At 69.0% G+C, this 94,151-nt stretch carries 92 protein-coding genes and 5 pseudogenes; 52 read left to right on the top strand and 45 right to left on the bottom strand.

All coding sequences use genetic code 11. The features are described from left to right. Window positions 1-114: 114 nt before the first annotated feature. Window positions 115-660: a GNAT family N-acetyltransferase gene (locus tag ASE76_RS07240; RefSeq protein ID WP_055836992.1), complete on the bottom strand. Its 546-nt coding sequence runs from the start codon at window positions 658-660 to the stop codon at window positions 115-117. 99 nt (window positions 661-759) lie between these two features. Beyond that, on the bottom strand, window positions 760-2,001 hold the full coding sequence (locus ASE76_RS07235) for a PQQ-dependent sugar dehydrogenase (RefSeq protein ID WP_201781845.1): 1,242 nt from the start codon (window positions 1,999-2,001) through the stop codon (window positions 760-762). Between the two features lie 52 nt (window positions 2,002-2,053). On the opposite strand from ASE76_RS07235, the gene ASE76_RS07230 reads away from it, so the two are divergent. The 7 genes and pseudogenes from ASE76_RS07230 to ASE76_RS19940 form a co-directional block, all read left to right on the top strand. Further along, window positions 2,054-2,509, top strand: a complete 456-nt coding sequence (locus ASE76_RS07230) for a hypothetical protein (RefSeq protein WP_055836986.1) — start codon at window positions 2,054-2,056, stop codon at window positions 2,507-2,509. Between the two features lie 168 nt (window positions 2,510-2,677). Beyond that, a complete protein-coding gene (locus ASE76_RS20955) occupies window positions 2,678-3,268 on the top strand; it encodes a leucine zipper domain-containing protein (RefSeq protein ID WP_201781844.1) in 591 nt (196 codons plus the stop codon). Window positions 3,269-3,576: 308 nt separating this feature from the next. Then, window positions 3,577-3,759 (top strand): annotated as a pseudogene (locus tag ASE76_RS21135) (IS5/IS1182 family transposase); the annotation flags it as partial. A gap of 124 nt (window positions 3,760-3,883) precedes the next feature. After that, window positions 3,884-4,966, top strand: a complete 1,083-nt coding sequence (locus tag ASE76_RS20500; RefSeq protein ID WP_156362576.1) for a hypothetical protein — start codon at window positions 3,884-3,886, stop codon at window positions 4,964-4,966. 1 nt (window position 4,967) lies between these two features. Beyond that, window positions 4,968-5,240, top strand: coding sequence for a hypothetical protein (locus ASE76_RS20495; RefSeq protein WP_156362574.1), 273 nt, complete (start codon window positions 4,968-4,970; stop codon window positions 5,238-5,240). Then, window positions 5,237-5,851, top strand: coding sequence for a hypothetical protein (locus tag ASE76_RS20490; RefSeq protein WP_156362572.1), 615 nt, complete (start codon window positions 5,237-5,239; stop codon window positions 5,849-5,851). Before ASE76_RS20495 ends, ASE76_RS20490 begins: the two co-directional genes overlap by 4 nt. A gap of 232 nt (window positions 5,852-6,083) precedes the next feature. Further along, window positions 6,084-6,502: pseudogene (locus ASE76_RS19940) on the top strand (transposase); the annotation flags it as partial. A gap of 100 nt (window positions 6,503-6,602) precedes the next feature. On the opposite strand, the gene ASE76_RS07220 reads toward ASE76_RS19940, so the two are convergent. After that, window positions 6,603-7,793, bottom strand: coding sequence for an MFS transporter (locus ASE76_RS07220; RefSeq protein ID WP_055836983.1), 1,191 nt, complete (start codon window positions 7,791-7,793; stop codon window positions 6,603-6,605). 102 nt (window positions 7,794-7,895) lie between these two features. Here ASE76_RS07220 and ASE76_RS07215 point away from each other — a divergent pair, with 102 nt between their 5' ends. Further along, window positions 7,896-8,834 carry a LysR family transcriptional regulator gene (locus ASE76_RS07215; protein WP_055836980.1) on the top strand — a complete coding sequence of 313 codons (939 nt, stop codon included), beginning with the start codon at window positions 7,896-7,898 and terminating at the stop codon, window positions 8,832-8,834. Window positions 8,835-8,840: 6 nt separating this feature from the next. On the opposite strand, the gene ASE76_RS07210 is transcribed toward ASE76_RS07215, so the two are convergent. Then, the gene (locus ASE76_RS07210; protein ID WP_055836977.1) at window positions 8,841-10,265 is read right to left on the bottom strand and encodes an esterase-like activity of phytase family protein; all 1,425 of its coding nucleotides are present in this window, start codon (window positions 10,263-10,265) and stop codon (window positions 8,841-8,843) included. A gap of 198 nt (window positions 10,266-10,463) precedes the next feature. Between ASE76_RS07210 and ASE76_RS20485 the strand changes: the two genes are divergently transcribed. After that, window positions 10,464-10,634 carry a hypothetical protein gene (locus ASE76_RS20485; RefSeq protein WP_156362570.1) on the top strand — a complete coding sequence of 57 codons (171 nt, stop codon included), beginning with the start codon at window positions 10,464-10,466 and terminating at the stop codon, window positions 10,632-10,634. Between the two features lie 147 nt (window positions 10,635-10,781). After that, complete coding sequence (locus tag ASE76_RS07205) at window positions 10,782-12,467, top strand: IPTL-CTERM sorting domain-containing protein (RefSeq protein WP_156362568.1); 1,686 nt, start codon at window positions 10,782-10,784, stop codon at window positions 12,465-12,467. 96 nt (window positions 12,468-12,563) lie between these two features. On the opposite strand, the gene ASE76_RS07200 is transcribed toward ASE76_RS07205, so the two are convergent. After that, the gene (locus ASE76_RS07200) at window positions 12,564-12,986 is read right to left on the bottom strand and encodes a hotdog fold thioesterase (protein WP_055836971.1); all 423 of its coding nucleotides are present in this window, start codon (window positions 12,984-12,986) and stop codon (window positions 12,564-12,566) included. A 308-nt stretch (window positions 12,987-13,294) separates the two neighbouring features. Here ASE76_RS07200 and ASE76_RS07195 point away from each other — a divergent pair, with 308 nt between their 5' ends. The 3 genes from ASE76_RS07195 (at window position 13,295) to ASE76_RS07185 (ending at window position 17,124) form a co-directional block, all read left to right on the top strand. Continuing rightward, the gene (locus ASE76_RS07195; RefSeq protein WP_055836968.1) at window positions 13,295-14,335 is read left to right on the top strand and encodes a tripartite tricarboxylate transporter substrate binding protein; all 1,041 of its coding nucleotides are present in this window, start codon (window positions 13,295-13,297) and stop codon (window positions 14,333-14,335) included. A gap of 109 nt (window positions 14,336-14,444) precedes the next feature. Then, window positions 14,445-15,365, top strand: a complete 921-nt coding sequence (locus ASE76_RS07190) for a LysR family transcriptional regulator (protein ID WP_055836963.1) — start codon at window positions 14,445-14,447, stop codon at window positions 15,363-15,365. Between the two features lie 103 nt (window positions 15,366-15,468). After that, window positions 15,469-17,124: a methyl-accepting chemotaxis protein gene (locus ASE76_RS07185; protein WP_055836960.1), complete on the top strand. Its 1,656-nt coding sequence runs from the start codon at window positions 15,469-15,471 to the stop codon at window positions 17,122-17,124. Between the two features lie 135 nt (window positions 17,125-17,259). Here ASE76_RS07185 and ASE76_RS07180 read toward each other — a convergent pair whose 3' ends face one another. Further along, window positions 17,260-17,721 carry a GNAT family N-acetyltransferase gene (locus tag ASE76_RS07180; protein ID WP_055836957.1) on the bottom strand — a complete coding sequence of 154 codons (462 nt, stop codon included), beginning with the start codon at window positions 17,719-17,721 and terminating at the stop codon, window positions 17,260-17,262. A 92-nt stretch (window positions 17,722-17,813) separates the two neighbouring features. Beyond that, the gene (locus tag ASE76_RS07175; RefSeq protein ID WP_055836954.1) at window positions 17,814-18,554 is read right to left on the bottom strand and encodes an SDR family NAD(P)-dependent oxidoreductase; all 741 of its coding nucleotides are present in this window, start codon (window positions 18,552-18,554) and stop codon (window positions 17,814-17,816) included. 134 nt (window positions 18,555-18,688) lie between these two features. On the opposite strand from ASE76_RS07175, the gene ASE76_RS07170 reads away from it, so the two are divergent. Further along, window positions 18,689-19,582 (top strand): LysR family transcriptional regulator, encoded by an 894-nt coding sequence (locus ASE76_RS07170; protein ID WP_055836951.1) that lies wholly within the window; start codon window positions 18,689-18,691, stop codon window positions 19,580-19,582. A 9-nt stretch (window positions 19,583-19,591) separates the two neighbouring features. Here the strand turns inward: ASE76_RS07170 and ASE76_RS07165 are convergent, their stop codons facing one another. From ASE76_RS07165 to ASE76_RS07155, 3 genes are all read right to left on the bottom strand, one after another. Continuing rightward, on the bottom strand, window positions 19,592-20,677 hold the full coding sequence (locus tag ASE76_RS07165; protein WP_055837016.1) for a porin: 1,086 nt from the start codon (window positions 20,675-20,677) through the stop codon (window positions 19,592-19,594). 344 nt (window positions 20,678-21,021) lie between these two features. Further along, window positions 21,022-22,182: a mandelate racemase/muconate lactonizing enzyme family protein gene (locus ASE76_RS07160; protein ID WP_369793387.1), complete on the bottom strand. Its 1,161-nt coding sequence runs from the start codon at window positions 22,180-22,182 to the stop codon at window positions 21,022-21,024. Window positions 22,183-22,217: 35 nt separating this feature from the next. After that, window positions 22,218-23,180 carry a tripartite tricarboxylate transporter substrate binding protein gene (locus tag ASE76_RS07155; protein ID WP_055836948.1) on the bottom strand — a complete coding sequence of 321 codons (963 nt, stop codon included), beginning with the start codon at window positions 23,178-23,180 and terminating at the stop codon, window positions 22,218-22,220. A 217-nt stretch (window positions 23,181-23,397) separates the two neighbouring features. Between ASE76_RS07155 and ASE76_RS07150 the strand changes: the two genes are divergently transcribed. Next, window positions 23,398-24,399, top strand: a complete 1,002-nt coding sequence (locus tag ASE76_RS07150) for a LacI family DNA-binding transcriptional regulator (RefSeq protein WP_055836945.1) — start codon at window positions 23,398-23,400, stop codon at window positions 24,397-24,399. 15 nt (window positions 24,400-24,414) lie between these two features. Here the strand turns inward: ASE76_RS07150 and ASE76_RS07145 are convergent, their stop codons facing one another. Further along, a complete protein-coding gene (locus ASE76_RS07145) occupies window positions 24,415-25,116 on the bottom strand; it encodes a pirin family protein (RefSeq protein WP_055836942.1) in 702 nt (233 codons plus the stop codon). Between the two features lie 195 nt (window positions 25,117-25,311). Here ASE76_RS07145 and ASE76_RS07140 point away from each other — a divergent pair, with 195 nt between their 5' ends. The 10 genes from ASE76_RS07140 (at window position 25,312) to ASE76_RS20480 (ending at window position 33,246) form a co-directional block, all read left to right on the top strand. Continuing rightward, window positions 25,312-25,839: a MarR family transcriptional regulator gene (locus ASE76_RS07140; protein WP_156362566.1), complete on the top strand. Its 528-nt coding sequence runs from the start codon at window positions 25,312-25,314 to the stop codon at window positions 25,837-25,839. Window positions 25,840-25,846: 7 nt separating this feature from the next. Beyond that, window positions 25,847-26,533 (top strand): hypothetical protein, encoded by a 687-nt coding sequence (locus ASE76_RS07135; RefSeq protein ID WP_055836936.1) that lies wholly within the window; start codon window positions 25,847-25,849, stop codon window positions 26,531-26,533. Between the two features lie 91 nt (window positions 26,534-26,624). Further along, window positions 26,625-27,551 carry a LysR family transcriptional regulator gene (locus ASE76_RS07130; protein WP_055836934.1) on the top strand — a complete coding sequence of 309 codons (927 nt, stop codon included), beginning with the start codon at window positions 26,625-26,627 and terminating at the stop codon, window positions 27,549-27,551. A gap of 89 nt (window positions 27,552-27,640) precedes the next feature. Continuing rightward, window positions 27,641-29,329, top strand: a complete 1,689-nt coding sequence (gene mdcA, locus ASE76_RS07125) for a malonate decarboxylase subunit alpha (protein ID WP_055837010.1) — start codon at window positions 27,641-27,643, stop codon at window positions 29,327-29,329. Window positions 29,330-29,343: 14 nt separating this feature from the next. Further along, complete coding sequence (gene mdcC, locus ASE76_RS07120) at window positions 29,344-29,685, top strand: malonate decarboxylase acyl carrier protein (RefSeq protein ID WP_055836931.1); 342 nt, start codon at window positions 29,344-29,346, stop codon at window positions 29,683-29,685. A gap of 61 nt (window positions 29,686-29,746) precedes the next feature. Beyond that, on the top strand, window positions 29,747-30,661 hold the full coding sequence (locus ASE76_RS07115; RefSeq protein WP_055836928.1) for a biotin-independent malonate decarboxylase subunit beta: 915 nt from the start codon (window positions 29,747-29,749) through the stop codon (window positions 30,659-30,661). Between the two features lie 16 nt (window positions 30,662-30,677). Next, the gene (locus tag ASE76_RS07110; RefSeq protein ID WP_055836925.1) at window positions 30,678-31,379 is read left to right on the top strand and encodes a biotin-independent malonate decarboxylase subunit gamma; all 702 of its coding nucleotides are present in this window, start codon (window positions 30,678-30,680) and stop codon (window positions 31,377-31,379) included. Window positions 31,380-31,392: 13 nt separating this feature from the next. Next, the gene (gene mdcG / locus ASE76_RS07105) at window positions 31,393-32,172 is read left to right on the top strand and encodes a malonate decarboxylase holo-[acyl-carrier-protein] synthase (protein WP_082448135.1); all 780 of its coding nucleotides are present in this window, start codon (window positions 31,393-31,395) and stop codon (window positions 32,170-32,172) included. Then, the gene (locus ASE76_RS07100; RefSeq protein WP_082448133.1) at window positions 32,169-33,062 is read left to right on the top strand and encodes a triphosphoribosyl-dephospho-CoA synthase; all 894 of its coding nucleotides are present in this window, start codon (window positions 32,169-32,171) and stop codon (window positions 33,060-33,062) included. Before mdcG ends, ASE76_RS07100 begins: the two co-directional genes overlap by 4 nt. A 31-nt stretch (window positions 33,063-33,093) precedes the next feature. Continuing rightward, the gene (locus ASE76_RS20480; RefSeq protein ID WP_156362564.1) at window positions 33,094-33,246 is read left to right on the top strand and encodes a hypothetical protein; all 153 of its coding nucleotides are present in this window, start codon (window positions 33,094-33,096) and stop codon (window positions 33,244-33,246) included. 155 nt (window positions 33,247-33,401) lie between these two features. Here ASE76_RS20480 and ASE76_RS20950 read toward each other — a convergent pair whose 3' ends face one another. After that, complete coding sequence (locus ASE76_RS20950; RefSeq protein ID WP_255357268.1) at window positions 33,402-34,151, bottom strand: aspartate/glutamate racemase family protein; 750 nt, start codon at window positions 34,149-34,151, stop codon at window positions 33,402-33,404. A gap of 65 nt (window positions 34,152-34,216) precedes the next feature. After that, window positions 34,217-35,107, bottom strand: a complete 891-nt coding sequence (locus ASE76_RS20945; RefSeq protein WP_055836919.1) for a transporter substrate-binding domain-containing protein — start codon at window positions 35,105-35,107, stop codon at window positions 34,217-34,219. A 324-nt stretch (window positions 35,108-35,431) separates the two neighbouring features. Between ASE76_RS20945 and ASE76_RS07085 the strand changes: the two genes are divergently transcribed. Further along, the gene (locus ASE76_RS07085; RefSeq protein ID WP_055836916.1) at window positions 35,432-36,655 is read left to right on the top strand and encodes a D-amino acid dehydrogenase; all 1,224 of its coding nucleotides are present in this window, start codon (window positions 35,432-35,434) and stop codon (window positions 36,653-36,655) included. Between the two features lie 108 nt (window positions 36,656-36,763). Here the strand turns inward: ASE76_RS07085 and ASE76_RS07080 are convergent, their stop codons facing one another. Next, on the bottom strand, window positions 36,764-37,663 hold the full coding sequence (locus ASE76_RS07080) for a LysR family transcriptional regulator (protein ID WP_055836912.1): 900 nt from the start codon (window positions 37,661-37,663) through the stop codon (window positions 36,764-36,766). 128 nt (window positions 37,664-37,791) lie between these two features. Then, window positions 37,792-38,361, bottom strand: a complete 570-nt coding sequence (locus ASE76_RS07075; RefSeq protein ID WP_055836909.1) for a cob(I)yrinic acid a,c-diamide adenosyltransferase — start codon at window positions 38,359-38,361, stop codon at window positions 37,792-37,794. Between the two features lie 140 nt (window positions 38,362-38,501). On the opposite strand from ASE76_RS07075, the gene ASE76_RS07070 reads away from it, so the two are divergent. After that, entirely contained in the window at window positions 38,502-39,743 is a 1,242-nt protein-coding gene (locus ASE76_RS07070; protein WP_055836906.1) for an acyltransferase, read from the top strand. A 76-nt stretch (window positions 39,744-39,819) separates the two neighbouring features. After that, entirely contained in the window at window positions 39,820-40,332 is a 513-nt protein-coding gene (locus ASE76_RS07065; RefSeq protein ID WP_055836903.1) for a hypothetical protein, read from the top strand. On the opposite strand, the gene ASE76_RS07060 is transcribed toward ASE76_RS07065, so the two are convergent. From ASE76_RS07060 to ASE76_RS07050, 3 genes are all read right to left on the bottom strand, one after another. Further along, window positions 40,329-41,333, bottom strand: a complete 1,005-nt coding sequence (locus ASE76_RS07060; RefSeq protein WP_055836900.1) for a Bug family tripartite tricarboxylate transporter substrate binding protein — start codon at window positions 41,331-41,333, stop codon at window positions 40,329-40,331. The two genes, ASE76_RS07065 and ASE76_RS07060, sit on opposite strands and share 4 nt — an antisense overlap. A gap of 71 nt (window positions 41,334-41,404) precedes the next feature. Further along, window positions 41,405-43,165: a dihydroxy-acid dehydratase gene (locus ASE76_RS07055; protein WP_055836897.1), complete on the bottom strand. Its 1,761-nt coding sequence runs from the start codon at window positions 43,163-43,165 to the stop codon at window positions 41,405-41,407. Between the two features lie 132 nt (window positions 43,166-43,297). Beyond that, window positions 43,298-44,122 (bottom strand): SDR family NAD(P)-dependent oxidoreductase, encoded by an 825-nt coding sequence (locus ASE76_RS07050; RefSeq protein WP_082448129.1) that lies wholly within the window; start codon window positions 44,120-44,122, stop codon window positions 43,298-43,300. A gap of 166 nt (window positions 44,123-44,288) precedes the next feature. On the opposite strand from ASE76_RS07050, the gene radA reads away from it, so the two are divergent. The 4 genes from radA to ASE76_RS07030 all read left to right on the top strand — a co-directional run bounded on the left by radA (window position 44,289) and on the right by ASE76_RS07030 (window position 50,807). Further along, window positions 44,289-45,704, top strand: a complete 1,416-nt coding sequence (gene radA / locus ASE76_RS07045) for a DNA repair protein RadA (protein ID WP_055836894.1) — start codon at window positions 44,289-44,291, stop codon at window positions 45,702-45,704. A 633-nt stretch (window positions 45,705-46,337) separates the two neighbouring features. Next, on the top strand, window positions 46,338-47,843 hold the full coding sequence (locus ASE76_RS07040) for a BCCT family transporter (protein WP_055836892.1): 1,506 nt from the start codon (window positions 46,338-46,340) through the stop codon (window positions 47,841-47,843). Window positions 47,844-48,085: 242 nt separating this feature from the next. Beyond that, the gene (locus tag ASE76_RS07035) at window positions 48,086-50,239 is read left to right on the top strand and encodes a TonB-dependent siderophore receptor (protein WP_055836889.1); all 2,154 of its coding nucleotides are present in this window, start codon (window positions 48,086-48,088) and stop codon (window positions 50,237-50,239) included. 73 nt (window positions 50,240-50,312) lie between these two features. Then, window positions 50,313-50,807 (top strand): glutathione peroxidase, encoded by a 495-nt coding sequence (locus ASE76_RS07030; protein WP_055837001.1) that lies wholly within the window; start codon window positions 50,313-50,315, stop codon window positions 50,805-50,807. 25 nt (window positions 50,808-50,832) lie between these two features. On the opposite strand, the gene ASE76_RS07025 is transcribed toward ASE76_RS07030, so the two are convergent. Then, window positions 50,833-51,243 (bottom strand): hypothetical protein, encoded by a 411-nt coding sequence (locus tag ASE76_RS07025; RefSeq protein WP_055836888.1) that lies wholly within the window; start codon window positions 51,241-51,243, stop codon window positions 50,833-50,835. Window positions 51,244-51,560: 317 nt separating this feature from the next. On the opposite strand from ASE76_RS07025, the gene ASE76_RS07020 reads away from it, so the two are divergent. Both ASE76_RS07020 and ASE76_RS07015 read left to right on the top strand, forming a co-directional pair. Further along, on the top strand, window positions 51,561-51,869 hold the full coding sequence (locus ASE76_RS07020; RefSeq protein ID WP_055836885.1) for a hypothetical protein: 309 nt from the start codon (window positions 51,561-51,563) through the stop codon (window positions 51,867-51,869). Window positions 51,870-52,000: 131 nt separating this feature from the next. Then, window positions 52,001-52,621, top strand: coding sequence for a 3'-5' exonuclease (locus tag ASE76_RS07015; protein WP_055836881.1), 621 nt, complete (start codon window positions 52,001-52,003; stop codon window positions 52,619-52,621). Between the two features lie 91 nt (window positions 52,622-52,712). Here the strand turns inward: ASE76_RS07015 and ASE76_RS07010 are convergent, their stop codons facing one another. The 3 genes from ASE76_RS07010 to ASE76_RS07000 all read right to left on the bottom strand — a co-directional run bounded on the left by ASE76_RS07010 (window position 52,713) and on the right by ASE76_RS07000 (window position 55,513). Then, window positions 52,713-53,444: a YafY family protein gene (locus tag ASE76_RS07010; RefSeq protein ID WP_055836878.1), complete on the bottom strand. Its 732-nt coding sequence runs from the start codon at window positions 53,442-53,444 to the stop codon at window positions 52,713-52,715. Between the two features lie 67 nt (window positions 53,445-53,511). Beyond that, window positions 53,512-53,913 carry a VOC family protein gene (locus ASE76_RS07005; RefSeq protein ID WP_055836876.1) on the bottom strand — a complete coding sequence of 134 codons (402 nt, stop codon included), beginning with the start codon at window positions 53,911-53,913 and terminating at the stop codon, window positions 53,512-53,514. An 85-nt stretch (window positions 53,914-53,998) separates the two neighbouring features. Then, window positions 53,999-55,513 carry a CoA-acylating methylmalonate-semialdehyde dehydrogenase gene (locus ASE76_RS07000; protein WP_055836873.1) on the bottom strand — a complete coding sequence of 505 codons (1,515 nt, stop codon included), beginning with the start codon at window positions 55,511-55,513 and terminating at the stop codon, window positions 53,999-54,001. A 162-nt stretch (window positions 55,514-55,675) separates the two neighbouring features. Between ASE76_RS07000 and ASE76_RS06995 the strand changes: the two genes are divergently transcribed. Genes ASE76_RS06995 through ASE76_RS06985 form a run of 3 tightly spaced genes read left to right on the top strand, consistent with a single transcriptional unit; the run spans window position 55,676 to window position 57,429 of the window. Next, the gene (locus ASE76_RS06995) at window positions 55,676-56,653 is read left to right on the top strand and encodes a LysR family transcriptional regulator (protein WP_055836999.1); all 978 of its coding nucleotides are present in this window, start codon (window positions 55,676-55,678) and stop codon (window positions 56,651-56,653) included. Between the two features lie 51 nt (window positions 56,654-56,704). Beyond that, the gene (locus tag ASE76_RS06990) at window positions 56,705-56,989 is read left to right on the top strand and encodes a type II toxin-antitoxin system HigB family toxin (RefSeq protein WP_055836870.1); all 285 of its coding nucleotides are present in this window, start codon (window positions 56,705-56,707) and stop codon (window positions 56,987-56,989) included. Continuing rightward, window positions 56,986-57,429 (top strand): type II toxin-antitoxin system HigA family antitoxin, encoded by a 444-nt coding sequence (locus ASE76_RS06985; protein ID WP_055836867.1) that lies wholly within the window; start codon window positions 56,986-56,988, stop codon window positions 57,427-57,429. The genes ASE76_RS06990 and ASE76_RS06985 overlap by 4 nt, the downstream gene beginning before the upstream one ends. Before the next feature lie 38 nt (window positions 57,430-57,467). Here ASE76_RS06985 and ASE76_RS06980 read toward each other — a convergent pair whose 3' ends face one another. The 4 genes from ASE76_RS06980 to ASE76_RS06965 form a co-directional block, all read right to left on the bottom strand. Next, entirely contained in the window at window positions 57,468-57,746 is a 279-nt protein-coding gene (locus ASE76_RS06980) for a DUF3297 family protein (protein WP_055836864.1), read from the bottom strand. A gap of 62 nt (window positions 57,747-57,808) precedes the next feature. Further along, window positions 57,809-60,028 carry an ATP-dependent DNA helicase DinG gene (gene dinG, locus ASE76_RS06975; RefSeq protein ID WP_055836860.1) on the bottom strand — a complete coding sequence of 740 codons (2,220 nt, stop codon included), beginning with the start codon at window positions 60,026-60,028 and terminating at the stop codon, window positions 57,809-57,811. Window positions 60,029-60,295: 267 nt separating this feature from the next. Then, window positions 60,296-61,084, bottom strand: coding sequence for a hypothetical protein (locus ASE76_RS06970; protein ID WP_055836857.1), 789 nt, complete (start codon window positions 61,082-61,084; stop codon window positions 60,296-60,298). Window positions 61,085-61,168: 84 nt separating this feature from the next. Beyond that, window positions 61,169-61,615, bottom strand: a complete 447-nt coding sequence (locus ASE76_RS06965; protein ID WP_055836853.1) for a PACE efflux transporter — start codon at window positions 61,613-61,615, stop codon at window positions 61,169-61,171. A 116-nt stretch (window positions 61,616-61,731) separates the two neighbouring features. On the opposite strand from ASE76_RS06965, the gene ASE76_RS06960 reads away from it, so the two are divergent. From ASE76_RS06960 to nadS, 3 genes are all read left to right on the top strand, one after another. After that, window positions 61,732-62,652, top strand: a complete 921-nt coding sequence (locus ASE76_RS06960; protein ID WP_055836850.1) for a LysR family transcriptional regulator — start codon at window positions 61,732-61,734, stop codon at window positions 62,650-62,652. Between the two features lie 125 nt (window positions 62,653-62,777). Further along, on the top strand, window positions 62,778-63,089 hold the full coding sequence (locus ASE76_RS06955) for a type II toxin-antitoxin system RelE/ParE family toxin (RefSeq protein ID WP_055836847.1): 312 nt from the start codon (window positions 62,778-62,780) through the stop codon (window positions 63,087-63,089). Window positions 63,090-63,091: 2 nt separating this feature from the next. After that, a complete protein-coding gene (gene nadS / locus ASE76_RS06950) occupies window positions 63,092-63,382 on the top strand; it encodes a NadS family protein (protein WP_055836844.1) in 291 nt (96 codons plus the stop codon). A 172-nt stretch (window positions 63,383-63,554) separates the two neighbouring features. On the opposite strand, the gene ASE76_RS06945 is transcribed toward nadS, so the two are convergent. The 5 genes from ASE76_RS06945 to ASE76_RS06925 are packed head-to-tail and all read right to left on the bottom strand — an operon-like array spanning window position 63,555 to window position 69,169. Beyond that, complete coding sequence (locus ASE76_RS06945; protein ID WP_055836841.1) at window positions 63,555-64,568, bottom strand: spore coat U domain-containing protein; 1,014 nt, start codon at window positions 64,566-64,568, stop codon at window positions 63,555-63,557. Then, window positions 64,565-67,024: a fimbria/pilus outer membrane usher protein gene (locus ASE76_RS06940; protein ID WP_236698368.1), complete on the bottom strand. Its 2,460-nt coding sequence runs from the start codon at window positions 67,022-67,024 to the stop codon at window positions 64,565-64,567. The genes ASE76_RS06945 and ASE76_RS06940 overlap by 4 nt, the downstream gene beginning before the upstream one ends. Window positions 67,025-67,034: 10 nt before the next feature. Then, window positions 67,035-67,910, bottom strand: coding sequence for a molecular chaperone (locus ASE76_RS06935; protein WP_055836837.1), 876 nt, complete (start codon window positions 67,908-67,910; stop codon window positions 67,035-67,037). A gap of 7 nt (window positions 67,911-67,917) precedes the next feature. After that, window positions 67,918-68,508 carry a spore coat U domain-containing protein gene (locus ASE76_RS06930; RefSeq protein ID WP_055836834.1) on the bottom strand — a complete coding sequence of 197 codons (591 nt, stop codon included), beginning with the start codon at window positions 68,506-68,508 and terminating at the stop codon, window positions 67,918-67,920. A 52-nt stretch (window positions 68,509-68,560) separates the two neighbouring features. Continuing rightward, a complete protein-coding gene (locus tag ASE76_RS06925; protein WP_055836832.1) occupies window positions 68,561-69,169 on the bottom strand; it encodes a spore coat U domain-containing protein in 609 nt (202 codons plus the stop codon). Window positions 69,170-69,481: 312 nt separating this feature from the next. Between ASE76_RS06925 and ASE76_RS06920 the strand changes: the two genes are divergently transcribed. From ASE76_RS06920 to ASE76_RS06910, 3 genes are all read left to right on the top strand, one after another. After that, entirely contained in the window at window positions 69,482-70,786 is a 1,305-nt protein-coding gene (locus ASE76_RS06920) for an MFS transporter (RefSeq protein ID WP_055836829.1), read from the top strand. Between the two features lie 232 nt (window positions 70,787-71,018). After that, window positions 71,019-71,741 (top strand): MarC family protein, encoded by a 723-nt coding sequence (locus tag ASE76_RS06915; RefSeq protein ID WP_055836826.1) that lies wholly within the window; start codon window positions 71,019-71,021, stop codon window positions 71,739-71,741. Between the two features lie 209 nt (window positions 71,742-71,950). Beyond that, window positions 71,951-72,934: a TerC family protein gene (locus ASE76_RS06910; RefSeq protein ID WP_055836823.1), complete on the top strand. Its 984-nt coding sequence runs from the start codon at window positions 71,951-71,953 to the stop codon at window positions 72,932-72,934. A gap of 42 nt (window positions 72,935-72,976) precedes the next feature. Here ASE76_RS06910 and recX read toward each other — a convergent pair whose 3' ends face one another. Next, window positions 72,977-73,465 (bottom strand): recombination regulator RecX, encoded by a 489-nt coding sequence (gene recX / locus ASE76_RS06905; RefSeq protein WP_055836820.1) that lies wholly within the window; start codon window positions 73,463-73,465, stop codon window positions 72,977-72,979. Between the two features lie 123 nt (window positions 73,466-73,588). Then, window positions 73,589-74,659: a recombinase RecA gene (recA, locus tag ASE76_RS06900; protein WP_055836817.1), complete on the bottom strand. Its 1,071-nt coding sequence runs from the start codon at window positions 74,657-74,659 to the stop codon at window positions 73,589-73,591. 141 nt (window positions 74,660-74,800) lie between these two features. Between recA and ASE76_RS06895 the strand changes: the two genes are divergently transcribed. The 7 genes from ASE76_RS06895 (at window position 74,801) to ASE76_RS06865 (ending at window position 82,101) form a co-directional block, all read left to right on the top strand. Continuing rightward, window positions 74,801-75,295: a MarR family winged helix-turn-helix transcriptional regulator gene (locus ASE76_RS06895; RefSeq protein WP_055836814.1), complete on the top strand. Its 495-nt coding sequence runs from the start codon at window positions 74,801-74,803 to the stop codon at window positions 75,293-75,295. Window positions 75,296-75,377: 82 nt separating this feature from the next. Continuing rightward, on the top strand, window positions 75,378-76,775 hold the full coding sequence (locus ASE76_RS06890; protein WP_168389228.1) for a diguanylate cyclase: 1,398 nt from the start codon (window positions 75,378-75,380) through the stop codon (window positions 76,773-76,775). Window positions 76,776-76,808: 33 nt separating this feature from the next. Further along, complete coding sequence (locus tag ASE76_RS06885; RefSeq protein WP_055836807.1) at window positions 76,809-77,669, top strand: ABC transporter substrate-binding protein; 861 nt, start codon at window positions 76,809-76,811, stop codon at window positions 77,667-77,669. A gap of 67 nt (window positions 77,670-77,736) precedes the next feature. Further along, complete coding sequence (locus tag ASE76_RS06880; RefSeq protein WP_055836804.1) at window positions 77,737-78,405, top strand: response regulator transcription factor; 669 nt, start codon at window positions 77,737-77,739, stop codon at window positions 78,403-78,405. A 52-nt stretch (window positions 78,406-78,457) separates the two neighbouring features. Beyond that, window positions 78,458-79,867: a sensor histidine kinase gene (locus ASE76_RS06875; RefSeq protein WP_055836997.1), complete on the top strand. Its 1,410-nt coding sequence runs from the start codon at window positions 78,458-78,460 to the stop codon at window positions 79,865-79,867. A 183-nt stretch (window positions 79,868-80,050) separates the two neighbouring features. Further along, window positions 80,051-81,166 (top strand): catalase family protein, encoded by a 1,116-nt coding sequence (locus ASE76_RS06870; protein WP_055836801.1) that lies wholly within the window; start codon window positions 80,051-80,053, stop codon window positions 81,164-81,166. 59 nt (window positions 81,167-81,225) lie between these two features. Further along, window positions 81,226-82,101 carry a gamma-glutamyl-gamma-aminobutyrate hydrolase family protein gene (locus ASE76_RS06865; protein ID WP_369793385.1) on the top strand — a complete coding sequence of 292 codons (876 nt, stop codon included), beginning with the start codon at window positions 81,226-81,228 and terminating at the stop codon, window positions 82,099-82,101. Window positions 82,102-82,117: 16 nt separating this feature from the next. Here the strand turns inward: ASE76_RS06865 and ASE76_RS06860 are convergent, their stop codons facing one another. Continuing rightward, a complete protein-coding gene (locus tag ASE76_RS06860) occupies window positions 82,118-83,065 on the bottom strand; it encodes a ProQ/FINO family protein (protein WP_082448123.1) in 948 nt (315 codons plus the stop codon). Window positions 83,066-83,183: 118 nt separating this feature from the next. On the opposite strand from ASE76_RS06860, the gene ASE76_RS06855 reads away from it, so the two are divergent. Both ASE76_RS06855 and ASE76_RS06850 read left to right on the top strand, forming a co-directional pair. Continuing rightward, entirely contained in the window at window positions 83,184-83,549 is a 366-nt protein-coding gene (locus ASE76_RS06855) for a glyoxalase superfamily protein (RefSeq protein ID WP_055836798.1), read from the top strand. Window positions 83,550-83,622: 73 nt separating this feature from the next. Beyond that, the gene (locus ASE76_RS06850; RefSeq protein WP_201781843.1) at window positions 83,623-85,536 is read left to right on the top strand and encodes a potassium transporter Kup; all 1,914 of its coding nucleotides are present in this window, start codon (window positions 83,623-83,625) and stop codon (window positions 85,534-85,536) included. Window positions 85,537-85,572: 36 nt separating this feature from the next. Here ASE76_RS06850 and ASE76_RS06845 read toward each other — a convergent pair whose 3' ends face one another. The 11 genes and pseudogenes from ASE76_RS06845 to ASE76_RS19920 form a co-directional block, all read right to left on the bottom strand. Further along, window positions 85,573-86,394 carry a YoaK family protein gene (locus ASE76_RS06845; RefSeq protein ID WP_156362560.1) on the bottom strand — a complete coding sequence of 274 codons (822 nt, stop codon included), beginning with the start codon at window positions 86,392-86,394 and terminating at the stop codon, window positions 85,573-85,575. 218 nt (window positions 86,395-86,612) lie between these two features. After that, on the bottom strand, window positions 86,613-88,136 hold the full coding sequence (amt, locus tag ASE76_RS06840; RefSeq protein ID WP_055836796.1) for an ammonium transporter: 1,524 nt from the start codon (window positions 88,134-88,136) through the stop codon (window positions 86,613-86,615). A 33-nt stretch (window positions 88,137-88,169) separates the two neighbouring features. Continuing rightward, window positions 88,170-88,508: a P-II family nitrogen regulator gene (gene glnK, locus ASE76_RS06835; protein ID WP_055836791.1), complete on the bottom strand. Its 339-nt coding sequence runs from the start codon at window positions 88,506-88,508 to the stop codon at window positions 88,170-88,172. A gap of 31 nt (window positions 88,509-88,539) precedes the next feature. Continuing rightward, window positions 88,540-89,277 (bottom strand): TorF family putative porin, encoded by a 738-nt coding sequence (locus ASE76_RS06830; RefSeq protein WP_055836788.1) that lies wholly within the window; start codon window positions 89,275-89,277, stop codon window positions 88,540-88,542. A gap of 662 nt (window positions 89,278-89,939) precedes the next feature. Next, window positions 89,940-90,319 (bottom strand): annotated as a pseudogene (locus ASE76_RS21460) (hypothetical protein); the annotation flags it as partial. Window positions 90,320-90,679: 360 nt separating this feature from the next. Then, window positions 90,680-91,057 (bottom strand): hypothetical protein, encoded by a 378-nt coding sequence (locus ASE76_RS20470; protein ID WP_156362558.1) that lies wholly within the window; start codon window positions 91,055-91,057, stop codon window positions 90,680-90,682. A 242-nt stretch (window positions 91,058-91,299) separates the two neighbouring features. After that, window positions 91,300-91,760, bottom strand: a pseudogene (locus ASE76_RS19935) (RHS repeat-associated core domain-containing protein); the annotation flags it as partial. A 1-nt stretch (window position 91,761) separates the two neighbouring features. Then, window positions 91,762-91,923: RHS repeat domain-containing protein (locus ASE76_RS21455; RefSeq protein WP_369793388.1), on the bottom strand; the 162-nt coding region annotated here is incomplete at its 3' end. A gap of 105 nt (window positions 91,924-92,028) precedes the next feature. Further along, window positions 92,029-92,472 carry an RHS repeat domain-containing protein gene (locus ASE76_RS06815; RefSeq protein ID WP_055836779.1) on the bottom strand — a complete coding sequence of 148 codons (444 nt, stop codon included), beginning with the start codon at window positions 92,470-92,472 and terminating at the stop codon, window positions 92,029-92,031. A 17-nt stretch (window positions 92,473-92,489) separates the two neighbouring features. Further along, a pseudogene (locus ASE76_RS21450) lies at window positions 92,490-92,744 on the bottom strand (hypothetical protein); the annotation flags it as partial. 727 nt (window positions 92,745-93,471) lie between these two features. Then, window positions 93,472-94,151 (bottom strand): RHS repeat-associated core domain-containing protein (locus tag ASE76_RS19920; protein WP_168389227.1); only part of this gene is annotated, 680 nt, incomplete at its 5' end.

The following is a 94,151-nucleotide window of genomic DNA, read 5'->3' as shown; positions in this document are numbered from 1 at the left end:
TTGCAAGAAAACAGGTACTGGCAAAACCATATCTTGCAAATCCCGCGCCCATCAACCCGAAGAACTACGAACCAGATCAACGGCTTGCGGGTTGTTCAGGGCGGACTTGTTAAGTTACGGGTGCTTGTAGAAAAACGTAGTGCCGCACAACATTCCATCCGGCATCAGCGCGTAATCCGGCACCGTTCCCGCCCGCGTCCACCCAGCCCGCTGGTACAAGCGCTCGGCATCTCCTCCCGTCGCGGTATCCAGCACCAGAACGGTTTTCCCTGACGCACGCGCAGCATCTTCCACCGCCGCCAGCAACCGCTGCGCCATACCCTGACGCCGCACCTTTCGATGCACCAGCATCTTCGCTACCTCGCCCCGATGCGGCTGGTTCTCCGGCATGTCGGTGATGAGTTGGGCCGTGCCCACGATGGCGCCACCAGCATCCTCTGTTACCAGCAAAACCCTCTCGCTACGACCCACGCTGTCTGCCACGCCTCGCCAAAAAGCCATGGCCTTGGCGCGCGGCAAAGGCAACATGAAACTCACCGACGCACCGCCCTCCACGCAATCGATCAGAACCTCGGCCAACGCATCGATAGAAGCCGCGGCCTCCTCGGGGTTTAAACGTCGGATGGTGAATAACGGCGGAGCCAAAACAGGGTCGGTCATGGTTTTCTCAGGTGTTGGGGCCCAGAAACGGGCGAAGCGATCTTGGCATGAGGCGGCGACGCAGTAAGTCCAGACCCGACCCGCCGCGCATCCCCATGCTCAAGCCCCGCCGTCCCGCGGCACCACCCGCAGCACCCGCCCCTCTTTGTCATCCGTCAGCAGATACAGCGCCCCGTCCGGCCCGGCCCGCACATCGCGCATCCGCTGGCCCAGCTCGGTGAACAGCAGTTCCTGCGAGCCCGGCACGTCGCCCGCCATCGGCACCCGCCGCACCGATTTCTCCTTCAGCGCTGCGACGAACAGGCTGCCCTTCCATGCGGGGAAGCGGTCTCCGCCGTAGTACGCCATGCCGGCCGGCGCGATGGAGGGCGTCCACTCCAGCAGCGGCGGCGTGATGCCGGGCAGGGTGCGGTAGGGGGTGATGCGGGCGCCGGTGTAGTCGATGCCGCCGGTGGTCAGGGGCCAGCCGTAGTTGGCGCCGGGGACGATGCGGTTCAGTTCGTCGCCGCCCTTGGAGCCGTGCTCGTGCAGGTAGAGCCGGCCCGCTGGGTGGTTGCTGGGGTTGTGGTCGCTGCCGTTGCCGCCCTGCGCCGCGGCGGCGACGAAGACGAGGCCCTGCGGGTTGCGGTGGCCGCTGCTGTAGATCTCGGGCAGCGCGTCCTGGCGGCCGACGTAAGGGTTGTCGGCGGGCACGCTGCCGTCGCGGTTGATGCGGAGGGTCTTGCCCCGGTGCGTGTTCAGGCGCTGGGCCTCGGTGCGCTCCAGGTTGCCGTCGCCCATGGTGACGACCAGGGTGCCATCGCCCAGGAATGCCATGCGCGCGCCGAAGTGCTGGGCGTGGGTCTTGGCGGGCCGGGTGGTGAAGATGGGCTGCACCGCGTGCAGCCGGGTGCCGTCGAAGCGGGCGCGCACCACCCGCAGGTGGTTGGCCTGGGGCGTGCCGTGGGCGAAGGAGAGATAAATCCAGCCGTTCTTGGCAAAGTCCGGGTCGACCAGCACGTCGAACAGCCCCGCCTGGCCCTGCGCCAGCACCGGCGGCACACCCTCGACCGGCGCGGCGCGCAGCACGGCGGCGCCGGCGGCACCGCGCTCGATCAGCCGCAGCCGGCCAGCGCGCTCGGTCACCAGCATGCGGCCGTCGGGCAGGAAGGCGAGCGACCAGGGGAACTCCAGGCCCTGGGCGACCGGTTCGATGCGGTAACTAGGCGCGGCTGCGGCAGAGGTGTCGGCTCGGGCCGGCAGGTGCGCGGCCCATGCGGCGCAGGCCACCATGACCGCCAGCGCCAGGGCCGGCCGCCGGCGCATCGAAAGCCCCTGCGCGGGCGGCGGGGCAAGGTTCACGGATGGGCAGGGCGTGTGCATCATCGGGGCAGTATCGCCAACACCCACCGCCATGTCCGCATCAAAACCCCTCACTGCACTTTGGCGCCAACGCCTGCTGGCCTTCGGCGCGGCGCTGCTGCTGGCCACCGCCTGGGGCACGCTGGTGCAGACCCAGATCAACCTGACCGCGTTGACCTCGCTGGGCGTGGAGGTGCCGCTGTCGGTGCGCGCCCGCACCTCGGCGCAGGACCTGGCGGGCTTCGGGCCGGTGTATGCGGGGATCGTGCTGGCCGCGTGGCTGCCGGCCTTCGGCATGGCCGCATGGCTGGCGCGGGGCAATGCCGCACGGCGCGGCTGGCTCTACCCGCTGGCGGCCGGCGTGGGCCTAGTGGTGGCGATCCGGGTGGCCGATGCGGTGGCGCCGATGCCGGTGCTGATCGACGCCACCCGCAGCACCGCCGGCCTGCTGGCGATGGCGCTGGGGGCGGTGCTGGGCGGGGGTCTGTTCGTGCGGTTGACGCGGTAGGGCGGCAGTGCAGGCGCGGCTCTACCTGTGAAGGCCCAATAGGTTATTGCGGATGTTCACCCGGAGAGGTTTTGAGAGACTGGAAATTGTCAAAACCCAGTCCACTCAAATTCCAAGCCGGATGAACACTCATAAGAACGCCCGATTGACTTACCTTCGTCATTGGAGGTGGTCCACCACATCACTGAGCGTGGCGCAAGCGCAGCAGATGCGGCGCTTAAACATGGCGTCAGCGCAGTCACTGCGCGCAAGTGGCTGGTGCGCTATTTCGCCGATGGCGCCGCAGGCCTTCTGGACAAATTCTTGCGTCCCCGAGAAGTCTCCGCGGAGCATCGACCCACAGGCACTGGCCATCGTCGAGCTGCGACGCAAGCTCATCCTGTCAGCGCGCATCGCGTCGTACATGGGCGTGTCCCGGGCCACCGTCAGCCGGGTACTGCGTCGAGCCGGCCTCTCGCGACTGAGCGACCTGCGCCAGAACGAGCCGGTCCAGCGCTACGAACGCGAATGCTCCGGCGAGTTGCTGCGCATCGACATCAAGAAGCTCGGACGCTTCAACAAGGTCGGCCACCGCATCACCGGAGACCGCACCCAGCGAGCGCGAAATATCGGCTGAGACTTCGTCTTCGTGGCTGTGGACCACCACAGTCGCATGGCGTTCACGTAGCTCTACCCGGACGATACCCGGCACAGCACAGAAGCGTTCCTGCGGGCGGCCGTAGGCTACTTCGAATGTCAGCGCGCCCATCCAGCGAATGATGAGCAATAACGGCATGGCCTTCCGGTCTCCGTTGTTCGACGCGTCCTCCCTGGAACTAGGCATCACCCCAAAGTTCACCGGGACCTATCGGCGGGAGACCGGCGTAAGTCACAACGCTTCATCCATTAGGCGCTGCGCTAGTGGGCCTATGGGCAGGCATATGCCAACTCAGAACAGCGTCGCGCAGCACTGCCCGTGTGGAATTACTTCTAAAACTGACGTAAACCACGCCATGGCATCAACCTTGTGCCTCCCATGTCGTTTCTCTCGATGTCTTGAAAGAACTTTTTGACCTCCACAGATAGTACGCAATCCGCTCACGAGTGCGCTGGGCGACGCGCTGCATGCGGTGATGTACGGCGACGGGCACAACCTGCGTCGGATCCTGGCCGCGCTGCGACTTTTTTGCGCCCGCTTTGGGCTATCGATGCAGGCGGTCATTGCCGCGTTGATCGATGCCCCAATCCGGCAATGGCCTACCTGCAGCTAAAAGCCGAACTTTTCAGAGCAGACTAATCAATATTTACCCGTTGAAATTAACTTGACACTTATTTACGTAAGATTAATTTATTAGACTAATTTTTTACATTTTACAATCGCTCAATTATTGAATTATGAAAAAATTCATATTTGCATTATTTATCGCGATGACAGCTCAGTCGAGTTGGGCAATAGGATACCTCGATACTTGGACGACGTATGAGCGTTATGTTGGATGGTCATGCGTTCCAAATTCAGACGAAATTGTCGGTATTCATATTTACGCCAGCGGCGTCTATATCGGCGGAGGAAATGCTGCTCTTACTAGGGAGTTTGCAGTTGCACAAGCATGCAATAGTTCACACTCCAACCACGGATTTGATATTCCAGTTAATGTGCCCGCCAATTTTCGCGATGGCACGATGAGAGATGTAGTTGTCTATTCTATTCATTCAAATGGAACAAGCGCGCCACTCACTAACGTCCCAATGCGGATTCGATTTGATGCGCTCCCAGGACGAGCACGGCCGCAAAATCTTGGAGACATTGTCGGACGGGATTTTGGATATGGCTGGGCTCCGCTTGATTACTTTGGGCACATTGGAATCTGGGACGGAAACAGTGTGATTGAAGCTATTGGTTCCGCTGATGGTGCCGACACCTTAAAAATTACAGCTTGGGAGAATTTTTCCAACTCTAGCAACGGCTGGCCAGTGAAAGTCCCTGTGGTAAAAGATTTTGCGCAAGAATATTGCTCTAGTACGACATGTCCTCTTGGAAACAGCACCACATTCTGGCCTTGGATTGCACCTGGTAGTAGACATGTAGGCCCAGAAAGGGAAATCGCGGCAAAGCGAGCATATGTTTCCTATTTGATTGGCGCATCCTATACGCGACTAGGCAGCTTTACACCAACTCAGCAAGGGACTGGAAGATATGCTATTGAAACATGCAATCCCTTTAAGAAAGACCAATGCCGCCCTCCTTTCATCCAAACAAAGCCAGCAAGGGGAACTTACCGCTGTGAAACATTCGTAATGCATAGTTATGCTGCTAGCGCAATTGGCACGGGGTACGCAACGCCCGAACAAAAAATAGCTTCTTGGAATCCAAACCGCCCACCTGAGTGGGATCGCCAAATGCAGTGGATGATGTCACCTGCGAGACTCCGGACGCCACGCACTATGTACGATAACTTTGGAACATGGAATTACTGATATGAATAAACGCCATACAATTGCAGGGTTTACTGTGTTACTGATTTTTGGTGTATTGGCAGTATTTAACGATTCCAGCCCGTTTCATTATTCGAAATACACCTCGAGTTCTGATTCTCGCGCTCAGGCTGAAAAAAACAGTACATATCCTGCAAATGTGTCTGGCGTTTTCCGCGCATCAGAGTCAAAAAGTCTTGCGTACTCGAATAAAATTGATATTTTTTCGGCCCCTGAGTATGCAAATTATTCAGAATCAGAAAAAATCGAGATTTGAGCAGAGCACAATTATTTGAAACCTCCAGAAGCACAAACGACCGGCAACTTAAAGAGATCCAAAAAAAAGCTCACAGCGACGGCCTCATAAGCCAAAATGAGTATTTTGGCGAACTAGCTCATATGTTGTCTGCAAGCTCACCAGAAAGCTTAGAAATATTTAAGGAAATTTCAAAATCAGAAAATTCTTATGGCATTGAGGTTATGTTTGCTTCGCTAGCAAACAATGACATATGGCTTAAAACACTTTCGAATGCTGAGCGGTCAAGCGTTTTAGCTCAACTCGAGGAACTGAAGCCAAAGTTCTCTGGGGATATGTCAGCACTGGGCATGTCTGATGTCTATAGGTACGATCATTGGGTAAAATCGATTGAAAAAACATATGGCAATGCAAACTTCGAAGATTTCCTTGCAAAGAATATTTTCGAAAAAGCTGCGGAGCCAAGGGAATTTTTAGCTCTTATCCATGGTGGTTACGTAGATCGACTTAAAGCTGGTAACTTTCCGGTGGTTAACTTCGTTGATCGAGTAGTGGCCGATTACCATCGCAGCTATCCAAATAACGATTCAGCAAATATTATTTTAAATAAAAAAAATACCGATCGAAATTGACTGCATGCCTTTTACAATCTAAGTAGCGCATTATGAATTTATGAAAAATCTGTTACGGGACAAGCACTTACGATAATTTCATGGCTTACGAAAAAGTTTAAATAACCTATGCACATCAGCGGGCCAGGGGAAATTTCATAACACGCTCCAGTTCGGTTGATTGATGGACGCAGCGTTTGCAAGGTATGGTTTTGCCAGTACCTTTTTCTTGCAAATTTCTCCAAGGAGTCCGGTGGGTCCGAAGCCTTCGCAGCCGCAAACGGCCGAACTGTTCCGTCTATGGCTGGACGAACAGATCAACATGAAGCACCCGCTGGTCCGGTTGGCCGCGCGGATTGACTGAATCGAGATTAGGCGCACGTTCGCGGCATCGTTCACGTCCGGCCGTGGCCGGCCAGCACTGCCGCCGCCGCTGATCGCCGGGCTGCGGTACCTTCAGCACACCTTCGATGCTTCCGACGAGGCCTTAGTTAATACTTGTGTGGAAAACCCATACTGGCAGTTCATCTGCGGCGAGACCAACCTGCAGACCGAACTGCTCATTGACCCGTTAGGCCTGACGCGTTAGAGAAGGTGCATTGGGAAGAAGGCGTGGAAATACTGCTGGCGACCAGAATCGACACCACCCGGCGTGGAGGCGTGACCAGGCGAGTGTGCAGTTCAGAGCGGACTGAGAAGTCCTTTATAGGTGCAGCTCTTCGAAGAAAAGTGGCCACGGCCGGCGCTGCTTGCCGATCACCAGCTATTACTTTTATAGCGACCGGGCGGCTATGGGCGCTGCACCCCGCCCCCCGCGGCGGTCCAGCCCTGCGCTGACCACCGCCAGCGCCAGGCCGCCGGCCGTCAGCAGCGCCGCCACCCAGCCCAGGGCCCCCAGGCCCGGGCCATGGTCGATCACCAGGCCGCCGGTGGCCGCGCCCAGGGCGTTGCCCAGGTTGAAGGCGGCGATGTTCAGGCTCGACGCCAGGTTCTGCCCGGCGCCGGCCGCCTTCTCCAGCACCCGCATCTGCAGCGGCGCCACGGTGGCGAACGCGGCCACGCCCAGCACCACGAAGTACACGCCGGCCGGCGCCGGGCCGTGCAGCGCCAGCGGCATCGCGGCCAGCACCAGGGCCAGCACCGCCAGCGATCCCAGCACCGCGCGCAGCGCGCCCCGGTCGGCCCAGCGGCCGCCCAGCAGGTTGCCCGCGGCCATGCCGGCACCGAAGAGCAGCAGCACCACCGACACCCCGCCCTCTGGCACGCCGGCCATCCGGGTCAGCAGCGGCTGCACGTAGGTGTAGAGGGCGAACACGCCGGCATAGCCCAGCACCGTCATGCCCAGGCCCAGCAGCACCTGCGGCTGCAGCACCGCGGCCAGCTCGTCGCGCAGGGCGGTCAGCGGGCCGGGTGCGTCGCCGTCGCGCGGCACGAAGCGGACCAGCACCACGAAGGCCAGCACGCCGATCGCGGCCACCGCCCAGAAGGTGGCGCGCCAGCCGTAATGCAGCCCCAGCCACGCGCCGGCCGGCACGCCCAGCAGCGTGGCGGCGGTCAGGCCGGTGAACATGATCGCGATGGCCGACGCGCGCCTGTCGGCCGGCACCAGGCCGGTCGCCACCACCGCGCCCACGCCGAAGAAGGTGCCGTGCGCCAGCGAGGTGACCACCCGCGCCGCCATCAGCGTGGCGTAGTCGGGCGCCAGCGCGCAGGCGATGTTGCCGAGGGTGAAGACGGCCATCAGTGCCAGCAGCACCGTTTTGCGCGGCAGCCGCCGGGTGGCGATGGTGAGCACCGGCGCGCCGACGGCCACCCCGAGCGCGTAGCCCGAGATCAGCAGCCCGGCGGCGGTGAGCGACACCTGCAGGTCGGCCGAGACCTGCAGCAGCAGGCCCATGATGACGAATTCGGTGGTGCCGATGCCGAAGGCACCGGCGGTGAGGGCGAGTAGGGCGATGGGCATGGTGGAGCGATGGTCCGGGGAAACCCTGCAGGTGACTAGCCGGCCCGCAGGACGTAGATTCGTGAATCCGATTCACAGACCGATCCAGCAGAAGGCACCCGCATGGCCCGCCCCGATGTCAACCGCTCCGGCGAGATGGAAGTCTTCGTGCAGATCGTCGAGCGCGGCGGCTTCTCGGCCGCGGGCCGCGCGCTGGAGATGACGCCGTCTGCCGTCAGCAAGCTGGTCGCCCGGCTGGAGGCGCGGCTGGGGACCCAGCTGGTGCACCGCTCCACCCGCCGGCTGCAGCTGACGCCCGAAGGCCGCCAGTTCCACGACCGGGCGGTGCAGGTGCTGGCCGACCTGGACGAGGCCGAGCGCTGCGTCGCCTCGGCCGCCGCGCCGCGCGGGCGAGTGAGCCTCAACACCAGCGTCTCCTTCGGCCACCGGGTGCTGCTGCCTTTGCTGCCGCGCTTCCTGGCGCGCTACCCGCAGGTGACGCTGGACATCGCCCTGACCGACCGGGTGGTCGATCTGATGGAGGCCCGCGCCGACGTGGCGGTGCGCTGGGGCGCGCTGCCCACCTCCGACCTGGTGGCGCGCCGGCTGGGCGAGACGGCGCAGATGATCCTGGCGTCGCCCGGCTACCTGGCCCGCCACGGCACGCCGCGGGTGCCCGACGACCTGCGGGCCCACAACCGGCTGTGGTGGAGCTACCGCCGCGCCGCGCCCGACTGGCCGCTGCGGGTGGGCGGCCGCATCGTGGAGATCCCGGTGGCCGGCACGGTGCGCGCCGAAGACGGCGAAACCCTGCGCCGGCTGGCCATCGCCGGCGTGGGCCTGGCGCGCCTGTCGCGCTACCACGTGCAGCACGACCTGGACGCGGGCCGGCTGGTGCCGGTGCTGGAGGCCTTCAACCCCGGCGACCGCCAGCCGATCCACGCGGTCTACCTGGGCAAGCCGGGCCGCCTGCCGGCACGGGTGCGGGCGGTGCTCGACTTCCTGGCCGAGGAGGTGACGCAGGCGGTGCTGGATGCCGGGGGCGATCCCGCCCCCGGCTGATGCCGCTTACGGCTTGCTGCGGTCGAACAGCGCCTGGTCGAAGCGCAGGGTGACCATCTCGGTGTCGTCGGGCTGGCCCGCGCGGCGGCCGTCCTCGGTGGGGTAGTTGGTGTCGATCGCCACCGCCAGGGTGTAGGCATCGACCACCTCGACGCTCTCGATCGAATCGAACGGCATGGTGAAGCGGCCGGCCGGTGCGCCGGATGCGCCGCCGCCGATGTTTTTCGGGTCGGAGATCTGCAGCAGGTCGACCAGCAGCGTCTTGCGCAGCGCGCCGTCGGTGTCCTTCACGTTCAGGTCGACCAGGTAGAGGCGCTTGACCACCGCCTTGGCGCCCCACTGGGCATCGCGCTCGATCAGCACGTAGCGGCTGCCGCCGACGTTGGTCATGTCGCCGATGACGATCGCGTTGTCCTTGGCGGTGCCGTCCTTCTTGTAGACCAGGGTGGCGCCGGTGTAGCGCGACGCGGCGGGGTCGAACTCGAAGAAGTTCAGGTAGCGTTCGTCGTCGGCCACCGGGCGCAGCGTGGCGACCGAGGGCGCCGCCTCGGGCACGGCCCAGAGGCGCGAGCGGTCGGCGTTGAAGGCCAGGCTCTCGAAGCCGCGGCTGGCGAGAGATGTGGCCGTCGCGCGCCCGGCCAGCACGTCGGGGTGCGACGGGCTGCGCAGCGTCGGGTGGGGCACCGGGTCGGCCATCAGCGTGCCGGCGGCGTCGAAGTGCAGGATGTACGGGCCGAACTCCTCGCCGACGAAGTAGGTGCCGTCCGGTGCGCGGGCGATCGACTCGACGTCGAAGTCGAAGCCGGTCAGCAGCCGGCCACTGCGGATGCGGGCATCGACCGGGCGGGCGCTCTCGACCACCTTGTTGTCGGTGACGGTGGGGTAGTTGGCGTAGTCGGCCACGATGCGCAGGTCGACGCCCTTGCCGTCCTTCAGGAACCCCCTGGCGTCGTTGAAGCCGACGAAGCGGTTGAGCCTGACCGGGCCGGGCGTGGCGGTGCCGTTGCCGGCGGTGCGGAAATCGACGCCGATGTTGTAGAAGCCCAGCAGGTAGTCGGGCGAGTTGGCCTTGCTGCCGTAGCCGTTGTCGGGCAAGGCCGTCCATGTGCCGTCGGCGTTCTTCAGCAGGCCCGAGAAGCCGGGGATCGGCTGCGCATCGACGAAGGGCGGCGTGACGCCCAGCGACGCGGTGATGAACTGCCCGGTGGTCGGACCCGGCCAGCGCGCCGCGGCCGGCAGCGCGGCCCAGCCGGTCAATTGGTGCGGCAGGCCGGCCTCGGGCGTGGGCGACGGGGTGAAGTCGGGGCCGTTGCCGTCGCTGCCGCCGCCACAGGCGGTGAGCGCCGCGGCGCAGAGCAGGGTGAGCGGCAGGCCGCGGGAGAAGGTGCGGGCGAGCAAGCGGGAAGCGCGGGGCCGGGCGGCGAAAGGCATGGAAGCTCCAGAGGACGGGTACCGCGGATGTTGGGCGATGCGCATGACGGGGGCATGACGCTGCCCCGCCGTGCTTCGCATCCGGCCGGCATCGCCCCCCGGACGGCAGCCGATCGGCCTCGCGCCTCCGCGGCGGGTTCCTACAGCGCCCGCCGGGCGTGCGGCCTATGCTGGTCTCCACCAAACAGGAGCTTTCCCATGACCGATTCGCAGAACACCACCCCCACCACTTCCGAAGAAGAGACCGCGCAGATGCTGGAACAGGCCCGCACCGAAGCCCAGGTTCGCGTCGCCGAGCTGCATGTCGAAGAAGGCACCGTCCGCTCGGAAGAGGGCCAGAACTCGCCGAGTCCGGAAGACCACGACTGATTGCACTGACATCCGAGAAGCGGTGAAAGCCGGGGGCCATCACAACAAAAATTAGCCGAATTCGAATGTATGCAATTGAAACCCTGTGTTTCAATACGCACCCGAGCAGATTTTGCGCCGGTTGATCAACACACATTCGGAGTCGTGATGTCCAAACTTCTGACCCACACGCGCCGGCTTGGGCGCATCGCCTTGCGCGTACTGCCCCTAGCCGCCCTGCTCGGTGCCGGTAGCGCATCCGCACTGCAGATCAACGAGTTCCGTGTGCGCGGCCCCAACGGCGCCAACGACGAATACATCCAGGTCATCAACGAGACGGCGGTGGCGGTCACGGTCGCTGCGTCGGGCGGCACCGGTTTCGCGATCGCCGCGTCCGATGGTGTGGTCCGGTGCACCATCCCCGACGGCACGGTCATTCCGGCGCGTGGTGCCTATCTCTGCGCCAACAGCGTGGGCTACAGCATCTCCGGCAATCCCACCGGCGCAGCGGACGCCACCTACACCACCGACATTCCGGACAATGCCGGCATCGCACTGTTCAACAACAACCTGGGCGGCGGTTCCTTCACGCTGGCCAACCGCATCGACGCGGTCGGTTCGACCAGCGAAGCCAACACGCTGTACAGGGAAGGCGCGGGCTATCCCGCCCTCACGCCGTTCTCTATCGACTATGCGTTCACCCGCGACCGCTGCGGCAAGGGCGGGTCGATCGCGAATTTCGCGGCCTGCAGCGGATCGGGCGTGCCGCTGGACACCAACAACAATTCCGCCGACTTCGTGTTCGTGGACACGAACGGCACCTCCGCCGGCGCAGGCCAGCGTCTGGGCGCGCCCGGTCCGTCGAACCTGGCGGGCCCTGTCGGGGGTACGGTGATCACCAATGCGGTTTTCGACAACTGCGCAGCGACCACCGCAGGACCGAACACGGTGTACGACGGCACGAGCGTGCCGGCCCAGAATTCGACCTTCGGCACGATCGACATCCGCCGCACCTTCACCAACACCTCCGGCTTGCCGCTGACCAGCCTGCGGTTCCGCGTCGTCGATATCACGACCTTCCCTGCGCCTTCGGGTGTGGCCGACCTGCGGCCCCGTACGTCCACGAATCTCGCGGTTACCGTGGACCGTACGCCGTGTGGTGCGACCACGAGCAGCGTGACCGTGGCCGGCACCACACTGGACCAGCCACCATCGCAGCCCAATGGGGGCGGGTTCAACTCCACGCTGTCGGTTCCGGCCGTGTCGCCGGGCACGCCACTGGCGGCCGGCGCATCGATCGATGTGCGTTTCCTGCTGGGCATCCAGCAAACGGGCTCGTCGCGCTTCGCTGTTCTTGCGGAGGGATTGCCGGTCGGAGGCACCCTGTTCCAGTTCAGCGGTTGCGCCGGAGTCACCTGTCCGACGGTGTCGTCGATCGTCAGGGCGTCACCCTCGCCATCGGCCGCCAACACGGTCACCTACACGGTCACCTTCAACCAAAGCGTCACGGGTGTCGACCCCAGCGATTTCGCACTCGCGGCGACCGGGGTGGCCGGCGCGGCGATCACCACGGTCACCGGTGCCGGAACGACCTACACGGTCACCGTGAACACCGGCACCGGCAACGGCACCATCGGCCTGAACCTTGTAGATGACGACAGCGTCGTCTCCGGCGGTGTTGCGCTGGGCGGCGCCGGAGCAGGTAACGGCAACTTCACCGGCGAGGTCTACACGATCACCCGCGCTGTCGTGAGCGGCACCACGTCCATCCCTACGCTGAGCGAATGGGGCTTGATCCTCATGTCGCTGTTGATGGGTCTGATGGCATGGCGATTTCAACGCAATCGCGGTTGAAGCCGGCTCGACACCCATCCCCGGAAAGCCCGCGCAACGCGGGCTTTTTTTTGGCGCGCCATGGTCTAAGGTAAGAAAGTGCCTGGCTGCCCGCCCTCAGCGCGGCGCCAGGATCGCCACCGTGATCCGCGACACACAGGTCAGTTCGCCCGCATCGTTGTGCAGGTCGATCTGCCAGACCTGGGTCGTGCGGCCCAGGTGCACCGGGCGCGCGGTACCGGTCACATGGCCCTCGGCGGCGGCGCGCAGGTGGTTGGCGTTGATGTCGAGGCCCACCGCGCGGTGGCCGGGCGTGCAGCTGTAGGCCGCGCCGCAGGAGCCGAGCGTCTCGGCCAGCACCACCGACACGCCGCCGTGCAGGATGCCGTAGGGCTGGCGGGTGCGGCGGTCCACCGGGATCCGGGCGCGCAGGAAATCCGGGCCCACCTCCAGGAATTCGACGCCCAGCGTCTCGTTGACGGTGCCGGCGCTCAGGGCGTCGAGGATCTCGACCGATACGGGGGTCTTCCAGATGGACATGGTGGCTTCTCGGGATGCGGGGACGAGGGGTTCGAGCGAAAAGCGGCCAGGACGCGCACTGCGCCGCGGCTACTTGCTATGAAAATAGAAGCACGCGACCCCGGGGCGATGCCTGGGCCGCGACAGGCGGCCTATTTTGCCCCGAGCGAATGTCGCGGCCGTGGCACCGGCGGCCGGTGCCTCGTCTACCGTCCAGGCCGCCCGTGCCCGAGAAGGGTATGTCTGTATGGGCATGCGAACGGATCGCACCAGAATCGGCCGATGCATCTGCACCCGGATGCAACCTGCGCCCCATAAGGAGACAAACCATGGCGTTCCCGAGGATTTCCGTTGGCCGCGGCGGCGGCTCCCTGCCCGGACGGCGGCCCGTGCCGGCCGCCTGGGCCGCGCTCGCGGCCGGCTGCCTGGCCGCGGCGCTGCCGCTGGCCGCACAGGCGCAGGCCGAGGCGTGGCCGGCCAAGCCGGTGACCATCGTCGTGCCCTTCCCGGCCGGCGGCGGCACCGACGTGTTCGCCCGGCCGCTCAGCGCGGCGCTGACCAAGCAGTTCGGCAGGCAGTTCATCATCGACAACCGCGGCGGAGCCGGCGGCACGCTGGGCGCCGGGGTGGCCTCGCGGGCGGCGCCCGACGGCTACACCTGGTTCCTGGGCGGCGCGCACCATGCGATCGCGCCCTCGATGTACCCGAAGCTCGACTACAACCTGGAGAAGGACTTCATCCCGGTGGCGCTCGTCTCCAGCGTGCCGCAGGTGATCGTGGTCAACGGCCAGAAGCTGCCGGCCGCGACCGATCTCAAGTCGCTCATCGCCTACCTGAAGGCCAACCCCGGCAAGGTGAACTACGGCTCGGCCGGCAACGGCTCGGCCCACCACCTGGCGGGCGAGCTGTTCAAGATGCAGACCCAGACCGACATCTCGCACGTGCCCTACCGCGGCGCAGGCCCGGCGCTGGCCGACCTGGTGGCCGGGCAGATCGACATGATGTTCGACGGGCTGGGATCGTCCTCGGGCTACATCAAGTCCAACCGGCTCAAGGGCCTGGCCGTGGCCAGCGAAAAGCGCGCGCCCGGCTTCGACGCCCTGCCCACCACCGCCGAGAGCGGCCTGCCCGAGTACCGGGTCTCGACCTGGTACGGCATGTGGGTGCCGAAGAACACGCCGAAGGACGCGGTCGAGAAAGTGACCGCTGCCCTGCGCCAGGCACTCGCCTCCGACGAGGTGAAGACCGCCTGGGCCAACGTCGGCGCCGAGCCGCCCAACCTGTACGGCCCCGACTTCGGCAAGTTCGTGACCAGCGAGATCCAGCGCTGGGGCGTGGTGGTGAAGGATTCGGGCGCCAAGCTGGAGTAGGCGGGCATACGCTATCGAATAGATAGCACGTAGCCGGCGCCGCACGCCGGCCACAGCCCTTTTTCCTTTCGAAAATCGATGCCCCGGGCGCCCGGGCTACCATCGTCCGATGCCCGCGCCCGACCTGCCCCGCCTGCCCGACGACATCAGCCTGCGCAAGCTCGAGGTGCTGATCGCCTTCATGGAGACCGGCAACCTGGCGCGCGCCGCCGAGCGGCTGGGCACCAGCGCGGTCAGCGTGCACCGGGCGCTGCATTCGCTCGAGGACGGCGCCCGCTGCGCGCTCTTTCGCCACCAGGGCCGCAACCTGATCCCGACCGAGGCGGCACAGGTGCTGGCCGAGGTGGCGCGCGAGGTGCTGGCCACCCTGGCCGACGGCCTGCGCGCCACCCGCGCCGCCGCCGGACAGGCCGATGGGCACATCACGCTGGGCGCCCTGTACTCGCTCACCATCCAGGCGGTGCCCGAGGTGATCGTCGCCCTGCGCCAGCGCCTGCCCGGCCTGCAGGCCGAGCTGGTGCTGGGCAGCAATGCCGAACTGCTCGACCGGCTGCGCCTGGGCACGCTCGACGCCGCGCTGATGGCGGTGCCCGCGGCCGAACACGGCATCGTCACCGTGCCGCTGATGGAGGACGACATGTTCTTCGCCGCCCCGCCCGGCTCGCCCTACGCGGCGCAGGCGGACATCGACCTGCGGCACAGCGCCCACGAGCGCTTCGTCTCGCTGGGCGAAGGCTTCGCCACCCAGCGCGGCTTCGACGACGCCTTCGCCGTCGCCGGCTTCGCACCCGACATCGCGATGCGGGTGGGCGACGTGTTCACCCTGGCCAACCTGGTCGGCGGAGGCGTGGGCTACAGCCTGCTGCCCGGCCGCATGCGCCCCATCTTCCAGCACAAGCTGCAGTTCATCCCGCTGCAGACCCCCTACCGCGCCCGGCAGCGGATCGGGCTGTCGTTCCTGAAGGCGCGGGAACGCGACGGGGATGTGCTGGCGCTGGTGGCGGTGTGCCGGGCGGTGGTGGGCCGATGACGCGGCAGCAAGGGAAACTGCGGAGGAAAGCCCCCCACTTCTGACTGCTGGGCCGCCGACGAAGGAACACAATGCATGAACAACTTTTACAAAAAGGTGCACCATGCGCTCCCCCCTCACGGTTCGACAGCAACTGACCCTGGTGTTCGCAGTGCTCACGGCACTGATCCTGTTCGTGGCGGGCTTCGGCATCTACGCGCTGGGTGACGCGAACCGCGGGTTCGACAACTACGTGCACGGCATCGACGCCCGTGCCAGCAAGGCGGCCGACCTGCGCACCGCGATCGACGAACGGGCGATCGCCGCACGCAACATCGTGCTGGCGACCAGCCCCACCGATGCGCAGGGAGAGAAGACCCGCGCGGTGGCGGCCCACGAGAAAGTGCAGGCCCACCTGACGGAGCTCAAGCGGATGGTCGCCTCGGCCGCCGACACCTCCGACCAGGCGCGCACCCTGGTCGCCGACATGGACCGCATCGAGAAGGCCTACGGGCCGGTGGCGCTGGCCATCATCGACCTGGGCATCCGCGGCGAGCGGGAGCAGGCCACGACCAAGCTCAACGCCGAATGCCGGCCGCTGCTCGACCAGATGTCGAAAGCCGCCGCGTCGTATGCCGAACTCACCGCCCGCACCGCCCAGCGCCTGACCGACGAGGCGACGACGCGGCTGAGCGGCGAGCGTGTGGCGCTGATCGCCGCCTGCCTGCTGGCGGTGGCCGCCGCCGTGGCCGCGGGCGTGCTGATCACCCGCCGGCTGATGGGCGCGCTGGGTGCCGAGCCGGCCGACCTGCGACTGGTGGCCGAACGCGTGGCCGCCGGCGACCTGAGCCCGGTCGACACCTCGGGCCGGCTGCCGGCGGCCAGCGTGCTGGCCTCGCTCGCGCGGATGCAGACCAGCCTGGCGGGCATCGTGCACGAGGTGCGCAACGCCTCCGACTCGATCGCCACCGGCTCGCACCAGATCGCCACCGGCAACGCCGACCTGAGCCGCCGCACCGAACTGCAGGCCAGCGCCCTGCAGGAAACCGCCGCCACCATGGACGAACTGGGCACCACCGTGCGCAACAACGCCGACAACGCCCGCCAGGCCAGCACCCTGGCCCAGGGCGCCAGCGGCGTCGCCGGCAAGGGCGGCGAGGTGGTGCAGGAGGTGGTGCACACGATGCGCGACATCAGCGCCAGCTCGCGCAAGATCGCCGACATCATCGGCACGATCGACGGCATCGCGTTCCAGACCAACATCCTGGCGCTCAATGCGGCGGTGGAAGCCGCCCGCGCCGGCGACCAGGGCCGCGGCTTCGCGGTGGTGGCCGCCGAGGTGCGCAACCTGGCCCAGCGCAGCGCCACCGCCGCCAAGGAGATCAAGCAGCTGATCACCAGCAGCGTCGAGCAGGTCGACCGCGGCGCCGTGCTGGTCGACCGGGCCGGCACGACGATGGCCGAGATCGTCACCGAGATCCGCCGCGTCAGCGACATCGTCACCGAGATCAGCGCCGCCAGCGCCGAGCAGAGCACCGGCGTCTCGCAGGTCGGCGACGCCGTCACCCAGATGGACCAGACCACCCAGCAGAACGCCGCCCTGGTCGAGGAAGGCGCCGCGGCCGCCGAGAGCCTGCGGCTGCAGGCCCAGCGGCTGGTGGAATCGGTGGCAGTGTTCCAGGTGCCCGGCAGCGTGGGAGGCCGCGCCTTGCCGGCGCACGGGGCGGCGGTGCCGCTGCCGCCGGGCGTCGCCGGTGCGGCGCGCCTCGCGCTGCGGTGAGGCGCCGGGCCGGCCCGGCGTGGCGCTCGCCCGCTGCGGCGTAGCACGAGCCGCAGCGGCAGCATCGACGCCAAGCCACGCCCCGGTCGGGATCGACCGCCGCCGCAGCCGGCGCCTGAGCGGCAGCCGCTACCGTCAGCCGACCCGCTTGCGCATGAACACCGTCGCCTGCGGGTTGTCGTTGTAGCGCTCGCAGGCCTGGTAGCCGCGCTGGGCGTAGATGCGCAGCGCGCTCGTCAGGTCGTCCTTGCTGTCGAGGTAGATCCAGGTGGCGCCGGCCTCGTGCGCGTGCGCCTCCATCGCATCCAGCAGCGCGGCGGAAATGCCCCGTCCGCGGTAGGCGGGCCGCGCGTAGAGCCGCTTGCATTCGAGCGCCGAACCCGCGGGCGTACCTTCCAGGGGCAGCTGCCGCAGCGCCACGCAGCCCGCCGGCACGCCGTCCACATAGGCCAGCCAGGTCGCGTCGGCCGGATCCGCCAGCGACCGCGCGATGTCGGCCGGCGTGTCGCGCTTGACGACGGCGAGCGCTTCGAAGTATTCGTCGAGGAGGGTGTGCAGGTCGGCGGCGTGGGTGGGCTGGGCGCGGAGGATGTTCATGGTTGGCGGCTAAGAAAGAAGGCTGCAAGGCGACAGTATGAATACCCTGAACGGTCCACCCTGGATGCCCACGCCACGCGCCCGCCACACCCTCAAAACACCATCCCCCCCGACACATCGACCGTCGTACCGGTGATCCAGCCCGCGTCGTCGGATACGGCGAAGGCCACGGCGGCGGCGATGTCGGCGGGCATGCCTACGCGGCCCAGGGGGGTCTTGCCGACCAGGAAGTCGGCCATGTCCTTGGCCGATTCGGCATTGCCCTCGGTCTTCACGAAGCCCGGCGCGATGCCGACGACGCGGATGGCGCGGGGTCCGAGCTCCAGGGCCAGCGACCGGGTGAGCGTGTCGACGGCGCCCTTGGTGGCCGAATAGACGTGCACCACCGGGTACGGGCTCTTCGCCAGGCCCGAGCTGATGTTGACGACGACGCCGCCGGCGGGCAGCACCCGGGCCGCCGCCTGGGTCGCGAGCAGCAGGCCGCGCACATTGAGCGCGAAGTGCTCGTCGAAGCTTTCGGCGCTCAGCGATTCGAGCGAATCGACCTTGTAGACGCCCGCGTTGTTCACCAGGATGTCGAGCCGGCCGAAGTGCGCGACGGCCGCATCGACCAGCGGCTGGATCTGCGCGGGCTGCGAGAGATCGGCCTTCACCGCGACCGCATGGCCGCCTGCCGCGGCGATGCGCTGCACCACGGTATCGGCGTCTTCTGCGCTGCGCGAATAGTTGACGACGACCGCGGCGCCGTCGCCGGCGAGCCGCTCCGCGATGCCGGCGCCGATGCCCTTGGACGAACCGGTGACGATGGCGACCTTGCCTGTGAGCTTGCCCATGGATGTGTCCTGACGTTGGGGGATGAAGGATGCGACCCGGAGCGGGTGGCACGCCCTGACGATAGGCACTTCGTACCGCCGGATAAAGCCGGTTCGGCGGGATGCGGCGTGAAGCTGCACTTCATAATCGCGCGATGTCCGCCGACCTGCTCGCCCCCATCGCCGCCTTCGCGCGGGTCGCCCACCATGCGAGCTTCACCCGGGCCGCGGCCGAACTGGGCGTGTCGCCCTCGGCGCTGTCGCAGACGCTGCGCAAGCTGGAGCGCGGCCTGGGCGTGCGCCTGCTCGACCGCTCGACACGGCGCGTCGGCGTGACCGAGATCGGCCAGCGCTTCCTGGCGCAGGCGCGGCCCGGCCTGGACGCGCTGGCGCTCGCCATCGACGGCCTGGACGAATCGCGCGACCGGCCGGCGGGCCTGCTGCGGCTGAACCTGTCGCGCACCGCGGCCGACATCGTGGTGCTGCCGCACCTGGCGGATTTTCTGGCCGCGTTTCCCGAGATCACGCTGGAGCTGCACTGCGACAACGCGCTGCTCGACATCGTCGACGGCGGCTTCGATGCCGGCATCCGCCTGGGCGAGAACCTGGCGCAGGACGTGGTGGCGGTGCCGCTGGGCGGGCGGCACCGGATCGCGACGGTGGCATCGCCGCGCTACCTGGCCGGTCGCACGCCGCCGCGGGTACCGCAGGACCTGGCCGGCCACCGCTGCCTCAACGCGCGGCTGGGTGGTGGCATCTACCGGTGGGAGTTCTCGCACAGGGGCCGCGATATCGAGATCGACGTGCCGGGCCCGCTGGTGTCGAACGACGGCGACACCCTGCTGGCCGCGGTGCGTGCGGGTGTCGGCATCGCCTGCGCGTTCGAAGTGCAGGTGCACGACGACATCGCCGCCGGCCGGCTGGTGCCGCTGCTCAAACCCTGGTGGCCGACGTTTCCCGGCTTCTACCTGTACCACCCGAGCCGGGCGCACATGCCGCGCAAGCTGCGGGTATTCATCGATTTTCTGCAGGCGCGGATGGCACGGTGAAGGCCTAACTCAGAAACTGTGCCCCATACCCGCATAGACCGCCCGCTGCGACCGGCCCGCCCCCGGCCCGTTGACCGACACGTCGGCCGCGAAGTTGCCGTTGCCCGCGTTGTTCACCCCGCCCAGCGACGCGTACAGGAAGGTGCGCTTCGACAGGTAGTAGTCCGCCCCCACCATCAGGAGCGTCGCCTTGCCGTCCACCCGGTCGGTGTCGACACGGTAGGCCGCACCGATCAGCTGCAGCGCCCCGTTGACGTCGTAGCGCACCCCCACCCAGCCGTGCTTGACCTTGGTCGGGCCGGTGACCGGCCCGTCGCCCGCGGTGATGTGGTCGTAGGCGGCAAACACCTTGGCCGGGCCGAACCGGTAGGTGCCGCCGACGATGCCTTCCTTCGAGAAGGTGTAGGGGTTGGTGTAGAGGCCGTTCTGGTCGCGCCGCTGCGAGTAGATGCCGCGCAACTCCAGGTCCTGGTGGATGTAGCTGACCGACACGCCTGCGGTGCTGAGCGGCTTGGTGCTGCCGACCTGCTCGCCCAGGCCGATCTGGGCGGTGGCGTTGAAGCCGGCCAGGTCGGGGGTCGAGTACTCGATGACGTTGCTGGCGCCCTGCCAGTTGCGGCCGCGCACGAGGGTCGAGCTGCTGATGAACTGCTGGCCGGTGGGGTCGAGGTTCCAGACGTCGTTGCTGATCAGGAGGTTCTTGCCGAGCCGGAAGCTGCCCCAGCTGGCGCTGGAGAGGCCGACGTAGGAGCGGCGGTTGAAGAACGCGGCTCCGTTGGTGTTGCCGGTCTTCAGGCCGAAGCCGCTCTCGAGCAGGAAGTTGGCCTTGAGGCCGCCGCCCAGGTCCTCCGAGCCCTTGAAGCCGAGCATGCTGGTGCCCCACTGGTTGTCGGCGGCGCGGGTGAGCGATCCGGTCTGGCCGGTGGTGGTGTCCCGGATCTTGTCGACGTACTCGACGCCGCCGACGACGCGGCCGTAGATGGTGACGCTGGACTGGGCCCAGGCCGCGGGCGCGAGGGCCGCGGTGCCGGCGGCGGCGGTGGTGGCGAGGGCGAGGGCGAGGGCGAGGGCGAGGGTCTTGAGCGCGCGTTGCAGGTGGGGGTCATGGTCTCGGTCTCCTGTTGTGAATCGTTCTGGGTCGTCCGGGCAAGGCTGCGCCTCCGTCGGCTGGGAGGGCCGATCGCGGATCCGGATGCGCGCAAACGGGTGGTGTGCAGCGTGTGACTGCCGCACTGCTGAATACAGGGGGCCTGTTGGGTTGCCATCCACCGAACCCGGCAAGCGTTGGCCGGTGGCGAATAGCCGCTTTTGCAGACCGATCGGCTGCAAATGTAGAAATCATTCCGATACCAGGCCAATCGTTTTTTCGGACGAACCGATACCGATCGCTGGATTCTGGAAAACCCCATGCGCATCCGGCGCACGGGGAAGAAGCCGCTTCAGGGCTGCTTGCCGAACTCCGCGTGCACGCGTGTCCAGGCCCGCGCCTGCTCACTCAGGCTCAATCCCAGGCCCGGGCGCGTGGGTACCAACATACGCCCGTCGCGAATTTCGAGCCGCTCGTTGAACAGGGGCTCCAGCCAGTCGAAATGTTCGACCCATGGCTCCGTCGCATAAGCGGCGCCGAGATGCACGTGCAGCTCCATCGCGAAATGCGGGCCGAGCATCAGGCCGGCGTTCTCGGCGAGCGCAGCGATCTTCAGGAACGGCGTGATGCCGCCGACGCGCGGGCCGTCGGGCATCAGGTAGTCGCAGGAGCGGTTGCGGATCAGCTCCTGGTGCTCGGCGGCGCTGGTCAGCATTTCTCCGGTGGCGATCGGCGTGTCGAACGCAGCGGCCAACGCGGCGTGGCCTTCGAAGTCGTAGGCGTCGAGCGGCTCCTCGATCCACACCAGATCGAACCGTTCCAGCGCGCGGCACATGCGCTGCGCGGTGGGTCGGTCCCACTGCTGGTTGGCATCCACCATCAGCGGTGCCGCATCGCCCAGGTGCTTGCGGACCGCCTCTACCCGCCGCATGTCGAGCGCGCCGTCGGGCTGGCCGACCTTGAGCTTTATGCCGCCGATGCCGCGTTCGCGAGAGGCTTGTGCATTGACCAGCAGCTGGTCCAGCGGCGTGTGGAGGAACCCGCCGGAGGTGTTGTAGCAGCGGACCGAGTCGCGGTGTGCGCCGAGCAGCTTGGCCAGCGACAGACCGGCTCGTCGGGCCTTCAGGTCGTAGAGCGCCACGTCGAATGCGCCGATCGCCTGCACCGCCATGCCGCTGCGCCCGACCGATGCGCCGGCCCAGCAGAGTTTGGTCCAGATCTTGGCGATGTCGCTGGGGTCTTCGCCGATCAGCGCCGGCGCGATTTCCTGCGCATGGGCGAACTGCCCCGGCCCGCCGGCACGCTTGCTGTAGCTGAAGCCCAGCCCTTCGTTGCCATCCTTGGTACGGATTTCCGCAAAAAGCATGGCGATCTCGGTCATCGGCTTCTGCCGGCCGGTGAGCACCTTGGCATCGCTGATCGGCGTGGCCAGGGGCAGGTAGCAGGAAGAGATACGCACCCAGGCGATGCTGTCGCCGGGCACGGAGGCGGGAGAAATGGAAGAGGTGGTCACGATGTTCTTGCGGGAATGGAGAAAGCGACACGCGTTCAGTCGATGGTGATCTTTCCGGTCTCGATCACCTTCTTCCATCGGGCGTACTCGGCTTTCTGGAAGGCGGCGAACTCGGCCGGCGTGTTGGCGACCAGCTCGAATCCGATCGCGGTGAACGGATCCTTCACTGCGGGGTCGCGCAGCGCCTCGGTGAACGCCTGGTACGCCTTGTCGCGGATCGCGGGCGGCAGTCCCTTGGGCGAGGCGATCGCCTGCCACGAGGTGACGACCACGTTGTCCACGCCCGACTCGGCCAGAGTCGGCACATCGGGCAGCACGGGCGACCGCTTGGCACTGGTGATCGCCAGCGGGCGCATCTTTCCGGCCCTGATGTACTGCACCACGGCGTTGATGTTCTGGAACGAGGCGTCCACCTGGCCGCCCATCAGGTCGGTATGGGCCGGCGCGCCGCCCTTGTACGGCACATGCACGCCGTGGGTCCCCGTCTGCTGCCAGAACAGCTCGGCGGTGAGATGGTCGCTGGTGCCGTTGCCGGCCGAGGCGAAGCTCATCTTGTCCGGGTGGGCCTTCAGGAACGCGATCACATCGGCCACGCTCTTGTGCGGCGACGCGGTGGGCACCACCAGCACGTTAGGCGACTGCACGGCCACCGTGATCAGGTCGAAATCGTTCGACGGGTCGTATTGCAGGTTCTTGAGCAGATGCGGGGCAATGACCAGCGGGCCGAGCGAGGTGACGAAGAAGGTGTAGCCATCGGCCGGTGCGCGCTTGACCAGTGCCGCCCCGATCGTGCCGGCCGCTCCGGCCCGGTTGTCGACCAGGAACGACTGCTTGAACCGGTCGCCCAGCCGCGGCGCCAGGGCGCGGGCGACCTGGTCGGTCGAACCTCCAGGCGGGAAGGGCACGACCAGCGTGACCGGCTTGGCGGGCCATGCCGTCTGCGATTGCGCGGTGAGGGCCGACACACCGAGCACGGCTATGGCAATGAGCTTTTTCATGGATGTCTCCTGTGGTTTGAATAGCCGAGCATGAAAATGACAACGTTGTCATTTTCAGAAGCGTTTTAGCGCTGACTCTGGCAAGCAATCAGTTGGAGGCGCTAAATCGATCGGCGCTGAAATGCTAACGTTGTCATCGCTACTGTCAACCGGTCCGACCCGGTGACGGACCGGTGGGTGGGATGGCGGACAATGCGGCGTGCCTCGCGTCCCTGCCATGCCCGCTGTTCCACCCCCCAAACCCGCTACCCTTCACGACGTCGCACGCGCAGCCGGCGTTTCGCTGATCACCGCTTCTCGCGCGCTCGGCAAGCCGGCGATGGTGTCGGACAAGACGATCGCGCGGGTACGGCAGGCGGTCGAGACCACCGGCTACTTTCCCAACCTGCTGGCGGGCGGCCTCAAATCGCGGCGCAGCATGACCGTTGCGGCGCTCGTCCCGGCGATCTCGGTCCAGCAGTTCCTTCCGACGGTCGAGGCACTGACCGAATCGCTGCATGCGGCCGGCTACCAGTTGATCCTGGGCCAGAGCGGCTATGACCATGCGCGCGAAGAGGCACTCTTCAACACCATGATGAGCCGCCAGCCCGACGGCATCGTGGTCACCGGATTGGTCCATTCCGCTGCGCTGCGCGAGCGGCTGGGGCGGCTGGGCATCCCGGTGGTCGAAACCTGGGACCTGAGCGATCGGCCGGTCGACATGATGGTGGGTTTCTCGCACTTGCTGGTGGGCGGCGCGATCGCGGGCTACTTCCTGGCACGCGGCTGGCGGCGGATCGGCATCGCCACAGGCGACGATGCGCGCGCGGCCACACGGCGCGAGGGTTTGCTGGCAACGCTGGGCCGCACGGTGCCGACGGCTTACGTACCGGCGCCCAGCAGTCTGGCATTGGGACGGCGGGCTTTGGCCGACCTGCTGACACAGGACCCGGAGATCGAGGCGGTGTATTGCAGTTCCGACCAGCTCGCGCAGGGCGTGGTGACCGAAGCCCTGGCCCGCGGACTGCGGATACCGCAAGACCTGGCGGTCTGCGGCTTCGGCGATGCGGACTTCGCGGCGCATATGGAGCCGTCGCTGACCACCGTGCAGGTCGACGGCGCCGCCATCGGCCGCACCGCGGCGGCATTGGTCGTGGCACGCTGCCGCGGCGAGACCGTGGCGGCGCCGGTGGTGAACATGGGGTTCCGGATCGTCGAGCGGCGCTCCACGGCCGACTGAACCCCAGCGACCGGCTTACGGCGCCGAGTCGACCAACACCAGCTCGGCGTCCGACCGCGCAGTGACGCGGAAGCTGTCCACGTCGCGGATCGCGGCGCCGTCGCGGGCGGCCAGCGGCACGCCGTCGATCTCGACCTCGCCGCTGGCGGTCACCAGGTAGCCGCGGCGGTCGCGGCCCAGCCGGTACTCGGCCGATTCGCCGGCCTTCAGCGTGGCGCCCAGCACCCGGGCATCGGTGCGGATCGGCAGCGCGTCGTCGTCGCCGGGCAGGCCGCTGGCCAGCGCCACGAACTGGCCCGAACGGTCGCCCTTCGGGAAGGGCTTGGCACCCCACGAAGGCGCCTGGCCGCGGCCGTCCGGGATGATCCAGATCTGGAAGATCTTGGTGGTCACCGACTCGTGGTTGTATTCCGAATGGCGGATGCCGCTGCCGGCGCTCATCACCTGAACGTCGCCCGCCTCGGTGCGGCCCTTGTTGCCCAGGTTGTCCTGGTGGGTGATCGCGCCTTCCCGGACGTAGGTGATGATTTCCATGTCGGCATGGGCATGGGGCGGAAAGCCGGTGCCCGGTGCGATGGTGTCGTCGTTCCACACCCGCAGCGCGCCCCATCCCATGCGGGCTGCGTCGTGGTAGCCGGCGAAGGAGAAGTGGTGCTTGGCATCGAGCCAGCCGTGGTCGGCACCACCGAGTTCGGCGAAGGGACGGCGTTCGATCATGGTGTTTCTCCTGCATTGCATGTTGCGATGGATCAACTGTAGGATCCGGCGATCGTTTAGAGAATAGAAAAGATGGAAAACCATCGATTCCACGAACACCATGCTGCTCTCCGAGCTCGCAGCTTCGCCAGGGCTTGCAAAATACACATTCGTCCGCGATATTCGCAATTCACGAATAGCGAATGAATGGTGCCGATGGACCTCAAACCGCAAGATTTGCTGGTGGTGCTGAAGGTGGCCGCCCACCCGCCCCAGCGCTGGACCTATGCCCTGCTGGGCCAGGCGCTGGGCCTGAGCGCCTCCGAGGCGCATGCCAGCGTGAAGCGCGCCGTGGCATCGGGCTTGGCCGTCGCGCCGTCGCGTATCGAATGGTCGCCGGTACGGCCGAATCTGCTGGAGTTCCTGCTGCACGGCGTGCGCTACGTCTGGCCTGCGGCGGTCGGTCCGGTCAAACGAGGCGTTCCGACAGCATTCGGTGCCGAACCGCTGGCCCGCCATTTGACGGCCGCACCGGGAGAAGCCCCCGTGTGGGCGCATCCCCATGGCAAGGCCAGGGGACCGGCGATTCCGCCGCTCTATCGGACTGCGCCGCAGGCTGCTCTGGCCGATCCGTCGCTGCATCGCCTGTTGGCCTTGCTCGATGCCTTGCGCACCGGCCGGGCGCGCGAGCGCAACCTGGCCGCCGAACTGCTGGAAGCCGAGCTGATGCGCTCGCACGAGTAGGCGCCCGATGCGGATCGATGACCCGAATCTGCCGCAACTGCGCTTGATCGGCGAGGCGCTCGGCGATTTGCGCGAACACATGGTGTTCGTCGGCGGCGCCGTCGCCGGCATGCTGGTGACCGACCCGCTGGCCGATGCGGTACGTGCCACCCGCGACGTGGATGCGGTCGTGAACGCCGACCGGGCCATGTTCCATCGCATGGAACAAACAGTCGCGCAGCGCGGTTTTGCCCGCGACGTGACCAGCGACGTGATCTGCCGCTGGGTGCACAAGGATTCGGGCATGCAGTTCGATCTGATGCCCGTACAGCCGGAGGTGCTGGGATTCTCCAACCGCTGGTACCCGTATGCGGTCGCCACCGCCGAGCCTGCGGACGTGGGGGCGGGCATCACCCTTCGCCTGGTCAGTGCGGTGGCCTTCGTGGCCACCAAGCTGGAGGCGTTCGCAGGCCGTGGCGGTGGCGATTACCTGGGCAGCCACGACATCGAAGACATCCTCAACATCGTTGATGGGCGCGAGGAATTGGCAGACGAACTGGCAGCGGCCCCTGTAGACGTTCGGCAATCCGTAGGGGATGCATTCGATCGGCTGCTGACGGACCGGAACTTTGCGAACGTTCTGCCGGGCATGCTGGCCGAGCCGGGCCGGGCGGAACAGGTTCTGCAACGTCTCTCCGCGATGTGCCATCGATGAGTGCCGATCGCCATCCCGTCGCGCGCGACACCGGGCAGTCCATGGCCGGAGCACGCCATACCGTCCCGACGCCCGATCCCACCGCCTCCCCATGAGCAAGCTGCCCGACCTGGAAGCCTGGGCGATCTTCGCCAAGGTGGCGGAGACGGGCTCGTTCGCCAGGGCCTCGGCCGACCTGGCGGTGTCGCAGCCGACGGTGTCGAAGGCGATCACCCGGCTGGAAACGCGGCTGCGCACCACGCTGTTCCACCGCACCTCGCGCAAGATGTCGCTCACCGCCAGCGGCCAGGCCTCGCTGGAGCGGGCCGCCCGCATCCTGAGCGAGGGCGAGGCGGTCGAGGCCGAGGTGACGGAGCAATCGAAGAGCCTGCGCGGCACCATCCGCATCGCCGCGCCGATGTCCTTCGGCGTGGCGCACCTGGGGCCGGCGCTGCCGCTCTTCATGGAGCGCCACCCCGAGGTGACGCTCGACCTGCAGTTCAGCGACGCGCTGACCGACGTGGTGGCGCAGGGCTTCGACTTGGCGCTGCGCATCTCCGACCTGCCCGATTCGAGCCTGCTGGCGCGCCGGCTGTGCACCGTGCGCATCCTGCTGGTGGGTGCGCCGGCCTACTTCGCGCAGCACGGCCATCCGGCCCATCCGCGCGACCTGGCGCAGCACCGGGCGCTGCGCTACACCCATGCCCGCGTCGGCGAGGCCTGGCGTTTCCACCATGCGCGGCATGGCGATTTCGCGCAGGTGGTGCCGGCCGCCCTGCAGGTCAACAACGCCGAGGCGCTGGTGCCCGCGCTGCGCGCCGGCCTGGGCCTGGCGATGCAGCCCGAGTTCCTGGCCTGGGACGACCTGCGCGCCGGCCGCATCGAGGCCACGCTGCAGGACTGGGCGCCGCCCGCGATCGCGCTGCACATCGTCACCCCGCCCGGCCGGGCCAAGCCGGCGCGGGTGCAGGCACTGATCGCGTTCCTGGCACAGCATTTCGTGCAGGCGCCGTGGGCGGTCGACCCGTCGCACGACTGATGCCGCCGCCCGTTTCCGTTCCGCTGGGCGTAAGCGTCGTGCCGCCGGCTTGATTGATCGGCGCGGCAGGCCGCCGTACGCTCGCCGGCATGCAAGCCACACCCTCCTGGAACCTCCGCGCCCAGGGCCGCGCCACGCGGCTCGCCCGGGCCGCCGAAGCGCTCGGCCCCCGCCTGCGCGGCAAGGTGGTCGTCGATGCCACCGCCGTCGGCACCCTGCTGGAGGCGGTGATCGAGCCGCACGACCGGGTCTGCCTGGAAGGCAACAACCAGAAGCAGGCCGACTTCCTGGCCGATGCGCTGGTGGCGGTCGATCCGCAGCGGGTGCACCACCTGCACATGGTCCAGTCGGTGCTGGCGCTGCCGCAGCACCTGGACGTCTTCGAGAACGGCGTGGCCAGCCGGCTCGACTTCAGCTTCTCCGGCCCGCAGGGCGCGCGGCTGGCGCAACTGGCCTCGGCCGGGCGGATCGAGATTGGCGCGATCCACACCTACCTGGAGCTGTTCGCCCGCTACTTCGTCGACCTGACGCCCAATGTGGCGCTGGTCGCCGCGCAGGCCGCCGACGCGCAGGGCAACCTCTACACCGGCCCCAACACCGAGGACACGCCCGCCATCGTCGAGGCCACCGCGTTCTCGGGCGGCATCGTGATCGCGCAGGTCAACGAGCTGGTGGACGGCACCACCACGAAACTGCCGCGGATCGACATCCCGGCCGACTGGGTTAGCTTCGTGGTGCCTGCGCCGCGGCCGCATTTCATCGAGCCGCTCTTCACCCGCGACCCTGCGCAGATCAGCGAAATCCAGGTGCTGATGGCCATGGTGGCGATCAAGGGCATCTACGCCGAGTACGGGGTGCAGCGGCTCAACCACGGCATCGGCTTCGACACCGCGGCCATCGAGCTGCTGCTGCCCACGTATGCCGAATCGCTGGGGCTCAAGGGCAGGATCTGCCAGCACTGGGCGCTGAACCCTCACCCGGCGATGATCCCGGCGATCGAGGCGGGCTGGGTCAAGAGCATCCACTCCTTCGGCTCCGAGCTGGGCATGGAGGACTACATCCGCGCCCGCGGCGACGTGTTCTTCACCGGCCCCGACGGCAGCCTGCGCAGCAACCGCGCCTTCAGCCAGGCCGCCGGCCACTACGCCTGCGACCTGTTCATCGGCTCCACCCTGCAGATGGACCTCGACGGCAACAGCTCGACCGCCACCCTGGGCCGCATCGCCGGCTTCGGCGGTGCGCCCAACATGGGCGCCGACGCGCGCGGCCGGCGGCATGCCAGCCCCGCCTGGCTCAAGGCCGGCCAGCAGGCGCGTGCCGGCCGCACCGGCGCCGCCGGCACGCCGCGCGGCCAGAAGCTGGTGGTGCAGATGGTGGAGACCTTCCGCGAACACATGCAGCCCGCCTTCGTCGAGACGCTCGACGCCTGGACGCTGCAGCAGCAGACCGGCATGGCCCTGCCGCCGATCATGGTCTACGGCGACGACGTGACCCATGTGCTGACCGAGGAGGGCATCGCCAACCTGCTGCTTTGCCGCACCGACGAGGAGCGCGCGCAGGCGATCCGCGGCGTGGCCGGCTACACGCCGGTGGGCCTGGCGCGCGAAAAGCGCATGGTGGAGAACCTGCGCGACCGCGGCATCGTCCAGCGGCCGCAGGACCTGGGCATCGACCCGCGCGACGCCACCCGCAACCTGCTGGCCGCGCGCAGCATGCGCGACCTGGTGCGTGCATCGGGCGGCCTGTACCAACCGCCCAAGCGCTTCCGGAATTGGTGAAGGGGAGCCATGCCATGAGTGATCCAAGAGATACCGCCCCGGGGCTCGAAACCCTGGACTATTCGTTTCCCGGCTCCCGGTCGGCCGGCGCCTTCGCGCCGGTGCTGGTGGGCGTGGTGGGCTCGGGCAACCTCGAGGTGCTGCTGGAGCCCGCGGCCGGCAGCGACTGCCGGGTGCGCATCGAGACATCGGCCCGCGGCTTCGGCGCGATCTGGCAGGCGGTGGCGCAGGATTTTCACCAGCGCCACGGGCTGGGCGGGGTGCAGGTGTCGGTGCACGACATGGGCGCCACGCCGGCGGTGGTGAGCCTGCGGCTCGACCAGGCCGTCTCGGAACTGCAGGGAGCCCGCGCATGAGCGCCACGCCGAACCGCTTCAGACAAGCGCGCACCGCGGTGCGCAGCACGGAGGCCGCCCCATGAGCACGGTCGTCAGCTATGCCGAATGCACCGCGCGCGAGCGCATCGCCCTGCTGCTGGACGCCGGCAGTTTCCACGAATGGCTGCCGCCGGCCGAGCGGCTGACCAGCCCGCACCTGGCCCAGCTGGGCGTGCCGGCCGCCTTCGACGACGGCGTGGCCATCGGCCGCGCCACGCTGGGCGGCCAGGCCGTCTTCGTCGCCGCGCAGGAGGGCGCCTTCATGGGCGGCGGCGTGGGCGAGGTGCATGGCGCCAAGCTGGTCGGCCTGCTGCGGCGCGCGCTGCGCGACCGGCCCGCCGCCGTGCTGCTGCTGGCCGAATCCGGCGGCGTGCGATTGCACGAGGCCAATGCCGGGCTGATCGCGGTATCGGAAGTGATGCGCGCGGTGCTCGACGTGCGGGCCGCCGGCATTCCGGTGGTCGTGCTGATCGGCGGGGCCAACGGCTGTTTCGGCGGCATGGGCATCGTGGCACGCTGCGCCGACCGCATCGTGATGAGCGACGTGGGGCGGCTCGCGATGTCGGGCCCCGAGGTGATCGAGGCCTCCCACGGGGTGGACGAGTTCGATTCGCGCGACCGCGCCCTGGTCTGGCGCACCACCGGCGGCAAGCACCGCTGGCTGACCGGCGACTGCGACCGGCTGGTGGAAGACGAGGTGGCCGCGTTCCGCGCCGCGGCCCTCGCATTGCTGGAAGGCGGCGGCGCATCGCGCCCGGTGACGCTGGACGCGCTGGAGGCAGAGCACGCCCTGCTGGCCGCCCGCCTGCGCGACGTGCCCGAGGCCGACTGGGCCGGCGACGGCGGCGAGGCCGAGCGCCTCTGGCGCACGCTGGGCGTGCCCGACGCGGCCCGGGTCCCGGCCCTCGACGTGGCCGCGCTCCAGGCCGCGTTTCCTGCGCCACGCACGGCATAGACACAAGGACGACGACATGGACTGGAACATCCTGGCCACCACGCTCTTCGGCCCGTCGCACGGCATCGTGGCCGACGGCGATTTCCTGCACGGCACCGCCATCTTCGACGGCGCGCCGCTGGCCGTGGTCGGCACCACCGGCCACGCCCCCATCGGCGTGGCGCTGGCACTGGCGCAGGCCCGCGTGGTGCTCGACACCGTGGCGGCGCACCCCGGCAGGCCGATCCTGCTGCTGGTCGATACGCAGGGCCAGCAGCTGCGCCGCCGCGACGAGCTGCTGGGCATCAACCGCGCGATGGCGCACCTGGGCAGCGCGATCGACTTCGCGCGGCGCCAGGGCCACCGGGTGCTGGGGCTGGTGTACGACCAGGCGCTGTCGGGCGGCTTCCTCACCTCGGGCCTGATCGCCGACGCCTGCGACGCCCTGCCCGAGGCCGAGATCCGGGTGATGCGCCTGCCGGCGATGGCACGCGTCACCAAGCTGCCCGAGGCGATGCTGGCGCAGCTCTCGCGATCCAACCCGGTCTTCGCGCCCGGCGTACGGAACTACGTGGCGATGGGCGGCGTGCGCCGCCTGTGGGAGCACGACCTGCCCGCCTGCCTGCGCGAGACGCTGGCCAGCGCCACGGCCGAAGACCGGCGCGCCGCCGACGGTGCTGCCCGCGGCGGCCGTGCGCTGGCCGGGCCGGTGATCCAGCGGGTGCTGGAGAGCGTCTGAGCGGGGCACGCCGATGACGTCGCCGTCGCCGTCCCTGCCCTCGCATGCGCCTGGCGCCGAGCCCGGACCGGCCCTCCAGCGCCACAGTTTGGTGACGCCGGCAGAGGCCGGCTGGGCGCAGGTACTGGCCCGCCCCTGGGACGACGAGGCCGCCGCCTGCCTGGCGCACTGGGCCGCCCACCGGCTGCCGCTGGTGGTCGCGCGCCAGCCCCCTGCGCCGGCGGAACCGGCGGCGTGCGACGAGACGGTGACGCTCGGACTGCCGGCCCCGCTGCGGTGGTCGCGCCGCCGCATCGCGCTGCAGCTGCCGCGCGGCCTGCTGCAGGCCGGCGCCGCCGCATTCCCGGCGATGGCCGCCGTCGCGCCGCTGCTGGCACCGCCGGCCGCACCGGCCTGGTACGCGCTGCAGCAAAACCTGGCGCGGCTCGGCTGCACCGCCCGGGTGTACGGCAGCCACGGCTGGCAGATCCTCACCGGCCTGCCCTATTTGCACGCCACCTCCGACCTGGACCTGCTGCTGCCGGTGGCCGATGCGCAGGCCGCAGACGCAGTGGTGCGCTGCCTGGCGCAGGCCGAAGGCGCCGCGCCGCGGCTCGACGGCGAACTGGTCTTCTCCGACGGCGCCGCCGTCGCCTGGCGCGAGTGGCGGGCCTGGCGCGCCGGTGCGGCGAGCGGGGTGCTGGTCAAGCGCCTGCGGAGTGCGCGGCTGGAGCAGGGGAGCGGCTGGATCGGTGGCATGGAGGCTGCCGAAGGGGGTGCTGCAGCGGCCGCGGCGGCAGGGCTTGCGGCATGAGGCCCACGCCTGCCTACGACGGCGCTGCGACGGGGTCGGCCGCCACACCGGGCACCCTCCCCGCCGCCGCGCTGCTGCGCATCGGCCGCGCCGCCACCGTCGCGCTCTACGACGAACTTGCGCTGGCGCCCAAGCCGGGCCTGGTCTCCTTCGCCGACAGCGGCAGCCATGCCGACATGGACGCGCGCACCTTCCTGCGCAGCCTGTTCGCGCTGCGGCACTACTTCGTGCAGATCGCCACGCTGGGCTGGCGGCACGCCCCTTTCGCGGCGCTGGAGGCCTGCGGCATCGCGGCCGAGGCGCGCATGTTGGCGGCCACCGGCGGCGCCAACACCCACCGGGGCGCGGTGTTCACGCTGGGGCTGCTTTGCGCCGCCGCGGGCGCTGCACTGCGCGACGGGCCACCGGCCCTTTCGCCGGCCGTGCTGCGCGGCCGGCTGCAACGGCACTGGGGCACCGCGCTGGCCGCCCGCAGCGGCCGCCCCACCGGCCTGCCCGGCAGCATCGCCGCACGGCGCCACGGGTTGCGCAGCGCCTCGCAGGAAGCAGCGGCCGGCTTCCCGACGCTCTTCGAGCAGGTGGTGCCCGCCCTGGCCGCCGGGATGCGGCGCGGCCTGACGGCCGAGCAGGCGCGGCGCGACGCGCTGTTCCAGGCGATGGCGGTGCTCGACGACACCAACCTCGTCCACCGCGGCGGCATCGCCGGGCTGCGCGATGCGCAGCAGGCGGCACGGGACTACCTGGCGGCCGGCGGCGCGGCCCGGCCCGGCGGCGCGGAGGCGGCATGGTCGCTGCACCGCGCCTTCGTCGCCCGGCGCCTGTCGCCCGGCGGCGCGGCCGACATGCTGGCCGCGGCCTGCTGGGTGGTGCGGGTCTGCGACGGGGCGTGACGGCGGCGGCGTCCCGTACACCCGAGGTCGCGTGCTGCGCGGCGACCTACCGCTCGGCCCTCTGCGGCGCAGTCGGCGCGCCCGCGCAGTGCAGCACGGATGGCTGATCGATGCCGTCGATGCCGTCTATGCCGTCTATGCCGTCTATGCCGTCTATGCCGTCTATGCCGTCTATGCTATTTAAATGATAGCTAATGGCCGGCAATCCACGCCGGCCAGAGCCCTGTTCCATGCCGGATGCTCAACCTGCGGCGGCCGTACCCTTTTGCGGGCGCCCGCGACCAGGCGCGTCCCAGCTGAGTACCTTGCCGAGCGGGCGGCCGCCACGCCGCCGCGACGTCAGCCGACCGCGTAGGCCCGCCGCGCCAGCGCCTCCGCCAGCACCGCGGTGGGATCGACCAGTTGCCAGTGCCGCGCTTCTTCGGCATCCGGCAGCGCCAGCGGAATCTCGGTGCAGCCCATCACGACGGCGCTGCCCGGATGGCGCGCGGCCATCGCACCCGCCACATCGGCGAAGCAGCGGCGGGCCAGGGCCATGTCGCCCGCCTTCACGCCGGCGTAGATACCGTGCATGACGGTGGCGCGCTCCGCGGCGGTCGGCAGGTGGCAGGCCACGCCGGCCCGCGCCAGGGCGGCGTCGTAGAGGCCGGTGGCGTAGGTGCCTTCGGTCGCCAGCAGGATCGCCTGGCGCGTGCCGGCGGCGGCCAGGTGCGCGGCGGTCTCGTCGGCGATGTGCAGCAGGTCGATCGCCGGATAGCCCGCCTGCAGCGGCGCATGCCAGGCGTGCGCGGTGTTGCAGGCGATGGCCACCGCGCGCGCGCCCAGGCCGTGCAGGCGGCCGAGGGCGTCGAGCATCGGATCCAGCGGCTGGTGCGGGCCGGGCGTGGTGTCGGCCAGCGCGCGGCTGCGGTCGGGCACCGGCACCTGCGCCAGCCAGTGCTCGGGAAAGCCCTGGTCGGTCACCGGCCGGCCGGCCGCGGCCATCTGGCGGGCGCAGGCCTGCACGAAGAGCCGCACGAAGTCGGCTCCCGCGGCCGGGCCCATGCCGCCGAGGATGCCGACGGTGTGCGGCGCGCGATGCGCGGGCACGGTGCCGGCCGCCGCGGCGGAGACGGCGCTAGCCGGTGGGGCGACGGGGGCTGCTGCGGCGCCGCTCACATCGCGGGCTTGTCGCTCTGGCCGGTGATGTTGGCGCGCAGCTCGGCGCTCATCGGCACGTTGAGCGGCATGTTCTTCGGCGGGATCGGCTGCAGGAACCACTTGTCGTAGAGCTTCTCGAAGGCGCCGGTCTTCATCATGCCGCCGATCACGCCGTCGACCAGGGTCTTGAAGCCGGCGTCGTCCTTGCGCAGCATGCAGGCATAGGGCTCGACCTGCAGCGCGTCGCCGGTCACCTCGTACTCGTCGGGCGTCTTGGCGTTGGCCTTCAGGCCGTAGAGCAGGATGTCGTCCATGCCGAAGGCCAGCGCCCGGCCGCTCTCGACCAGCAGGAACGAATCCGCATGGTCCTTGCCGAAGGTGAACTGCATGCCCAGCTTCTTCTCGGCGTCGTACTTGCGCAGCACCTGCAGGTTGGTGGTGCCGGTGGTGGTGGAGATCGGCTTGCCGGCCAGGTCGGCGTAGTTCTTCACGCCCGAGCTCTTCTTGGTCAGCAGCCGGGTGCCGGTGTAGAAGTAGTTGATCGCGAAGGCCACTTCCTTGCCGCGCGCGGTGTTGTTGGTGGTGGAGCCGCACTCCAGGTCGACCGTGCCGTTCTGCACCAGCGGGATGCGGTTCTGCGAGGTAACCGGCATCCAGTTGATCTTGATGTCGGGCTTGCCCAGCTGCTTGCGGGCGGCGTCGGCCACCGCGTTGGCGATCTCGACCGAGAAGCCGATCGGCTGGCCGGGCGCCTGCAGGTAGCTGAAGGGCGCGGACGACTCGCGGTAGGCCAGCGTGATCTGGCCCGACTCCGCGATCTTGGACAGGGTGTCGGCCTGGGCCACGCCGGCCGAGGCCAGCAGGGCGAGGGCCAGGGGAGCGAGCAGCGATGCAGGGAGCTTCATGCGAACCTTTCGGTAGGAGGGAACGGGACGGACACGGGACGACGGTACGGGCCGGCAGTGATGCAAGCGCCGGGCCAGTGTAGAAATCCGTTACCGCGCTGGCGCATGCTTTTCGTTCGCGCGGCCATGCCCGGATGTTATGGGCTGGTCGCGGCGCTGTCGATGCCCGCGAAGGGCCGTCGCCGCCCATAACCTGCCGGCATGGGCCGCCATGGCAGGCGCATGCGCCGGGGCGCCGTGCAGGCCTACAGTCGGCAGGCGGCTCGCGGTGCGGCCGCCAGTGCGACGCCCTGCCCGGCCGCGGTCTCCAGCAGGAGTCTTTCCATGCATGTCTGCGTGCTCGGCGCCGGTATCACCGGCCTGGCCACCGCCTACCGCCTGCAATGCGCCGGCCACCGGGTGACGGTGGTCGACCGGGCCGCGCCCGGCCAGGGCGCCAGCGGCGGCAACGGGGCGCAGCTCAGCTATTCCTACGTGCAGCCGCTGGCCGACCCGGGCCTGTGGAGGCAACTGCCCAAGCTGCTGCTGTCGCCCGGCTCCCCCTTAAAGCTGCGGCCGCGGCTCGACCCGCACCAATGGCGCTGGGCGATGGAGTTCCTGGCGGCCTGCAATGCCGCTACGTCCCGCGAAACCACCGCGCAGCTGCTGGCCCTGGCGGCCGAGAGCCGCGCCGGCTTCGAGGCGATGCGGGCCGACCTGCAGCCCGACTGCGACTTCTCCGCCACCGGCAAGCTGGTGCTCTACGGCACGGCGGCCGCACTGGCCGGCGCCGAGCGGCAGGTGGCGCTGCAGGCGGACCTGGGCAGCGGCGCACAGCGCATCGTGACGCCGGCCGAATGCGCGCAGATCGAGCCGGCGCTCGACGCCTACCGCCACCGCATCGCCGGCGCGGTCCACACGCCGAGCGAATGCGCGGCCGACTGCCTGAAGGTGTGCGAGGCATTGGCCCGGGCGCTGGTGGAGCGCGGCGCCGTGCTGCATACCGGCCTGGAGGCCCACGGCGCGGAGGTGTGCCAGGGCCGCGCCGTGGGCCTGCGCACCGCGCAGGGCGTGCTGGAGGCCGACCGCATCGTGGTGGCGCTGGGCACCGCGTCGTGGCGGCTGGCACGCACGCTGGGGGTGCGGGTGCCGGTGTACCCGCTGAAGGGCTACAGCCTGACGCTGGACCTGGCCGCGCAGGGCGGCGGCACCGGTGCCGCCGCCGGCCCGCGGGTCAGCATCACCGACAGCCCGCGCAAGGTGGTCTTCGCCCGCATCGGCGACCGGCTGCGGGTGGCGGGCATGGCCGAGATCGTGGGCCACGGCAGCAGCATTCCGCCAGCGCGCATCGCCATGCTGCGGCAGGCCACGCGCTCGGTGTTTCCGCAGCTGGCCAGCGCGCCCGAGCTGCAGCACTGGACCGGCATGCGCCCCGCCACGCCCACCGGCCGCCCGGTCGTCGGCCGCCTGCCGGGCACGCCCGAAGGCTTGCTGTTCAACACCGGGCACGGCGCACTCGGCTTCACCCTGGCCTTCGGAACCGCGGCACGGATCGAGACGATGGTCTGACGGCCATGCCCGGACCGCCGGCGCGTTCCCGGCCTGCAACACCGTGGAACCGGCGCCGCCCCGGCGAAGGGGTTGGCGCAGACATGCAGTGCGGCGCCTGGGGATGCGCTAGGTGATGTCCTTCAAGGCCTGCTTCATCGCCCGGGTGATCGCCCGCACCACCACCGAATCGGGCGTGTCGGCCTGGCGCAGCACCCGGATCGGCACCGGGATGTGCGGCTCCAGCCGCAGCACGTCGACCCGCTCGCGGTCGGCCGAGCCGGCGGTGCAGCCGTCGACCAGGGCCACGCCCAGGCCGTAGTGCGCCATCGACAGCGCCGCGTGGTAGGTCTGCACCGTCACCACCGCCTGCAGGCCGACGCCCGCTTCGCGGCAGGCCTGGCTCAGGCTGGTGCCGACCGGGTCGCGCGCATCCAGCACCACCGCGGGCAGTTCGGCGATGTCGTCCAGCGCCACCCAGCCGCGCCGCACCAGCCGTGCGGCCAGCATGCCCTTGGGCGCGATGCAGACGATGCGGCTCTCGGCCAGCGCCTCCTGCGTGAGGGCCGGATGCACCACCGGGCTGAAGACGAAGCCCACGTCGGCCTCGCGCAGCAGCAGCGCCGACATGATCTGCGGCGAGTGCAGCGCCTCGACCCGCACCGCGATCGCCGCATGCTGCTGGCGGAAGATGTGCAGCGCGCGCGGCAGCACCTCGTAGCTGAGCGCCAGCACCGTGAGGATGCGCAGCTCGCCCACGTCCTGCGCGGTGCGCAGGTTCTCGGCCAGGCGCTGCACCTCGTCGAGCTGGCCGAAGAGCCGCTCGATGTGCGGGTACAGCGTGAGCGCCTCGTTGGTCGGCACCAGCCGGCCGCGGGTGCGCTGGAACAGCGGAAAGCCCAGCTGCAGCTCGGCATGCTGCAGCGTGCGGCTGACCGCCGGCTGGGTGACGTTGATCAGCCGCGCCGCCGCGCTGACGCTGCCGGTGAGCATGATCGCGTTGAAGACCTCGATGTGGCGCAGCCGCATGGTCGCCGCTCCCGCTCAGGCCGTGCGCCGTGCACCTACGGCCGTGCGCGCAGATGCAGGCAGGCGGTAACAGTGCCGAGATGCTGTATCGGCGCACGCGCCGCGAAACGGGCCGCAGGCCCGCCGGCTCACGCCGCGTCTCCGGCGCGGGCCATGCGCTCGCTCTTCCAGTAGACGTCGTCGCCGCCGTCCATGCGGTTCAGGGTGCGGGCGAGCACGAAGAGCAGGTCGGACAGCCGGTTGAGGTAGCGGCGCGGCGCATCGCGCAGCGGCTCGGCCAGCCCCAGCGCGACCACGGTGCGCTCGGCCCGGCGGGCCACGGTGCGGCACACGTGGGCCTGCGACGCGGCGCGGGAGCCTGCCGGCAGGATGAACTCCTCCAGCCGCGGCAGGGCGGCGTTGAAGGTCTGCAGCGCGGTGTCGAGCCGCAGCAGCGCCGCATCCTTCAGCAGCTCGAAGCCGGGGATCGACAGCTCGCCGCCCAGGTCGAACAGGTGGTGCTGCACCTCGACCAGCAGGCCGCGCACCTCGCCCGCCATCGGCTCGCAGAGCAGCAGGCCGACATGCGAATTGAGCTCGTCCACGTCGCCCAGGGCCTGCACCCGCAGGTGGTCCTTGGGCACGCGGCGGTTGTCGCCTAGGCCGGTGGAGCCGTCGTCTCCGGTGCGGGTGGCGATCTGGGTGAGGCGTTGGCCCATGCGTGCGTGTCCTGCTGCGTCTGGAAAAGAGGGGGATTGTGCGGTGCCGCCGGCCTACAACTCGACACGGACCCGGCCGCGCACGCTGCTGCAATGCCGCACGGCCCGCTTGCGGGCCGCTTCTTTTTGGAGAACCCGATTTGCAGACACCGCATCCGCTACCCGCATCCGCCGCATCGGCGCCCGGCGCGCCACCCGCAGAACCGACCGCGCCGGCAGGGCCGCACGGCAAGATCGTCTTCGCCGACCAGTTGCGCAGCCTCGCCGCCGTCGCGGTCATTGTCTACCACCTGTTCGGCGGCTTCTGGGCCTGGCGCGAGACCGTCGGCCGTTTCGTGGCGGCCCCGCCGATGGAGGCGGTGCCGACCCGCCTGCCGGCGCTGGTGGACCTGTTCGCCTTCGGCCCGTTCGGCGTGTCGATCTTCTTCCTGGTGAGCGGCTTCGTGATCCCGATGTCGCTGGAGCGCCTGCGGCCGGGGCCCTTCCTCGCGGCACGGGTGCTGCGCATCTACCCGACCTACCTGGCCTGCCTGGCGATCGGGCTGGCGGCGGTGTGGGCCTCGTCGCTGTACTGGGGCCGGCCCTTCGCGCCGGACGGCGCCGCCGTCGCGGCCAATGCCCTGCTGGTGCACACGGTGACCGGCGTGCCCACCCTCGACCCGGTGAACTGGACGCTGGCGATTGAGCTGAAGTTCTACCTGGCGATGGCGTTGCTGGCCGCCTGCACGCCGCGCGGCCGGGCCTGGCCGCTGCTGCTGGCGGGCGTGGCGGTGCTAGGACTGAACCTGGCCGCCCCGCGCCTGGGCATGGCGGGCGGCCTCGACTGGCGCGCGCTGGCGGCCGAGCTGTGCTTCGTGCCCTACATGATGGTGGGCACGCTTTTCTACTACCACCTGCGCGGCTGGATTGCCGGCCGCACGCTGGTGGCCGCCGGGGCCGGCCTGCTGGCGCTGGTGCTGCTGGCCTGGGCCCGTTCCGCCAAGGCCGAGCAGGTGCCGATGGTGAGCGACGTGTACGTGCTCAACGTGGCCGTCTTCGCCACCGCGTATGCCTACCGCGCGCATTTCCGGCCGCATCCGCTGATCGACTTCCTGGCGCGGATCAGCTTTCCGCTGTATGCGGTGCACTGCCTTTTCGGCTTCGCGCTGCTGCGCTACCTGGCCGATACCGGCATGCCGCCGTGGGCGGCGCTCGGCTTCTCGCTGGCGCTGATCGTGGGCCTGGCGTACGCGGTGCACCGCGGGGTGGAGCTGCCGTCGATGCGGGCCGGCAAGGCGCTTTCGCGGTGGCTGGAGCGACGCGCGGCGCCGGCACCGCAGGCGGCCGTACACGGCGCGCCAGGATGTTTCGGTGGCAAGCCAAATGTCAGCGCGGCAACATGAGGCAATAACGCTGGCCCTGCGGCGCCCGGGCGTATCGAATGCGGGTTCTTCTCATCGTCCGACACGAAAGGCACCCATGAACCACACAACGACGACGACCGCCGCCACCGGCACCCTCACCCGCGCGCTGCGCCGTGCCCAGGGCGCAGTTCCCACCGGCTTCGATGCCCGCAGCGTGCTGCTCTTCGCCGGGCTGGCGATGGGCGTGGCACTGGCCTCGCATGCGCAGCTGGGGCCGGACGGCCGTGCCAACATGCCGCTGTCGGTGACCGCGCCCGCACAGGGCAGCGCCACCGCCCGCAGCCAGCCCGCGCCGATGGCCGTGCCGCCCGGTTCCGCCGGCACGATGGCGCCCCCGTCGGTCGCGGCGCAACCCGGCCTGGCACCCGCACCGGTGGCCAGCGCCGCCCCGGCCGGCAAGCCCGACGTGACCGCGATCTTCGGCCGCGCCGATGCCGACCACGACGGCCGCCTGAGCCGCACCGAGGCCGAACGCCTGCCCGACCTGGCCCGCAACTTCGACCGGGTGGACAGCAACCGCGACGGCGCCGTCTCCCTCGCCGAGCTGCAGGCGGCCGTCGGGAGTTAAGCCTCGGCGGTGAAGCCGATGCTCTTGACGATCGGCGCCCAGCGCGCCGTGTCCTTGCGCACCAGCTCGGCCAGCTCGGCCGGCGTGCTCGGCATGGCTTCGAGCCCGAAGGTCGACAGGCCATCCACCACGTCCTTCTGCGCCAGTGCCGTCTTGAACGCGCCATTGAGCCGCGCCACCAGTTCCGGCGCGGCCTTGGGCGGCAGGTAGAAGGCGAACCATTCGCTGAACGCCATGTCCTGGAAGCCCTGCTCGACGAGCGTGGGCACGTCGGGTGCGAAGCGGCTGCGCTTGGCGCCCGATACGCTCAGGATCCGCACCTTGCCGCTGGCCAGGTGCTGGGTGATGTCGCCGATGGGGCCCGACACCGCCGAGATGTTGCCGCCCAGCAGGTCCAGCATCGCGGGCTGCGTGCCGCGGTAGGCGGCGTGCTTCAAATCGACGCCCGCGTTCTTGCCTAGCAGCGCGCCGATGAAATGCGGAGTGGAGCCGGCCGCCGGCGAGCCGAAGTTGGCACCCGCCGGGTTGGCCTTGGCCCAGGCCAGGAAATCCTGCACGTTCTTGACCGATGCGGGCACCGACGGCCCCACCGCGAACCCGAAATCGAAGATGCAGCCGAGCGAGACCGGCGTGATGTCGGTCGCCACGTCGTACGGCAGTTTCTTGTAGATGTGCGGGTAGATGGTGAGCATCGAGGTCGGCGTCTGCAGCACGGTGGTGCCGTCGGCCGGCTGGCCCTTGACGTACTGGATCGCGATCTGGCCGCCGGCGCCGGTGCGGTTCTCGACCACCGCGGCCTTCGCGTAGTCGGGGCTGAGCTTGGTCGCGACCCGGCGGCAGATGTTGTCGGAGGTGCCGCCGGCGGCGAAGCCGGTGATGATGCGCAGCGTCTCGGGCACTGCGGCTTGGGCCCAGGCCTGTCGGCCGACCGAGGCCAGCAGGGCGGATGCGCCGGCCGTGTGCAGCAGCGCGCGGCGGGAGAAGGAAGCGGAGAACGTCATGTCGGGGTCGGGCCCGGGGCCCGCGGTAAGAGTTGTCGAGGAATGGGATCGCGGCCCGCGGCGGCGCGGTGTCAGGACGCGTCGCGCAGCCAGGTCACGGCGCCCGAATGGGTCACCGCGCCCTGGTGGGCGGGCCGCACGGTGTGGGCGTATTTTTCCAGCAACCCGCCCAGCCGCACCCCCGTGTTTTCCAGACGACCGGCCAATCGCCGCGCGATGTCCGCATCGCCCAGCTCCACCGAAATGCTGCGGGCGGCGGGGCGCGCGTCGATCGCGACCATGTCGCCGTCCCGCAGCGCGGCGATGGGACCGCCGTCGGCCGCCTCGGGGCCGGCGTAGCCGATGCACAGGCCCCGGGTCGCGCCCGAGAAACGGCCGTCGGTCAGCAGCGCCACCCGGTCGCCCATGCCCTGGCCGTAGAGCAGCGCGGTGATGCCCAGCATCTCGCGCATGCCGGGGCTGCCGCGCGGGCCTTCGTTGCGGATCACGATCACGTCGCCGGCGGCATAGCGGCGGTGCTGCACCGCGGCCTGGGCATGCTCCTCGCATTCGAAGACGCGGGCCGGGCCGCGGAACACCAGGGTGCCCAGGCCCGCGGTCTTGAGCAATGCGCCGTCGGGGCAGAGGTTGCCCTTCAGCACCGCCAGGCCGCCGTCGGCCGAGACCGCGTCGCCTGGCGCCCGCACCACCCGGCCGTCGGGTGCGGCGGCGCCCTGCAGTTCTTCGGCCAGCGTGCGGCCGGTGAAGGTGAGCGCCCCGCCGTGCAGGTAGCCCTGCTCCAGCAGCGTGCGCAGGATCACGCCGGCCCCGCCGATGTAGAACACGTCGCGCGCCAGGTAGCGGCCGCCGGGCCGCAGGTCGGCGACCAGCGGGGTGCGGGCGAAGACCTCGGCCACGTCGTCGAGGTGGAACCGGATGCCCGCCTCGTGCGCGATGGCCGGCAGGTGCAGCGCGGCGTTGGTCGAGCCGCCGGTGGCGCTCACCACCGCGCAGGCGTTCTCCAGCGCCTGGCGGGTGACGATGTCGCGCGGCAGCGGGCCATCGCCCAGCACCGCCTTCATCAGTTGCCGCGCGGCGCGGCGCATCAGCGGCGCCCGCTCGCTGAACACCGCCGGCACCATCGACGAGCCGATGGGCGCCAGGCCCAGCGCCTCCGACACCATGCCCATCGTGTTGGCGGTGAACTGCCCGGCGCAGGCGCCGGCGGTGGGCAGGCAGGCGCGGCTCATCGCGTCGAGCGCCTCGGGCGTGGCGGTGCCGGCCAGCACCTGGCCGATGGTCTCGTAGGTGTCGACCACGTTCAGGTCGCGCCCGTCGGGCCCCGGCATCTGGCCCGGCAGCGCCGAGCCGCCGTGCACGAACACGCCGGGCACGTTGCAGCGGACCATGCCCATCATCAGCCCCGGCAGGTTCTTGTCGCAGGCGCCGATGGCGAAGATGCCGTCCCACTGGTGGCCGCGGGTCGAGGCCTCGACGCTGTCGGCGATCAGCTCGCGCGAGACCAGCGAGAACCGCATGCCCGAATGCGCCATCGTCAGCCCGTCGCTCACCGACACCACCGGGCATTCGTGCGGCGTGCCGCCCCCGGCGTAGATGCCGGTCTTGGCATGCTGCGCCTGCTCGCGCAGGTTGAGGTTGCACGGGCTCATCTCGCCGCCGGTGTGGAACACGCCGATGTGGGGCCGTTCGATGTCCTCGTCGTCCTGCCCCAGCGCGTGCAGGAAGCTGCGGGTGGTGGCCCGGATCGTGCCGGCGCGGATGGTGGCCGAGCGGAACGGCGGGCGATCCGGCGGGTTGTCGGGCGTGTCGGGGGAAGCGTCGTGGTCGTTCATCGTGCAAGGCCAAAAGGGTAAGCGATCGAATGTTTCAGGACGACCGCGGATCCGGCTCCGCCGGTCCGCCGGTCGTGCCCCCTGCAAGGGGGTGGGCGAAGACCCGCAGTGCGAAGCCTGGGGGTGTGCGGCTCATCCAGCATTGAGGTGCAGGCCGTTGTCCATCATCAGCACCTCGCCGGTCATGCCCGGCGCGGCGGTGGCCAGGAAGAACGCCAGCGCCGCCACCTCCGAGGGTTGCGACACCCGCTGCAGCGGCGCGGCCGCCGTCTGCGCCGCCTCCACCCGGGCCAGCGCATCGGCCGCCAGCACCCGCTGCGGCAGGCCGCCCGCCACGAAGCCCGGCGCGATCGCGTTGACCCGCACCGAAGGCGCCAGCGCACGGGCCAGCGCCACCGTCATCGTGTTCACCGCGCCCTTCGACGCCGCGTAGGCGATCGACGAGCCCCGGCCGAGCAGCCCGCCGATCGAGGAGATGTTGACGATGGCGCCCTGCCCCGGCGCGGCCGCCAGCACCGGCGCGCAGGCCCGCGCCATCTGGTACATGCCGACCACGTTGACGCCGTAGGTGCGGTGGAACTCGGCCGCGTCGAGCCCGTCCAGGTCGGCATGCGGCACGAACCGGGTGGTGCCGGCACACTGCACCAGCGCGTCGATGCGGCCCCAGCGGGCCTGCGCCTGTGCGGCGGCGGCGCGGCAGGCGGCGTCGTCGGTGATGTCGAGCGGCAGCAGCAGGGTGGTGCCGGCCGCGCATTCTGCGGCCAGCGCCGCGGCCTCCGCGGCCTCGCCCGGCAGGTGGGCTATGCCGACGTGCCAGCCCCCGTCGGCGAAGGCCCGCACGCAGGCCGCGCCGATGCCGCCGGCGGCACCGGTGACGAGGCAGACGGGGCGCGGCGAAGGCGTTTCGGCGTTGGTGGCGCGGGCAGCGGAAGGGGGCGGAGCGGAGGTCGAAGCCATGCAAAAGAGGCGCTGCGGACGGCACCGGGCGCAAAGCCTCCGAGTATCGGCATCCGGCCCGGCGCCGCCCAGGGGGTTAGTCCCGAGCCGCAGGCCCTGCGGCGTGGCCGGGCATGGGCGCGGCGGCGGTGCCGATGCGCCGCGACCGCCTATAGTCGCCCTCCTCATGGCCAAGGACAAGACCCTCTACACCTGCAACGCCTGCGGCGGCACCAGTCCCCGCTGGCTCGGCAAATGCCCGCACTGCGGCGCCTGGAACACGCTGGAGGAATCGGTGGCGCCCGCCGCCGCGCCGCCGGGCAAGAACCGGCTGGCGACGCCGGCCTTCGCGGCCCTGGCGCAGACCGCGTCGGTCACGCTGTTGGCCGACATCGAGGCCAGCGATTTCGCTCGCACCCCCACCGGCCTGGACGAGCTGGACCGGGTGCTGGGCGGCGGCATCGTCGAGGGCGGCGTGGTGCTGATCGGCGGCGATCCGGGCATCGGCAAATCGACCCTGCTGCTGCAGGCGCTGGACGCGCTCTCGCGCCGGCCGCTGGAGGGCGACGGCACCGCCCCGGGCGGGCTCGACACCCTGTACGTGACCGGCGAGGAAAGCGGCGCGCAGGTGGCGATGCGGGCGCGCCGGCTGGGGTTGGACTGCTCCCAGGTGCAGGTGCTGGCCGAGATCCAGCTGGAGAAAATTTTGGCGACGCTCGACCAGCTGCGCCCGGCGGTGGCGGTGATCGATTCGATCCAGACGGTGTACTCCGACCAGCTGACCTCGGCCCCCGGCTCGGTGGCGCAGGTGCGCGAATGCGCGGCCCACCTGACCCGCGCGGCCAAGGCCAGCGGCGTGGCGATCGTGCTGGTCGGCCACGTCACCAAGGACGGCTCCCTGGCCGGTCCGCGGGTGCTGGAGCACATGGTCGACACGGTGCTCTACTTCGAGGGCGACACGCACAGCAGCTTCCGGCTGGTGCGGGCGATCAAGAACCGCTTCGGCGCGGTCAACGAGATCGGCGTATTCGCGATGACCGAGAAGGGGCTGAAGGGCGTGAGCAACCCCAGCGCGATCTTCCTGAGCCAGCACACCGAGCCGGTGCCCGGCAGCTGCGTGATGGTGACGCTGGAGGGCACCCGGCCGATGCTGGTGGAGATCCAGGCGCTGGTCGATGCCGGCGGCCCCAGCCCGCGGCGCCTGTCGGTGGGCCTGGACCGCGACCGGCTGGCGATGCTGCTGGCGGTGCTGCACCGCCACGCGGGCGTGGCCTGCATGGACCAGGACGTGTTCGTCAACGCGGTGGGCGGCGTGCGGATCACCGAGCCGGCGGCCGACCTGGCGGTGATGTTCGCGATCACCGGCAGCCTGCGCGGCAAGCCGCTCCCCAAGGGCTTCCTGGCCTTCGGCGAGGTGGGCCTGGCCGGCGAGGTGCGGCCGGCGCCCCGCGGCCAGGAGCGTCTGCGCGAGGCCGCCAAGCTGGGCTTCACCGTGGCGGTGGTGCCCAAGGCCAACATGCCCAAGAAGCCGATCGAAGGGCTGGAGATCCATCCTGTCGAGCGGGTGGAAGAGGCGATGGACGTGGTGCGGCGGCTGCAGTAGTTTTTATGCTTGGAATGGCTGTGGCCGTCTTTCAGCGCCGACCTCTTGCTATTTAATTCATAGCGTTTTTGTTTGTGGCGGGGTTTGGCGGGTGCGGGGTCCGTGATCGCCGGGTGACCCCCTCCGCGAATGTCCTCCGGCCTGCGGCCTCCCCCTTTATTTCGCTGCGGGGGTCACCCGACGCTCCCGGCCCTGGAAGCCTAGCGTCGTGCAGGTCGATCAGTAGCAGGCCCAGGTCGCTGGCGCTGTGTCCGCATCGAGGTCTTGCGTAGGAGCCACGCCCGTCGCAGGCGCCCCCCCCCTGCCACCGTCGATCAAGCACCCGAAAGGGATCGTGACGATGGCGTGCTCTGCGCAGCGACATAAAGGAGGAGGCCGCAGGCCGGGGGACAGTCGCGGAGCAGAGTACGCCGTCGGCGCGAGCCCGGCACACCCCAACCCCAACCCCAACCCGCGCTACCGAATCGATAGCTACCCGCCATTACCGCAAGCCGGCTACAGCCCTTTTTCCCTCTGAAATCACGGCTGGAAACCCGACGTCGGCCGTCTGCCCCAATACTCCCCCGCATGACGACGACCCCTGCAGACACCACGACCCCCTTCCTCCGCCGCAACGGCCCGTTGCTCGCCTCGATGGCCATCATCGCCACGGTGGTGGTCTGGGGCCTGGCGGCGCCGGCGGCGCTCGACCGGTTCTTCGGCGGCGCGCTGGCGAGCATCACCCGCAACTTCGGCTGGCTCTACCTGTGGGTGGTGCTGGGACTGGTGCTGCTGGCGCTGTTCCTGGCGGCCAGCCGGTACGGCGACCTGAAGCTGGGCGACGAGGACGACGAGCCCGAGTTCTCGGTGGGCGCCTGGTTCGCGATGCTGTTCGCCGCGGGCATGGGCATCGGGCTGGTGTTCTGGGGCGTGGCCGAGCCGATCTCGCACTACCTGAAGCCGCCGCCGGGCATCGCCGCCGGCACGCCCGAGGCGGCGGGCGCGGCGATGCGCTACGCCTTCTTCCACTGGGGGCTGCACCCCTGGGCGATCTACGGCATCGTGGGCCTGGCGATCGGGTTCTTCCAGTTCCGCCGCAAGGCGCCCGCGCTGGTCAGCTCGGCCACCGAATCGCTGCCCTGGCGCGGCATGCGGCGGCTGTCGCCGGTGGTGAACGTGCTGGCCACGGTGGCCACCGCGTTCGGCGTCGCGGCCTCGCTGGGCATGGGCGCGACGCAGATCAACGGCGGGCTGCACGCGGTGTTCGGCGTGCCGGTGGGCACTACCGCGCAGGCGGCGATCATCGTGGTGACCACCGCGATGTTTATCGCCTCGGCCGTCAGCGGCGTGGAGCGCGGCGTCAAATGGCTCTCGATCGGCAACCTGGTGCTGGCCGCCGTGCTGGCGCTGGTGGTGTTCGTGCTGGGGCCGACGGTCGCGATCGTCAACACCTTCACCAACACGCTGGGCGCCTATTTGAGCGAATTCGTGCGCACCAGCCTGCGCATGTCGCCCTTCCGGGACAGCTCCTGGGTGGGCGACTGGACGATCTTCTACTGGGCCTGGTGGGTGTCGTGGTCGCCTTTCGTGGGGCTGTTCATCGCCCGCGTCTCGCGCGGCCGGACGATCCGGCAGTTCCTGGTGGGCACGGTGCTGGCGCCGACGCTGGTCGGCTTCATGTGGTTCGCCATCTTCGGGGGCACCGCGCTGAACCTGGAGATCTTCCACGACGCCGGGCTGGGCGCGGCGGTGCAGTCGGATGCGGCCACCGCCATGTTCGCGATGTTCAATGCACTGCCGATGGGCACCGCCATGTCGGTGGTGGCCACCGTGCTGGTCGTTGTGTTCTTCGTCACCTCCGGCGATTCGGCTACGCTGGTGCTGGGCATGATGAGCACCGGCGGCGATCCCAATCCGCGGGCCTGGATCAAGGTGGCGTGGGGCCTGCTGGTGGCGGCGATCGCGCTGTCGCTGCTGTTCGCGGGCGGGCTGCAGGCGGTGCAGACCGCCACCATCGTCTTCGCCCTGCCGTTCGCGTTCGTCCTGGTGCTGATGGCGGTGGCCCTGCTGCTGGCGGTGCGGCAGGACTGGGACGACGAGCAGCGCCGCGACAAGGCATTGCGCAAGAAGATGCGCGCGCTGGTCGAACCCGCGGCCTGACACACGCCCCACGCGGCCCCATGCCGCCGTGGCCGGGTACGGGCGACATGCCCGCCTTGCTACACTGCGCCCGCCTCTTCCGGAACGCCAGCCGCGCCCCCTGCGCACCTGCCAGCTACCGCAGCCGCCGCCCTGCGCCCCACCCGCCGCAGGGCCCCTGCCCTCTTGCTGGACGTTCTGCGATGCTCCCCTTCTGCCTTGTCACGGCGGGCGCCTGCCCGGCGCTGCGCCCTGATCCCTCTATGCGGGTCGGCCCGCGGGTCCGCCTTCGGCCCGTCGTCTCCGCCGCGGCGCTGGCGCTGGCCGGCCTCTCGGTCGGCGGCGCCTTCGCCCAGGCCGCCGCCGACACACCGCCGCGCAGCGGCGCCGCCCTGCCCGAAGTGCAGGTGGTCGACACCGGCGGCGCCACCAGCGAGGACACCGGCCAGTACACCGCCCGCGCGGTCAGCATCGGCAAGATGCCGCAGACGCTGCGCGAGACACCGCAGTCGGTCAGCGTCATCACCCGCCAGCAACTGGACGACCGCAACTTCACCAAGGTGGAGGACGCGGTCAAGCAGACCACCGGCATCACCGTGACCCGCTTCGACGGTGCCGGCAACTACAACAGCTTCCAGGCGCGCGGCTTCGACATCGGCACGATCCAGCTCGACGGCATGCCGATCGCGCAGGGCAACTACGCGACGCTGGACACCGCGGTGTACGACCGCATCGAGGTGCTGCGCGGCCCGGCCGGCCTGCTGCAGGGCGCGGGCGAACCGGGCGGCACAATCAACCTGGTGCGAAAGCGCGCCCGCAGCACGCTGGGGCTGGCGGCCAATGTCTCGGCCGGCTCCTTCGGCCTGAAGCGCGCTGACGTGGACATCACCGGCGCGCTGAACGCCGCCGGCACGCTGCGCGGGCGCGTGGTGGCGGTATCGGAAAAACGCGACGGCTTCACCGACACGCTTTTCAACGACAAGCAGCTGGGCTACGGCACGCTGGAGCTCGACCTTGGCCCGCGGACCACGCTCTCGGTCGGCACCGCGCGCCAGCGCACCCGCGCCGCGGTCGACCAGGGCCTGCCCACCTATGCCGACGGCCGGCTGATCGACCTGCCCCGCTCGGCCTTTGCCGGCCTGCGCGCCAACCGGCAGAACCTGGAGACGGCCGACACCTTCGCAGAGCTCGAGCATCGGCTGGACAACGGCGGCATGGCGCGCGTGTCGGTCCGCGACGTCGACCGCGAGGCCTACTACCGCTCGGCCCGCTCCAACAGCGCGATGGCGGCCAACGGCGCCATCGCGCTGCAGACGGTCGACGGCCTGACCGAATCCAGGAACCGCAACTACGACCTCTTCGTGACCACCCCGGTGGTCGTGGGCGGCCGCACCCACCGCCTGCTGCTGGGCGCGAGCCGCAACGAGGGCACCAGCTACGAAGGCAACTTCGGCTTCGGTCCCACGCTGCCCTTCAACCTGCTGCGGCCCGACTACGACCTGGCCTACCCCGACGTCCGCCTGCCGGGCTACACCAGCACGATCGAGCGGCGCGAGAACGCGGTCTACGGCCAGGCCCAGATCGCCCTGGCCGACCGGCTGAAACTGGTGGCCGGCGGCCGCACGAGCTGGGCGGAGGCGCAGACCCGCAGCACCGCCAGCGGCGCGGTCACCGGCCGCCAAGACCCGGGCCGGCAGTTCACCCCGCTGCTGGCGCTGCTCTACGACCTCGACGGCCGGTTCACCGTCTACACCAGCTATGTCGAGACCTTCGCGGTGCAGAGCGAGACCGACGCGGCGCGCCAGCTGCTGCCGCCGCGCACCGGCAAGCAGGTGGAGCTGGGCCTGAAGGGCGCGCTGCTGGACAAGCGGCTCAACGCCCATGCCGCGCTGTTCCGCATCCTCGACACCGGCCGCGCGGTGGCCGACCCGTCGGTGCCCAACGCCTCGGTGGCCGGCGGCAAGGTGCGCAGCCAGGGCTTCGAGGCCGAGGTGAGTGGCCAGGTCATGCCCGGCTGGGACCTGCTGGCCGGCTATGCGTATACCGACACGAAGTACCTGCGCGCGCCGGCCGCCCAGCAGGGCCAAGTCTTCAGCGCCATCACGCCCAAACACAGCGTCAACCTGTTCACCCGCTATGCGTTCCGCGCCGCGATGCTGCAAGGCTGGAGCGTGGGCGGCGGGCTGTCGTACCGCAGCGAATTCTTCTCGCAGAGCGGCGCGCTGCGGCTGGTATCGGGCAACTACACCCTGCTCAACGCCCAGGTCGCCTACCAGGTTAACGACAAGGTGGCGGTGAGCCTCAATGCCGAGAACCTGCTCGACAAGACGTACTACGAAAAGCTCTCCTCCCCCGGCCGCCAGAACTTCTACGGCGAGCCGCGCCGGCTGGTGGCGACGCTGCGCGTGCGGTATTGAGCGCGCTTTTCGAACCTGCGGCATCGCGTCGCCCGCTAGCATGGCCCACCTTCACCACCGCGAGCCCGCCGCCATGACCACCCTCTCCGACTTCCAGGCCCAGTCCATCGACGGCCGTGCCGTGCCCCTTGCGCAGTACGCGGGCCAGGTGGTGCTGGTGGTCAACACCGCGAGCGCCTGCGGCTTCACGCCGCAGTTCGCAGGGCTGCAGTCGCTGCACCAGCGCTATGCGGCGCAGGGTCTGGCGGTGCTGGGGTTTCCGTGCAACCAGTTCGGCGCACAGGACAAGGGCAGCAACGCCGAGATCGGCGCGTTTTGCCAGAAGAACTACGGGGTCGACTTCCCGATGATGGAGAAGGTCGAGGTCAACGGCGACGGGGCCGACCCGCTCTTCGTCTGGTTGAAGGACGAGGCGCCCGGCGTGCTGGGCAGCAAGGCGATCAAGTGGAATTTCACCAAGTTCCTGGTCGGCCGCGACGGGCGGGTGCTGAAGCGCTACGGCTCGATGGACAAGCCCGAGAACATCGCGCCCGACATCGAGGCCGCGCTGGCCGCCGGCGGCACCTGATCCGGCGCGCGGCGGCGCCGCGGGATCAGAAGCGGAAATCGGCGGTGCGCGGCGTGCCGTCGACGGTCACCGTCTGCACCTTGTGGCCGCTGCCGGCACTGGCGTGCACCGTGTACGTGCCCTTCGGCAGATCGACCAGGCAGACCGGGCCGGCGGCCTTGGTCGACAGCACCGACTTGCCCTGCGCATCCTGCACGTCGACCTGCACGTCGGCCAGGTAGTCGCCCGAGGCGCGGGCGAACAACAGCGAGAGCGGATGGTCCTTCATCGCGGCGCGGAACGCGGTCGATTCGTCCGAGCCGATGCCGCCGCAGACATGGCGCACCGCGCCCTGGCCCTGCAAGGCCGGCACCTGGGCGAAGGCGAGCGGCGCGGCCAGCACCAGGCAGGTGGCGGCGGTGGTGGCGCGGACGAAGGCGGAAACGGTGCGGTGCATGGCGGGGCTCCTCGGTGCATGAAAAGCGCGATTGTGCGCACCGCCGCGGCACGGCGCGCGTCCCGTTGTAACCGGGTGGCGCGGGGCCGCTGCAGGGGTGGCTGAGGGATGCCTGCGTAGGCCACGGCGACGCCACTGTTGCGGTATCGGAAACATTGCATTGCGCGCAATCGGCTTTTTCCAAATGGATCGAAAGCCTAAAGTTCAACCCATCGATGAGCCGCACACAGATGCACGACTCACCGAAACGGAGAACGCCACGGTGGCGCCCGCCGGAAGTCCTTATCACCGCATCGAACCATCCCGAGGAAATCACCATGAACACCCGCACCATTCTTGCCGCTTCTACCCTGGCCCTGCTGAGCAGCTTCGGCGTTGCCGCCCACGCCGCCGGCGAAGGCGACAGCTTCTCGCCCTACGCCCAGCAAGTGACGTCGCAACGCAGCCGCGCCGACGTGCAGGCCGAAGCCATCCAGGCCACCCGCACGCAGAACAACTCCGAAGTCGCGGACGACGGCGTGCAGCGCGCTCCCGCATCGGCCACCAGCCGTGTCGCGGTGCGCAGCCAGGCGATCCAGGCCGCCCGTGCCGACCAGATCGCCCGCGGCGAATTCACCAGCTTCTGATAGCGACCCGTGCCCGCCGCCCCACGGCGGTCCGCACCTCCGAAGCCCGCCGCGCCTTGCGCCCGGCGGGCTTTTCCACGTGCGCCTGGGCCGGCGCTGGGCGTGGCGGCTGCGTGGTACCTTCACGCCCCATGAACGGCCGACTGCTTGCCCCCGAAAAAGACGCGATCGCCGCGTTGCCCGAATTCACCCGCCTGGCGCTGCCGGACATCCGGGTCGTCTCCACCTCGGCCCAGGCGCGCGCCGCCGACGCGGAGCTGATGGGCGTCGAGGTGCTGGGCTTCGACACCGAATCCAAACCCACCTTCGCCCGCGGCGACGTGTCGGAAGGCCCGCACGTGGCCCAGTTCTCGACCCTGCGGACCGCCTGGGTGTTCCAGCTGCACGACCCCGACTGCCTGCGGGTGACCGCCGCGCTGCTGCGCTCGCCCGCGGTGCGCAAGGTGGGCTTCGGCCTGTCGGGCGATCTGCGGCAGCTGCGCAACCGTCTGGGCGTGGAGCCGCAGGCGGTGATGGACCTGGACACGGTGTTCCGCGAGCGCGGCTACCGCAAGGAGGTGGGCGTGAAGGCCGCGGCCGCCATCCTCTTCGGCCAGCGCTTCGTCAAGTCGAAGAAGGTGGCGACCACCAACTGGGCGAACCCGCAGCTCTCCGAATCGCAGATCGTCTACGCCGCCAACGATGCGTACGCGGCGATCCGGGTATACGCGGCGCTGGCCGCCGACGAGCAGAACGCGCTGCGGGCCGGCTGACGGCGTCTGGCTCCCCGGGCCGGCGACCCCAGCGGTTTTCAGAAGAAAGATGGGCGGGGCCGGCGTGCGGCGCCGACCTGCTGCTATCGTTTTAGGAGTAGTCGCCCAGGCCGATCGACTGCATCGTCTTGCCGCTCGCCTCCAGCTCGGCCCGGGTCCGGCGGAACAGGTCGGCCAGGGTGCGGCCCGGCTCGTCCGGGAAGCGGTCGCCGCAGGCCGACAGCTCGGCGATGCGGTCGACCCGGAACATCCGGAAATCCTGCCGCGCCTCGCACCAGGCGGCCAGGGTCCAGACCTCGCCCCAGAAGAAGCAGCCCAGCGGCCGCACCGCGCGCCGGCTGTCGCGCCCGGCCTCGTCGCGGTAGGCGATCTGCAGGCGGGTGCGTGCATGCACCGCCTCGCGCAACTGCTGGAGCCTCGCCAGCACCGGCGCAGGGGGCCGGCCGCGCGGCGCGAAGAGCGCCAGCCCCTCGGCCGCCGCGCGGGCGGAGCCGGGCAGCACCGACAGCATCTTGCCCAGCGCCGATTCGGCCGCCGCCGCCAGCGCCGGGTCGAGCCAGGGCTGCGCGATGCGCGCCGCGGCCACCAGCGCCTGCGCCTCGTCCTGGCTGAACATCAGCGGCGGCAGATCGAAGCCGCGGCCCAGCCGGTAGCCGACGCCGGCCTCGCCCTCGATCGGCACGCCCTGGCGCTGCAGGTCGGCCACGTCGCGGTAGACGGTGCGCTCCGACACCTCCAGCCGCGCGGCCAGGAACGCGGCGGTGGTGAGCCGCCGGCCGCGGATCAGCTGGACGATCTGGAACAGGCGGTCGGCGCGGCGCATGCGGGAGGATGGGGTCGGCGGAAGTACGGGGGAGCGAAGCACGCATGGTAGGACGTGCGTCTACTTTTCAACGGCCGGGTGCGTGCAGCCCGACGAGGTTGCCGTCCAGGTCGCGCATGTGGCCGATCCAGCCGATGCCGTGCGGCAGCTCGACGACACCCGCCTGCGCCGTACCGCCGGCGGCCGATGCGCGGGCCAGCGCGGCCTCGACGCTGCTGCCGCAGTCGAGATAAATCCGCACGCCCGCGTCGCCCGCCGCCTTCCGGGCCGGGCCGGCGGCCAGGCAGCCGCCGGTGGCGGGGCGGTCGTAGGAGAAGACGGCCAACGGGTCGCCGCCGAAGTCGGTGCGCTGCATCGGGCGGCCGACCACCGCCTCGTAGAAGCGCTGGGCGCCGTCGAGGTCGGCGCAGGGGATCTCGAACCAGGTGATCGACTGGACGGGGGTGGTTGCGGGGGTGGCGAGGGTCATGGGAGCACTCCGTTGTGAGGGAAGGCTCCGATGCTGCGGGGGGGCTGCTGACAGCGTGGTGTCAGCAGCGCGCGGCGGCGTGCGGCTACTTGGCCGTCGGCATCACGAACTCGGCGCCCTTCTCGGTGCTTTCGGGCCAGCGCTGCATCACCGATTTCTGCTTGGTGTAGAAGCGCACGCCTTCCTCGCCGTAGGCGTGCATGTCGCCGAACAGCGAGCGCTTCCAGCCGCCGAAACCGTGCCAGGCCATCGGCACCGGGATCGGCACGTTGATGCCGACCATGCCCACCTGGATGCGACGCGCGAACTCGCGGGCGATGTGGCCGTCGCGGGTGTAGCAGGCCACGCCGTTGCCGAACTCGTGGTCATTGACCAGATCCACCGCCTCGGCGAAGTCCTTGGCGCGCACGCAGGCCAGAACCGGGCCGAAGATCTCCTCCTTGTAGATGCGCATGCCGGGCGTCACCTTGTCGAACAGCGTGCCGCCGGTGAAGAAACCCTGCTCGTGGCCGGGCACGGTGAAGCCGCGGCCGTCCACCACCAGCTCGGCGCCCTCTTCCACGCCGAGGGCGATGTAGCCCTCGATCCGCTCCAGCGCCTGCTTCGTCACGATAGGGCCCATCTCGGCGTCGGGTTCCATGCCGTTCTTCACGACCAGGGCCCTGGCGCGCTCGGCCAGCTTGGGGATGATCTTGTCGGCCACGTCGCCGACCAGCACCGCCACGCTGATCGCCATGCAGCGCTCGCCGGCCGAGCCGTAGCCCGCGCCCACCAGCGCATCGACCGCCTGTTCGATGTCGGCGTCGGGCATCACCACCATGTGGTTCTTGGCGCCGCCGAGCGCCTGCACCCGCTTGCCGTGGCGCGCGCCGGTTTCGTAGATGTAGTTGGCGATGGGGGTGGAGCCGACGAAGCTGATCGCCTTCACGTCGGGGTGCTCCAGCAGCGCATCGACCGCCAGCTTGTCGCCCTGCACCACGTTGAACACGCCGTCGGGCAGGCCCGCTTCCTTCAGCAATCGGGCCATGTAGAGCGATGCGGACGGGTCGCGCTCGCTGGGCTTGAGCACGAAGCAGTTGCCCGCGGCGATCGCCACCGGGAACATCCAGCACGGCACCATCACCGGGAAGTTGAACGGCGTGATGCCGGCCACCACGCCCAGCGGCTGGCGCAGCGTCCAGTTGTCGATGCCGGTGGAGACCTGGTCGGTGAAGTCGCCCTTGAGCAGTTGCGGAATGCCGCAGGCGAACTCGATGATGTCGATGCCGCGCATCACCTCGCCCTGCGCGTCGCTGAACACCTTGCCGTGCTCGGCAGTGATGATCGCGGCGAGCGCGTCCTTGTGTTCGTTGACCAAGGCCAGGAACCTGTTCATCACCCGCGCGCGGCGGATGGGCGGCGTGTCGGACCAGGCAGGGAAAGCCTTGCTGGCGCTGGCGACGGCTGCCTCCACGTCTTCCGGCGCGGCCAGCCGCACCTGGCGGGCCTCAATGCCCAGCGACGGGTTGAAGACCGCCTGCGTGCGGCTGCCGGCGCCGGTGAACGGCTGGCCGTGGACGTAGTGGGCGATCTCGGCGGTGTCGGTGAAGGCGGCGGTCATGGCGGAGTCCTGGGTGTGTCCGGCGGGGGCCGGGAGATGTCGGGCGGAAGCGGGTCGGCGGCACGCATGGTTGCGTGCGGAGCCTGCAGTCTAGGAACTGCGCAACGCCCTGCCTAGACCGGGCGGTTGAATTGATTGTTCGCCATGGTGAACAATCCCTGCATGGAAACCCAAAAGATCGACACCCTCTGGACCCACCTGCACTGGCTCAACATCCTGGGCGAGCAGGGCAGCTTCACCGCCGCCGCGGCGCGGCTGGGCGTGAGCAAGGCCGCGATGAGCCAGCGCATCGCCGAACTGGAGCGCGCCGCCGGCGTGCCGCTGGTGCGCCGCACCACCCGCAGCATGCGGCTGACCGAGGCGGGCGAGCGCCTGGCCGACGGCACCCGCGGCGCCTTCGCGCAGATCGCCCAGGGTTTCGACAGCGTGCGCGACCTGGCCGCCGCGCCCCGCGGCCTGCTGCGGGTGACCGCCCCGGTCGCCTTCGCCCGCCAGCAGCTGGTGCCGCGGCTGCCGGAATTCCTGCGGGCCTTCCCCGAGGTGCGGCTGGAGCTGGACATGTCCGATCGCCTGCGCTCGCTGGCGATGGAGGGCTTCGACCTGGCGGTGCGTCACGCCGCCGCGCCGCCCGACACCCATGTCGCCTGGACCCTGGCGCCCACCCGCTCGGTGCTGGTCGCGAGCCGCGCCTACCTGCGCCGCAAGGGCACGCCGGCCACCCCGGCGGACCTGGCCGCGCACGACTGCCTGTACTACCCCCGCGCCCAGGGCCACCCGGCGTGGACCTTCGTGCCCCGCTCGCCGGCCGTCCCGCCGACACGCCGCAAGCGACCCACATCGCCCGGCGTGGCCGACACCCCCACCCGCCAGACCATCCCCGTGGCCGGCCCTTTCGCCGCCAACAACAGCGAAGCCCTGCGCGACGCCGCCGCCGCCGGCCTCGGCATCGCCCTGATGCCCGATTTCAGCGCCCAGTCGGGGCTGGCGGCCGGGCGGCTGGTGGAGGTGCTGCCGCAGTGGAAGCCGGTCGACGCGTTCGGCGAGCAGCTGTACGCGATCCGGCCGTATTCGGCCCATGTGCCGCGGGCGGTGGAGGCGTTCGTGGGATTCATGCGGGAGGCGTTCGTGGCGGGGTTTTGAGCGCCACGATCCAACATCACTCCCAATCTCAAAATGAGATAAAATGAAAACGTGCGGTTGATTTCCAATAAGCCACTTCGCGAATTTGCAGAACTTCACTTGGGCGCCCACGAGCCATTGCAGGCATGGAGGCATCTGGTCGAGCGCAATGTTTTCCATAGTTTCTCCGAGCTCAGGAAGGTCTTTGCCACCGTCGACAAGGTAGGAGACAAATACGTCTTCAACATCGGCGGAAACAAGTACCGGCTGATCGCCACCATCGCCTACCAGCCGCAGATCGTGTGGGTCAAACATGTCCTCACGCATGTCGAGTACGACAAAGGAGCCTGGAAATGAATGTGCACGACCTATCTTCCACCTGGTTGGCTTTTCACGAGGCTTTCGGTCTGGGCGCGCCTATCCGGAGCGAAGCGCAGTACGAGGAAATTCTGGCGGCGACCGATGCGTTGATGGACGAGCTGGCGCGCAACGAGTCGAGTCCTATCGCCGGGCTGGTTGCATTGTTGGCAGACCGCATCCAGGAATACGAAGCGCGGGTGCATTCCTGGCCGAATGACGCAGCGCCCGCCCATGTTCTGAGGTTTCTCATGGAAGAGCACGGGCTGAAGCAAAGCGACCTGTCCGACATCGCTTCGCAGGGCGTGATTTCCGAAATCCTGAGCGGCAAGCGCGAACTCAACGTGCGCCAGATCGCGGAACTGGCGCGGCGTTTCAACGTCAGCCCGGCGACGTTCTTCCCGCCTGTGGAGAATGCATTAACGGCAGTCGCTGCCTAGTCCTAGTAGCACCAGGCCAGGGCGGCCGTTCTAGACACCTACTTGTAGAACGCCTCCACCTTCCCCTTGATCGTAATCAGCACCGGCTTGCCGCGCCGGTCGACCGTCTTGCCGGCGGGCACCTTGATCCAGCCTTCGCTGACGCAGTATTCCTCGACGTCGAAGCGCTCCTTGTCGTTCAGGCGGATGCCGATGTCGTGCTCGAACACGGCGGCGACGTGGTGGGGGCTGCGGGGGTCGATGGACAGGCGGTCGGGCAGGGCCGGGGCTCCGGAAGGGGTGGCGGCCGCGGGGGTGGTGGGGGTGGTGTCGTTCATGGGCCGGATTTTCCCGGATTTGGAAAACGCGGCGGTGGGTGCCGCCGCAGCGGCCGGGTGGTTCAGGCGGCGTCGGCCGTGGCCGCGCGGGCGCCGGCCCGCTGCCCGGCGGCCACCTTGACCAGCGCGAATGGCGGCAGGCCCTGCAGCAGGCGCTGGCCGTAGGCGGTCTGGACCAGCCGGCGGTCGTAGCAGTAGACGCTGGCGCGGTCGTCCTCGCTGCGGATCGCGCGGCCCACCCACTGGGCCAGCCGGATCGCGGTGGCGGGCACGACCAGTTCGGTGAACGGGTCGCGGCCGGTGGCGCGCAGCCATTCGGCCCGCGCCTCGCCCACCGGGTCGTCGGGCGGGGCGAAGGGCAGCTTGGCGATGAAGACGGTCTCGCACAGCTTGCCGGGCAGGTCCAGCCCTTCGCCGAATGACTGCATGCCGAAGATGACCGAGGGCGCGCCCTCGGCCACCCGGCTGCGGTGGGTGGCCATCAGCTGCATGCGGGGCAGCGCGGTCTGCACCAGCACCCGGCCCTTGAGCGCGTCGGGCAGGGCGGCGACCGCCAGGCGCAACTGCTCGCGCGAGGTGAACAGCACCAGCGCGCCGTGCCGCACGTCGGCGATGTCGCGCACCAGCGCCTGGACCATCTCTGCGGTGTAGCCGGCCGCGTCGCGCGGATCGGCATGGGTGGCGGCGGCGACCAAGCGGCCCTGGGCGGCGTAGTCGAACGGGCTGGGCACTTCCAGGGTGGTGGTGGCCTCGTCGCCATGCAGGCCGGCTTCGCGCAAGAAGAAATCGAAGTGCCCGCAGCTGGTGAGCGTGGCCGAGGTCAGCACCGCGCCGCGCACGCTGTTCCACAGGTGGTGGCGCAGGGTCGAGCCGGGCAGCAGCGGGCTGGCGTGGGCCTGCAGCACGGGGGTGTCGCCGTCGAGCTCCAGGGTGAACCACTTGGCGGCCGGCACCTTGCCGGATACCGCCTCCTGCAGCAGCAGCTGGGCGGTGTCGTAGACCGATTCCAGCCGCGGCGCCAGCGCGCCGACCTGGGCGTACAGGGTGGAGAGGCGACGCGCCTCCTCGGGCTTGTCGCGCATCTCGGCGCGCAGGGCCTTGGCGATGGCGCGCAGGCTGATCAGGAAGCCCTCGGCATGGTGGGCGACCAGGCCTAGCGGCTCTTCCAGGGCCTCGGGCAGCTCGCCGCGCGGCAGCCGGGCACGGGCGCCGCCGCGGCCGGCTGCCTGCAGCTGGCTGCGCAGGGTGTCGCCGTACAGGTCCAGCGCCAGTCGCTCGACCTGCTGCAGCGCCTGGCGCAGCTGGGCGGCATCGCGCGGGATGTCGGCCGTCTCGTCGACCGACAGCAGGCCGCCGACCCGCACCGCGCGGTGGGCCAGGCGCTCGGCCCAGGCGTGGCGGCCCAGGTCCATCCGGCAGGCGAACTGGGCCAGCGCGGTGGCGGGCAGGTGGTGGGCCTCGTCCAGGATCAGCAGGCAGTTGTCGAGCTCCGGCAGCAGCCGGTTGCCGAGGGACGACAGCAGCAGGTCGTGGTTGACCACGATGACCTGCGCGCCCACCAGCAGCTTGCGGCGCTCGTAGTAGGCGCAGCCGTTGAAGGCCGGGCAGTGCTTGCCGGTGCAGGAGGCCGCGTCGGCCGCCATCGGGCCCCACACCTCGGGGGCGGGCGGCGACTCCAGCGCGTCGCGGTCGCCGTCCCAGGCGCCGCGGGCCAGGGCCTGGGCCACGCCGGTGTAGAACTGCAGCCGCGCCTCGACCTCGTGCGCCGGCCGGGCGGCACGGGAGGCGCGGGAGGCGGCTTCTTCCTCGGCGAAGAGGTCGTCCTCCAGCGCGTCGCCGTCGGTGCCCTCGGCGGCAATGCCGGTCAGCCGCTCCAGCTTCAGCTGGCAGACATAGCGGCCCCGGCCCTTGGCCAGCGCGAACTTGAAAGGCTGCGGCAGCAGCGCGGCCAGCGCCGGCAAATCCTTGGTGACCAGCTGCTCCTGCAGCGCGACGGTGGCGGTGGAGATCATCACCCGGGTGTTGCGGGCCAGGGCGATGGCGATGGCCGGCGCGCAGTAGGCGAGCGACTTGCCCACCCCCGTGCCCGCCTGGATCACCGCGACCGCCCGGGCCGGCGCGTCCTCGCCCTCCTCCACCTTGCCGAGCGACGCCGCGCCCAGCACCTGGGCCACCTGCTCGGCCATGCGCCGCTGCCCCGCCCGGCTGCGAAAACCCGCACTGGCCTGGACCGCCGTATCGAAAGCCTGCAGACCGACGGCGGCCCATTCCTTGGAAGACATGGGCGCAAGTGTTGCACAACTGGTCAAAACAACAGCCCGGCACAGAAAAAGACGCCCGCTCCACAAACCAAGCGAATGCTATTAATTTAATAGCTATTAGCCGGCATACAGAGCCGACCAGAGGCACTTTTCATTCAAAAATGGCCTGAAAACGGCCACCGCCCTGCCCCGTCCAGACGCACCGCGGGTCCGGCTCCGCCGGCCCGCCGGTCCGGCCCCCTGCAAAGGGGTAGGCGAAGACGCGCAGCGCGCAGCCTGGGGGTGTGCTCAACGTACGGGCAGGAACTGCACGAACTGCCCGCCCAGCAGCCCCTGCACATAGCCGATGGCCGCCCGCCGGTAGCGTTCGGTGCCGAAGACCGCCACCAGGTCCAGCCGGGCGACGATCTTGCCGAACTCGCGCTCGTAGCTCAGGTTGCGTACGGCCGGCGTCAGCTCGTCGGCCAGCAGCAGCGGCCGGCCGGCGGCATCGGTGCGGTGGGCCAGCATCCACACGAGAATCTCGACGTTGCGGGCCGCGTTGTAGAGGTGCTGGGCATCGAGCGAGTCGATCAGGTAGAACACCGTCTTGCCGCCGTGCGCGGTGACCAGCATGTCGGCCGTGGCGTACACCACCGCCGCCACCCGGTCGCCCACGAAATCGGGCGCCAGCGCCAGCGACAGGGCCGCGATGTCGCGCCTGCCCTGCAGCGCGGGCCACGGGGTGCGCTGCTCGACCGCGTCGCGCACCCGGGCGGCGGCGGCCTCCACACTGGACGCGCCCGACTTGCGCCACTCGGCCGGGTTGCGGCGGTACAGCTTGTCCATCAGCAGGTACAGGCTGTCGAGGTTGGCCCGCATCTCCAGGGTGACGAGCCGGTTGGTATCGGACTGCACCAGCTCGCCCGAGGTGGCCGGCACGCCGGTGACCTCGCCGCGCGGGGCCGGCGTGGGCGGCGGGGGCGGGTGGGCCGGGTCGGAGGCGCAGCCGGCCAGCAGGGCGGCTGCGAGCCAGCCGCAGGCCCGGCGAAGATGCGGCCTGGCGAAGAGGGAACGGTCGGGGAGAGAGGTCTGCACCCGGGCGATTATGGGAAGTGCGGAGCCGTGGCGGCTTTTTCCTCTTGGGTCACGGGGCCGCGATCCGCACGTGCCGCCACCGTGTCACGCCGCGCGGGGCGCCGGACCGCCGCCCGCGGCGGAGGCCGGCAGGCCGAAGGCCCGGTCGAACGCCCAGTTGAAGACGAAGGTGTAGACCAGAAAGAACACCACCAGCCCCAGGTCCATCACCAGCGCATCCCACAGGCTCACCTCGAACCACCAGGCCATCAGCGGCACCAGGAAGGCGACCAGCCCGCCCTCGAATCCGATCGCGTGCGCCACCCGGCGGCCCAGGCCGCGGCCGCGCACCGCCTGGCGGGCCTCCCAGCGCTCGAACATCCAGTTGAAGCACAGGTTCCAGACGATGGCGATGGCCGATGCCGCGACCGCCACCGCGCCCGAATGCGCCACGCCCTGCCCCGACATCAAGGCCAGCCCGGCACTGGCCACCACGATGGCGATGCCCTCGTAGAGGCTGACGTAGACGACGCGGCGCTTGATGCCCTGCATGGATGATTTCTCCTGGGTTATTCCGGTCCGCAACGCCGGACCACCCAGGCACTTTATATTCGCGTGGCTGATACAAAAAGTCAGCTTGTGTCAATTTTTCTGAAAGGTGGCGGCGCATGGCATTCACGACCGAGACGGTGCAGGTGTTCCTGGCGGTGCTCGACAGCGGCTCCTTCTCGGCCGCGGCGCGGCGGCTGGGCCGGGTACCGTCGGCGGTCAGCATGACCATCGGCCACCTGGAGGCCGAGCTGGGCCTGCTGCTGTTCGACCGCGCCGGCCGCGAACCCCGGCCGACGCCGGCGGCGCGTGCGCTGGAGCCGCAGGCGCGGCTGCTGGCCGCCCAGCTGCGGCAGCTGGATGCGCAGGCGCTGGCCCTGACCCAGGGGCTGGAGAGCCGGCTGACGCTGGCGATCGCGCCCGAGCTGCTGTCGGCCCGCTGGATCGGCCCGCTGCAGACCTTGGCGCAGGACTATCCTCTGCTGGAGGTGGAGGTGCTGGCCGCGCCGCAGGCCGACGCGCTGCGGCTGCTGCATGCGGGCGCCGCGCAGCTGGCCCTGGTGTTCGAGCGGCCCAGCCTGGACGGCCGCGAGGGCTTCCAGGAGGTGAGCAGCGAATCGCTGGTGGCGGTGATGGCACCGCAGCACCCGCTGCTGGCGGGCGGCGGCCCGCCCGGCGGCCTGCGCGAGGTGCACCTGACGACCACCCGCCAGATCGTGGTGACCAGCCGCGACGTGACCGAGATGGACCCGCGCTTCGTCTTCGCCCGCCACTGCTGGCGCACCGACAACCCGGTGGCGGCCCTGGGCCTGATCGGCGCCGGCCTGGGCTGGGGCTGGCTGCCGCGCAGCTTCGTCGCGCCGCACCTGGCCGCGGGCAGCCTGCGGGTGCTGGAGATGGTCAACCTGACCAACGGGCTGGACCTGTGGGTGGACGTGGTCTGGTCGAAGGAGCGGCCTCTGGGCTTGGCCGCGCGGCGCTTCGTGGAGCTGATCGGCGTGCCGCCGGCAGATGGCGCCACCCGTACTGCAGAGGGCTGAACCCGCCTCGGGCATCCCGTACCGGCGACTGACCCTTCCCTCTGCACCATTCTTCTCGCGCATACCGGCAGCCCTGGACGAAAACATTCCAGTTTTGTATACGCCATTGGCGTATGATCTGAGACGTGGTCTTCGTAGAGACACCTACCTTCACACGCCAAGTGACGCTGCTGCTTAGCGACGAGGAATACCGGGAGCTGCAGAACACGCTGGTGCGGGATCCCGAACACGGCGCACTCATCAAGGCCGGCGGGGGCCTGCGCAAGATGCGCTATGGGCTGCAAGGGCGTGGAAAAAGTGGCGGCGTGCGGGCGATTTACTACTGGATCAGCGAAGACGACCGGATCTACATGCTGGTGATGTACCCGAAATCCGAAAAGGACGACCTGAGCGCCAGCGAGACGGCCATCCTGCGGAAATTGGTCAAGGAGTTGTGACGATGGACAAGACTTTGTTTGACGAACTGGTGGGTAGCCTTAAGGAGGCAAGTGCCATCGCAAAAGGACAGGCTCTGCCCTCGCGCCGTTTCCAGGTGGCGTCCCCGGATACGCGCGCGGTGCGCGAGCAACTCGGCCTGACCCAGGCCGAGTTCGCCAAGCTAATGCGCGTGAGCATCAAGACGCTGCAGAACTGGGAGCAGCACCGGCGCAACCCCACAGGGCCGGCAGCCGCGCTGCTCAAGATCGTGTCCCACGCGCCAGAGGTGGCACTGCGTTCGCTTCATGCATGAGGTGCCAGCCGGTGCATTCGGCAGTTAATTACAGTCGGCTTTTGTTTGATTACCGACGCTTTGGACAGCAGCAGTCTCGATACGCCTGAACGCAACATTTCCTAGCCCGTAGAACCATGCGCGGTGGCACCCTGTGGTGCTTCCGGCCTCCGGACGCCTGTGGAGGTTGGCGCTAGAACTGCACGTCGACCACCACGTTGTCCGCATAGTCGCCCACCGGCGGCGCGGGCTGGTCGGGGTAGATGCGGGCGGTGTAGGGGAGGGTCTGGACGTTGAGGCCGTCGGCCAGGGCCGCGGCGCTGCGGGTGCCGGCCGCGGTGCCCCAGACGCTGTTGTCGGATCTGAAGATGTCGTAGGCCAGCCGGTTGCCGCCCGCGGCCATCTGCCGCCGGCCGCCCGCCGGGTAGGTGCCGGGGCCCAGGCCGACGGTGTAGAGCATGTTGCGGGTGCAGGTGAGCCGGATCGCCTGCGACAGCGCCGGAAAGCCGCTCGGCAGCGGCGCGGTGCCGAAGGCCAAGTTGGGCGCGGCGATGGCGCAGTCGTTGGTGACGGTCAGGCTGATCCGCAGGGTGCGGTTCAGGGTGCCGCCGGCCAGCGGCGCGGCCACCACCAGCGGCACGAGCTGCACCGCACAGAGGCCGGCGACGCTCACCAGGGCCTGGCAGAGGTTGGCGTAGGTCCACTGCACCGTCAGCACGTCTTCGTAGGTGCCGGCGGGCAGGTTGGCGGTGCCGGTGGTGGCGATGTTGACCGGCAGCGTGGCCCGGCCGCCGGTGAAGAGGCCCACCGCGGTGGCGCCCGCCAGGTTGATCGCCAGCAGGCCGTCGCTGTAGACGGTGCCGCTGCCGCCGGTGAGCTGGTAGGGGATGGTGAAGCCGCTCACCGGGTCCTTGAGCAGACGGCCCTGGGCGGTGCCGACGATGGTGGCGCGGACGGTGGGGGTGGCGCTCAGCAGGGCCAGCAGCACGCCCGGGCAGTCGAGGTGGAAGCTGCCCAGGCCGGTGACCGCCGGCCCGGCGATCACCCGCTGCGAGGGCACGCTGCCCAGCCCGCCGCCCGTCTCGGCGCCGGTGCAGGCGGCCGCCGCGGTGCGACCGAGGGTGGCCAGCGCCAGCAGGCCGATGGCGCACCGCAGCCGGCGCGCGGTGCGGCGCGCGCTGCGATCGGCGGCAGGTTGCGCGGTCATCGGCGCGCCCCGCCCGTGGCGGCATCGGCCCCGCCCTGCACGCCCGGCAGGCCGGATGCGCCCTGCACGGCGGGACCGCCCTGCGCCTGGGGCCGGCACACCACCTGCCGCAGCCCCTCCTCGTCGTACATCCGCGCCGAGAAGCCGGCCTGGCACAGCACACCGTTCTGCGGCCGGGCGAGCAGCGTGTTCTGCGGCTGCATCTGGCCGAGGAAGACCACGCCGTCCCAGCCCACCAGGGTGTCGGTGCCGGCCTCGGCATGGCGCACCGGCGTGCCCACCGGCAGCGGCACGCCCAGCGCGTCGACCAGCGCGATGGTGGCCGAGCGCAGCGTCTGCACCGGGATCTCGACCAGCGCGCCCATGCCGCCGCGCACGGCCACCTGCCGCTCGGTGACCGGCGCGAAGCGGTCGGCCGGCAGGTCGAGCAGGTCCAGCTCGTAGCGGCCGTTGCGGTAGGCGGGCACCTGCGGCACCAGCAGGTAGCCCTGCGCGTCGGTGCGGCCGATGAGTTGCTGCTCGAAGCGCACCGGCACGTTGGGCACGCCGCCGGTGGAGACCAGCGCGAAGCCGTCGCCGATGCGGTTGGCGGCGAAGGCGTGGCCGTCCATCAGGCCGAGCGAGCCGGAGGCACCGGCCCAGCGCGCGGTCTGGTCGCCGGTGCCGTAGACGCCGCCCTGCACCAGCGCCACGTCGTTGCGGTACTGGACCGCGGCGGCGCGGTAGCGCTCCGCGCTGTCGCCGCCGAGCGATTGGGTGATGTTCCAGCCGAAGCCGCCGTCCGACGGCACCGCGTCCTGGTAGGTGGCCTGGGCACGGGTGCTGTCGTTGCTGCGCACCGCAGCGGTGGAGACGCTGGCCCGGGAATCGAGCATGTAGGTGAGCTGCAGCCGCACCTGGGTATCGCCCGTCTCCACCGTGCGGCCGGCGGTCATCGACAGGTAGACCCGGTCGCTCAGGGGCCGGCTGTAGCTGGCGTAGGCGAGCCGGGTGCGGCCGCCAGCGATGCCGCCCTGCAGGTCGACCCAGCCGGCGCTGACCGAGCCGCGGCCGACGGGCAGGCTGCCCGAGAGCTGGCGGGTGCGCCGCTGCAGCCGGAAGCCGTCGTCGGCATAGGTGCCGGCGTCGCCGTAGCCGGCGGTGCGACCGATCTGCTGCAGCGACACGCTGCCGACAGTGCCGGTGTACTGGTAGCCGGCGCTGTACTGCCAGCCGCCCCGGCCGGCGTCGGGGTTGCCGTTGCCGAACGCGGGCGATACGCCGGGGCCGCCCGCATCGGCCCGGCCCCGGCTCAGCGACGCGTTCAGGGTGCCGACCAGACCGGCCTTCACCAGCCCGCCGATGCCCGCCACCGCCAGCCCGCGGCCCACCTGGGCCTGCGCCTCGACGGTGAGGCTGTCGCTCCAGCCCTGCCGCACCACGCCGCTGGCCACTGCGCGTCCGTAGCCGACGCTGCGCAGGCCGTAGCCGCGCCGCAGCGCGCCGGCCGAGAAGGAATAGTCGACCAGGCCCGGGCGCAGCAGCTGCTGGCTGACGTAGAAGGGCAGCGCGGTGAGCACCTGGCGGCCCAGCGCGTCGGTCGCGACCACGGTGGCGGTGCCGGCGCCGTTGACGATCGGCAGCTCGCCCAGGCTGAACGGGCCGGCCTCCACCGGACGGGCGGCCGCGCGGTAGCCGTTGACGAACAGGTCCACCGCCGAGGGCACCGCCGCCTGCCCGGCGAACTGCGGCAGCGGGTAGGTGACCAGGTCGGGCCGGATGCCGAAGTTGCGCGACCACTGCACCCCGCCGAGCCGCACCGCGCTGGTCCAGGGCAGCGCGCCGGTGACCACGTCGCCCACGACGCGCTGGCTGGCGTCGTCGGGGTCGACCCGGGTCCAGCGGGTGTCGTAGCGCAGGTAGCCGTCGGCCGCGCCGCTGCTGGTACTGCGGTAGAGGCCGGTGTTCGACAGCGTGCCCAGCCGGCCGAAGACGCGCTGCTCGGTCCAGAGCGAACGCAGGCTGCTGCCGCGCGAGGTGGTGGTGTAGGCGTCGTAGTTCAGCAGCAGGCCGGTGCCGTCGGCCAGTTCGGCGCGGCGCAGGTGGGGCGGCGTGTCGAAGGCCTGCAGCGGCAGCCAGTCGGTCGGCACGGTGATCAGCAGGCGCTGGCCCAGGCCGTCGTACTCGGTGGCGACGCCCGGCAGGCTGTCGACCGCCAGGCGGCTGCCGGCCGGCCGGGTGTTCTGCACGTGCAGCCGGCGCAGCACCTCGGCGTCGATCTCGTAATGGTGGCCGCGCTGCGTCACCGGCACCACCTCGCCGCTGGCCCGGCCGTTGACCACCAGCTCCAGGTAGAGCAGCACCGGCTCGGCACCGGTGGCCGGCAACGGCACCAGGGTGTCGGCCGCCAGCAGCCGCGGCAGGCACAGGCAGAGCACCAGGGCGGGCAGGCGTCGCGCATGGGAGCGTGCCGGCACCGCCCGGGGCTCAGTCGGCCCCATGCGGCAGCGCCAGGGTATGGCCGTTGACCGTCGCCTGCAGCCCATGGCCGGGCGGCGGCTCCTTCTCCAGCGGCCACTGCATCCGCTGGCCGGGCAGCACGTAGCCGAGCAGGCCGGCGTTCACCGCCACCGGCGGCCGGCCCTCGGCCACCCAGTCGACCAGGGTGATCCGGCCGTGGGCGGTCCCGCGGTTGCGGATCGCCAGTGCCGGCCGGCCGGCCGGGGTGCGCACCACCCGGTAGTCGAGCTTCGGCTCCAGCACCTGCGAGGGCGCCGGGGTGCGGCGCGCGCCGGCGCCGGTGCTGGGCAGCGGCTTGTCGGGGCGCGCGTCGGGGCCGTAGAGGAAAAGGGGCACCGAGTAGCGCATCTGCAGGTTCACCGCCGCGCCGGCCGGGGCAGCGGCCGGCGCCTGCGCGGCCACGGCGCCGTCGGTTGCCAGTGCCGGGGCGGGCAGCGGCGACGCGGTGCCGGGCAGCTCGTCCACCACCACCCGGAAGGCCTGCTCGGCGCCCGGCGGCGCGGGGCGGGTGGCGATCAGCCGCACCATCTGCCGCTGGCGCGGCGGGATGCTGCTGATCGGCGGGCTGGCGATCACCTGCTGCTGCGCCGCCAGCACGTCCTCGCCCTGCGGCTGCTCCCAGCCGAAGACGCGCACCTGCATCGCGATCGGCTGGTCGCCCTGGTTCTCGATCCACAGCGCGACCGCCTGCGGCTCGCCGACGATGACCGGATCGACCGGCCAGATCATGATCGGCGAGACGGCGGCGGCAGGGCCGCCGGCCAGCGCCAGCAGGGCGGCGGCGATGCCGCGGCACGCACCGGCGGCGGTGCGATGCAGCAGAAGAGGCGCTACCGGGTGCATGCCGGCGCTACCAGGACAGGGTGACACGCACCGTGTCGGTATAGGTGCCCGCCACTGCGCCGGTGCCGGGCAGCGTCACCATGCCCATCACCGGCAGTGCGGTGGGCGAGGCGCCCAGCGCCAGGCCCAGGGGCGATCCCGGCACCAGCGGCTGGTTGCCGCCGGTGGTCATGAAGAGCGCGTAGGGCAGGAAAACGCCGCTGCCGTTGTGCAGCCGGCGCTGCAGGCCGCTGGCGTTCTGGCCCGCGTCGACCGTCACCTGCATCGTGGTGCCCGGCGTGCACTGCACCAGCGACTGGTTGGCGGTGCTCGACAGCGGCACGCTCACGTTGCCGGTCTGCAGGGCCGAGTGCAGGCCGAAATCCAGCCGCCCGATCCTCAGGTCGGTGACCTGCGCCGGATTGGACGCCACCTGGCAGCCGGGCGCGATGGTGGCGCCCACGGCGAAGGTGGCAGTGGTGGGCACCTGCACCGCCGCGGCGGCCTGCAGCGCCAAAGCCAGCGACGCGGTGCACAGCAGCAGCGCGGTACCGGCCGCCCGCACGCCGCGCCGCACGCTGTGGCGCCAGAAGTTCGCCGGGGAGCGGTGCCGCCACATGGTGGGGGTCCTGTTGCGGCCGGGATGCGGGTGCCGGTGCGCCTGGCATCGGCTAGAACGTCAGGGTGACGATGACCGTGTCGACGTAGGTGCCCGAGGGCAGCGCCGTCGGGCTGGTCTTGTTGACCAGGCCGTAGATCGGCAGGTTGAAGGCCGACCCGGCGGCGGGAATCGTCACGCCCAGCGGCTGGCCGATCGCGTAGGTGGCGGTGTGGCCCGGGTCCTGGTAGATCTCGTAGGGCACGAAGGCGGTACCGTTGCTCATCGCCCTGCTGCCCGGCCCGATGGCGGTGCCCGAGCCGGCGTGGCCGCCGCCGTTGACGGTGATCGTCAGGCCCGACACGTCGGGCGAGCAGAGCACCTGCGTGACGCCCGAGCCGCCGCTGCCGCCGGTCACCGTGGCCGACACCGGGCCGACGAAGGTGGAGGGCCGCGAGCCGAAGTCGAGCGTGCCCAGGTTGACGTTGTTGCCCACCCCGGTGACGCCGTTGACGATCAGGCAGCCGGTGCTGAGCGTGATGGTGGAGACCAGCTCGCCGGTCAGCGTCGCGGCCGGGCTGCCGCCCGAGGCCAGCAGGCCGAGGGCCGCGGCCGCCACCGCGCCGTGCCGCCTGCGGTGGGCGAAACGGTGCGCGCCGGACATGGATCGAATGGCCTTCATAGCGGTCTCCTGTGGTGAGCACATCACCCCGGAGCGCCTGCCACCGGGGATTTAAAGCTGGGTGAATATTGACAGCTTTATTGCCCGGGTACAACGGTGCCGACCTTTTTTCAAGGCTATTGGCGAGCGGCGAAATCGCCTCTTTTTCGGGCACCGCCGATGGCGGGACGGTGGCATGCCACCGGCTTATGCACCCGGACATATACCGGCGCCACCCCGTCCGCCACCCCCTGTCTGCAGGCATGATCTGGCACCGTCTCCGGCGCGTGCCCCTTTTCTGCGCGCCGGCCCCCCCAACCCGAGCGAAATCCTATGCAAACAAACGCTGTTTCCCGGAAAAAGAGCATCCTCGCGGCCGTCATCGGCAATGCGCTGGAGTGGTACGACTTCCTGGCCTTCGCCTTCATGACGCCGATCGTGGCCAAGCTGTTCTTCCCGAGCAACCCGGCCGATCCCGACAACAACATCAACCAGATCCTGCTGACCACCGCCGTCTTCGGGGTGGGCTTCTTCATGCGGCCGGTGGGCGGCATCGTGCTGGGCCTCTACGGCGACCGCAAGGGCCGCAAGGCCGCGATGGTGATGGTCACCGGCCTGATGGCGGTGGCGATCGCGCTGATCACGCTGGCCCCCACCTATGCGGCGGTCGGCATCCTGGCGCCGCTCTTCATCGTGCTGGCGCGGCTGCTGCAGGGTTTTGCCGCCGGCGGCGAGTTCGGGACCTCCACCGCGCTGCTGATCGAGATGGCGCCGCCCGGCAGGCGCGGCTTCTACGGCTCCTGGCAGATGACCGGGCAGATGGTCGCCCTGCTGCTGGGTGCCGCGGCCGGCACCTTGATCACCGAGATCTTCACCCAGGAGCAGCTGATGGCCTGGGCCTGGCGCCTGCCCTTCGCCTTCGGCCTGCTGATCGTGCCGGTGGCGATCTACATCCGCCGCCACGTGGAGGAACCCGAGGCCTTCAAGCAGATGAAGGCCGCCCAGGCGGCCGGCACGGTGCGCCAAGCGACGCTGGGCGAGATGCTGCGCAGCCATCTGCGCGAGACGCTGGTCGGCATGGGCCTGGTGGTGACGCTGACGGTGTCGATCTACATCACCTTCACCTACCTCACCACCTTCAGCACGGTGACGCTGAAGCTGCCGCTGCGCGACACCTTCCTGGTGCAGATGGCCAGCGCCGCCTTCATGATCGTGCTGATGCCGATCATGGGCGCCTGGTCCGACCGCGTCGGCCGCCGGCCGCTGATGATCGGCTCGCTGATCGGCTATCTGCTGGTGCTGTACCCCGCCTACGCCTGGCTGACGGCCGAGCCGTCGATCACCCGGCTGCTGGTGGCGCAGCTGTCGATCTGCGTGTTCGTGTCGGTGTACTTCGGCGTGTTCAGCACCGTCATCGCCGAACTGTTCCCGGCCAACGTGCGCTCGCTGGGCATGTCGATCGCCTACAACATCGCGGTGATGGTGTTTGGCGGGTTCGCGCAGTTCATCGTCACATGGCTGATCCGCGCGACCGGCTCGCCGATGGCGCCGGCGTACTACGTGATGTTCGGGGTTGTCGTGGGCCTCGTTGCCGCCTTCTTCATCCGGGACCGCACCCACGACGCCACCATCCACTGAAAGGTGTGAGAGAACCTACTGCGCGGCCCGATTGCGCAGCTGCGGTCCTCACCGTACCCAAGTACGGCTCCGGTCCTCGCTGCACACTCGAGCCGCTCGCTACGGTTCTTTCACACCTTTCGCGTTGCGCGTGAATGCGGGGGCCGGATGGCCTCCTGCTACATAATTCATAGCTACTGGTCGGCACGGGACGCCGGCTGGAAGGCTTTTTCGTTCCGATTCCTGCGCTGCCATGAACCTGCCCCTGCCCGATCTGCTGCTGGCCTTCGGCAAGAGCTTCCTGCTCGTGGTGGCGACGCTGCTGCCGATCGTCAATCCGCCGAGCACCGCGCCGCTCTTCCTGTCGCTGACCGAGGGGGCGTCGGACGCCACGCGCAGGCTGCTGGCGCAGCGGGTGGCGCGCAACGTGTTCCTGCTGATGGCGGCGGGCACGGTGGTCGGGTCGTTCGTGCTCGACTTCTTCGGTATCTCGCTCGACATCGTGCGGGTGGGCGGCGGGCTGCTGGTGTCGGCCATCGCCTGGCGGCTGATCAACACCAACCAGGCCGGCTCGCCGCCGGCCGAGCGGCTGGCCGAAGCCTACACGCCGGAGATGGTGAACCGCACCGCGTTCTACCCGCTGTCGTTTCCGCTCACCTGCGGCCCGGGCTCGCTGGCCGCGACGATCACCGTGGGCGTAAGCCTGGTCGACCCGTCGCTCACCGCCACCGCGGCCCGCAGCGCCGGCGCGGCGGTCGGCCTGCTGGTGGTGGCGCTGGTCACCTTCCTTTGCTACCGCTACGCGCAGGCCCTGCTGCGGCCGCTGGGCGAGACCGGCACCATCGTCTTCCTGCGGCTCTCGGCCTTCATCCTGCTGTGCCTGGGCATCCAGATCTTCTGGAGCGGTGCCGGCGCGCTGCTGGCCGAAGCGGTGCAGCGCGGCATGGTGCCGGGCGCGGCCTCGGGCGTGCTGTAGCCGCTGGCGCCGGAGGGCGCCCGCATGAACAGCGGATGAACAGGCGCGGTTTTTGCACCGGCGGCGGCTACCATCCGGCCGACGCATCGCCGTCCGCCCCCGGCACGCCACCCGCCCGCAGGCGTGGCGCCGCGCCGCCGCAGAGGTCTGGGCGCCGGCCGGCCGGTGCGGCCGTTGCCTCCCTTCGTCGCGATCCTCGAAACTGAACCATGGACTTCCTCCCCGCTTTCCTGCTGGCCGACTTTCTGGGCAAACCGGCCTGGGTCTGGCTAGTCTTCGTCGTCGTCGTCGTCTCCTTGCTGGCGTTCGACCTGGGCGTGCTGCACAAGGACGACCACGAGATCGAGGTCAAGGAAAGCCTGCTGCTGTCGGCGGGCTACATCACGGTGTCGCTGCTGTTCGGCGCGTGGGTCTGGTGGTACCTGGGCGCGCAGAGCGGCATGGACTACTACACCGGCTTCATGATCGAGAAGTCGCTGTCGATGGACAACGTCTTCGTCATCGCGCTGATCTTCGGTTTCTTCGCGATTCCGCGGCAGTACCAGCACCGGGTGCTGTTCTGGGGCATCCTGGGGGTGATCGTGCTGCGGGCGCTGATGATCGGCCTGGGCGCCACCCTGGTCAGCCGCTTCGGCTGGGTGCTGTACCTGTTCGGCGCCTTCCTGGTCTTCACCGGCATCAAGATGTGGATCATCGCCGACCACATGCCCGACATCGCGAACAATCCGATGCTGAAGTTCCTGAAGCGGCACATGCGCCTGACCGACGGGCTGCGCGGCAACCGCTTCTGGGTGCGCGAGACCGACCCCGCCACCGGCAAGGTCGAGCGCTTTGCGACCCCGCTGCTGCTGGCCCTGGTGCTGATCGAGTTCGTCGACCTGGTATTCGCGGTCGATTCGGTGCCGGCCATCTTCGCCATCACCACCGATCCGTTCATCGTCTACACCAGCAACATCTTCGCCATCCTCGGCCTGCGCGCGCTCTATTTCGCGCTGGCTGCCATGATCCACCGCTTCAAGTACCTGAAGTACGCGCTGGCGCTGGTGCTGGTGTTCATCGGCAGCAAGATCTTCCTGGTGGGCATCATCGGCAAGATTCCGGCGGTCATCTCGCTCGGCGTGACCTTCGGCCTGATCGCGGGCGGCGTGGTGGTGTCGCTGTGGAAGACGCGCGGGCAGCCCGCCGAAACCTGAGGTCCGTCGCCGCACGGAGCCGGCGGTCGGCGGCCAGGCGTGTCAATCGCCGGTGTCGTCGGCGTACCGGCCGCCCTCGTCGTCCTCGCCACCCTTGCCCGCCAGCACCTTGCGTACCGTCTCGCCGCCGAAGCCGCGGGCCATCAGGAAGCGCATCTGCTTGCCGCGCTGCTGCGCGTCCTGGGGCGGCGCGTCGAACTTGCGGCGCCAGACGTCGTGGGCGCGGGCCAGTTCGCTGCCCTGCAGGGCCTGCACGGCGTCGGCCACCGCCTCGGGCGCGATGCCCTTGGCCTGCAGTTCCTGGCGGATGCGGGCCGCGCCGAGCCGGGTGGCGCGGCGCTGCACCACCGAATGCACCACCCGCGCCTCGCTGATGAAGCCCTTGGCGGTCAGCTCGTCGAGCGCGGCCGCCAGCTCGCCGGGCTGCTCCTCGTGCTGGCGCAACCGGCGCTCCAGCTCGGACCGCGAATACTCCCGGCCGGCCAGCAGCCGCAGGGCACGGCCCTTGAGCGAGGGCTTACCGAAGGCCATGCGCCGCCCGATGGGCCGGTGCGACCGCCCCGCACGCACGACGGCCACCTGCTATTGATTCAATAGCAGGTGGCCGGCAGGAGGCGCCGGCCGGCGCCCCTTTTTCTTCGAAAACCCGGCAGGTCACGCCGTGGCCGTGGCGGCCGAAGCCGATGCGGTTTCCACGTCGGCCGGCAGCAGCGAGATGCCCAGGCCTTCGCGGACCTTGTTCTCGATCTCGCGGGCCAGGTCGCCGTTCTCGCGCAGGAATTCGCGGGCGTTGTCGCGGCCCTGGCCGATCTTCTCGCCCTGGTAGGCGTACCAGGCACCCGATTTCTCGATCACCTTGGCCTCGACGCCCATGTCGATGATCTCGCCCTCGCGGCTGATGCCCTCGCCGAACAGGATGTCGAACTCGGCCGTCTTGAACGGCGGGCTGACCTTGTTCTTGACCACCTTGACCTTGGTCTCGTTGCCGATGATCTCCTCGCCCTTCTTGATCGAGCCGATGCGGCGGATGTCGAGCCGCACCGAGGCGTAGAACTTCAGCGCGTTGCCACCGGTGGTGGTCTCGGGCGAGCCGAACATCACGCCGATCTTCATCCGGATCTGGTTGATGAAGATCACCATGCAGTTGGTCTTCTTGATGGTGGCGGTGAGCTTGCGCAGCGCCTGGCTCATCAGGCGGGCCTGCAGGCCGGGCAGGCTGTCGCCCATGTCGCCCTCGATTTCGGCCTTGGGCGTCAGGGCCGCGACCGAGTCGATGACGATCAGGTCGACCGCGCCGGAGCGCACCAGGCTGTCGACGATCTCGAGCGCCTGCTCGCCGGTGTCGGGCTGGGAAATCAGCAGCTCCTGCAGGTTCACGCCCAGCTTCTGCGCGTACTGGGTGTCGAGCGCATGCTCGGCGTCCACGAAGGCGCAGGTGCCGGCCTGCTTCTGCATCTCGGCGATGACCTGCAGGGTGAGCGTCGTCTTGCCCGACGATTCCGGGCCGTAGATCTCGATGACCCGGCCGCGCGGCAGGCCGCCCACGCCGAGCGCCACGTCCAGGCCCAGGGAGCCGGTGGAGACGACCTGGATGTCGGCCACCACCTCGCCCTCGCCCAGCCGCATGATGGTGCCCTTGCCGAACTGCTTCTCGATCTGCGCCAGGGCCGCCTGCAGGGCCTTGGCCTTTTCGGCGGCAGCGGGATTCTTGGTCGATACGTCCATGAAAAACTCCAGTGGTTCAATGACTTGAAACGGATTCCAGCGACTGAGAGTAAGCACAGGCTGGATGCTTGAACAGTATTCTAAGGAGGGTGTGCCAGCGCGTACACCCCGTTTTTAGTCAGTTTGGCTTACCATTCAGCGATGGCCGAACGACCCGATGCTTCCCCGCCCGATCCCGACGACGACCGCTGGCGCGAGGCCCATCTGGGCCGCCTGCTGGGCCATGCGATGCGCCGCTTCGACGAGCGGGTGCTGGTGCTGATGGCCCACGACGCCCAGGTGCCGCTGGCGCTCTCGAACCTGGCGGCGCGGTCGCAGGTGACGGCGGCGCACATCCACATCACCCGCCACCTGCCGCTGCCCGGCGCCCGCCTGACCGACCTGGCCGCCGCGGCCGGCATGAGCAAGCAGGCGATGGGTGACCTGGTGGACCAGTGCGAGGCCTGGGGCCTGGTGCTGCGGGCGCCCGACCCGCGCGACGCCCGCGCCCGGCTGGTGCGCTTCACCCCGGCGGGGCGCGACTGGCTGGCCGGCTTCCAGCGCGCGGTGGCGCAGGCCGAGGCCGAGTTCCACGCCGCGGTGGGCGACGCGGTGGCCACCGTGGTGCGGCTGGGGCTGGAGGCGTACGCGGCGTGATCCGGGCGGCTATCCATCCGCGCCGGCCTCCGGTACTCTCGCGTATGGTTGTTGACCCGCCCCCGATGCGTCGATGAGTGCCGTGCCCCCCGATCCCGTGCCGCTCGGCACGCCTGCGACCGCGGCGCCGGAGGCCGCGTGCCTCACCCGGCGGCAGCGGATCGGCCAGGCGCTGCGGTCGGTGGCGGGGCGGCTGACGCTGGTCACCCTCGGCTTCTGCATCGTCTTCACCGCCTTGGCGGGCGCGGTGCGCACCTGGGCCGCCTGGAACAACGGCGTCGCCTGGATGGCCAGCGACCTGAAGATGCTGGAGGAGGTCTTCCAGCCCGGGCTGGCTCGCTCGGTCTGGGAGCTCGACCGCGAGTCGGTGCTCAGCCAGATCTCGGGCCTGCTGGGCGCCAAGGCGGTCGGCATGGTCGAGCTGACGGTGGCGGCCGACGCCCGCGGCCGCCAGCCCGAGACCTTCGGCGCGGTGCGGCCCGGCTGGCGGCTCTCGGCGCTGGCGCCCACCCGCACCGTGGCGCTGGTGCACGAGCCTTTCGTCGGCCGCAAGGAAACCGTCGGCACCCTCACGCTGTACGGCGAGGAGCGGGCACTGTGGTCGCGGCTGCGGGTCGAGCTGATGGGCATCGTGGTGACGCAGCTCACCCAGTCGCTGCTGGTGGCAGGGCTGGTGATGCTGGTGTTCAACCGGCTGGTCACCCGGCATGTGCGGCGCATCGCGGCGCACCTGAAGCGGCTCTCGCCCGAGACGCTGGGCCGGCCGCTGGTGCTGCGGCGCCCGCCCTCGCGCCGCGACGAGCTGACCCAGCTGGTGGACGGGGTGAACCACCTGCAGACCAACCTGTCGGACTTCCTGCAGCGCCAGCACCGCTACGAAACCGAGCTGGCCCACCACCGCGACCGGCTGGCCGAACTGGTGCAGGCCCGCACGCTGGAGCTGGAGACGGCCAACCGCACGCTGGAGACGCTGTCGCGCACCGACGCGCTCACCGGACTCGCCAACCGGCGGCACTTCGACGAGGCCTCCGCCCGCGAGTTCGCGCGCGGCGACCGCACCGGCCAGCCGCTCTGCCTGCTGCTGGCAGACGTCGACCATTTCAAGCGATTCAACGACACCTACGGCCATGCCAACGGCGACGCCTGCCTGCGCGCCGTGGCCGGCGCGCTGCAGCGGGTGGCGGCCCGTGCGACCGACCTGGCCGCGCGCGTCGGCGGCGAGGAGTTCGCCCTGCTGCTGCCCGACACCACCCTGGCGCAGGCCACCCGGCTGGCCGAGCTGCTGCGCGACACGGTGCACGCCCTGGCGATCACGCACGCGGGTGCCGGCCCGGGCGCGGCGCCCTACGTCACCCTGAGCATCGGCGTGGCGCAGCAGGAGCCGGCGATGCCCGACGTCGACATGCTGTTCCGCCATGCCGACCGGGCGATGTACCAGGCCAAGGAACAGGGCCGCAACCGCGTCGTCGCGGCCCTCTGACACCCCCAGCGGCAGCCCCCACCGGAGCGCAACATGCACCCACGTTCCCCCTCGCTGCTCCCGTCGCCGCCGCGCCCGCCGTCGAGGCCCCGGCCGCACCGCGCGGCGCAGCGTCTGCGCCGCTGGGCGGCTGCACTGGCGCTGGGCCTGCCGTCCGCCGTGCCGCTCGCCTTCGCGCAGGCCGTGCCGATCACCGTGGTCTCGGAAGTCACGCCCTACTCGTACGCGTCCGACGGCGTGACGCCGGGCCCCGCCACCGACCTGGTGCGGATGGCGCTGGAGCGGGCCGGCATCCCGGCGCAGCTGGGCGTCTACCCCTGGGCCCGCGCGTACGACATGGCGCTGAACGCGCCCAACGTGCTGATCTATCTGCTGGTGCGCACGCCCGAGCGCGAGCCCCTGTTCCTCTGGACCGCCGAGATCCTGCCGCTGAAGTACCACCTCTACCGCCTGAGCGACCGGCCCGAGGTGGCGGTCTCCAAGCTCGACGATGCGCGCCGCTACCCGATCGGGGTGATCCGCGACGACGTGCGCCACCGCTACCTGGCGCAGCAGGGCTTCACCATGCTGACCGTGGCGGCGCGCCGCGAGGACAACTTCCAGCGCCTGCTGCGCCGGCAGGTCGACCTGCTGCCGATGACCGACGTCGACGCCGCCGACATCTGCCGCCAGTTCAAGCCCGCCTGCCCCGGCCTGACGCGGGTGGCGACGCTCGACGCGCTGACCCTGGGCGCCTACCTCGCCTACAGCCGCGGTACGCCCGAGGAGCTGGTGGTGCGCACCCGCGCCGCCTTCGAATCCCTGCGCGCCGACGGCACGGTGCAGCGCCTGCTGGCGCGGGTCGACCCCAACGTCGGGGCGGTGCCGCCGACGGCGGCCGCGTCTAAACCCTGAGCGCGGCGGTTCCCGTGCGCTCCTAGAATCGCACAGCCCCCGCACGCGGGGCGAGGAAACCCACACGATGCGCATCCTGATTGCAGAAGACGACCAGGTCCTGGCGGACGGGCTGCTGCGAACCCTGCGCAGCTCGGGCGCCGCCGTGGACCATGTGGCCAGCGGCAGCGAGGCCGACAGCGCCCTGATGGCGACCGACGAGTTCGATCTGCTGATCCTCGACCTGGGCCTGCCCAAGGTCCACGGCCTGGAGGTCCTGAAGCGCCTGCGCAGCCGCGGATCGACCCTGCCGGTGCTGATCCTGACCGCGGCCGACAGCATCGAGGAGCGGGTCAAGGGCCTGGACTTCGGTGCCGACGACTACATGGCCAAGCCCTTCAGCCTGCAGGAACTGGAGGCCCGGGTCCGCGCCCTGGTGCGCCGCGGCATGGGCGGCACCAGCAGCACCATCAAGCACGGCCCGCTGCAGTACGACCAGGCCGGCCGGGTGGCGACGATCGACGGCCGCATGGTCGAGCTGTCGGCCCGCGAGCTGGGCCTCTTGGAGGTGCTGCTGCAGCGCGCCGGCCGCCTGGTCAGCAAGGACCAGCTGGTCGACCGGCTCTGCGAATGGGGCGAAGAGGTGAGCACCAACGCGATCGAGGTCTACATCCACCGCCTGCGCAAGAAGATCGAGCGCGGCCCGATCCGGATCGCCACCGTGCGCGGCCTGGGCTACTGCCTGGAAAAAATCTAGCGTGATTTTTCAGAGGCAGCAGCGTTCGCTGTTCGGGGAGATCCTCGACTGGATGCTCACGCCGCTGCTGCTGCTGTGGCCGATCAGCCTGGCCCTGACCTGGCTGGTGGCGCAGGGCATCGCCAACAAGCCGTTCGACCGGGCGCTGGAGTACAACGTACAGGCGCTGGCGCAGTTCGTCACGCTGCAGAACGGGAGGCTCGCCTTCAACCTGCCGCAACCGGCCAGCGAACTGCTGCGCGCCGACGATGCCGACACGGTGTACTACCAGGTGCGCGGCCTGCGCGGCGAGGTGTTCGCCGGCGACCGCGACCTGCCGGTACCGATCCAGCCCGCCGACGAACCCCGCCCGCCGACCGGCGCGGTGCGGCTGCGCGACGACGAGGTGCGCGGCCTGGACGTGCGGGTGGCCGCCACCTGGGTGCGCTTCGCGCCGGCCGACATCGACCAGCCGCAGATCCAGGTGCTGGTGCAGGTGGCGGAGACGCGCAGCAAGCGCTCGGTGCTGGCGACCGAGATCATCAAGGGCGTGATGCTGCCGCAGTTCGTGATCCTGCCGCTGGCGGTGCTGCTGGTGTGGCTGGCGCTGGCGCGCGGCATCAAGCCGCTGTCGCAGCTGGAGGAGCGGATCCGCGCCCGCTCGCCCGACGACCTGAGCCCGCTGGACGAGACCGCCGTGCCGATGGAGGTGGCGCCGCTGGTGTCCTCGGTCAACGACCTGCTGCTGCGGCTGCAGGAATCGGTCGCGACCCAGAAGCGCTTCCTGGCCGATGCGGCGCACCAGCTGAAGACCCCGCTGGCGGGCCTGCGGATGCAGGCCGACCTGGCCCAGCGCGAAGGCACCAGCACCGCCGAGCTGAAGCTGTCGCTGCAGCAGATCGGCCGGGCCAGCATCCGCGCCACCCACACGGTCAACCAGCTGCTGGCCCTGGCGCGGGCCGAGAGCAGCGGCACCGCCTTCACCACGATGCAGCACTGCGACCTGGCCCGCATCACGATGGAGGTGGTGCGCGAGGCGGTGCCGCGCGCGATGGACAAGCGCATCGACCTGGGCTACGACGGCCTGGCCCCCGGCGCGCCGGGCGTGGCGCTGCAGGGCCATCCGACGCTGTTGAAGGAGATGATCCGCAACCTGGTCGACAACGCCCTGGCCTATACGCCCTCGACCGCCGAGCGACCGGGCGTCATCACCGCGCGGGTGCTGGCCGATGCCTTCGGCGGCGTCGCCTTGCTGCAGGTGGAGGATTCGGGCCCGGGCATTCCCGAGGCCGAGCGCGAACTGGTGTTCCAGCCCTTCTACCGCGCCCTCGGCACCGGCGCCGACGGCTCCGGCCTGGGCCTGCCGATCGTGCGGGAGATCGCCCGGCTGCACAGCGCCCAGGTGGCACTGGAGGACGCACTGCCAGGGCGCCGGCCGCCGGGCACGCGCTTCACCGTCCGCTTCGGCTCCACCGTCGTCTAGCGCCCGCGGTCCCGCCGGCCTGGACTCGCCTGCACCGAAACCGGCGGGCTGCCGATAGCGGCGCGGCGTTCCGTCCGTCACCGCCGCTTGCACCGGCGCCTACAGCTCCCGCCCAAACCCGCTGATACAAACGGTTCTCTTACGGTCGGCATTTGCCCGGCCCGCAGCACTACAAGGACCACGATGACTTCCACCCCTCCTGCAGGCGCCGCCGCGCCGATCCCCTACCAGCCCACCTTCGAGACGCCCGAGGACGGCGAAGCCGAGACCATCGCGGAAACCAAGGAAGTGCTGCTGAAGATGTCCGCGACGATGTTCGAGCACACCGGCCACGCCCTGCGCAGCGTGCACGCCAAAAGCCACGGCCTGCTGCGCGGCGAGCTGGAGGTGCTGCCGAACCTGCCGCCCACGCTGGCCCAGGGACTTTTCGCCCAGGCCGGCACCTACCCGCTGGTGGCGCGGCTCTCGACGCCCCCGGCAGAAGAACTGGACGACGCCGTCTCGCTGCCGCGCGCGATGGCGGTCAAGGTGATCGGCGTGGACGGTGCGCGCCTGCCCGGCTCGGAAGGCGCCACCACCCAGGATTTCCTGATGATCAACGGCCCGAAGTTCTCGGCGCCCAATGCCAAGGGCTTCCTGCGCAACCTGAAGCTGCTGGCCGCTACCACCGACAAGGTGCCGACCGCCAAGAAGGTGCTGTCGAGCGTGCTGCGCGGCACCGAGAAGGTGCTGGAAGCGGTGGGACTTGAAAGCGGTACGGTGAAGGCCATGGGCGGACACCCCGAGACGCACCCGCTGGGCGACACCTACTTCGCCCAGGTGCCGCTGCTCTACGGCCCCTACATGGCCAAGCTGCAGATCGTGCCGGTGGCACCTTCGCTCACCGCATTGAAGGACGCGCCGGTGGACCTGGACGACAAGCCCGACGGCCTGCGCGACGCAGTGTCCGACTTCTTCGCGTCGCACGACGATGCCGAATGGGAGTTGCGGGTGCAGCTCTGCACCGACATCGAGGCGATGCCGATCGAGGACCCGTCGGTGATCTGGCCGGAAGAACAGAGCCCCTATCTGGCCGTCGCCCGCATCCGCATTCCGCGACAGTCGGCCTGGGATGCCGCCCGCAAGGCTTCGGTGGACGACGGCATGTCCTTCAATCCCTGGCACGGCCTGGCCGCGCATCGGCCGCTCGGCTCTGTCATGCGGGTACGGCGCGCGGTGTATCCCGAATCGGTGGCGTTCCGCGGCAGCCGCAACGGATGCCCGATGCACGAGCCGCGCAACGCGGACATGGTGGGCTGAGCGCGCCTTCGTCGCGGCACCGCATGCAGCCGCAGGCGTGGCGCGCCACAATGGCATCCATGCAGACAAGCTCCAAGCGCCTGAAGATCGGTCTGTCGGCCTGTTTCCAGCATGCCGATCCGGACCGGTCGCTTTTCACCGGCAAGACGCTCCAGTACGTGGAGCAGTCGATCGCCCACTGGCTGATGTCGGCCGGTGCGATGGTGGTGATGGTGCCCTGCCCGACCGGCGAAACCGCCCGGGGCGACGTGACCCTGGCGCACTACGCGGAGTGGCTCGACGGCGTCGTCATGCACGGCGGGGCCGATGTCTGGCCGGGCAGCTACGGCGAGGAGCCGCTGCAGGACGCCTGGATCGGCGACCGGGTGCGCGACCTGTACGACCTGGCGGTGGTCGAGGCCTTCGCGCAGGCCGGCAAGCCGGTCTTCGGCGTGTGCCGCGGCCTGCAGCTGATCAACGTGGCCTATGGCGGCACGCTGTACCAGGACATCGAGACCCAGCACGCCGGCGCCCTGCGCCACCGGGACGCGACCACCTACGACCAGAATTTCCACGAGATCGACATCGTCGAGAAGACGCGCCTTTCGCAGCTCTACCCGGGCGTCCTGCGGGCACGGGTCAACAGCATCCACCACCAGGGCATCAAGCAGCTGGCGCCCGATTTCACGGTGGAAGCCTGGAGCGCGCCCGACCGCGTGCCCGAGGCGATCCGCCGCACCGGCGGCCCGCAAAAGGGCTACATCGCGGCGACCCAGTGGCATCCAGAGTTCCACAGGCACGGTGCCAACACGATCGACGACACGGCCATCCTGCACGACTTCCTGGACGCCTGCACCGCGTTCCGCAGCCGGCCGGTCGCACCGGCGCGCAGCCTGCCGGGGCAGATCCGGGACCGGGCCGCGCGGTTGTTGCGGCAGGCCCTGCTGATGCGGTGACCCGGCGCGGCGGCTTTCAGCCTTTTTCGGGGGCCGAAGTGTCGGTGTCGGTGTTGGTGTCGTCGGTATCGCCTTCCACCTTTTCAGGCGCGGCGGAGCCGTCCACTTCCGAATCGGGCGCTGCGGCGGCTGCGGCTTCTGCAGCCGCAGCGGCGGCCGCCGCGACGGCCCGGCGCTTGCGGGCGCGCTCCAGCAGCGGGCCGGCCTGGCGCGGGTCCAGGCCGTACATGTCGGCGAAGGCTTCGACGGTGGCGCTGCCGGATTCGAAGGCGCGCAGCAGGGCCTCGTCCTTGGCGGCGCGCGTGCCGGCTTCGGCTAGGGCTTCGTCGAGAAGGCCGGTGGCGGCGTCGTTGCGGGTACGCACCCGTTCGGCATAGTCCTCGCGGGTCAGGCCCGAGGCTTCGAATGCCTGCACCATGCGGCCGCGCCATTGCGCGCGCAGCGCGGGCCGCTCGGCTTCGGGCGTGCGGCCTTCGCGGCGCCGCCAGAGCTCGACGATGGCATGGTGCACATGCTCCGGCGCCAGGTCTTCCACCACCGCACCCTGCAGGTCGCGGCGGGCATCGCCTGCGGCCACGCTCTGCAGGTAGCGGGTGGAACGGGTGTGCAGGCCGAGTGCGGTCTTGAGGGCTTCGCGCTCGAACACGTCGGGATGCGCGGCCAGCAGGTCCTGGAAGATGCCGCGCTTGAGCGGGCGGAACACCGCGCCGAACAGCTGCGGGTAGAAGCCGGCCAGCTGCTCCAGTGCCGGATGGGGCGCGCGTGACGGCGCCGGGGCGTTGCCTTTGCCGGCTCCGGCCACCGGACGGGGGCCCGGCCCCCTGCGGCCGCCGCCGTCCTGCTGCGGACGGCGCTTGCCGGCAGGGCGCGGGGGTTGCGGGGCGGGGGAGCGAAGGTCCTGCACGGCGGGGGAAACCACCTGTTCTGCGGGAGCGGCGGCTGCGTCGGGCACGGAATCTGTCATGGCATGGAGCAAAAGGGCGAATTCGCGATCATGCCAGCGATATGGGCCCGAGCCGAATCGGTGCCGTCGTCCGCCCTGCGGTGCCGGGCGTGCGTTCCGTGCGCGCCACAATCCAAACATGCAACTCCAGGCCCCCATCCCCCTGCTGCGGATCTTCGACGAAGCCAAGGCCCGCGCGTTCTACCTCGACTACCTCGGTTTCCGGGTGGACTGGGAGCACCGCTTCGAGCCCGGCTTTCCGCTGTACCTGCAGATCGCGCGCGACGGCTGCGTGCTGCACCTGACCGAGCACCACGGGGACGCCTGCCCCGGTGCCGCGCTGCGGATCGCGACCACGGGCCTGGCCGCGCTGCACGCCGAACTGGCCGCCAAACCGTACGCCTACGCCCGCCCCGGGATCGAGGCGATGCCCTGGGGTTCGCACGACATGGCGATCAAGGATCCTTTCGGCAACCGCCTGGTGTTCACCGCCGATACGGCATGATGCGCCGGCTTTTCCGCTCCGCGCCGGCTGCCGGTCGCGCGCATTTCACGGTCCCGCCCTCGTCCGCCCGCCCATGACGCACCCCTCCACCGCAACCGACGCCGCGCACGGCAGAACGCTCCGCTCCGGCATCGGCCCCATGGTCGCGGCGCTGGGCGTGGTGTTCGGCGACATCGGCACCTCGCCCCTGTACGCGTTCAAGGAATGCCTGAGCCCGGACCACGGCGTACCGTTGGACGCGGCGGCGGTGCTGGGACTGCTGTCGCTGGTGGTGTGGGGCCTGCTGCTGGTGGTGACGCTCAAGTACGTGGTGTTCGTGCTGCGCGCCGACCAGGACGGCGAGGGGGGCATCCTGGCGTTGCAGGGCCTGGCGCGCGCGGCGCTGGAGCGCGGGCCCAGCCGGGCCTGGCAGCGGCATGCGGTGATCGGGCTGGGCCTGGTGGGCGCCGCGATGTTCTACGGCGACAGCCTGATCACCCCGGCGATCTCGGTGTTGTCGGCCGCCGAGGGCCTGGAGATCGCCACCCCGGTCTTCAAGCCCTACATCGTGCCGCTGACCCTGGGGGTCCTGGTGGCGCTCTTCGTGGTGCAGCGCAAGGGCACCGCCACCGTGGGCCGGGTATTCGGGCCGGTGATGCTGGTCTGGTTCGGCGTGCTGGCAGCGGCGGGCCTGGCCCATCTGGTGCGCAATCCGCAGGTACTCGCGGCGCTCGACCCGCGCTGGGCCATCGGCTTCTTCGCCACGCACCGCGCACAGGCCCTGGGCGTCCTCGGCGCGGTGTTCCTGGCGTTCACCGGAGGCGAGGCGCTGTACGCCGACATGGGCCACTTCGGCGCCGGGCCGATCCGCCGCGCCTGGGTGCTGCTCGCCTTGCCGGCGCTGGTGCTGAACTACTTCGGCCAGGGTGCGCTGGTGCTGGCGAATCCGGCGGCGATCGACAACCCCTTCTTCCGGATGTTTCCTGCCTGGGCCACGGTGCCGATGGTGGCACTGGCCGCCTGCGCCACGGTGATCGCGTCGCAGGCGGTGATCTCCGGCGCGTTCTCCATGACGGCCCATGCGATGCACATGGGCTATCTGCCGCGCATGCGGGTGGTGCAGACATCGGGTCAGGCGATCGGCCAGGTGTACCTGCCCACGGTGAACTGGCTGCTCATGGCCGGTGTGCTGCTGCTGGTGGTGGCGTTTCGCAGCTCGGGTGCGTTGTCGGCCGCGTACGGCATCGCGGTGTCGGTGACGATGCTGACCACGACCTTGCTGGCCGGTCTGGTGGCCCTGCGGCTCTGGCGGTGGAATGCCGCGGCGGTGGTGGTGGGCACCACGCTCTTCGCGCTGGTCGACCTGGGCTTCATCCTCGCCAACAGCCTGAAGATCGCCGAGGGCGGATGGATCACCCTGGCGGTCGCGGCAGCGGTGATGGTCGTCTTCACCACCTGGTCGAAGGGACGCATCCTGAGCGAGAAGGCGGCCGAGGCCGAGCGGTTTCCGCTGGAGCCGTTCATCGCGTCGCTCCAGGCCGGCATGCCGCACCGGGTCCGCGGCACCGCGGTGTTCCTCAGCGCCGACGCTGACAGCGTGCCGCACGCCTTGCTGCACAACCTCAAGCACAACCAGGTGCTGCACGAACGCGTCGTCGTGCTCCAGATGCAGACATTGCCGGTGCCGCGGGTGGACGCGGAACGCAGGCTGGAGGCACGCGCGCTCGACGGCGGCTTCTGGCGCGTCACCGCCCGGCACGGCTTCATGGAGGCACCCCATGTGCCCGAGTTCATCGAACTGCTGGCCGAGCGGCAGGGCTTGCCCATCGAGGCGATGGCGACCTCCTATTTCGTCTCGCGCGCCTCGCAGGGCACCGGCTTGATGGCGGGGCTGGGACGGGTCCGCAGCACCCTGTACCGCTCGATGCAACGCAATGCGGGCCATGCCTCCGACTACTTCGGCCTGCCGGCCAACCGGTTGATAGAGATCGGGCGCCGCGCCGGTTGACGCCGGCCCTCCCGCTCCGGACGGCGGGCCAGCCGCTCAGCGCGGCGGCTTGCCTGCGGGCAGGCGCTGCCAGACACGGCGCAGGCGATCGCGCATCGTCAGCATCAGCGTGCGCAGGTGCGTGTGCCGCCGCAGGTCGTGCAGGAAGGGCGGCAGGGCCAGCGCCAGCAGCAGTCCGGCCAGCGGTACCACCCACAGGAAACCCACGTACTTGAAGCCGGCGGCGCCGAACAGGCCGCCACCGACGAAGGCCAGCAGCAGCCCGCCGTGCAGCCGCATCCGCGCCCGGTTGGCGCGCACCTGCGCTTCGGGCGGCGTGCCGCTGCGGTTGTGGTACAGCAGCTTGCCTAGCTCGATGCCCAGGTCGGTCACGTTGCCGGTCATGTGGGTGCTGCGCACCCGCCCGGCCGAAGCCTTGGTGCCGAGCGCGTTCTGCAGCCCCATGATGAAGGACAGCAGCAGCACGGTGAGCGGCACCGCGAAGGGCGTGGACCAAGTGAGCGTGATCGCGCCCATCAGCCCGAAGGGCAGCAGCAGGCCGGCCTCGAGCAGCAGGGGCAGGGCGTAGGCGCTGCGCAGCCGGTGCACCCGCGCCCAGTTGACGATGATCGCGGTGCAGGCGGCGCCGCAGGTGAAGGCCAGCAGCGCGCCGATCGCGTTCAGCAACAACTCGCCGTGCCCCAGCACCAGGCTGTCGGCCACCTGCGAGGCAAAGCCGGTCATGTGCGAGGTGTACATGTGCACCACCAGCACGCCGCCTGCATTCACCGCGCCCGCATTGAACGCCAGGAACCAGCCGAGCAGCCGCGTGGTGGCGGGGGTGCGGTGCCGGTCGGCGATGTGGAGCAGGCGGCGCAAACGGGTCCTCCAGGAACGGTGTGCCCGCCGGACGGCGGCGCATCGCCGAAGGGTAGCAAACCGGGGCGGCACCGGGCGCACGCACCGGGTGCATCCCGAGGCGCGCGGACAAAAAAAGGCCCGCATCGCTGCGGGCCCAACATCCAAAGGAGACTCTCGCTACAAGAATTCCTGCAGCGCTGGCAACGACGCAAGGGCCGTGCCAGCGCTCCGCAGAATCAACGGTTGTAGGCGGTTTCGCCGTGGGAGGTGATGTCCAGGCCTTCGCGCTCGGACTCTTCCGAGACACGCAGGCCGATGGTCAGGTCCACCACCTTGAAGGCGATGAACGACACCACGCCGGACCACACCACCGTCAGCAGCACGCCCTTCAGCTGCACCCAGACCTGCGACGCGATCGAGTAGTCGGCCGAGGTGATGACGGTCGCGGTGACCCAGTCGGCCACGTAGCCGGGGCCGCCGAGCGCCGGTGCGTTGAACACGCCGGTCAGGATCGCGCCCAGGATGCCGCAGACACCGTGCACGCCGAACACGTCGAGCGAGTCGTCGGCGCCCAGCATCTTCTTCAGGCCGGTCACGCCCCACAGGCCGGCGAAGCCTGCCAGCAGGCCGATCACCAGACCGCCGCCGATGCCGACGTTGCCGGCTGCCGGCGTGATCGCCACCAGGCCCGCCACCGCGCCGGACGCGGCGCCCAGCATCGAGGCCTTGCCGCGCAGCATCGCTTCGCCCAGGCACCAGGTCAGCACCGCGGCGGCGGTAGCCAGCATCGTGTTGACGAAGGCCAGTGCGGCCGTGCCGTTGGCTTCCAGCGCCGAGCCGGCGTTGAAGCCGAACCAGCCCACCCACAGCAGGGCGGCGCCGACCATCGTCAGCGTCAGGCTGTGCGGGGTCAGGGCTTCCTTGCCGTAGCCGATGCGCTTGCCGACCACGAAGGCACCCACCAGGCCGGCCACGGCTGCGTTGATGTGCACCACGGTGCCGCCGGCGAAGTCGAGCGCGCCCCACTGCCAGATCAGGCCGGCCTTCGCGTTGAGCGAATCGACCAGTTCCTTGCCGGTGTAGGCGTCGGGACCTTGCCAGAACCAGACCATGTGGGCCATCGGCAGGTAGCTGAAGGTGAACCAGATCGCCATGAACACCAGGACCGCCGAGAACTTGATCCGCTCGGCGAAGGAGCCGACGATCAGCGCGCAGGTGATGCCGGCGAAGGTCGCCTGGAACGCCGCGAACACGATCTCCGGAATGACCACGCCCTTGCTGAAGGTCGCGCCGTTGGCGAAGGTGCCGGCGGTGTTGTCCCAGATGCCCTTCATGAAGAACCGGTCGAACCCGCCGATGAAGGCGTTGCCCTCGGTGAACGCCAGGCTGTAGCCGTAGATGAACCACAGCACGACGATCAGCGAGAAGGTGACCATGACCTGCATCAGCACCGACAGCATGTTCTTGCTGCGGACCAGGCCGCCGTAGAACAGTGCCAGGCCGGGGACGGCCATCATCAGCACCAGCAGGGTCGAGACCATCATCCAGCCGGTATCGCCCTTGTTGGGGACGGGGGCGGCGGCCGCGGGAGCGGCTTCGGCGGGTGCCGCGGCGGCTGCGGCAGGGGCCGCAGCGGCCGGCGCGGTGGACGCGGGCGCGGCGGCTTCGGCGGTCGGTGTCGCGGCGGTCTGCGCCACGGCGAACGATCCGCCGGCCAGCAGGCTCATGCCCAGCAACAGGGAGGCAAGCAATTTTTTCATGATGTCAGTGCTTCTTTCTGCGTTCTGCCGGCGTCAGAGCGCCTCGCGGCCGGTTTCGCCGGTACGGATGCGCACGACCTGCTCGAGGTTGTGGACGAAGATCTTGCCGTCGCCGATCTTGCCGGTGCGGGCAGCGCCCTCGACGGCTTCGATCACGCGCTCGACCAGGTCGTCGGAGATGGCGGCCTCGATCTTGACCTTGGGCAGGAAGTCGACGACGTATTCCGCGCCGCGGTAGAGCTCGGTGTGGCCCTTCTGGCGGCCGAAGCCCTTGACCTCGGTCACGGTGATGCCCTGCACGCCGATGGCCGAGAGTGCTTCGCGCACCTCGTCGAGCTTGAAGGGTTTGATGATGGCGGTGACGATTTTCATAAGCCGGGTGTCCTGTTGGGTGGCTCCGTGGTCAGAAGCTGTACTTGGCGCCGAGCACCACGCCGGTCTTGCCCAGGAACTTGCCGTTGGCGCCCGATGCGTAGAAGACCTTGTCGGCGTTGGTGCCGACGACCGCGGCCGACAGCGAGAAGCCGTTGCCCAGGTCCTTGCCGAGCGCCAGCGAGTAATCGGTGTACGACGCGTAGCCGTTGTCCTTGAAGTACTGGCGGCCGACGTGCGGCGTGAGCGAGAAGCCCTCGCCCAGGTCGAACGCGGCGGCCGCTTCCAGGTAGCCGCTGCCGCGGCTGTTCGGCACGCCGAAGGTTTCCTTGCCCAGGCTGTGCGAGTACTTGACCGTCAGCATCTTCCAGGTGCCTGCGGCGTACAGCTCGGTCGTGTTGGGGGTGGTGGCGAAGTTCTCGCGGGGGTACTGGTAGCGCAGCAGGCCGACGTCGTAGGAGAAGTCGTCGTTGACCTTGCCCTTGTAGCCGCCGTAGAAGTCGAGCTCGACCGGGCCCTTGCCGCCGGGAATGTCTTCCAGGATGCGGATGGTGGAGCCCCAGAAGCCCAGGTAGAAACCGCTTGCGTGCGCGAAGTCGATGCCGCCCTGCAGGGCCGGCTTCAGGCGCGATTGCGAGATGCCACGGAAGCGGTAGTCGGAGACAACGCCCACGTTGTACGACAGGGTGTAGGCAGGCTCGGCCGCAGTCTGCGCAAAAACGGTGGCCGAAGCCGCGGCAGCAGCGATCGCAAGCAGGGTTTTCTTCATGGCTCTTCTTCTCCGGAGGGTTTGAATGGCGGTGACAAATTGGCACAGCGACGGGTGCACGAACCGTGCCAGTCGCCGATGCTGGCACCGCAGGTACCGCCCGGGTCTAAAGAATGCGCAAAAAATGCACCAAGCAGGCGCAAGGAACGTGCAGTCAGGGGACCGAGCGCTTGGAAGCCGCACAAATACAGTGCATGCACCAACGGCATGCGGCACGCACCACAAGCGTCGATTGTCCAGAGCGCGAAGTCCGTGCCTGCTGGTGCCGTTCACCCCGAAGTCCGATCGGGGTACGTCTGCAAGACACCCGGTCGTCGGCACATAGTCCCTGAACCGCGTCTAGTGCATCCGGCTGTCCCCATCAAAGTGCAGCATCGGCAGCCGTAGGTTCATCTCCAGCCGGCTGCTCGCACTGGGCACCGTCTTGCGGAAAGCCCCGAAATGAGTAGCAACCACGATCTGCCCTGCGCATCGGTCGCGTCCTGCGGCGTGCCCTGCAGCGCAGCCGGGTCTGCTCGGCGCCCGTGCCCCACTGCAGCAGTTCGTTGTCCGCGCCGTAGGCCCAGGCACCGGGCTGGTGGGCGCTGGAGGTGCGGTTGCCGACGGCGTCGTAGGTGTAGCGCTCCGCGGGCAGGCCTTGCGGGTTGGCCGCGCTGCGCTGNTCGTTGTCCGCGCCGTAGGCCCAGGCACCGGGCTGGTGGGCGCTGGAGGTGCGGTTGCCGACGGCGTCGTAGGTGTAGCGCTCCGCGGGCAGGCCTTGCGGGTTGGCCGCGCTGCGCTGCAATGCTGCTGGCGGGGTGGCTTCGGTCAGGCGGCCCAGGCGGTCGTAGGCGTAGGCGAAGTTGCCGGCCTCGGTCTGGCGCTGGGTGATGTTTTCGGTCAGGCGGCCCAGGCGGTCGTAGGCGTAGGCGAAGTTGCCGGCCTCGGTCTGGCGCTGGGTGATGTTGCCGGCCAGGTCGTAGGTCAGGCCCCGATCGAGCAGCCTGCCGTCGGCGCCGCTGACCTGGCTGCTGCGCAGGCGCTGCAGCGGGTCGTAGGCCAAGGTGCTGGCCAGTAGCGAGAAGAGGTCGAGCGGCAGTTACCCGTGGGTGTTGTGGTTGTCGAAATAGATAGCAAGCAGTCGGCAAGCAGCAATGACATCAGGCACAAAAGTTGCCGAAAACGTTTCTTGTCAACGACTACTGCCTACTATTTTTATAGCATCCAAGGAAAACAAAGCTACTTTCAGCTTTATCAGCTTTATTGTATTTTTAGGAATAACAGCGCTCGGAAGCCATGCACGCGCTTGGCTCATAGGTCTTAACTATTAGCCCTTGCTGTTTGATATGGGTTGCAATTGCCATCTTTTTATTAGCATATCACTCTTATATTGCACATCAGTCTCAAATCCGCCCAAGCCTCTCTATTTTATTTTAGATTGAATAAAAAAATTTACTTCTCTGGAAATTGAGATCTCTGATTTCAATTCTTCATAGGATTTTTTATTTATAATGAATTCTTCTTCTGGTAAGATTTTCACTCTTGGGTAACCCGCCGATTTTGCAATAATCGCAACATAACCATTATTTTTATTTGCAGCCGGAAATGCTATGACATTAATATCTGTATTTAAGGCTTTTTTAAAAATCATATAAGGTCGATCATGCTTGGCTTGTTGGAATTCATAAGCATAATACTGAAGCAGAGAGTATTCTGATTTGTTAATTGCTTCGTTTTCTATTGAAGCAACATCACAGCCAACAATAAAAATTGCACATATACATGAAACTATTTTTGTCATAATTTACCTATTATAGGAAGACAAGCCGCCGGGCATGGCTGATCCCCGCGGAATAAAAATGGTGGTTTCAGCATTTCTCGAGGCTATACCACCGGTATATGATGGAAAGGGGCTGGTAATAGGAGCAAAAGAGGAATTTACTCCACCCGCTTCCAATGCATTCTGGGTCCGTGTTGCGCATGTATCACGAGCTGCCCCCCAAAAATCTTTGCGAGGGTCAGGCAATCGTTTATTTACATAGCTTAGGATTCATCGCGCATTTTCGCTTCCTGCTCCGGTCCAGTTTTTATTATATAAATTGTTGAGTCTCGGTAGGCGGACTGCGCCGAAAGGTAATCGGTAAGACTACTGCCAGGAAGAGTGTTTGTTCCATAGCTATAAACGCCTTGGCCAGTAAATCCGATGGCAGCGTGACCAAATGGATTCCCGCTCGTCGGGCCGCCAATGATAACTATGGTATCAAGGCCAAACGGATCGATTGCATTTAGCGGGCCACCTCCGACATACTCGTATCGATTCCACCCGCCCAACAGTCCGACGGGATCGATCTGGAGGTACCGCCCTGTTGCCGAGACGTAGTCCCTAAACCGGTTGTAGTGCGTCCTGCTCTCCCCGTCGAAGTACTGCCCCGGCAGCCGCAGGTTCATCTCCAGCCGGCTGCTACTGCTCGGCGTGGTCTTGCCGAAGGCCTCCGATTGCGCGGNGCTCTCCCCGTCGAAGTACTGCCCCGGCAGCCGCAGGTTCATCTCCAGCCGGCTGCTACTGCTCGGCGTGGTCTTGCCGAAGGCCTCCGATTGCGCGGACCACGACGACCGGCCCTGCGCGTCGGTTGCCGCCTGCGGGGTGCCCAGGTGGTCGGTGTGCAGGTAGTGGTAGTCGGCTGTCGCCAGGGTCGCGCTTTGGTTTCCTGCTCTTGCTCCCGTCGATGCCTCGGCCTGCCANAATTAAGCACTGGTCAAACTCGGGAAATATTACGGGGTGCCCAGGTGGTCGGTGTGCAGGTAGTGGTAGTCGGCTGTCGCCAGGGTCGCGCTTTGGTTTCCTGCTCTTGCTCCCGTCGATGCCTCGGCCTGCCACAGGGGCGCCGTGCCCCACATCGCATCCGGCACCCAGCCGTAGCTCCTCTTCAGGACACCCTGGCCGTCGAGCTCCGCGATCAGGCCTTCGTCGCTGTAGACGTACCAGGTGGTGACTTCGCCGCCACCGCCCGCCGTGCCGACGGTCTTCCTGATGCGCCGGCCCAGCGGGTCGTAGGCGTAGCGGGCGCTGCTGCCCTGCTCGTCGCCGATGCCGACCAGCCGGTCGGTGGCGTCGTAGCGGTGGGTTCTGGTCTGGCCCGCGTAGCTCTGCTGCTGCAGGTTGCCGTTGGCGTTGTAGCGCAGCCGGGTCTGCTCGGCGCCAGTGCCCCACTGCATGCTGCTGGCGGGGTGGCTTCGGTCAGGCGGCCCAGGCGGTCGTAGGCGTAGGCGAAGTTGCCGGCCTCGGTCTGGCGCTGGGTGATGTTGCCGGCCARGTCGTAGGTCAGGTCCCGGCCGAGCAGCCTGCCGTCGGCGCCGCTGACTTGGCTGCTGCGCAGGCGCTGCAGTGGGTCGTAGAGCACGGTGCTGGCCCGCAGCGAAAGGAAGTCAAGGACAGTTGCCCTAGGCGTTGTGGCTGTCGGAATTGATAGCAAACAGTCGGCAAGCATCAACGACTTCAGGAACTCAGAATGCTGGAAGCATTTCTAGAAGCCGGCTAGCAGCTACTATTTTTATAGCGCTCGTAGAAAGCAAGCTATTTTCAGCGTGATTAGATTGATTGTGTTTTTGGAGGCGGCAGAGAGGTGCTCACAAGCCATCCAGTGCTGGTTCCTATGCTTCAAACGTTTGCCAATGCTGACTTAGAACGTGTTATGAACTTTTTAACAATCCATTGACGCGCATAGGCTTTGCATTTTTTGTAAACTACGAAATTTTCGTAAGTGCTTGTTGCGCAGCAGCTTTTTCATAAGTTCATAACATGTTTTAATAGAGCATTTTAGAAAATCGCGTTTGCAACAAATTTTTTAATATGTTTGCAAGATAAGGAAGCAAAATATTTAAATTACCTACTGCCAATACTTGGACAGGATACCGATATAGGCCCGCCATTTAAATCCCACAGTGAATTTTTCAAAAATTTATATTTGCCACTTTTCACATAAAATCTTTTTTTATTAAAAATAATTATTGGAATAATGTAATGCTTAGTGTCTTCACATCCAACCACCGAAAAGACGCTCCCAGGTCCAGCATGATATGTGTTTATTTCAGAATTAAGATTTTCAGAAAACTCAATTTGATGAATAACAACAATGCTCATTCTTTGGCATGAGAAATATGTAAGCATGGTCATTAACGACGCAGCAGCAAAAGTTAACCACTTTATGCTTCGGCTTATCTCCATATCATACCTCTGCCAAAGCCACTTGTGGGCCGAGGCGAAGGATATGAAATACTCCCCACAGCGTTAGGAGATGCTTGTAAATTATCAAGAACGGAACTAGGCAATATTGCGTCCCCTACCCCGGCGCCTACAGTCATCAAACATTGTTGAATAGGATTTCCGCAATTATTCAGTACTGCATTGTACGAAGACACATGAGCCCTTAAACACGAGGACAATGATGATTCTTGCTGGCTATCCAATTTTAATATTACACCTATTCCGCCACGGAAATCTTGCTGCCTTGCATTGTATTCAGATGCGGTTGCCGACTGTTTATCCCATCCGCTTGGCCCCCAAGAGAAGTTTACGTTATTTATATTTGCTGATACATGGCCAAATGAAGATGAACCGATGCCTACGCCCTGCCATACAACTACTTCCGTGTATAAACCGAGTGAATCCGCCTTAATTAACGGGGATGCTTCCACATACAAGTAAATATTTAGCCCATTAGTTAAGCCTATGGGGTCAACTTGATCATACCGCCCTGTCCCCGGCACATAGTCCCTGAACCGGTTGTAGTGCGTCCCGCTCTCCCCGTCGAAGTACTGCCCCGGCAGCCGCAGGTTCATCTCCAGCCGGCTGCTACTGCTCGGCGTGGTCTTGCCGAAGGCCTCCGATTGCGCGG

Origin of the sequence: Xylophilus sp. Leaf220, from assembly GCF_001421705.1 — a bacterium.
Classification (GTDB): Bacteria; Pseudomonadota; Gammaproteobacteria; order Burkholderiales; family Burkholderiaceae_C; genus Xylophilus.
The sequence above is the reverse complement of the archived record's forward strand: the minus strand, read 5'-3'. Positions and strand labels throughout refer to the sequence as shown.

What these genes read in the sequence shown, in the direction of transcription:
- ASE76_RS07240 (WP_055836992.1), bottom strand. Translation starts at nt 660, where the DNA reads ATGACCGACCCTGTTTTGGCTCCGCCGTTATTCACCATCCGACGTTTA.
- ASE76_RS07230 (WP_055836986.1), top strand. Translation starts at nt 2,054, where the DNA reads ATGTCCGCATCAAAACCCCTCACTGCACTTTGGCGCCAACGCCTGCTG.
- ASE76_RS20500 (WP_156362576.1), top strand. Translation starts at nt 3,884, where the DNA reads ATGAAAAAATTCATATTTGCATTATTTATCGCGATGACAGCTCAGTCG.
- ASE76_RS20495 (WP_156362574.1), top strand. Translation starts at nt 4,968, where the DNA reads ATGAATAAACGCCATACAATTGCAGGGTTTACTGTGTTACTGATTTTT.
- ASE76_RS07220 (WP_055836983.1), bottom strand. Translation starts at nt 7,793, where the DNA reads ATGCCCATCGCCCTACTCGCCCTCACCGCCGGTGCCTTCGGCATCGGC.
- ASE76_RS07215 (WP_055836980.1), top strand. Translation starts at nt 7,896, where the DNA reads ATGGCCCGCCCCGATGTCAACCGCTCCGGCGAGATGGAAGTCTTCGTG.
- ASE76_RS07210 (WP_055836977.1), bottom strand. Translation starts at nt 10,265, where the DNA reads ATGCCTTTCGCCGCCCGGCCCCGCGCTTCCCGCTTGCTCGCCCGCACC.
- ASE76_RS20485 (WP_156362570.1), top strand. Translation starts at nt 10,464, where the DNA reads ATGACCGATTCGCAGAACACCACCCCCACCACTTCCGAAGAAGAGACC.
- ASE76_RS07205 (WP_156362568.1), top strand. Translation starts at nt 10,782, where the DNA reads ATGTCCAAACTTCTGACCCACACGCGCCGGCTTGGGCGCATCGCCTTG.
- ASE76_RS07200 (WP_055836971.1), bottom strand. Translation starts at nt 12,986, where the DNA reads ATGTCCATCTGGAAGACCCCCGTATCGGTCGAGATCCTCGACGCCCTG.
- ASE76_RS07195 (WP_055836968.1), top strand. Translation starts at nt 13,295, where the DNA reads ATGGCGTTCCCGAGGATTTCCGTTGGCCGCGGCGGCGGCTCCCTGCCC.
- ASE76_RS07190 (WP_055836963.1), top strand. Translation starts at nt 14,445, where the DNA reads ATGCCCGCGCCCGACCTGCCCCGCCTGCCCGACGACATCAGCCTGCGC.
- ASE76_RS07185 (WP_055836960.1), top strand. Translation starts at nt 15,469, where the DNA reads ATGCGCTCCCCCCTCACGGTTCGACAGCAACTGACCCTGGTGTTCGCA.
- ASE76_RS07180 (WP_055836957.1), bottom strand. Translation starts at nt 17,721, where the DNA reads ATGAACATCCTCCGCGCCCAGCCCACCCACGCCGCCGACCTGCACACC.
- ASE76_RS07175 (WP_055836954.1), bottom strand. Translation starts at nt 18,554, where the DNA reads ATGGGCAAGCTCACAGGCAAGGTCGCCATCGTCACCGGTTCGTCCAAG.
- ASE76_RS07170 (WP_055836951.1), top strand. Translation starts at nt 18,689, where the DNA reads ATGTCCGCCGACCTGCTCGCCCCCATCGCCGCCTTCGCGCGGGTCGCC.
- ASE76_RS07155 (WP_055836948.1), bottom strand. Translation starts at nt 23,180, where the DNA reads ATGAAAAAGCTCATTGCCATAGCCGTGCTCGGTGTGTCGGCCCTCACC.
- ASE76_RS07150 (WP_055836945.1), top strand. Translation starts at nt 23,398, where the DNA reads ATGCCCGCTGTTCCACCCCCCAAACCCGCTACCCTTCACGACGTCGCA.
- ASE76_RS07145 (WP_055836942.1), bottom strand. Translation starts at nt 25,116, where the DNA reads ATGATCGAACGCCGTCCCTTCGCCGAACTCGGTGGTGCCGACCACGGC.
- ASE76_RS07140 (WP_156362566.1), top strand. Translation starts at nt 25,312, where the DNA reads ATGGACCTCAAACCGCAAGATTTGCTGGTGGTGCTGAAGGTGGCCGCC.
- ASE76_RS07135 (WP_055836936.1), top strand. Translation starts at nt 25,847, where the DNA reads ATGCGGATCGATGACCCGAATCTGCCGCAACTGCGCTTGATCGGCGAG.
- ASE76_RS07130 (WP_055836934.1), top strand. Translation starts at nt 26,625, where the DNA reads ATGAGCAAGCTGCCCGACCTGGAAGCCTGGGCGATCTTCGCCAAGGTG.
- mdcA (WP_055837010.1), top strand. Translation starts at nt 27,641, where the DNA reads ATGCAAGCCACACCCTCCTGGAACCTCCGCGCCCAGGGCCGCGCCACG.
- mdcC (WP_055836931.1), top strand. Translation starts at nt 29,344, where the DNA reads ATGAGTGATCCAAGAGATACCGCCCCGGGGCTCGAAACCCTGGACTAT.
- ASE76_RS07115 (WP_055836928.1), top strand. Translation starts at nt 29,747, where the DNA reads ATGAGCACGGTCGTCAGCTATGCCGAATGCACCGCGCGCGAGCGCATC.
- ASE76_RS07110 (WP_055836925.1), top strand. Translation starts at nt 30,678, where the DNA reads ATGGACTGGAACATCCTGGCCACCACGCTCTTCGGCCCGTCGCACGGC.
- mdcG (WP_082448135.1), top strand. Translation starts at nt 31,393, where the DNA reads ATGACGTCGCCGTCGCCGTCCCTGCCCTCGCATGCGCCTGGCGCCGAG.
- ASE76_RS07100 (WP_082448133.1), top strand. Translation starts at nt 32,169, where the DNA reads ATGAGGCCCACGCCTGCCTACGACGGCGCTGCGACGGGGTCGGCCGCC.
- ASE76_RS20945 (WP_055836919.1), bottom strand. Translation starts at nt 35,107, where the DNA reads ATGAAGCTCCCTGCATCGCTGCTCGCTCCCCTGGCCCTCGCCCTGCTG.
- ASE76_RS07085 (WP_055836916.1), top strand. Translation starts at nt 35,432, where the DNA reads ATGCATGTCTGCGTGCTCGGCGCCGGTATCACCGGCCTGGCCACCGCC.
- ASE76_RS07080 (WP_055836912.1), bottom strand. Translation starts at nt 37,663, where the DNA reads ATGCGGCTGCGCCACATCGAGGTCTTCAACGCGATCATGCTCACCGGC.
- ASE76_RS07075 (WP_055836909.1), bottom strand. Translation starts at nt 38,361, where the DNA reads ATGGGCCAACGCCTCACCCAGATCGCCACCCGCACCGGAGACGACGGC.
- ASE76_RS07065 (WP_055836903.1), top strand. Translation starts at nt 39,820, where the DNA reads ATGAACCACACAACGACGACGACCGCCGCCACCGGCACCCTCACCCGC.
- ASE76_RS07060 (WP_055836900.1), bottom strand. Translation starts at nt 41,333, where the DNA reads ATGACGTTCTCCGCTTCCTTCTCCCGCCGCGCGCTGCTGCACACGGCC.
- ASE76_RS07055 (WP_055836897.1), bottom strand. Translation starts at nt 43,165, where the DNA reads ATGAACGACCACGACGCTTCCCCCGACACGCCCGACAACCCGCCGGAT.
- ASE76_RS07050 (WP_082448129.1), bottom strand. Translation starts at nt 44,122, where the DNA reads ATGGCTTCGACCTCCGCTCCGCCCCCTTCCGCTGCCCGCGCCACCAAC.
- radA (WP_055836894.1), top strand. Translation starts at nt 44,289, where the DNA reads ATGGCCAAGGACAAGACCCTCTACACCTGCAACGCCTGCGGCGGCACC.
- ASE76_RS07040 (WP_055836892.1), top strand. Translation starts at nt 46,338, where the DNA reads ATGGCCATCATCGCCACGGTGGTGGTCTGGGGCCTGGCGGCGCCGGCG.
- ASE76_RS07035 (WP_055836889.1), top strand. Translation starts at nt 48,086, where the DNA reads ATGCGGGTCGGCCCGCGGGTCCGCCTTCGGCCCGTCGTCTCCGCCGCG.
- ASE76_RS07030 (WP_055837001.1), top strand. Translation starts at nt 50,313, where the DNA reads ATGACCACCCTCTCCGACTTCCAGGCCCAGTCCATCGACGGCCGTGCC.
- ASE76_RS07025 (WP_055836888.1), bottom strand. Translation starts at nt 51,243, where the DNA reads ATGCACCGCACCGTTTCCGCCTTCGTCCGCGCCACCACCGCCGCCACC.
- ASE76_RS07020 (WP_055836885.1), top strand. Translation starts at nt 51,561, where the DNA reads ATGAACACCCGCACCATTCTTGCCGCTTCTACCCTGGCCCTGCTGAGC.
- ASE76_RS07015 (WP_055836881.1), top strand. Translation starts at nt 52,001, where the DNA reads ATGAACGGCCGACTGCTTGCCCCCGAAAAAGACGCGATCGCCGCGTTG.
- ASE76_RS07010 (WP_055836878.1), bottom strand. Translation starts at nt 53,444, where the DNA reads ATGCGCCGCGCCGACCGCCTGTTCCAGATCGTCCAGCTGATCCGCGGC.
- ASE76_RS07005 (WP_055836876.1), bottom strand. Translation starts at nt 53,913, where the DNA reads ATGACCCTCGCCACCCCCGCAACCACCCCCGTCCAGTCGATCACCTGG.
- ASE76_RS07000 (WP_055836873.1), bottom strand. Translation starts at nt 55,513, where the DNA reads ATGACCGCCGCCTTCACCGACACCGCCGAGATCGCCCACTACGTCCAC.
- ASE76_RS06995 (WP_055836999.1), top strand. Translation starts at nt 55,676, where the DNA reads ATGGAAACCCAAAAGATCGACACCCTCTGGACCCACCTGCACTGGCTC.
- ASE76_RS06985 (WP_055836867.1), top strand. Translation starts at nt 56,986, where the DNA reads ATGAATGTGCACGACCTATCTTCCACCTGGTTGGCTTTTCACGAGGCT.
- ASE76_RS06980 (WP_055836864.1), bottom strand. Translation starts at nt 57,746, where the DNA reads ATGAACGACACCACCCCCACCACCCCCGCGGCCGCCACCCCTTCCGGA.
- dinG (WP_055836860.1), bottom strand. Translation starts at nt 60,028, where the DNA reads ATGTCTTCCAAGGAATGGGCCGCCGTCGGTCTGCAGGCTTTCGATACG.
- ASE76_RS06965 (WP_055836853.1), bottom strand. Translation starts at nt 61,615, where the DNA reads ATGCAGGGCATCAAGCGCCGCGTCGTCTACGTCAGCCTCTACGAGGGC.
- ASE76_RS06960 (WP_055836850.1), top strand. Translation starts at nt 61,732, where the DNA reads ATGGCATTCACGACCGAGACGGTGCAGGTGTTCCTGGCGGTGCTCGAC.
- nadS (WP_055836844.1), top strand. Translation starts at nt 63,092, where the DNA reads ATGGACAAGACTTTGTTTGACGAACTGGTGGGTAGCCTTAAGGAGGCA.
- ASE76_RS06945 (WP_055836841.1), bottom strand. Translation starts at nt 64,568, where the DNA reads ATGACCGCGCAACCTGCCGCCGATCGCAGCGCGCGCCGCACCGCGCGC.
- ASE76_RS06935 (WP_055836837.1), bottom strand. Translation starts at nt 67,910, where the DNA reads ATGCACCCGGTAGCGCCTCTTCTGCTGCATCGCACCGCCGCCGGTGCG.
- ASE76_RS06930 (WP_055836834.1), bottom strand. Translation starts at nt 68,508, where the DNA reads ATGTGGCGGCACCGCTCCCCGGCGAACTTCTGGCGCCACAGCGTGCGG.
- ASE76_RS06925 (WP_055836832.1), bottom strand. Translation starts at nt 69,169, where the DNA reads ATGAAGGCCATTCGATCCATGTCCGGCGCGCACCGTTTCGCCCACCGC.
- ASE76_RS06920 (WP_055836829.1), top strand. Translation starts at nt 69,482, where the DNA reads ATGCAAACAAACGCTGTTTCCCGGAAAAAGAGCATCCTCGCGGCCGTC.
- ASE76_RS06915 (WP_055836826.1), top strand. Translation starts at nt 71,019, where the DNA reads ATGAACCTGCCCCTGCCCGATCTGCTGCTGGCCTTCGGCAAGAGCTTC.
- ASE76_RS06910 (WP_055836823.1), top strand. Translation starts at nt 71,951, where the DNA reads ATGGACTTCCTCCCCGCTTTCCTGCTGGCCGACTTTCTGGGCAAACCG.
- recX (WP_055836820.1), bottom strand. Translation starts at nt 73,465, where the DNA reads ATGGCCTTCGGTAAGCCCTCGCTCAAGGGCCGTGCCCTGCGGCTGCTG.
- recA (WP_055836817.1), bottom strand. Translation starts at nt 74,659, where the DNA reads ATGGACGTATCGACCAAGAATCCCGCTGCCGCCGAAAAGGCCAAGGCC.
- ASE76_RS06895 (WP_055836814.1), top strand. Translation starts at nt 74,801, where the DNA reads ATGGCCGAACGACCCGATGCTTCCCCGCCCGATCCCGACGACGACCGC.
- ASE76_RS06885 (WP_055836807.1), top strand. Translation starts at nt 76,809, where the DNA reads ATGCACCCACGTTCCCCCTCGCTGCTCCCGTCGCCGCCGCGCCCGCCG.
- ASE76_RS06880 (WP_055836804.1), top strand. Translation starts at nt 77,737, where the DNA reads ATGCGCATCCTGATTGCAGAAGACGACCAGGTCCTGGCGGACGGGCTG.
- ASE76_RS06875 (WP_055836997.1), top strand. Translation starts at nt 78,458, where the DNA reads ATGCTCACGCCGCTGCTGCTGCTGTGGCCGATCAGCCTGGCCCTGACC.
- ASE76_RS06870 (WP_055836801.1), top strand. Translation starts at nt 80,051, where the DNA reads ATGACTTCCACCCCTCCTGCAGGCGCCGCCGCGCCGATCCCCTACCAG.
- ASE76_RS06865 (WP_369793385.1), top strand. Translation starts at nt 81,226, where the DNA reads ATGCAGACAAGCTCCAAGCGCCTGAAGATCGGTCTGTCGGCCTGTTTC.
- ASE76_RS06860 (WP_082448123.1), bottom strand. Translation starts at nt 83,065, where the DNA reads ATGACAGATTCCGTGCCCGACGCAGCCGCCGCTCCCGCAGAACAGGTG.
- ASE76_RS06855 (WP_055836798.1), top strand. Translation starts at nt 83,184, where the DNA reads ATGCAACTCCAGGCCCCCATCCCCCTGCTGCGGATCTTCGACGAAGCC.
- ASE76_RS06850 (WP_201781843.1), top strand. Translation starts at nt 83,623, where the DNA reads ATGACGCACCCCTCCACCGCAACCGACGCCGCGCACGGCAGAACGCTC.
- amt (WP_055836796.1), bottom strand. Translation starts at nt 88,136, where the DNA reads ATGAAAAAATTGCTTGCCTCCCTGTTGCTGGGCATGAGCCTGCTGGCC.
- glnK (WP_055836791.1), bottom strand. Translation starts at nt 88,508, where the DNA reads ATGAAAATCGTCACCGCCATCATCAAACCCTTCAAGCTCGACGAGGTG.
- ASE76_RS06830 (WP_055836788.1), bottom strand. Translation starts at nt 89,277, where the DNA reads ATGAAGAAAACCCTGCTTGCGATCGCTGCTGCCGCGGCTTCGGCCACC.
- ASE76_RS20470 (WP_156362558.1), bottom strand. Translation starts at nt 91,057, where the DNA reads ATGACAAAAATAGTTTCATGTATATGTGCAATTTTTATTGTTGGCTGT.
- ASE76_RS06815 (WP_055836779.1), bottom strand. Translation starts at nt 92,472, where the DNA reads ATGCAGTGGGGCACTGGCGCCGAGCAGACCCGGCTGCGCTACAACGCC.